We start from the raw sequence: 114,437 nt of genomic DNA on the forward strand, positions 1-114,437 counted from the left end.
TACCACCATTTCGCCGATCGCCGTGAGCTCATGACCGAGGTGGCGAAGGAGCTGATGACCGAGGCCACGGTGCCCGAGTATTCACCGGGTACGGACTGGGTGGAATGGTTCGTCGAACTAAGTCTCAATTACCGCGACGCGATTCTTCGCCACCCCGACGCGGCCATCGTACTGGTGCAGTTTCTTCCGCGGGACGTCCTGACAAGAACGTACGAAATGTGTGCGCGAATCCTCGAGGACGGAGGGGTTCCGGCACGTCTGCACATCGTGATTCTGGACGGACTGGAGAAACTGGCACTCGCGACCACGCTGAGCGAACTCACACGCGAACCGGTCGGAAGCACAGAAGTTTTCCCGAACGTCGACGAGCGTAGACACCCGACGCTCGCCCGCGCGCTCGAAGCCAACCGATGGTCGTCGCGTGAGCTGTTCGTGGTCACCATCCGCGGATTCCTTGCCGGAGTGCTGGATTCGGCCCGCACGTCGGTCAGTGACGACAGCCTGCTCGGATCGTGATCGCCGAGTCGTTGCGTCCGACTTTTTCCCGGTACTCGAACGATTCGAAGCACCGGCAGATCCACCAACTCGATGATACGGAGAGAGAGCCCTCGTGACCCTGGACTTGTATGTGGACGGCAGGTGGACTGCGTCCGCGAGCACCGAGCGTATCGACGTCGTCGACCCGACTTCCGAGGAGTGCATCGGGAGCGTCCCCGCCGGAGCCGCCGATGATGTCGATACGGCCGTGGCTGCTGCCCGGCGGGCCTTCGGGCAGTGGTCGCAGACCGCGCCGAGCACACGGGCCGAGTTCGTGTCGCGGCTGGCCGACGAACTGGAGCGGCGACAGGATGAGATCACCGACATCGTCGTCGCGGAGGTCGGCACTCCGCGCAGGGTCGCTCGCTGGGCTCAGGTCGGACTGGGCATCGTCGATCTGCGGGAGGCAGTGGCCGCGGCGAAGGACTTCCCGTGGGAGGAACCGCTCCGCAATTCTCTGATCGTGCGGGAGCCGGTCGGTGTGATCGGGTGTATCACACCCTGGAACTACCCGTTGCACCAGATCACCGCCAAGATCGGCGCTGCGCTCGTGACCGGCTGCACGGTGGTCGTCAAGGCCAGCGAGGTTGCCCCGTTCACCGCCCGCGCTCTGGCAGAAGCGGTCGACGCGGTCGGAATCCCCGCCGGCGTATTCAACCTGGTGCACGGGTACGGCCAGATAGTCGGCGAGGCCGTCGCCGTTCATCCGGACATCGACATGGTCAGCTTCACGGGCTCGAACTCGGTCGGTAAGCGAGTGCTCGAACTGGCCGCCGGGACCGTGAAGCGGGTGTCGGTCGAATTGGGCGGAAAGAGCGCTGCTGTGCTGCTCGACGACCTCAGCGACGAGGAGTTCGCGAAGGCCGTGCCGCACACCGTGCGCGCCTGCTACATGAACGGCGGACAGTCCTGCAATGCGCAGACTCGTCTGATCGTACCGCGCTCCCGCTTGGCCGAGGCGGAGGAGCTTGCCGCGAAGGCGGTCGTGGCATACGCGCCCGGCGATCCCACCGACGGCGACACGAAGCTCGGACCCATGGTGAACGCAGCCCAGCGTGAGCGGGTCCTCGACTACATCCGTGCCGGCGTCGAGGAGGGCGCGAAGCTCGTCGCCGGCTCGGTCGACGCACCGGCCCGTACCGGATTCTTCGTCGAACCGACCGTGTTCTCGGAGGTCGACCCGGACAGCACGATCGCACAGGAGGAGATCTTCGGCCCGGTGCTGTCGATCATCGCGTACGACACGCCCGAGCAGGCGGTCGAGATCGCGAACGGCACGATCTTCGGTATCGCCGGCGCTGTGTGGTCCGGCGACGCCGAGCGCGCGAAGTCGGTTGCGCGCAGACTGCGTGCCACGCAGATCGAGGTCAACGGCGGAAAGTTCAACGGCGCAGCACCCTTCGGCGGATTCAAGCAATCCGGCCATGGACGTGAAGGCGGGGCATTCGGTCTCGAGGAATTCGTCGAAATCAAGAGCTTGCAGCTTTAGCGACGTCTTACCGGGGCCCCTGTGGTCCCGCAAAGGAGTGAGCACGATGGTCTACACCGATCTGCCGTACGACGAGGCGACGAAGGCGGGCTTTGCCCGTGCGATGTTCGAGCACCTCGACAACGGCACCACCGATATGGCGCCCGAAATCCTCGAGGTCGACCCGCGCGTCTACACCGACCCGGAACTCGCGGCCCGCGAGCGCAGAGAACTGTTCGGACATGTGCCGATCATCGCCGCGCACAGCACCGAATTGCCCGGCAACCACGACTTTGCGACCGTCCAACTGCCAAACAACGAGATTGTTCTCGTTCGGCAGGCAGATGGTGGGGTTCGCGGTTTCGTGAATACCTGCCGGCATCGAGGCGCCCGGCTCGTTCCCGAGGAGAAGGGCTCGAAGCGCTTCTTCTCGTGCCGCTACCACGGGTGGGCGTACGGCAACGACGGCAGCCTGCGGTCCGTCGCGGACGAGCCGACGTTCGGGAGCGTCGATCGTCGCTGCATGAGCTTGCTGGAGGTTCCGGTCGAGGAGCGGCACGGCTTCGTCTGGGTCGTCGACTCCGCCGCAGGGGATCGCACGATCGACATCGCGGAGTGGCTCGGCCGCGAGTTCGACGAGTCCCTCGCCGCCATGGAGATGGACAAGTACCACTGCCATATCGCCCGGAACTTCGATGTGGACATCAACTGGAAGGTGTTGATGGACGCCTTCCTCGACGGCTACCACATCACCTCGACCCACGCCGGGACCGTGGCGCCGTACTTCTACAACAATGCACAGGCATGGGAGCCGATGGGCAGGCACGGACGAATGGTCACCGCCCGCAAGAGCATCGACACGGTACGCGCTGTGGCGCCCGAGGACGCCCCGATCGATCGGCATATCACCGTGGCACATTTTCTGATGCCCAACATGTCGGTTCTGCGACAACCGGACCATCTGGAAGTGCTCAACTTCGTTCCTGCTCCGGGCACGCCCGTCGGGACTCGGATGCAGATGCGTCTTCTCACCCGGCAGCCCGCCGTGACCGACGAGCAGAAGGCGCGGTGGGACAAGAACTGGAACATTCTGATGGCCGTGCTTCGCGACGAGGACCTCGTCGTCAACGCGGGTCTGCAGAAGGCCGTCACGAACACGGACATCGGACCGCTCCATTTCGGGCGAAACGAGATTGCCAACCAGCACTTTCACCAGTGGATGGCGCGTGCGTTCGAGGATCCGAGGAAGTGGGGCTGAGTCTCGAATTGCCCGCTCCGGACTTGTCGCCATTATCGACAAGGATTAGATTAATGCCCGTGTGATGTACGACGTACCGCGGTGGCATGGGGTATCCCGCAACCCGGCCCCTCGACAGTCGCGACGAGGGTGCAATCGAACGATTCTGTCCGGTGTCGACGCACGTCGACAACCATCACCCGCGCGTTCACCGGCATCGAACCCAGTCCTCCCACAATCCGAAGGAACCAACATGTCCCAGATCTCCCGTCCCGGGAAGGAGAGGACCGTTTCGGGCGCCCGATCCGTGGTCCTCACCTGCTTGGCCATTACCATCCTCGACGGTGTCGACCTCATCATGTTCGGCGCGGTGCTTCCGACGTTGCTGGAAATCGAGCAGTGGGGGATCACCACCGCCTCGGCAGGGTTGATCGGCAGTTTGTCGCTGTTCGGCATGATGGCCGGCGCAATGCTGGCCGGCTACCTCACGGATCTCGTCGGCCGACGACCGATCGTGCTCGCCTGCATTGTGAGCTTCAGCTTGTTCACGGGGTTGTGTGCCGTAGCGCCGACTCTGGAGATCTTCGGCCTCTTCAGGCTGCTTGCCGGCCTCGGCTTCGGCGGAGCCCTCCCCACCCTGATTGCGCTCACCCAGGAATACGTGAAGGTAGAGCGTCGGCAGTTCTACAACGGTGTCATCCAAACCGGCTTTCCTATCGGTGGGTGCGTGGTTGCCGTGGCCGCCATTTTCATGGTTCCGGCCTTCGGCTGGGAATCGATGTTCGCAGTGGGCGGTCTGCTCGGAGTCGTGTTGTTTGTCATCGCCTACCGAAGCCTGCCCGAATCGATCGCCTTCCTCGTGAGCAAGGGCCGGCACGACGAGGCCCGGGCGTTGACGCAGCGGTACTCGGTCGACGACAGTGCCGAATCCGGCCTGGCCTTGGAGGAGCCGACGACCGCGAATGCCGGTTCCGAATCGGGACTGAAGCTTCTGTTCGCACCTGGCTACAGAATCGCGACGATCATGTTCCCGCTCATCACATTCTTCGGCCTTCTCGTCTCGTACGGCATGAACACCTGGATTCCTCAGATGCTGAGGGCTTCCGGCTATGATCTCGGGTCTGCGTTGTCGTTCCTGCTCGCCTTCAACATCGGTAGCGGGTTCGGCATGGTGGTCATCACCGGTCTCGCGGATCGGTTGGGATCGCGTCCGGTGATTTCCCTGAGCTTCATCGGTGGAGCCCTCGCAGTGTCCGCCCTCACCCTGCAGCCTGCACAGGCCCTCGTGTTCGGGTTGGTTCTGCTGATCGGCTTCTGTGCGTCCTCCACGACGGGAGTCTACGGATTTGTCGGGATCTTCTACCCGCCCGCCGCGCGTGGCACAGCGCTCGGCCTGGCGGTGGGGCTGGGCCGGTTGGGCGGTGTCTGCGGACCGATTCTCACCGGCATTGTCATGAGCTCGTCACTCGGAGCGGACTGGGCCTACTACGCCTTCGCGTTCGCCGGCGTGGCTGCCGCAGTGCTGGTGTCGCTGGTTCCCCGACGAACCGAGGCAGTGCACCGGACGGATGCGTCTGTCGAGAAGACCGCGGAGCCTGCCTGAGCAACTCCCGATATACGAGGGGGCCGAGAGCCGGTCGCGCAGTACATCCGGAAACCGCGGCTGCGCGGCGACCGTCATTGCCGGAGCCCTGACGAGACGGACGACGAGGACGCGAGCATTCGGTCCGGATCGGCACTGTCGACAGCGGACGGCCGGTACCAGGGCTCCGGCGGCTTGCGTAACCTATGTACGTTAGATATCGTGCTGTGACGTCGACCACACCAGACCCGGCGCGCCCCCGGCCTCTCGGTCGCCGAGGGCGGACATCGATGTCACCGATCGCGCGGATGGCGCAGAAGGGCCGACCCCTATGAGAGCGAAGACGAGATTGACCTGCCCGTGCGGGACGGTGGTCACGGGTGCGGACGAGGACGACCTGGTTGTGAAGGCCCGGTCGCACCTCGGCGAATCGCATCCCGGAATGGAGTACTCGCGCGACGAGATTCTCTTCATCGCGTACTAGGAGTCGCCTACCGGCGGTGTCGCCTACCGGCAGTGTCGCCTACCGGCAGTGTCGCGTGCTGACGGTCCGTCGCGAATCGTCGAGTGAGTGCTCGTCGGCGACATCGCGGCGGTGAGGTGCCGGTTCCCGCACACGGGTCCTGTCGACACCTCGATCCGGCTCGGTCATTTAACAAAATACGATTGACGTATCACTTCTCATGACTGTAAGCTGAATCACACGGAGACGCGGCCCTCTCGGAAAGTCGCCTTCCTCCAACATCTGCCATCCCTCTGTCACATGTTCGAACTGAGGAGCTTTGATGAAACTCGAAGGTAAGGTCGCGCTGATCACCGGTGCCGGGTCCGGGTTGGGGCGTGAGGCGTCGCAGTTGTTCGCGTCGGAGGGCGCAAAGATCGCGGTGGTCGATATCGATCCGGAGCGTGCGAAGGGCACGGTCGAGTTGGTCGAGCAGCAGGGTGGTTCGGCCATCGCTGTCACCGCGGATGTGCGGGTCGAGCAGCAGGTGGTCGATGCGGTGGCGGCGACGGTGGCGGCGTTCGGCAAGCTCGACATCGCGTGGGCCAATGCCGGGATCGTCTCGCGTGGTGGTGTGCCGTCCGTTGCGGGTGGTGAGCAGGTCGAATTCCAGGATCTGACGGACGCGGACTGGCAGGACGTCATCGGGGTGAACCTGTCGGGTGTGTTCTACACGGCGAAGGCGGCGGTGCCGGCGTTGCGGGCCAATGGCGGCGGTGTCATCCTGGCGACCTCGTCGGCGGCGTCGTTCGTGGCGTACCACAGCATCGCAGCGTATTCGGCGACGAAGGCCGGCGTGAACGGGATGGTTCGCGGTCTGAGCCTGGATCTGGGCAAGTACGGGATCCGCGTGAATGCGATCGCCCCGACGCACGGAATGTCGCCGAACTTTCTGGCGCCGGCCGGTGCTCCGGTGGTGGGGCAGTCGTACGAGGAGGTCGCCGGCCCGTGGGATCCGAGCGTCTCGCCGATCCCGCTGAAGCTCGATCGTCCGCCGTCACTGACGGACAATGCGCGGGCCGCGTTGTTCCTGGTGTCGGACGAGTCGGCGTACATCTCCGGCGTCACCCTGCCGACGACCGACGGCGGCACCCTGTCTCGTGTGGCGATGATGTTCCCGGAGGACGGGAACAACCCTCCGCCGATGGTCACCGGTGAAGAGTAACGATCATGGCTGCCCACGACACGGGAACCAAGCACGGTACGCGCCGCCTCGTCGTGGATCGGTCGGTGTGTGCGGGACACGGTCTGTGCTACGGCCGTTCTCCCGAGGTCGTCGACTGTGACGATTCCGGTTATCCGGTGATCCTCCAGGACGCACTCGAACTCGCCGAGCACGTCGCGGCGGCCGAGGAGGCCGTCGCGATGTGTCCCGAGCGAGCATTGACTCTCGAAATTTCCGAATCCTCTCGGAACCCATCTGCTTGACGAGGCGGACAGCATGACTGTTACCGACGACCGGTCGACACCTGTGGTCGACTTCGACATCTACGATCCGACACTTGCCTACCCGGTGGACACCGTTCAGGAGAAGGTCGCCGAACTGGCGGCCTGCGGTCCTGTCGTCTATTCGACCGCGCACGGCGGTCACTGGATCGTCACCCGCTACAAGGAAGTCCACGAGGTGCTCCGTAACCCGGAGACCTTCTCGAGCTATCCGAACAATCTCGTCAATGCGGGCGACGGCAAGTTCCTGCCGCTCGAACTCGATCCGCCGGAGCACACCGCCTACCGAGTGGCCTTGCAACCGCTGTTCTCGCCCAATCGGATGAAGGCGCTCACCGGGCAGATCCGCGCAGTGGTCAACGAGCTCATCGACGACTTCGCAGGTGACGGTGAGGCGGAATTCATTTCGGCATTCGCGCACGAGCTGCCCACGCGCGTGTTCCTGGCCCTGATGGACTGGCCGCTCGAGGACGCGCCCATGTTCACCGAGGCCACCGACATCGCACTGATGGGTAAGCCCGGTGCGAGTGAGGAAGAGTCCGCGCAGGCACGCGCCGAAGCCGCGCAACAGATGTTCGGGTACTTCCAGAAGATTGTCGACGAACGCCGCGCCGATCCGGGCGACGACGTCACGTCGACTCTCATCCACACCGAGATCGAACTCGCCGACGGCAAGCGTCTGCTCACGGACGAAGAACTCACCCGCATGTTCTTCCTCCTGCTCATCGCGGGATTGCACACCGTGCAGGGATCGTTGGCGTGGGCGATCATCCATCTGGTCAACCGCCCCGACCAGCGCGCGGCGCTGATCGCCGACGACGGGCTGATTCCCACTGCGGTGGAGGAGATCCTGCGGATCGAAGCCGCGGTCGTCATGGGTCGGCGCGCGACACGCGACGTCGAACTCGGGGGAGCTCGGATCAAGGAGGGCGACCAGCTCATCGTCATGCTGTGTTCGGCCAACCGCGACGCCGACGAGTTCGACGATCCGGACACGCTGGATCTCGAGCGGACCCCCAATCGTCACCTGTCGTTCGGTGCGGGGCCGCACCGATGCCTGGGCTCGCACCTTGCGCGCCTCGAGCTGTCGATTGCTCTCGAAGAACTGCACCGGCGAATCCCCGACTACGAACTGGTCGAATCCGATCCGCCGGTCCTGCACGCCACCCAGGTGCGCGGGTGCCTGCGGCTCCCGATCAAGTTCACTCCGACGTCCTGATCCGCCGAGATCACCGTCCCTTCCGAACGGCGCGTCGATCGCTCACGACCACGTGGATGATCTACGCGCCGTTCGGCTTTCGAAGGGTGTTCAACTTTGACTACTCGTGAAATCGCAGCCGATCTGATGGTGGACTTCGACGTCTACGACCCCACTCTTGCCGCCCCGGTCGACGTCTTCCAAGAAAAGGTCGCCGAACTCCGTGCCCGCGGACCGATCGTCTACTCCCCGCACTACGGAGGGCACTGGATAGTCACACGCTACGCGGACATCTTCCGCATCCTGCGCGATGCCGAGACGTTCTCCAGCTATCCGAACAACCTGGTCGATGCCGGCCAGGGCAAGTTCATCCCGGTCGAGATCGACCCGCCCGAGCACACGCAGTATCGTCAGGCGCTCCAGCCCCTGTTCGGTCCGGCGCGGATGACAGAGCTCGAGCCGAGGATCCGCCAGATCGTCAACCAACTGATCGACGGGTTCGCGGCCTCCGGCCGGTGCGAATTCGTTGCCGAGTTCGCCCACGCGCTGCCGACTCGCGTCTTCCTCAGTCTCATGGGGTGGCCTCTCGACGATGCCGAACAGTTCACGGAGTGGACGGATATCGCCCTCCAGGGGATACCGGGAGCCGGTGAGGAGGAGTCCGCCCGTGCCCGGGCAGAAGCGGCAACGAACGTGTTCGAGTACTTCGGTGCCTTCGTGGATCGGGTGCGTTCCGGGCACGAAGATGCGGAGAGCGTCACCGCGCAGATCATCGATACGCCGATCCGGATGGAGGGAGTCGAGCGGCATCTCACCGACGAGGAACTGCGCCGCATGTTCTTCCTGCTGCTCATCGCAGGACTGCACACGGTACAGGGTTCACTCGCGTGGGCAATGGTGCACCTTGCGAACAACCCGGTGCAACGGCAGGCGCTCATCGACGACAGCAGCCTGGTGCCGGACGCAGTGGAGGAGATCCTCCGCATCGAAGCGGCAGTCAGCATGGGCCGACGGGCCACCCGTGATGTCGAGATCGCCGGCGTCGACATCGAGGCCGGCGATCAACTGTTGCTCCTGCTGTGCTCGGCCAATCGCGACGATGCCGAGTTCGACGATCCGGAGGCGTTCGTGATCGATCGTGGCCCGAACCGGCATCTGTCGTTCGGCGCAGGGCCGCATCGGTGCCTCGGGTCTCATCTTGCCCGTCTCGAGCTCACCGTGGCGATGGAGGAGATACATCGGCGAATCCCCGACTACGCGCTGGTCGACAGTGATCCGCCGCTGATGCACGGCACGTCGGTGCGTGGTTGCGTGCGGCTACCGCTCACGTTCACACCGGAATCGCGAAGCTGAGACGAGGAAGGGGACCCGATTCGATCGGGTCCCCTTCCTCGTGTGCCGGGACTCAGGCCTTCATCAGATCACGATGGATGATCTCCTTCATGATCTCGTTGGTCCCGCCGTAGATCCGCTGGATCCGGGCGTCGATGAACGCCTTCGCAACCGGGTACTCCATCATGTAGCCGTAGCCGCCGTGGAACTGGAGGCCGGCATCGATCACCCGGCCCTGCAACTCGGTGGCCCACAGCTTCGCCTTGGACGCGTCGACCGCGGAGAGCGTGCCCTTGTTGTACTCGCGGACACAGCGGTCGATGTACGCGCGCGAGACCTCGACGGCCGTCTGCAGTTCGGCGAGCGTGAAACCCATACCCTGGAACTCGCCGATGCGCTTGCCGAACGCGGTGCGTTCCTTGACGTAGTCGAGTGTCCAGCTCATGACAGCCTCGGCGGACACCTGCGCGGCGATGCCGATACCGAGCCGCTCGAGTGGAAGGCTCTGCATGAGGTAGCCGAAGCCCTGCCCCAGCTCGCCGAGGATGTTCTCGGCGGGGACGCGGACATCCTCGAAGAACAATTCGGCCGTGTCCTGGGCGTGCAGACCGACCTTGTCGAGCTTGCGGCCGCGAGAGAACCCGGGCGTTCCGTCTTCGACGACGAAGAGGCTGAACCCGCGCGAACCGGCTGCAGGATCGGTCTTGGCGAAGACGATGACGAGGTCGGCCAGGATGCCGCTCGTGATGAACGTCTTGGACCCGTTGAGGACCCAATGGTCGCCTTCGCGCACCGCGGTAGTCGTGATGCCGCGCAGGTCGCTGCCGGCGGCCGGTTCGCTCATCGCGATCGCGCCGATCGTCTCGCCCGTGACGAATCCGGGCAGCCACCGCTGCTTCTGCTCGTCGGTGGCATGGCGGAGCAGGTAGTTGAGGACGATGTCGTCGTTGGTCGAGAAGCCGGACTGCAGCGCAGACGCGCCCACCCGTGCGATCTCGGACTGGATCACGACGCGGAAGCGGTAATCGAGCTCGCCGGGTCCGCCGTACTGCTCAGGGACGCTCAGGCCCAGCAGCCCTTGCCTACCCGCAGCGAGCCAGGTTTCCCGGTCGATGAGCCGATCAGCGTCCCACTTCTCGAGGTTCGGGACGACGTGTTTGTCGACGAAGCTCCGCACGGAGTCGCGAAACAGTTCGTGGTCGTGTTCGAAGAGATCGCTCTCCATGTAATCCTCCTGGTGCGGGGTGCCTGCAGGCGCCCGCTGTGGTGTTCGGTGTCAGTTCTCGCCGACGAGCTTCTGGATCTCGCGGCGGAAGACCTGGTTGGCAACCTCGTTGCGGCCCAGGAGCATGTTGCCGGCGTTCGCGCTGTCCATGGCGACCTGCGAACCACGCAGGATCGGGAAGTCCTCGTTGTGGAGAACCGCGATCAGGATCTCGACGTTCTTGTCCCAGATCCGGTTCCAGCGCTCCTCCGTCATGCCGCTGTCTTCGAGCTTCGGGGCGATGAGACGGATCTCCATGTGGCAGCGCTGCGGATCACTCCGGTGCGGGCGGAAGGTGAGCAGCTGGAAATGGTCGGGTTGCTTGAGCAGGGTGCTGTTGGGACCCACCAGATGGCTCTCCGTCACATGTTCGGCGAGGCTGCGATCGCCGGGATCCTCTTCGATCCACCGGTCGATGGTCTTGCGGAGATTGAGGAACCGGCAGTGATGTCCGAAGTCCTCGAAGGCCATGACGTTGGTATGGATGTGCTTGGCGGCCGTGTTCGGGTGAGCGTACTGGATGTGGTAGCCGTCGAGGAACGCGTCTTGCATCAGCTTCCAGTTGACGGGCTCGTCGAAGCGTTGAACTCTGGTGGTCACCATCTTGTCCATGCCGTACGACCCCATGATCGAGTCCATCTCGGGGCCGAGCCAGTCCGCGACATCGATGGTGGCGTCGGCGTCGTCGACAACCCAGACGAATCCGTGACGTTCCTCGGTCGGGAGTTGCACGAGGTTCCGTTCGGAACGGTCGGCGTCACCGAACGTGTTGTCGCGGGTGATGGTGCGCAGCGCGCCGTCGGTGTCGTAGGACCAGCGATGGTACGGACAGGAGAACAGGCGGCAACGGCCCTTCTCCTCCTTCTCGACCATCGCGCCGCGGTGACGACATTGGTTCACCAGGGTCTTGACGCTCCCGTCGCGCTGACGGACGACGATGACATTGTTCCGCGGCAACTGGAGCGTGACGAAATCGCCCGCGCGGGGGATCTCGGAGCCGTGGACGATGATCGACGGAACCCGGCCGAAAACACGCTCGCGTTCGAGCTTGGCGATCTCCGGGTCGGTGAACTCGACGGGCTCGAACCACGTGACGTGCTCGAATTCGTCGGTGGTGTCGTTGCGCAGATGGTCGAGTGCGCGGCGAATGCGTTCCTCGCGGGGAATTCCGACCTCTGTCATGGCTGCCCTCCAGGCGGTGGTTCGGATCGATGACGCTAAATCTAACTAAAGTAGGTTTAAGTGTAAACCCCGGAGCGGTTGCGGGTGGCGCTTCGGCCGTTGCGGCCCTATACCGACTGGCATTAGATTTATGGAGACCGGCCCGCAGATGAGGAGCGAACAGGATGATCTCGTACCAGTGGTGTTCGGAACTGGATTCCAGCGATCGGGACGAGGTGTCGGCTCTTGTCGCGGCGGCCGCCGAGTACGACGAGGACGCCGGGTTCTCGCGGATCCCCCCCGGTGATGTGACCTCGACGAGTCGCGATGGTATCCGTGTCTTCCACCTGCCGATCAAGGCGCGCAAGGATCTGAGCGCGCGCGACGACGCGCCGCTTGTGATTGTGGCGTACCTGCACTTGCAGGTGGACGGCGAAGGGCTGGGCACCGTGCAATTCGTCGTCCATCCGGACTATCGGTCACGCGGGGTGGCCACGATGCTGGTCGAGGAGATCGGCCTCGGCACGACAGCGGACGGCGGCTGGGAGCGCACCGGTGCGGTGGCGCTGCGCTGCTGGGCATACAGCACGCACCCCGCGTCCGAACGTCTCGCACGACGGTTCGGCATCCGGGCGGTCAGCAGGCTGTGGACGTTGTTCCGCCATCTGTCCGGCCCGTTCGCGATCCCTCTCGACCCCGTCGCGGCGCCCGAGGGCATCACGGTGGGCGACGCGCGTCCGCTCGATGATCCGGCGGTGTCGCGGGCGATCGACGAGGTGCTGGACGCGGCGGCGCTCGTACCGGCGCAACGCGAGCGCCTCACCGACGAGATCCGCCGGGGTTCCGGCAGTGTGCTGTTCGCAACCGAGTCCCGGGGGGCGAAGGTAGGGTTCGTGTGGTTCGATCCGGCGCTGTCCGCCCACCTCGAGTTGGATGCGGCGACGGTCCGGGCGCTCGTGCTCACGAAGACCGCCCGCGGGGTGGGCCTCGGGACAGCACTGCTCACGGCGGCACTCGGGGCGCTGCGCGATGCGGGGGCGCAGATCGCCCTGATTCGTATCGACCCGGACGACGCGGGGGCGGTGCGCATGTGCCGGTTGGCGGCATTCGAGCAGGAGGACGAACATTCCTGCTATCAGGTCGGCGAGTGGGCCGAGGCGCCCAGCTTCTGAGTCCCCCAGGGTGAGACGAGTGACGAATCTTGTCCGACGTTGACCTAAAGGGTTTAGGCAACTACCGTCTGTGGTGCGCCTCACATTCAGGTAGAGGTCCCAACTTCACTACGTTCCCACGCACGGGCGCTTGCCCGCCCGTAGTCGGGGCGTGCAATCCGAGGAGAACACTCATGGGTCGACTCGAAGGCAAGGTCGCTTTCATCACCGGTGCGGCGCGAGGCCAGGGACGCTCGCACGCCGTCCGGCTCGCCGAAGAGGGGGCCTCCGTCGTCGCGATGGACATCTGCGGGCAGATCCCCACGGTCTTCTATCCGATGGCGACCAGCGACGACCTCGCCGAGACCGAGCGGCAGGTCAAGGAGGCCGGAGGCTCGATCGTCACGTCGATCGGCGACGTCCGCAACATCGAGGATGTCCAGCGGGCCTACGATGCGGGCATCGCACAGTTCGGGAAGGTCGACATCGTGCTGCCGAACGCCGGCATCATGCCGGTGATCGGCCCCGGGGAACAGCGCCGAGCATGGCACGACGCGATCGACACCATGCTCACCGGTGTATGGCACGTGCTCGAGGTGACGGTGCCGCACCTCGTCGAACGGGGGGAGGGCGGGTCGATCATCATCACAAGTTCTGCGGCCGGCCTGACGAGTATCGGGCTGAACACCTTCCCCGGTCAGGTCGGGTACAGCGCCGCGAAGCACGGTGTCGTCGGTCTCATGCGGATCTACGCGAAACAGCTCGCCCCGCACAGCATTCGGGTGAACACGGTGCATCCGACCGGCGTGAACACGCCGATGGTGGCGAACGCGGAGTACGGCGAGTTCGTCAACTCCCATCCCGAGGTTGCCGCCGACGAGTCGTACAAGAACCCGATGCCGGTCGAACTGATCGAGGCCGTCGACATCAGCAACGCGATCGTCTACCTCGCCTCCGACGAGGCTCGTTACGTCACCGGTGTCACGTTCCCGGTCGACGCCGGCTACAACATCCGCTGAAGCGAAGGAGCTTGCACATATGACCACCACCGAAGCCTCGACGGGTACCGCCCCGTCGATTGCCGACCGCGAACAGGTTTTCATCGGCGGCCGCTGGGTCGATTCGACCGGCGGCGAATGGGTCGACGTCGTCGACTCGTTCACCGAGGAGAAGGTCGCGCGGGTGCGCACTGCCACGGCCGAGGACGTCGCCAAAGCGGTTGCTGCAGCGCGTGAATCGTTCGACAAGGGTGAGTGGGCGTCGCGCACCATGGCAGAGCGCGCCGATGTCGTCGACGCCATCGCCGACCGCCTCGAACGGCGGGTGAACGAGCTCACCCCGATCGGGGTCGTCGAGGTCGGCGTGCCTGTGAGTGTCAGCCGGCCGACCCAGGAGATGGTCGGCGGGTTGTTCCGTGCGGTCGCCGCGGTGGCCCGCACGTTCGAGACCACCGAGGAGCGCCCGCGCGCAGCGGGCGGTATCTCGCGCATCGTGAAGGAACCGACGGGCGTCGTTGCCGCGATCATCCCCTGGAACGGCCCGGTCGGCACGATCGCGTTCAAGCTCGCCCCGGCGCTGGCCGCGGGTTGCTCGGTCGTGCTCAAGACCGCGCCGGAGGCACCGCTCTCGCCGTCGGTGTTCGCGGACATCATCGCCGAGTTGGTCGCGGAGGGCCGCATTCCCGAGGGCGTGGTCAGCGTGCTGTGCGCCGACCGCGAGGTGTCGGAGACGCTCGTGACCAACCCCGACGTCGACCACATCACCTTCACCGGCAGCACCGCGGCGGGCCGGCGCATCATGTCGCTGGCCGGCGAGCGCATCGCGCGTGTCTCGCTCGAACTCGGCGGCAAGTCCGCGGCGATCATCCTCGACGACGCCGACATCGACCACGTGGTGCAGACGCTCCCCATGGGGGGCTGCATGCAATCCGGTCAGGCGTGCATCGCCCTCTCGCGCGTGCTCGTCTCCCGCCAGCGTCACGACGAGGTGCTCGAGGCCCTGAAGGCCGCGTACGGCGCGCTGCCGATCGGCAACCCGTGGGAGCCGACCAATTTCCTCGGCCCGCTCGCGTCGAAGCGTCAACAGGACCGCGTCCTGGGCTACATCGACATCGCGAAGGAGGACGGCGCGAAGGTCGTGCTCGGCGGTGGTCGCCCGGAAGGATTCGACAGCGGCTTCTTCGTCGCCCCGACACTGCTCGACAACGTCGACCCCGACTCCCGGATCGCCCAGGAAGAGGTTTTCGGACCGGTCATCTCGGTGATCACCTACGAAGACGAAGAGGACGCCATCGCGATCGCCAACAATTCGATGTACGGGCTGTCGGGGGCGGTGTACACCGAGGACATCGACCACGGCTTCGAGGTTGCGCGGCGCATCCGTACCGGAACCATCAGCGTGAATACCGCGACGATGGACTTCACCCTGCCGTTCGGCGGCTACAAGCAGTCCGGCATGGGTCGTGAAGGCGGCATCGAAGGCCTCGAGGAGTTCTTCGAGATCAAGACCGTCCACTTGCCTGCTCCGGCACAGTAGGAGCAAGGACGACGGTGCCCCGCGGATTCGATCCGCGGGGCGCCGTCGTCGTGGGTGGTCGTGCGACCGCCGTGCAGGGTCAGTGCGCCGACACGCTCAGTTCGCTCTTGTCTGCGACCTCTACCTCGGCGTTACGCACCACGCCGTGGAGGAAGCTGCGGATCATCTCCTCGAACAACTGCCGGGAGGTCATCCGGTTCTCGGCGAGAGCCCGCGCCAGTAGCGGCTGCGAATGAGGGTCGACGTTCGGGAAGATGGTGTTCTTCGTGCTCGGCTTGCGCATCGCCTCGGTGAGCACTGCGCCCAGGGTCAAACGCTCCATACCGTCGAGAATCTGGACGTGCAGGCGGGCCGGCACGCCGGACTCCTCCAGGAATCGGGCAGTGTCCTCGTAGGTGCCGATCAGCAGGTCTCGCGGAAGGTACTGGAGCAGGATCGGCGCGGCATTGCGGTGCTTGAGGATGGACTGACGGAGATTCATGCTCAGCGTCACGAAGTACTCGGGCCAGTCCGGGCCGGGCTTGCGGCGTGGCAGGGTACCCGCGCCGGCGATCTGCCGCGCGACAGCTTGAAGGATCTCCGTCTTGTCGGCGAAGTGGTAGTACAGGGAGGGCGCCCGCACCCCGAGGTGCTTCGCCAGCCGCGGCAGGCTGAAGGCATCGAGACCCTCGGAGTCGATGATCTCGATGGAGGCCGCCACCGCGGCCGCGCGACTGATGAGAGGCTTCGACGGTCGGGCCATCATCTACTTTCGGTTTCGTGCGGTCCACCGGGCGGTTTACCCGGCGGGTGACGTATCGATGCTATCTGTTCCGGTTTCACCCATGGTTACGCAGAGAGGACGGACTCGTCGAGGAATTCGACCAGGCCGCGGCTCAACACGTCGTTGTCGTCGCCGCTCACCATGTGTCCGGCACCACCCACGTCGATGTGCCGTGCCCCGGGAATCAGGTCCAGGAGTTCGCGGGCACCGTCGATGCTGACGACGTCGGACTGGGCACCACGAATCAGCAGGGTCGGAACCCCGACGGCGCGTGCTGCGGCCCGGGCACGCTCCTCGCGTTCTGCGGCAGCATCCGGAAGGTTCGTCCGGTGCGACAGCATCCGCGGGTCCCAATGCCAATACCAGCGGCCGTCTCGTTCGCGCATGTTCTTGCGCAATCCTTCCACCCGTGGCGCGCGGCTCCGGTGCGGGTTGTACGCGATCACGGCGTCGAGCGCGTCGTGCAGACTGTCGAAGCCGGCGAGCCCCGCGCGCATGAATCCGGTGATCTTGGCCAATCCCTCGGGCTCGGCCTTCGGGGTGATATCGACCAGCACCAGCGCCCGGGAGAGCCCCGGATTGTCGCCTTCGGCGACGAGTGAGGCCATACCCCCCATCGACGCTCCCACGAGCACCGGAGGCTCACCGAGGTCGGCGACGATCGCGCAGATGTCACGCGCGTGTGCGTCGGAGCTGTAGTCGCCGTCGTCGGCCCAGTCGCTGTGGCCGTGCCCGCGCGCGTCGATCGCGTAGGAGCGCCACCCGTGTTCCGAGAGGCGGATTCCGGTGCGTTGCCACGAGTGCCTCGTCTGCCCGCCGCCGTGCAACAGCAGGACGGTGCCTTTCCGTTCGGATGTGGGCTCCCAGACATCGGCGACTAGGGAGACGCCGTCGCCGCGAAGTGTGGTCACCTTGCTCGAGATCGTCATCGTGTCGTCCTCTGCCGTCGGATTCAGTGGCCGGAAGTCCCACCGTCGACGGCGAGCGTCGAACCGGTGATGTAGCCGGATGCAGCGCTGGCGAGGAACACGACCGCGCCGTCGATCTCGCGCTGCGTGGCGGTGCGACCGAGCGAGCAGCCGCGCAGGAACTCCTCGAGCGTATCTGCCGACATCTCGGAGATCAGGTCGGTCTCGACGAAGCCGGGCGCGACGGCGTTCACGCGGATTCCTTTTCGGCGCGACCACTGATGGGACAGATCGCGGGTGAGGCCGACGAGACCGGCCTTGCTTGCGGCGTAGGCGGCTTGGGGGAGAACCGACTTGACCAGCCCGAGCATGCTCGCGATGTTGACGATGCTCGATCCGGGCTTCATCACGCGTCCGCATGCCTGCGCCGTCCAGTACGCCCCGAGCAGATTGACGTCCAGTACGGAACGAAAATCCTCGGGTCGCTCACGCGTGGCGGGTGCGGAATGGGTGACGCCGGCATTGTTGATCAGGATGTCGAGCCGACCGAACTCGGCGATGGTGGCCCGGGCGAGGGCGTCGCACTGTTCGGGGTCGGTGACATCGGTGGGGACGATGAGGCAACGGCGGCCGGCGGCCTCGATCGTGGGGGCGACGGCTTCCAGTCTCTCGCGACGGCGCGCGGCGATCACCACGTCCGCGCCGGCCTCGGCAAGGGCGCGCGCGAACCCTGCTCCGAGGCCGCTGCCGGCACCCGTGACGACGGCGACCGACCCGTCGAGCCGGAAGAGGTCGAGGATCGAGCCGGTGGCATGTGCGGTGTCTGTCGAGGTCATGTGGCTGCTCCCGGTGCTGCGTGTCATGAGGCCGTCTGTGGGCCTTGCGTCCCTTAAATCTAATTACTTAAGATTAGAGCGTAGGTGATGTCCAGGGGAACGGAAACGCTGATGGCCGCAAGCACCGAGGTGGAGCACAGCAAGATGCGGGTGATCGGCAAGGACGCACTTGCAGACGGCGTCGTGGCAGTGCGGTTCGCCGATCCCGACGGGGGGACCGTCCCGGCGTGGGAACCCGGATCGCACATCGACATCGTCATCGACGAGTCGACGGTCCGGCAGTACTCGCTGTGCGGGGATCCGGCTGACGGAACCTGCCTGACCGTCGCGGTCCTCCGTGAGGAGGACGGACGTGGAGGCTCGCGGTGGGTCCACGACTCGCTACAGGTCGGTGACCTCGTCAGCATCGCCGGCCCGCGCAACAACTTCAGCCTCGAGCCCGCGCAGTCGTATCTGTTCGTCGCGGGAGGCATCGGCATCACGCCGCTACTTCCGATGGTGCGGGCAGCCGACGCAGCAGGCGCCGACTGGAAGCTCCTGTACGGCGGACGTACCAGCGCGAGCATGGCTTTCGCGGACGAACTCGCTGCCCGGTATCCCGGCCGGGTCGAGCTACGCCCCCAGGACGAATGCGGGCTGCTCGACTTGGCGGCAGCGCTCGACTCTCTCGAGGACGGCACCGGCGTCTACTGCTGTGGACCGGAACCCCTGCTCCGAGCCATCGAGACCGCGTGCCGCAACCGCCCCGACGTCACCTTGCATGTCGAACGGTTCGCCGCGAAGGAACGGCCGTCCGACGCCGTCGACGAGGCCTTCGAGGTGGAGCTCCGGAAATCGGGCACGACGATCACTGTCGCCGCGGGCGACACAGTGCTCGACGCGGTGCTCCGCTCGGGAGTCGATGCGCCGTTCTCGTGCCGCGAGGGAACGTGCGGTACATGTGAAGCCGCTGTCCTGGAGGGTGTTCCGGATCATCGCGACTCGGTCCTCACCGAGGACGAGCAGGCGGCGAACGACTGCATGATGATCTGCGTGTCCCGCAGCTGTACCCCCAAGCTCGCCCTGGATCTGTAGGTCCCGTCTGTGGTGACCCTACGTCTGTCCCCAGCGCGAAAACATGGGCGCACCACCGCCGTCCCGCCTGGGGTGCTCATTCCGGCGCTCTGCTTCGTCGTGATGATCACCGCGGTCATGCAGACCGCCGTCGTGCCGCTGATGCCCGACATCGCGACGCAGCTCGGCGTGAGTCCGAATGCGGTGGGATGGATCGTCACCGCGAATCTCCTGACCGCGACGGTCTGTACGCCGCTGCTGGGCAGGCTCGCCGACCGCCGCGGGCCCCGAAGAGTGCTGCTCTGCATCCTGGGCGTGGTGCTTGTCGGTTCGTTGCTGTGTGTCGCGTGGGACTCGCTTCCGGTGCTCATCGCCGGGCGAGCACTGCAGGGGACGTCGTTCGCGCTGTTCCCGATCGGCGTCGCTGTGCTGCGCAGTGCTCTCGGGCCGTATCGGCTCACGGCGGCGCTCGGCATCATGTCGGGAACCATGAGCGTCGGTGGGGGCGCGGGGATGATCGCCGCCGGCCTGCTGTATCGCGACGGCGACGACTATCGTCGCGTGTTCTGGCTGCTGGTTGTGCTCGCGGTGATCGCCACTGCACTTGCGTGGTTCGTCGTTCCCGATTCACCCGGTTCCGGAACCGGCTCCGGAGCCGATTTCTGGGGTGTGGTCGGGCTTGCGGTCGGCCTGTCCGCGTTGCTGCTGGCCCTCGCGCAGGGCGGGACGTGGGGCTGGGTGTCCGCGCCGACGATCGGGTGTGTCGTCGCTGGTGCGCTCGTGCTGGCCGTCTGGTATCGGCACGAGCGGCGGTTCGATGCGCCGATGGTGACCCCAGCCCTCTTGACCGCACGTGCGGTGGCGCCGGCGCACCTCGCCGCGTTCCTCGTGGGAATCGCGATGTTCGTACAGTTTCTGGCCATAGCAATGTTCGTGCAGGTTGCTCCCGAGCAAGCGGGGTACGGGTTCGGTGCGTCGGTGCTCGAGACGAGCCTGCTGTACCTGTTACCAGGGCAGGTCGTCGGCATCATCGCAGCCGGCGTGAGCGGGCTCCTGGTGCGGAAGTTCAGCGCCGACCGGGTGCTGATGGCGGCGTGCGCTGTCGGCGTGTGTGGATTCGCGTTCGTCGGGTTCGCCCACGACCACCCGTGGCAGGTGATCCTTGCGGTGGCGGTCCTCAACATTTTCGTCAGCGTTGCCTACGGTGCCCTGCCGGCCATGCTCGTCGAGCATGTGGCTCCGCACGACACCGGTGTGGCCAACGGTATCAACGCAATTGCACGGACATTCGGCAGTTCACTGGCCAGCGCGCTGGTGGGGATGCTCCTCGCGACGATCACGATCGCGGGTACCGACCTTTCCTCCGAGCGCGCGTTCGTGGCCGCATTCGCGATCGGCGGGGTGACCGCGCTGATCGCCGGGTTCACCGCTGCGGCGAGCCGCGCTTAGCAGTTGACAGAATTTGTTTGACGTCTCATCGATGAGGCTATAGCCTGAGTCGTACGCGATATGAGGACCCGCGCTCCTCTCGCGCCGAAAATTCTTGCGGAAACGGATTCGCATTCTCTCGGTCAAGGAAGGCAAGGGACACATGGCTGCCACCGTCGGCTCGGCCCTGTATTGGTGGGCGAAGACCAAGGGGGAACAGAACGCGATCATCGTCGCCGGTGAGGCTCTGACCTACCGTGAACTCCAGGACTGGTCCGGCCGCGTCGCTCGTGCGCTCGTCGGCCGGGGCATCAAGCCGGGCGAGCGCGTCGGAGTGCTCGGCCCGAATTCGTTGATGTGGCCTGTCGTGGCACTCGGCGTGCTCAAGGCCGGTGCGGTGCTCGTCCCCTTGAACCCCCGGTTCAAGCCCGCGGAACTCCGCAAGGTCGTCGATGACGCCGATGCCGTCCTGGTCCTCGCGCCGGAGCAGTTCACCGCGACGGTCGCCGAGGCGCGGGACCTCGGGGATTCCTTCGACACGATCGCATTCACCGACCTCGCGGCGCTGCGCGAAGGGGAGCACGACGACTTCCGTGTCGACGTCGCGCCCGACGAGCCCACGGCACTTCTGTTCACCAGTGGATCCACGGGGCTGTCGAAGGGCGTCATCTGCACCAACCGGACCCTGCTCAACATCGTGTTCGAGGCCTCCCTCACCGAGGAAGGCTTCCGCCCGGGTTCCACGTCGCTGCTGGTGTTGCCGCTCGTGTTCACCCCCGGCCTCGTGTGGGGACTGATCATGTCCACGGTGCTCGGTGGCACCCTCGTCATCGAGAAGGAACTCGATCCCGGTCGTGCCGCGGCACTGCTCGGCGAGCACAAGGTGCAGGCATTGTTCGGGGTTCCGCTGATCTTCGAGGCGATCTCGCGGTCGCCCGAATTCGAGAAGGTCGACCTGTCGTCGCTGCGCACCGCCATCGTCGGCGGCGCGGCCGTTGCGCCGGCCCTGTTGAAGAGGTGGGCCGACAAGGGCGTTGCGCTGCGTCAGATCTACGGCATGACCGAGGCGGGCGGTGTGGCAACGGCAACACTGGTCTCCGAGGCCTTCGACCACCCCGACACCTGCGGTTCGGGATCGATCTTCACCGAGCTGAAGGTGGTGCGCGAGGACGGCACCGATGCCGCTCCCGGCGAAGAGGGGGAGATCCTGCTGAGGGGGCCCGGCGTGTCCCCGGGCTACTGGAACGATCCTGAGTCCACGGCGTCCGCCCTGCGCGACGGCTGGCTGCACAGCGGGGATCTGGGCACCCTCGACATCGACGGACGCGTCAAGTTCGTCGATCGTCTGAAGGATCTCATCATCACCGGCGGCATCAACGTCTCGCCTGTCGAGATCGAGCGGGTCATCAGCGAGATCCCGGGTGTCGAGGAGGTTGCCGTCATCGCCGCGTCCGACGAGCGTTTCGGCGAGACGCCCGCGGCGATCGTCACTGTGAAGGACGGCGTGGACGAGGCGAGCATCGTCGAGCACTGCGACCGTCTCATGGCCGACTACAAAGTGCCCCGTTATGTCGTGATCCGCGACGAGCCGCTCCCTCGACTTCCCAGTGGCAAGCTGTCGAAGACGGCGATCCGGTCCGAGTACCGCGACGTCTCCGAACGATTCGACAAGGTGCGCTGACACACCCGTCGCGCAGAGAGGAGCCCCCGTGGCTCGGACCGGAACCGATGACTCGATAGTCCTCGAGCGGCACGGAGAAATCGCCGTCGTACGCTTGAACCGTCCCGATCGGCTCAACGCGTTCACCGACGCGATGTGCTACCGGCTCATCGAGATCTTCGACGAGACCGACGCCGACGACGAGGTGCGCGCGGTCGTGCTCACCGGAACCGGCCGGGCGTTCTGCGCGGGGGCTGATCTCGCCGCAGGCGGCGACACGTTCGTACTCGGCGAGGACCCGGCGACCGGCGGAGCCCCCGCCGACACGGGGGGACAGGTAACGCTGCGGATCTACCGTTCCCTGAAGCCGGTGATCGCAGCAATCAACGGCCCCGCAGCAGGCGTCGGTGTCACGATGACACTTCCGGCCGATATCCGCATCGCCTCGGACACGGCCAAGTTCGGATTCGTGTTCACTCGCCGCGGCTTGGTGCCGGAGGCATGCTCGACGTGGTTCCTCCCGCGGGCGGTCGGAATCTCCACCGCCGTCGAATGGGCGGTCGGGGGAAAGATGGTGCCGGCCAAAGAAGCTCTCGAACGCGGATTGGTACGTGAACTCGTGCCGGCCGATCAGGTGTCGGCTCGGGCCATCGAGATTGCTCGGGAACTCGTATCCGGCACGGCCCCTGTCTCCGCAGCACTGACACGGCAGCTGATGTGGCAGATGCTCGGAGCCTCCAGCCCCGAAGTCGCGCACCGCGCCGAGTCCGCCGGCATCTACGTGCGGGGCGTCTCCGATGACGTGCGCGAAGGGGTCGCTGCCTTCCTCGAAAAACGTGCACCGGAGTTTTCGGATCGCGTGTCGGACGGGCTGCCGAACCTGTTCGAGTAACCCGGAAGTCGTGGTCGATCGTCCTTGCCGTCCTGACGGGTCGAGTATTTGACAAAGGTCAGCACTTGTATCATTGCCCGTACGGATACGGCGAGGGCGACTTCAGGAGTGACGAATGGCGCGACGGCGGGTGAATGTCCTCAGCGACGACGCCGAGGTGGCGCGCGGCCAGATCTTGAAGGCTGCCGAATCGATGTTCCAGCGGTACGGGCTGACGAAGACGACGATGGACGACATCGCCAAAGAGGCCGGTGTTTCGCGGCCGACGGTGTACCGCTACTTCGGGGACCGTGACACCCTGATCACGGCGCTGATCGAAGTGCGGTCACGCCGACTGTTCGACAAAGCCCGAGACTTCCTGCGTGAGCGGGAGACTTTTGCGGAGCAGATCGTCGACGGCTTGATCTTCCTCGTCGATCGTGGTCGCCACGATCCGATCATCCGGCTGATCGTCAGTCCCGAGCACATGGACCTGGCGACAGCGCTGGTCGGAAGCAGCGGCCTGGCGGCCAGGCTCACACAGGAAATGTGGGCTCCATTGCTCGAAGAGGCCCGCGAACGGGGTGAAATCCGCAACGGCCTCACCGACGAGGAGATCTGCCAGTGGATCGCACTGGTGCAGCTCATCCTCGTGGGGCGGATGGACTTCAGCTCCGAAGGCGACCCGGAGAACCGGCGGATGCTCACCAATTTCCTGCTGCCGGGGATTGTGACGGAGAAGTCCGCCAGGAAGCCGCGGTCCCGTGCGAAGACTGCCGCTCCGGCCCCCTAGATTCGCGGGTGCCGACGCCGGGATCGTCTCGGGTGAGCTCGGTGTGTCGGCGGAGGTCGGATCGACCGCTGTCGGAACCGTCCCGGACTGCGTGCTTGCGGCGTTCTGCTTCGGAGGTCCCGCCCCAGATCCCATGTCCTTCATCGGTGTCGAGTGCGAAATTCAGGCATGGGATCCGGACGGGGCAGGTTGTGCAGATCTGTCTTGCAATCCGTTCGCGCCGCAGCCGAACCCCGCGTGTTTCGTGATCGGGCGGATAGAAGACGGACGGGTCGACGAGACGGCAATCGGCGCGTGACTGCCACTCCCATCGGGTTGCACCCGACCGAGTCGGAGAAATGGACGTGAAGTGAAAAGGTGCGTTCATGGCTCTTCGTCGCTCGGGTGACAAGGAGGCGGGGTATCGGAGTGCAGTGCCCCGCTGCGAGTGGCCTGGCGTGATCAGTGCATGTGGCTGCCGCCGTTGATGTCGACGGTGGTGCCGGTCAGGTAGGCGGCGTCCTCGGAGGAGAGGAACGTGATGACCGAGGCCACCTCGCGGGTGGTGGCGGTGCGCCCGAGCGGGATGTCGCGGCAGATGGCGGCTTCCTGTTCGGGGGTGCTGCCGACGCGGATTCCGGTGTCGACTGCTCCGGGGGTGACGGCATTGACGGTCACCCCGGTGTCACCGAGCTCGCGGGCGAGGGACTTGGTGAAGCCGAGGACGGCCGCCTTGGCAGAGGAGTAGGGGACCTTGCCGAAGACACCGCCGCCGCGCTGCGCGGAAACGGAGGACATGTTCACGATCCGGCCCCAGCCGTTGTCGATCATCGCCGGGAGGAAGGCGCGGGTGACCAGGTAGGTGCCGGTGGCATTGACGGCCATGACCTTGTTCCACAGTTCGAGGGTGGTGTCGAGGAACGGCACCGGCGAGGTGATTCCGGCGATGTTGGCCAGGGCCCCGACGGGCGGGAGGGTGCCGGCGGCCACTTCGGCGGCGACGGCGTCGTGCGCGCGCCGGACGGACGATTCGTCTGCGACGTCGATCTCGTGGCCGAACGCCGGAACGGAGTATTCGCTGCCGATCTCCGCTGCGACCTTGGCGGACTTCTCGCCGTTCAGATCGAGGACGACGACGGCCCAGCCGTCCTCGGCGTAGCGGCGGGCGGTGGCGAGGCCGATACCGCGCTCGGAGGTGGCGCCGGTGACGACGGCGGTGCGCTGGGTGGAAGACATGGTTCTCCTTCGATGGCTGGGTCAGGGGATGAGCGGGGAAATGAAGCGGGCGGCCCGGGCGGTGCTGTCCGGGCGTCGATCGTGGGTGACGTCGCGGGTTTCGAGTTCGAGGCTGAAGTGGCCGGCGTAGCCGAAGTCGGCAAGGGCCTCGATGCCGGCGGCGAAGTCGGCGGCACCGTTTCCGAGGCTGAGATTGATGTTCCCGGGGACGGCATCGCGCAGATGTACGTGGGAGATGCGCCGGCCGAACAGGTGGACGAAGTCGACCGGGTCGCCGCCGGAGGCGACGATGTGACTGAAATCCATCACGATCCCGATCTCGGGCGAGAGTCTGGCGGTCAGCTGCGTGGCACGGGCGATGTCGCAGCACAGGCGGTGCACGTGCAACGACTCCGTCCACAGGGCCACCCCGAAGACCCGGGCGGTCTCGGCTGCCCACTCCAGTTGGGCGGCAACGACATCGAGATCCTCGTCGAGTGATCGGACCGGGGTGTGGTCGAGGGCTCCGCACGGCAGGACCAGCGCCCGCGCCTCGACGCCGGCAGCGAGGGCGAGCAACTGATCGAGATGGCGTTTCCGCTCGTCGCGCTGGGCGGGAGTCGGTGGCAGGTTGAGGTCGCCGATGTCGCCGTTGACGCTGCGCACGCGCAGTCCGGATGCGGCCACTTCCTCGATCACCTGCTCGACGCCGGGGGCGTCGAGGCCGAAGGGAACGTGGTCGCACACTCCGGGTAGGGCGCCGAGATCGATCTCGGCGAACCCGAGGCCGGAAATGGTCGAGAGGGCCTCGCTCAGGGCGAGGTGGCGAAAGCTGATCGATGAACAGCCGAGCCGGTCGTGGACCACGAGGACTCCTTCGAAGGAACGAGGTGATGCAGACCACGGTAGAACGATTGACTGTCAACAGTCAACGGTCGAACATTGACGGTTGACAGGGGCTGGTGGTGGGGGTCACACTCGGTGCACACTGTTGACAGTCGACATCCACGTTCCCGATCCCCCTACCGGTCCTCCCGGTTCGAAGAGGAGATGTTCATGAGCACCGATGCTCTCCGGATGCGCGGTCCCGTCCACGGCACGAAAGACGCCAAACGCGTCGCGATCGGCTCCTCGGTAGGGGCGGTCATCGAGACCTACGACTTCATCGGCTTCGGCACCGCCGCAGCCCTGTACTTCGGTACCGCCTTCTTTCCCAGCGGCGATCCGGTCATCGGTACCCTCGCCGCCTTCGCCACCCTCGGTGTCGGATTCGCGGCCAGGCCCCTCGGCGGCATCCTCGGCGGGCACCTCGGCGACAAGATCGGCCGCAAACCCGTCCTGGTCGCCTCCCTCATCGTCATGGGCCTGGCCACCTTCGCGATCGGGCTGCTGCCGACCTACACCCAGGTCGGACTCGTCGCGCCGGCCCTGCTGGTGACCGTGCGGATCGTCCAGGGTCTGGCCTTCGGCGCCGAGTGGGGCGGGGCGATCCTGATGAGCTACGAACACGCCCCCTGGAAGGCGAAGGGCCGCTATACCGGCATCGTCCAGGCCGGTTTCCCGGTCGGGCTGTTGCTGGCGAATCTCGTCTTCCTCTTCAGCGTGCACCTGGGTGGTGACTGGGCGTGGCGCGTGCCGTTCCTCGCCAGCATCGTCCTGGTTGCCGTCGGCCTGATCATCCGGTCCAAGGTGCCCGAGTCCCCGGTCTTCGAAGACGTCAAGGACAGCGGTGAGATCGCAGCCTCCCCGGTACTCGAGTCGATCAAGAAGGATTGGCGCGACATCCTGCGCGGCATCGGACTGCGAGTCGCCGAAACCGCCGGATACGCGGTCTCGATCACCTACATGATCTCGTATCTGCACACCAACGACCTGGCCGGAAAATCCGAAACACTGCTGGCGCTGTGCATCGCCTCCGCGATCGGCATCGTTGCCACCTTCGCCTGGGCCGCCCTGACGGACCGCATCGGGCGCCGCCCGGTGTACCTGGGCGTGTGCGCCTTCGCCGCCTTGTTCGGCGTGCCGATGTTCCTGTTGGTCAACACCGGCCTGTTCATCCTGATCGTCGCGACGATCGTCGTCGCCTACGCGGTGTGCCAGAACGCTCTCGCCGGCGCGCAGGGTGCCTGGTTCCCCGAACTGTTCCAGGCGGCGCGGCGCGCCTCGGGCGCTTCCCTGGCCTACCAGATCTCGGCCATGGTCTCCGGCTTCACCCCGTTCGTCACCACTCTGCTCTACGTCTCCCTCGGCTGGGTCGGCCCGGCCCTGTTGTTCAGTGCCTTCGGACTGATCGGCTTGATCACAGCCTGGTTCACCCGGGAGACGTGGGGCGCTACCGAGCGCCGGCTCGCCGACGAGGCCACGCGCTCAGAAGAACACGCCTCCGGCCACGGCGACGCAACGCCGCACCGCCACGCCGGAACGGCCTCGAACACCAAGGAAAAGGAACTGTTGTGACCACCACTGCGCACGTCGGCGCCCTCCCTCGCGACCGTCGCCTCGCCGCCGTCGACGAGTTCGCCTACCGCCTCAGGCACAACGTGCTCGACATGGGCCAGGAACAGGGTCAGGGCTATGTCGGACAGGCTCTCGGCGCGGCCGACATCCTGGCCACCGTCTACGCCGCACACCTGCGGTTTCGGGCCGACGACCCCGACTGGGTCGGCCGCGACCGGTTCCTGCTCTCGACCGGCCACTACGCCATCGGGCTCTACGCAGCGCTCGCCGAGGCCGGAACCATCCCGCGTGAGGAACTGCTGACGTACGGCTCGGACGATTCCCGCCTCCCGATGTCGGGGATGTCCTCCTATACCCCGGGCATGGAGATCTCCGGGGGTTCGCTCGGGCACGGTCTCCCCGTCGCCGTGGGAATGGCCCTGGGTCTGCGCCACCAGGACTCGCAGGCGCGGGTGTTCAACTTCCTGTCCGACGGGGAACTCGACGAAGGCTCGACGTGGGAAGCGGCGATGAGCGCGCACCACCACCAGCTCGGCAACCTGATCGCGATGGTCGACATCAACGCTCTGCAGGCCGACGGCGCGACCGCCGGGGTGCTCGGCACCGAACCCGTGCACGACAAGTGGACCGCCTGCGGTTGGCGCACCTACCGCGTCGACGGCAACGACACCGACGCCCTGCTCGGTGCCTTCGACGATGCCGTGGACGGTGCCGCCGCACACGGCGCGCCGGCGGTCGTCCTGTGCGACACGCGTGTCGGCAAGGGGGTGCCGTTGCTGGAAACCAGGGAGAAGGCGCACTTCATGCGGATCGACGAGCACGAATGGCAGATCTGCCGCGACCAGTTGACCGCCGGATACGACCTCGAGGATGCTCGATGACCACCACCGCTCCCAAACTCAAGACCTCGGCGATGATCGCCTCCTTCGTCGATCCCGGCCAGAAGACGACCGCCGCACCCTTCGGCCACGCACTGGTCGCGGCGGCGCAGTCGAACGACAAGATCGTCGGGCTGTCCGCGGATCTGGCCAAGTACACCGACATGCACATCTTCGCCGAGGCCTTCCCCGACCGCTTCTTCCAGATGGGCATGGCCGAACAACTGCTGTTCGGTGCCGCCGCCGGCATGGCGGAAACGGGACTGGTGCCGTTCGCTTCGACCTACTCGGTGTTCGCTGCCCGTCGCGCCTACGACTTCCTGTGCCTGGACATCGCCGAACCGAATCTGAACGTCAACATCGTCGGCGGTCTGCCGGGCCTGACCACCGGCTACGGCCCCAGCCACCAGGCCACCGAGGACATCGCCATCTTCCGCGGCATGCCGAACCTGACGATCGTCGACCCGTGCGATTCGGTAGACATCGAGCAAGCGGTCCCGCAGCTGGCCGCCTGCCCGGGACCGACCTATCTGCGCTTGCTCCGCGGCAAGGTCGCCACCGTCCTCGACGAGTACGGCTACAGCTTCGAACTGGGGAAGGCCAAGGTACTGCGCGACGGCAACGACGTCGTCTTCGTCACCAGCGGCCTGATGACGATGCGGGCCCTGCAGGCCGCCCAGGAGCTGTCCCGGCACAACGTCGACGTCGCCGTGGTCCACACCCCGACGATCAAGCCGTTCGACGCCGCCACCGTGCTCGCCGAGATCGACACGGACCGCCTCGCTGTCACTCTCGAGAACCACACCGTCGTCGGGGGGCTGTTCGAGACGGTGGCTGCCGCCGCCGTGGGTGCGGGCCTCGGGCGGAAGATCACACCGATCGCGCTGCCCGACCGCTTCCTCGACGCCGGCGCTCTGCCGACGCTGCACGATCGTTACGGTCTGAGCACCGACCGGATCGTCGCCCGCGTCCTGGCCGAGCTGGGCTGAGTCGGCGCTCCGAGTGATCGGGCCCGCACCGTCGTCGGTGCGGGCCCGTATCATTGTCGACAGACTGTTGTCGACAGTTGCCCGCTGACACCGCCTGGAGGCATCAATGGCCGCACAACCCGCCGCGCTGCTCGGACTGGAGAAGACCAGTCTGCGCCAGCAGGCCGTCGCGGCCCTGCGCAGCGCCATCACCAGCGGCGCCCTCGCCCCGAGCAGTCCGCTCGTCGAAACCGAGCTGTCCGAGATGCTCCAGATCAGTCGCGGCACCCTGCGTGAGGCCATGCGCCAGCTTCAGCAGGAAGGGTTGATCTCCGCTGGTGCGCGGGGCCGGCTCTACGTCCGCCATCTCGACGCCAAGGAGATCCGCGACATCTTCGCCGTCCGCGCGGCCCTCGAGGCCCTCGCGGTCCGGGAGCTCGCGGAGCTACCCGACCGCTCGACCGTGGTCCCGGCCCTGCGTGAGGCGCTCGACGTGATGGCGCGTGCCGAGCACGATCTCGAGGCCCGCATCGAGGCAGATCTGAACTTCCACCGCATCCTCTGCCGGCTGACCGGCAACGAAACGCTGATGCACTCGTGGCAGTCCCTCGAAGGGTCGATCCGCATGTCCATCATGTTCGCCGGGCTGGAAAAGGCTGTCGGCAACATGGACGTCGGACGGCACAGCGCCATCGTCGACGCCATCGAAACTGGCGACTCCGACGAAGCAGCCGCCACCGTGCGCTCCCACATGAAATGGGCTGCAGCCAATCTCGTTTCCTGAGGCACCTCGGAAGCGTTCGGGCGGAGGCGATCGTGTCGCCTCCGCCCGAACGGTCTTCGAAGGATCCTCGAGGTGTGAGTCCTACGCCTTGGGGACGCGGACGATGAGGGCGTCGCCCTGCCCGCCGCCGCCGCACAGGGCCGCGGCCCCGACCCCGCCGCCGCGGCGGGCCAGCTCGAGGGCCAGGTGCAGCACGATCCGCGCCCCGGACATCCCCAGCGGGTGCCCCAGCGCGATCGCCCCGCCGTTGACGTTGACCCGCTCCGGGTCCAGGCCCAGCTCGCGGGTCGAGGCGATCCCCACCGCGGCGAACGCCTCGTTGATCTCCACCAGGTCCAGATCCTTCGGGTCGATGCCCTCCCGCGCGCAGGCCTTCGCGATCGCCCGCGCCGGCTGGGACTGCAGCGTCGAATCGGGACCGGCGACCACCCCGTGCCGGCCGATCTCGGCGATCCAGCTCAGCCCGAGTTCCTCGGCCTTGGTCTTGGACATCACCACCACCGCCGCCGCGCCGTCGGAGATCTGCGAGGCCGACCCGGCGGTGACGGTGCCGTCCGGGGCGAACGCCGGGCGCAGCTTCGCCAGGGACTCGGCGGTGGTGTCCGGGCGGATGCCCTCGTCGGCGGCGACGACGAGCGGGTCGCCCTTGCGCTGCGGGATCGACACCGGCACCACCTCGGCGTCGAACAGCCCGTCCTTGTGCGCGCGGGCCGCCCGCTGGTGGCTGGCGGCGGCGAAGGCGTCCTGCTCGGCGCGCGAGACCGCCGCCGCGCTGGTGTTGGCGGACTCGGTCAGGGCGCCCATGGCCTGGTCGGTGAAGATGTCGTGCAGCCCGTCGAAGGCCAGGTGGTCGCGCAGGGTGACATCGCCGTACTTGAAGCCCGCGCGGGACTTTTCGAGCAGGTGCGGGGCCTGGCTCATCGATTCCTGGCCGCCGGCGACGACGACGTCGAACTCGCCCGCGCGGATGAGCTGGTCGGCCATCGCGATCGCGTCGATGCCCGACAGGCACACCTTGTTGATCGTCAGGGCGGGGACGTCCATCGGGATGCCGGCGGCGACGGCGGCCTGCCGGGCCGGGATCTGCCCGGCGCCGGCGGTGAGCACCTGCCCCATGATCACGTACTCGACCTGCTCGGGGGCGACCCCGGCCTTGGCCAGGGCCCCGGCGATGGCGACCCCGCCGAGGTCCGAGCCGGAGAAGTCCTTCAAGGCGCCCTGCAGACGCCCCATCGGGGTCCGGGCTCCGGCAACGATGACAGAACTGGTCACAATGGCTTCTCCGATCCTGTTGGCGAGCAGTGGTATTCGATTACGTTCGTCTCAGACGAGCTCGTCGATGCGGACCTCGAGCGGCGCCGCGGTGGCCGCGAGGACCTCGTCGACGGTGACGCCGGGTGCGAGTTCACGCAGCGCGAGGGTCCCGTCACCCACGACGTCGATCACCGCGAGATCGGTGATGATCCGGTCTACGACACCCTGGCCGGTCAGGGGCAGCGAGCAGGTGTCGACGATCTTCGAATTGCCCTCGCGGTCGGTGTGTTCCATGACCACGATGACCCGGCTGGCGCCGTGCACCAGGTCCATGGCGCCGCCCATGCCCTTGACCATCTTGCCGGGGACCATCCAGTTGGCCAGGTCGCCCGTGCGGGAGACCTGCATGCCGCCGAGCACGGCGGTGTCGATGTGCCCGCCGCGGATCATCCCGAAAGACAGTGCCGAATCGAAGAAGGCCGCACCGGGATTGACGGTCACCGTCTCCTTGCCCGCGTTGATCAGGTCCGGGTCGACGTTCTCCTCGGTGGGGTAGGGGCCGGTGCCGAGGATGCCGTTCTCCGAGTGCAACGTCACGTGCACGTCCGGCGGGAGATGGCCGGGGATGAGCGTCGGCAGTCCGATACCGAGATTGACGTACTCGCCGTCGATCATCTCCTCGGCCGCGCGGGCCGCCATCTGATCTCGGGTCCATCCCTTGGTGCCGGTCATCGTGCCGCCCCTTCCGTTGCCTGAACTGTCCGCTTCTCGATCCGCTTGTCCTGCGGACCGGTTTCGACGATGCGCTGCACGAAGATTCCCGGCAGGTGCACCTGGGCGGGATCGAGCTCGCCGGGCTCGACGAGTTCCTCGACCTGCGCGATGGTGACCTTGCCGGCCATCGCGGCCAGCGGATTGAAGTTCATCGCCGTCTTGTCGAAGATCAGGTTGCCCGCGGTGTCGCCCTTGACCGCGTGCACCAGCGCGAAGTCGGCGGTGATGCCCTGCTCCATCACGTACCGCTTGTCGCCGAAGGCCCGGGTCTCCTTCGGCGGGGACGCCACGGCCACCGAGCCGTCGACGTTGTACCGCCACGGCAGTCCGCCGTCGGCGACGGGGGTGCCGACGCCCGCGGGGGTGAAGAAGGCGGGGATGCCGGCGCCGCCGGCCCGCAGCCGCTCGGCGAGGGTGCCCTGCGGGGTGAGCTCGACCTCGAGCTCACCGGCGAGGTACTGACGGGCGAACTCCTTGTTCTCGCCGACGTAGGAGGCGGTCACCCGGCGGATCTGCCGTCCGTTGAGCAGCAGGCCGAGGCCGTGGTCGTCGACACCGCAGTTGTTGGAGAAGACCTCCAGGTCGCCGACGCCGGACTCGACGAGCGCGCGGATCAGGGCGTCGGGGATGCCGCACAACCCGAACCCGCCGACGGCGATCGTCGCGCCGTCGGACACGTCCGCGACGGCCGCCGCGGGCGTACCGAACACTTTCGTTCCCATCAAGACCCCTCTCGAGAATTCGGTCCGTGCGGACCCGGTGCAGGATGTGTTCACTCAATGGACGATCGCACATCGTTCGCTTACCACTACAAACGCCAGGTCCTTCGATTTCAAGACCTTGTCAGAGGCCTTTTCGAGATTGCTCGCCCATCGGAACGTCGTTGCGGCCGACGTTCACTGAGTGGACGTATTCTGGGGGCATGACGGACGAGCAGAGACCTCAGGTGATCGGGCGGGTCGGAGCCCTCCTGCGGGCGATCGCCGGGCACGAACCGGTCGGATCGTCGACGTCCGACCTCGCGCGGGCGACGAGCCTCGCACGGCCGACCGTGCACCGCCTGCTGACCTCGCTCGCCGACGAGGGGCTCGTCGACCGTGACCCGAAGACCGGACGATGGTCGCTGGGACCCGAGCTCTACCTCCTGGGCTCGCTCGCGGCCGGCCGGTACGACATCACCGACCTCGCCCGGGACGTGCTGCGCGATCTCGCGCGGGAGACCGGGGAGAGCGCGTTCCTGTCCGCCCGGCGCGGCGACGAGACCGTGTGCCTCGCCAGTGAGGAGGGCAGCTTCCCCCTGCGCTCCCACGTCCTGCACGTCGGCATCCGGCTGCCGCTCGGGGTCGCGTCCGCGGGACTGGTCATCCTGTCCCATCTCTCGGACCGCGACATCGACGAGTACCTGTCCCGCACCGACCTGACCGCGGAGTGGGGACCGGACCACACCCGGCAGGCGGTCGAGGAGCGGATCGTCGCGACGCGCCTGGCCGGCTACTCCACCAATCCCGCTCTGCTCGTGGAAGGGAGCTGGGGGATGGGGGCCGCCGTCTTCGACCACCGCGACGCACCGGTCTGGGCGCTGAGCATCACCGGGGTCGAGAGCCGCTTCCGCGAGGATCGTCGCCCCGAACTCGGGGAACTGCTGCTCCGGCAGGCCCACCGGCTCACCCAGTTGCTGCGCCAGCGCCCCCGGCGCTCCGGGTGAGGGCCCCGAGGTGATCCGCGAGGGGCTGCGGCACCGGCTCGCCGTCCCGGCGTCCAGGCGGCCCGCATTGTCGTCGCGTCAGCCCGGCCCCCGTCCCGTGAGCACCTCGCGGGCCATCTCGGCCAGTTGCGCCGGCCGCCGGGCGAGGGCGTCGACGTCGACGTCCTGGCCGCCCATCGTCCCGGCGCGGAACCTCGCCGCCACACCCTCCGCAATGGCGGCGAGCTTCCACAGCGCGAAGGCCTGGTGGTAGCGCAGGTCGTCGAGATCGCGTCCGGTCGTGTCGGCATACCGGGTGGCGATCGTGTCGACGTCGAGGAAACCGTCGGCGGGATCGGGTGCCCAGCCGATCACGTCGGCCGACGCCCAGGTGGCGGTGAGCCACCCGAGGTCGGCCAGGACGTCGCCGACGGTCCACAGTTCCCAGTCGAGCACCGCCCGGACCTCACCGTCGGGCCCGATCAGCAGGTTGCCCGGCCGGAAGTCGCCGTGCACCAACCCGGTCCACCGTTCGGCGGGCAGATGCCGGGTCAGGAGGTCGTAGACGTCCCACAGGGGACCGGGACCGACACCGCCGTCGGCGAGCTGACGGCTCCAGCGGCGCAACTGGCGCTCGAGGTAGCTGCCGGGTCTGCGCATCTGCGCCAGCGGTCCGGTCGTGGTGTCCACCGCGTGGATCTTCGCGAGGGTGTCCACGATGCTGTGGGAGGCGGCCCGCCGGTGGCGCCGGGGGAGCGCGGCGACCGTCTCGGCATCGTCGAGGACGATGCCGTCGACGTGCGTCATGACGTAGAAGTCCGCCCCCGTCACCGCGTGGTCGGTGCAGTAGCCCAGTACCGGCGGTACCGGCACCGGGCCGCCGGCGAGCAGGTCGAGGATGCGCCACTCCCGCACGACGTCGTGGGCGGAGGAGAGCAGCGTCCCGGTCGGCGGCCGGCGCAGGACCCACCGCGTCCCTGCGTCGTCACGGACCCGGTAGGTCAGATTGGACCGGCCTCCGGTGATCAGTTCGAAGCGCAGCGGCGGTGCGACCGCCGGAAGGTTCTCGACGAACCACGCGGTGACGCGCGCGGCGTCGATTCCGATCGGCTCGCTCGCGGCATTCGACTGGGCCATCGCGCCCCTGCTCTCGGTGGGAAGGCGTGTGTGCGGATCCTTCATGCCTACCTGCCCCGCGCACCGATCGGTGCGTGCCGTGCCGGGCCGACCGAAAGTTCCGGAACACCGTCCACAGGGATGGGATCTCTGCGACCGTGCGAGTATGAGGCCCGTGAATGTCCTCACCAGAAACCACGTACGCGTCACCGGCCGGGCCGGCGCGCCCGTCGTGGTGCTGGCACACGGGTTCGGTTGCGACCAGAACCTGTGGCGGCTGGTGGTGCCGGACTTGGAACGCGACTTCACCGTGGTGCGGTTCGACCACGTGGGGGCGGGCCGATCGGATCTGTCTGCGTGGAGCGCGGAGCGGTACTCGGATCTCGACGGCTACGCCGACGACGTGCTGGCGGTGTGCCGGACGCTGGATCTCGGACCGGTCGTCTTCGTCGGGCATTCGGTGAGCGCGATGATGGGGGTGCTCGCCGCCGCACGCGACCCCGGCGCGTTCGCCGGGCTGGTGCTGCTGGCCCCGTCGCCGTGCTTCGTCGACGATCCCGCCGCCGGGTACCGGGGCGGGTTCAGCGTCGCCGACATCGAGGAGCTGCTGGAGTCGCTGGAGGCGAACTACCTGGGCTGGTCGGGTGCGATGGCGCCCGTCATCATGGGCAATCCGGAACGTCCCGAACTCGGCGAGGAACTGACCGCCGCCTTCTGCCGCACCGATCCGGCGATCGCCCGGGTCTTCGCCCGCGTGACCTTCCTCTCCGACAACCGGGCGGACCTGGCGAACGTGAGTGTTCCGACCGTGGTGGCCCAGTGCTCACGCGACGCGATCGCCCCACCGGAGGTGGGTGCGTTCGTCCATGCGCAGATTCCGAAAAGCCGATTGGTGACGCTGGACGCCACGGGGCACTGCCCGCAGCTCAGTGCTCCGGACGAGACCGTGGCCACGATCGCCGCCTTCGCCGGTTCGGTGGGGTGATGATCCCGACCCGGGAGACGGACGACGGCCGGAACCCGGGCGCCGGGGCGCCGGGGGGCGAGGATCGGGAGATTCGCGCCGCGCTGGCCGAGGACAGCGCCGAGAGCCTGTACGAGAACGCGCCCTGCGGCTACCTGTCCACCCTGCCGGACGGACGCATCGCGAAGATCAACGCGACTCTGCTGCAGTGGCTGGGACTCCGGCGCGACGAGGTGGTTGGCCGGCGGTACTTCTCCGACCTGCTCACGGTCGGCGGCCGCCTCTACCACGAGACCCACTTCGCCCCGCTGCTTCGCATGCAGGGTGAGATCAGCGGCATCGCACTGGAATTGAAGACGGCCGACGGTGCCCGCCTGCCCGTCCTGGTCACTTCGGTGGTCCGGTCCGACGACCACGGGCAGCCGCTGCTGATCCGCACCACCGTCTTCGACGCCCGGGAGCGCCGGGCCTACGAGATCGAGCTGCTGCGCGCCCGCCGGGAAGCCGAGGACGAACGTCGACGACTGCAGCGGCTGACCCGCACCCTCCAGGCGACGTTGCTGCCGCCCGACCTGCCACACGTGCCCGGTCTCGAGGTCGCCGCGCACTACCACATCGCGTCCCCGGACGAGGTCGGCGGCGACTTCTACGATCTGTTCCCGCTCGCTGCCGGCACCTGGGGCCTGTTCCTCGGCGACGTGTGCGGCAAGGGGGCGGCCGCGGCCGTGATGACCTCCGTCGCGCGCTACACCGTGCGTGCCGCGGCCGTCTACGCTTCCGGTCCGGCGGCGGTACTGGCCGACCTGAACACCGTCCTCGTCGAGCGGTACCGCATGCACGATCCGCGGTTCTGCACCGTCGTGTTCGGGACGCTCACCCCCGACGCGTCGCCGGGCAGCTTCCGCGTCACCCTGGCGTCGGGTGGGCACCCGCCGGCTCTGTTGCTGCGCGCCGACGGCAGCGCCGACTACGTACCCATTCCGGGTGGTCAGCTCATCGGGTTGCTACCGCGGGCCCACATCGCCAGCGCGGTCGTCCGGCTGGATCCCGGCGACACCCTGGTGCTCTACACCGACGGTCTCACCGAGGCCCGCAGCGCTCCGGGCGCCGACGAGCGCTACGGCGAGCAGGCTCTGCTCGACTTCGCCCGGAGGCTGGGTCCGGTCACCGCCGGGGAGGCCGTCACCGCCGTCCGCGAGCTCCTCGACACCCTGGGCACCGGGGTGGAGGACGACACGGCCGTCCTCGCCGTCCACGCGCCGCGCCGCAGCGTCGGGTCCTGACCCCGGTTCCCGGTCACACGGGGCTGCCGGGAGCGATTGACATCACACCGTCCCCGGCGCACACTATGCAAGCGCTCAGCAACTTGAATCTGACGTCAAGTTATGTGACTCCCTGCTGTGAAGGAGCACCGGATGACCGACGCACCCGCCGCGACGACCCGCGGCGTGGCCACCACCGACGACCTGGTCCTCGCCGAGCGGCGCGGACCGGTCGTCCTGCTCACCCTCAACCGGCCGGCCAAGCTCAACGCCTGGAGCAACGCCCTCGAGGACCGCTACTTCGACCTGCTCGCGCAGGCCGACGACGACCCGCAGGTACGGGCCGTCGTCGTCACCGGCGCCGGCCGCGGATTCTGTTCCGGTGCCGACCTGGACGACCTGCGCCACGTCGCCGACGCCACGGACGACGACCTGGTGCGCCCGCGCCCGCGCGACTTCCCGCTGCACGTCCGCAAGCCGATCGTCGCCGCGATCCGCGGTCCCGTCGCTGGGCTCGGTCTGGTCGAGGCCCTCTATTGTGACGTCCGATTCGGCGACGCGACCGCCCGCTTCACAACAGCGTTCGCGCGCCGCGGACTCATCGCCGAGTACGGCGTCACCTGGCTGCTGCCCCGCGTCGTCGGCCACAGCCGCGCTACGGACCTGCTGCTGTCGAGTCGCATGATCGACGCCGACGAGGCCCACCGGATCGGTCTGCTCGACCACCTGGTCACCACGGGCAGCGTGGTCGACGCGGCCGTCGCCTACGCGACCGACCTCGCTGTCCACTGCTCACCGCGGTCGATGGCGACGATCAAGACGCAGCTGCGCGACGACGCAGACCGGTCCTACCCGGACGCCGTGGTCGCCGCGGACCGCCTGATGGTCGAGGCCTTCCGCGGCCCCGACGTCGCCGAGGGCGTCGCCAGCCACCTCGAGCGGCGCGCTCCCGAGTTCGCCGCCCTGCCCGGGAGTGCCCATGCCACTGCGTGAAACCGTCGGCATCGACCCGGACGCGATCCTGCGCTGGCTGGGCGATCTCGGCATCGAGCACACCGCACCGCTGACCTTCGACCGCATCGGTCTCGGGCAGTCGAACCTGACCTACCTCGTGCAGGACGGCGACGGGCGCCGGTGGGTGCTGCGGCGACCACCGCTCGGACATCTGCTGGCGTCCGCACACGACGTCGCGCGCGAGGCCCGCATCCTCTCGGCGCTCGAGTCCACCGACGTGCCGACACCGACAGTGTTCGGACTCACCGACGATCCGGCGATCAGCGACGTGCCGATGGTGCTCATGGAGTACGTCGACGGACAGGTGGTGGACCGGATGTCCGTCGCGGAGTCCCTGACGCCGGAGCGCCGCCGCCGGATCGGGCTGTCGCTCGCGCGGACGCTCGGCCGCATCCATGCCGTGGACCTCGACAGCACGGGCCTCGCCGCCCTGGCCCGCCCCAAGCCGTATGCCGAGCGGCAGCTGCACCGCTGGGCCGGCCAGTGGGAGAAGTCGAAGACCCGCGAGCTGCCCGAACTCGACGACCTGACCCGCCGGCTCCTGGCCGCGGTGCCTCCGCAGCACGAAACCACCCTGGTGCACGGCGATTTCCATTTGCGCAACGTCATCACCTCGTACGACAGCGGTGACGTCGTCGCGGCGCTGGACTGGGAGCTGTCCACCGTCGGCGACCCGCTCGCCGACGTCGGGTCGCTGTTCGCCTACTGGCCCGAGCCCGGGGAGGACACCGGCGGCGACTTTCCCGCCTCCACCCTCGAGGGTTTCCCCAGCCGCGCCGAACTCGCCGCCGTCTACCTGGACGAGACGGGCCGCGACCCGGCGGCACTGCAGTTCTGGCACGCGCTCGGATTGTGGAAGGTGGCGGTGATCGCGGAAGGCGTGATGCGCCGCGCGCTCGACGAACCGCAGAACAAGGCCGCGGCCGGCACTCCCACGATCGAACGCATCGACGCCCTGGTTCACAAGGCCCGCGAGATCGCCGACGACGCCGGCATCTGACGCCCCGACCCCTCGACACGCAGGAGACGACGATGTCCCCCGACGAGCAGACGACCGCACGCGACCTCTCCGCGCGTGTGAAGACGCTTCTGTCCGAACATGATCCGAGCACAACCCGGCCCGAGGACTTCCTCGGCGCACGATTCGACGCCGGCCTCGCCTGGGTGCACTTCCCGCCGGGCCACGGCGGGCTCGGCCTGCCGCAGAGCCACCAGGCGCAGGTCGAGGCCGAACTGGCCGCCGCCGGCGCGCCCCGGCCTGCCGCCGGCCGCAACGGCATCGGCCTGGGCATGGCCGCCCCCACCATCGCCGCCTTCGGCACCGAGGAGCAGAAGAGCCGGTTCCTGCGCCCGATCTACACCGGACAGCACATCTACTGCCAGTTGTTCAGCGAGCCCGGCGCCGGCTCCGACCTGGCCGCCGTCGCGACCCGCGCCGTCCGCGACGGTGACGACTGGATCGTCGACGGCCAGAAGGTGTGGACCTCCGGCGCACAGAACGCGCAGATGGCGATCCTGGTGGCCCGCACCGATCCGTCCGTGCCCAAACACGCAGGGCTGACGTACTTCCTGCTCGACATGAGCGATCCCGGCGTCGACGTGCGGCCGCTGCGGCAGATCACCGGTGAGGCCGAGTTCAACGAGGTGTTCCTCACCGGAGTGCGGGTACCCGACGCCGATCGGCTCGGTGACGAAGGGCAAGGCTGGCGCGTCGCCACCACCACCCTCAACAACGAACGCGTCGCGATCGGCTCCGGTGCGCCCCGCGAGGGCGGCATGATCGGCAAGGTCACCGAGGCCTGGCGCGAGCGCCCCGAGGTGCGCGACCCGGCGCGGCACGACGAGCTGATGCGGCTGTGGGTCGAGGCCGAGGTGATCCGGCTGACCGGCGAACGCCTGCGCCAGCAGCTCGCCGCGGGTCAGCCCGGCCCGGAAGGCTCCGGTATGAAACTCGCATTCGCCCGCCTCGCCCAGACGATCTCGGGCTTCGAGGTGGAACTGCACGGCGAGCAGGGCCTGCGCTACGACGACTGGACCCTGCGCCGGCCTGAATCGGTGGACTTCACCGGCCGCGAACCCGGATACCGGTACCTGCGCGCCAAAGGCAACTCGATCGAGGGCGGCACGTCGGAGATCCTGCGCAACGTCGTCGCCGAGCGGGTGCTCGGACTACCGCCGGAACACCGTGTGGACAAGGACATTCCGTGGAAGGACCTGGCGCGATGACCGACCTGCTGTACTCCGACACCGAGGACGCCCTGCGCGACAGCGTCCGTCGCATGCTCACCGAACGCTGCCCTGCGTCCGTCGTGACGACCGCGTACGACGCCGCGCCCGCTGACTTCTCGGGCGTGTGGAAGACCGTGGCCGTCGAACTCGGACTGGCCGGACTGCTGGTCCCCGAATCTCTCGGCGGCGGCGGCGCGAGCACCCGCGAGGCCGCGGTCGTCATGGAGGAGATCGGCCGGGCCGCCGCCCCGGTGCCGTACCTGTCGAGCGCGGTGCTCGCCACCGTCGCGCTGCTGCGTGCCGGCGACACCGGGACTGTGCCGGACCTGGCGACCGGTGCCGTCACCGGCGCCCTCGCGGTCCCGCTGTCGACGGGGCCGGACGCCGCGATCACCGGGGTGCGTCGCACCGGCGACGGCCTGACCGGCCGGGTCACCAGCGTTGCCGGAGCACACGAGGCCGACGTGCTCGTCGTCCCCGTCGCGGGCGCTGACGGCCTCGAACTGCACACCGTCCGGTCGGACGCCGCCGGCGTCACCGTGACCCCCGTGCTGTCACTGGACATGACCCGGCCGATCGCCGACATCGAGTTCACCGGGGCAGCCTCCACCCGCGTCGACGACGGCGACGCGGCAGCGGCGGTGGCCGAGGCGCTCCGGTGCGGGGCGGTGCTGCTCGCCTCCGAGCAACTCGGGGTGGCCCAGTGGTGCCTCGAGACGACCGTCGCCTACGTCAAGGAGCGCCGCCAGTTCGGTCGCGCCGTCGGCTCGTACCAGGCGATCAAGCACCGGCTCGCCGACCTGTGGCTCGAGGTGGGCGCCGCGCAGTCGGCCGCCCGGTACGCGGCCGACGCGTACGCGCGCGGCGACGACGACACCGCGATCGCGACCGCCGTCGCCCAGTCGTACTGCAGCGACGTCGCGGTGCACGCCGCCGAGGAGTGCATCCAGTTGCACGGCGGCATCGGAATGACCTGGGAGTACCCGGCGCACCTCTACCTCAAGCGGGCCAAGGCCGATCAGCTCGCGCTCGGCGTCCCGTCCCGGCACCGCGCCCGCCTGGCCGAGCTCGTCGACCTGCCGGTCGCATGAACTCGACTGCGCTGCAACCACACACGAGAGGACAGGTGTCGCGACGATGAGCTGGTACGACGACAGGCCCTGGATGGCGCAGTACGATCCCCGCGTAGCCGAGGCCGGGCCCGTCCCGCGGCGGACCACCCTCGAGGTGTTCGCGGACGCCGTCGCCACGGCGCCGGACGGGCCGGCGATCACGTATCTCGGTGCGGCGCTGACGTATCGGGAGGTCGACGAGCTCAGCGACGGGGTGGCGGCGTACCTGCTCGCGCAGGGATTCCGCAAGGGTGACCGGCTCGCCGTGTACCTGCAGAACGTGCCACAGTTCGTCCTCGCGCTGTTCGGTGCGTGGAAGGCCGGCGGCGCGGTGGTGCCGCTGAACCCGATGTACAAGGACGAGCTCGACCACATCCTCACCGACGCAGGCGTCGTCGCCGTCGTGTGCGGTGAACAGGCGTGGGCGGACCGGGTGGCGGAGCGGTCCGCCGGGGCGGGCGTGACGATCGCGTTGACGGCGAGCGAGCTGGACCTGCAGACCTCGAACGACGAGCGGCTCTTCGCCGGTGTCGAGCGCCGCCGGACCCCGGGTGTCCCCGATCTGCTCGAGGTCGCCCGCGAGTGGGCCGGCCGCCCCGTCCCCGACCCTGGCCTGGTCCCCGACGACATCGCGCTCGTCTCCTACACGTCCGGGACGAGCGGACTGCCCAAGGGTGCCACCAACACCCACGCGAACCTCACCGTCAACTGCGTACTGCTGCGCCTGTACGACGAAATCCCGGCGGGTTCGCCGATCTTCGCGCTCGCGCCGCTGTTCCACATCACCGGGATGGTCGTGCAGCTGCTCACGGCGGTGGATCTGGCCGGTCCGCTGGTCCTGGCCTACCGCTTCGACGCCGGGGTGGTGCTCGACGTCCTGAAGCGGGAGCGGCCCGCGTTCATGGTCGGCCCGTCGACCGCGTTCATGGCGCTGCTGGCACATCCGTCGTTCTCGTCGGACGCGTTCGAGTCGCTGCTGACTCTCAATTCCGGTGGCGCGCCGCTGCCGCCGGCCATCGTCGAACGCTTCCGCGAGCGGACCGGCCTCTACATCCGCAACGGGTACGGCCTGACGGAGACCAGTGCGCCCTGCGTCGTCGTGCCTTCCGGTCGTGAGGCGCCGGTGGATCCGGACTCGGGCACACTGTCCATCGGTCTGCCGCTGCCCACCGCGACGGTGCGCATCGTCGACGAGGACGGCAAGGACCTCGGACCGGGCGAGGTCGGGGAGATCGCCGTCGAGGGGCCGATGGTCGTCCCCGCCTACTGGAATCTGCCCGAGGCCACTGCCCAGTCCATTCCGGGCGGACGGTTGCTGACCGGTGACGTCGGCTTCATGGACGCACAGGGCTGGGTGTACGTCGTCGACCGCAAGAAGGACATGATCAACGCCTCCGGGTTCAAGGTCTGGCCCCGCGAGGTCGAGGACGTGCTCTACCGGCATCCGGCGGTCCGGGAGGCCGCGGTCGTCGGCGTGCCCGACTCCTACCGCGGCGAGTCGGTCGCCGCGTTCGTGAGCCTGCGCCCGGACCAGCAGGTCGACCCGGACGAACTGGTGACCTGGTGCCGCGAGCGGCTGGCCGCCTACAAGGCACCCCGGTCGGTCGAGATCCTCGACGAGCTGCCCAAGACCACCAGCGGGAAGATCCTGCGCCGCGAGATGCGCAGGGTCGCATCGTCCTGACCCGAGGAGGAGACACGTGCCGAGCATCGACGAGATCCTGCGCCTGCGCGAGATCGCCCCGGCGACGTTCCGCGCCGCCCCGGTGCCGACCGAGATGGAGCGCACCTTCGGCGGTCAGGTCGCGGGGCAGGCGCTCGCCGCGGCGGCACGGACCGTGCCGCAGGAGTTCGGCGTGCACTCGGTGCACGGCCACTTCCTGCGCCCTGGCCGGCCGCTCGAGCCCGCCGACTATCACGTGGACGCCGTGCGGGACGGCGGCAGCTTCCGCACCCGCTACGTCACCGCGGTCCAGGACGGCGAGACCGTGTTCACCCTGACCGCCTCGTTCCACCGCGGTGACGACGGGCACGCCCACCAGACGGCCATGCCGCCCACGACCGGACCGGAGGAGGTCACGGAGAACGGGCGCCCGTGGGCCGCGTGGTACGACTTCCCGGAGTGGGACGACTGGGAACGGCGCTGGCTCCCGGCGGACGAGGCCACACCCGACGCGCCGGCGCGCCGGCGGCTGTGGATCCGGCACCGCACCCCGCTGCCCGACGACCCGGTCCTGCACGCCTGTGCCCTGACCTACTGCAGCGACATGGCGCTGCTCGACATCGCCGTCCTGCCGCATCCCGAAAGGCCGATCCAGGGGGCGTCGCTCGACCACGCGGTGTGGTTCCTGCGGCCGTTCCGGGTGGACGAATGGCTGCTGTTCGATCAGGTGTCGCCGTCGTCCGATTCGGGACGCGCCCTGATCCAGGGACAGATCTTCGACACGACCGGACGACTGGTCGCCGCCGTCGCGCAGGAAGGCATGGTGCGGTTCCACACCGAGCGCGCCGCGGCCGTCGGTGCCGGACGCTCCGAAGGGCGGGATCGATGAACCGCGCCGCGCCCGAGCGCTCGGCCGTCCTCGTCGACTTCGGTGGCGTGCTCACCACGAGCGTGTTCGCCGCGTTCGAGCAGTTCGGCGCGGCACTCGGCGATCCGGGACTGCCGCTGCGGCTGCTCGGCGGCGACCCGGACTCGCGACGGCTGCTCGCCGACCACGAGTCGGGGCGCATCGACGCGGAGGAGTTCGAGCAGGGCTTCGCCGGACGGCTCCGCGCCCACGGAGCTGCCGTGACCGCGGAAGGACTCGCCGCCCGGATGCAGGCCGGGCTGCGGCGCGACGACCGGACGGTGGCCCTCCTCGACGATCTGCGGGCCGCCGGCGTGCCGGTGGCGCTGGTGTCCAACGCCTTCGGACGGGACTGCTACGCGGGCTTCGAGCTGACCGCACTCGCGGACGAGGTGGTGATCTCCGCCGAGGTCGGCATCCGTAAGCCGTCACGCCGGATCTACGCCCTCGCGTGCGAGCGCCTGGGGGTCGCCCCCGAACAGGCCGTCATGATCGACGACCTGCAGCAGAACCTCGACGGAGCGGCGCGGATCGGCATCGCCGGTGTGCTGCACACCGACGCCGACCGCACCCGCTCCGAGCTCGCCGAGCGATTCGGCTTCGTGACGGGGCAGGTGCCCGGCCAGGTGTGAGCCCCGGGCGCGCGGGTACCCGCCACCCATGACCAACGCACATCCTCACGGTCTCGATGCCGCGCCGTCCGGCGCTGCGGGCTCGTCGGACGAGTCGGTCAAGGAGAGGCAGCTGCTGCAGGTGCTGACAAAGGCGGTGAACACCCTCGGTGAGGCCGGGGTGCGGTTCGCCGTCGGCGGCGGCTGCGCGGTGTACGCCCGTGGTGGCCCGGCGTCCGACCACGACGTGGACCTGTTCGTCCGCCCGCACGATGTGGACGCCGCGCGGGAGGCGCTCGTCGCCGCCGGCATGCGTCCCGTCGACCCGCCCGAGAACTGGCTGAGCAAGGTCTACGAGGGTGATCACCTCGTGGACCTGATCTTCCGGCCCAACGACCGGGACGTCGACGATTCGATGCTCGCCCGCGCACAGTGGATGCGCATCGGTCCGACCGCGGCGCCGGTGATCAGCGGCACCGACCTGATGAGCGACAAGCTCAACGTGCTCGACGCCCACCGCTGCGACTTCGCGCCGTTGCTGCGTATCGCCCGCGCCCTGCGCGAGCAGGTGGACTGGGGGCAGGTGGCCACCGCGACGGCCGCGTCGCCGTACGCCCGCGCCTTCCTCGGCCTGCTCGCCGATCTGGGCATCATCGAACCCGACCCGGAGGCCCGACGATGAGTCACGAACACCCGGAGCACCCGCAGTACGTGGTGGCGCACCTGCACCGCGCCCTGGCCGAGGACCCCCGCACCGCCGAACAGGGCGTGCGTGTCACGATCCGCGGCACCGACGTCTACCTGACCGGCGAGGTCGCCAGCGCCGCGCGTCGTGACGCGCTGACCGTGGTGGTGCAGGAACAGTTGCCGGGCGTCACCGTCCACAACGACGTGCACGTGGTCGACTCGCGCGACCCCGGAACTTCGGTGGAGGAACTGCGATGAGGATTGCTGCCGTCGGAGACGTACACCTGGCCGAGGACGCCCGCGGGCATCTGCGGCCCGCTCTCGAACACCTGCACGAGCACGCCGATGTGCTGCTGCTCGCCGGCGACCTCACTCGGCACGGCACCGTCGACGAGGCGCGCGTCGTCGCCGACGAGTTCGGCGATCTTGCGGTGCCCGTCGTCGGTGTGCTCGGCAACCACGACTACCACAGCGACGCCGAGGACGAGATCACCGAGCTGCTCCGCGACCGGGGCATCGTCGTGCTCGAGGGGGAGTCGGTCGTCCTCGACGTCGACGGGGCCCGGCTCGGCGTGGCGGGAACCAAGGGGTTCGGCGGGGGTTTCGCGGGCAAGTGCGCGAGCGCGTTCGGTGAGCCGGAGATGAAGCAGTTCGCCGGGCACACCGTGGAACTGGCCGACAGGTTCCGTGGCGCCGTCGCCGAGCTCGACGGTGCCGACGTCCGCGTGGCGCTGCTGCACTATTCGCCGATCAGCGACACCCTGCGCGGCGAGCCCGCCGAGATCTATCCGTTCCTCGGGTCGTATCTGCTGGGCGAGCCGATCGACGAGTTCCACCTCGATCTCGCGGTGCACGGGCACGCACACGCGGGGTGCGAGCGCGGCACGACCCCGGGCGGTGTGCGGGTCCGCAACGTCGCACAGCCGGTCATCCGCACCGCGTACGCGGTGTATCGGTTCGAGAACTGATCGCGCCCGGCCGCGCCGCGGGGCGACCCGGCCGGGCGCGGGGTTCTCAGGAGTCGGCCGTGGTCTTCAGGACGAGTTTGCCGGTGTTGGCACCGTCGAACAGCATGTTGAGTGTGCGTCCGAATGCCTCGACGCCGCCGGTCTCGACCTGTTCACGGGTCACCAGTTCGCCGCGGCGGATCCATTCCGACACGGCAGCCATGCCCTCGGGGAAGCGGTCGAGGTAGTCGAAGACGATGAACCCGGTCATGGATGCCCGGTTCACGAGCAGGGACAGGTAGCGGGACGGGCCCGGCTGCGGGTCGGTCGCGTTGTAGCCGGAGATGGCCCCGCACAACACGACTCGCGCGTGCTTGCGCAGCACGGCCAGCGCCGAGTCGAGCGTCTCCCCGCCGACGTTGTCGAAGTAGATGTCGATCCCGTCCGGTGCGGCGGCGTGCAGCGCCCGGCCCACGGATCCGGCCTTGTAGTCGATGGCGGCGTCGAATCCCAGCTCGTCGGTGAGCCACGCGCACTTCTCGGGTCCGCCGGCGATGCCGATGACGCGGCATCCGCTCAGTTTCGCGATCTGCCCGGCGATGCTGCCGACGGCCCCGGCGGCGCCCGACACGAGCACGGTGTCGCCGGGCTTCATCCGCCCCACGTCGACGAGCCCGAAATATGCCGTCATGCCGGGGAATCCGAGTGCACCCAGCCACACCGGCGGCGGCGCGAGGGACTCGTCGACCGCGACGACGCCGCTGCCGTCGGAGACGGCGTAGTCGCACACGCCGAAGTGCCCGGAGACGAGCTGTCCTTCCTTGTAGCCGTCGTGGCGGGATTCGTGTACCCGCCCGACGGCGTGGGCGCGCATGACCTCACCGATCCCGACCGGCGGGACGTACGACCGGACGTCGTTCAGCCATCCGCGCATGGCGGGGTCGAGGGAGACGTACTCGACGCGGACGGTGAACTCGCCGTCGGCCGGCTGCGGGACCGGGGCGCTGGTGACCTCCCATGTGGAGTCGTCGGGGCGGCCGACCGGTCGTCGTGCCAGTCGGACCTGCCTGTTCACGGACGCCATACGTCTTCCTTTCGATTGCAGAAAAGCCCTGCTGCGGTGCGGTGATTCGGATGTGCGGCGGTCGTCCCGGTCAGTTGAATTCGACGCCGGATTCAACTATACACGGTGGGTGACCGGGATCACCCCGTCGCCGCCGGATGCCCCGAGAACGGAAGGTCGACTTAACGCCTCTCCTTCCTGAAGGCAGGAGATTCCCGGCTCAGACCGCAACCGCACCACCACCCGGAGGGAGGTGATCCGCTTGACTCACGTCGTCGACACCGGTGTGGCCACGCTCCGCCACAGCCAGAATCACTCTGGCAGCGTTCCGGTCCCGGCACGCGGTATGCCCGCACGCCCAGCACCGGAAGATACGTTCCTCGAGTCCGAGGCGTTGCTTGGCTCTCGCGAAACACCTCGAACACGTCATGGTCGTGTACGCGGGCCGCACCGACACCACCTTCCGGCCGGCCCGCCTGCCCTGCTCGAGCAACTCCCGTTTCACCGTCGCGATCGCGGCATCGGCGGCCGTGCGCGCCATCGTCGACCTCGACAGGAACCGGGGTCGGAAATCCTCCACCGCGACCAGATGATGCGCCTCGACCACGGCCCTGGCCCAGATCCGGCCGTCGTGCCGGTTCTGTCGGGCCGCCTTCTTCTGCACCTTCGCGGCCCGGGTACGGGCCCGGCGATAGCCCCTCGAGGGTGGGTGTCCCGTGCCTCGGCGGCGCCGGGCCATCGTCCGCTGCGCTCTCGCCACCTCCGCCGCACACCGTTTCCGGTGCCCGTGCTGCGGCAGATCGAACCGCTCCTCGGTGGCCGTCGCGGTGCGGGCCACGCCCCAGTCGATCCCGACCGCGCTGCCCGGGTCGGCGGCCGGGATCGGCTCGGCCTCGCGGGTCACCACGAACGAGGCATACCAGTGCCCCAGGCAATCGCGGGTGATGCGCACACTCGACGGCTCCGACGGCAACGCCCGCGACCACCACCGGGATACTCACACCTTTGGGCAGCACCAACCGGCCGTCGCGGAGCCGGAACCCGCGGCGGGTGTACTCGAGCGACGGCAGGGTCTTCCTCCGCGCCTTGAACCGCGGCCGGCCCCGGCCCTCGGCCGTGAACGACGCGTCGAGCGCCTGCGCGTAGGTGCGCAGCATCTGCTGCTGGGCGACCTGGGAGCCGTCCCGCAACCACGACGAGCGGGCCCGCGCCTCGGTCAACTGCTTGGCCAGCTTCCCGAACGTCGGCCGGCGACCGGCCTTGTGTTGGTGCACCGCCTCGTTCCACAGGAACCGGCAGCGATGCCACTCCTGCATCAGTGCATGTTCGGCGGTGGTGCCCGGCCGCAACCGGTAGTTGTAGCGCACCACCTCGATCCCCATGCCCGGCACGCTAACCGACCCCACCGACAGGTGTGCCCGACCCCACCACTCCCCCCGAAAGGAGGACGGCGCTTCCTCTCCCTCGTGAACGAGGCAGTATCCGCGCCGCACATCAGATGACACGCGAGTTCGACACGGTCCCCACCGACTCCGACGCCCTCGAGGCCGCGCTCACCGGGATCCGGCGGGTGCAGGAAGCGCACTGGCCGCCGGAGGTGCCGCAGACGGTGGAGTACCCGATCGACGAGCGCGCGCTCGTGGACTACCTGCGGCACTGGGCGCACGTGCGCCCGCATGCCCCCGCGATCGAGTTCTACGGTCGCACGGTCGGTTACGCCGAGTACGACGACCTCTCCGACCGGTTCGCCGGCTGGCTGCTCGCCCGAGGCGCCCGGGCCGGCGACCGGGTCGGTGTCCACCTCGGCAACTGTCCGCAGTTCCACGTCGCGATGCTCGGCATCCTCAAGATCGGCGCCGTCCACGTACCCGTGAACCCGATGCTGCGCGAACACGAACTCGCCCACGAGCTCGCCGACGCCGGCGTCACGATCCTGCTCACGCAGCCCGAACTGCTCCCGCTGGTGGAGGTGGTCCGACCGCGCACGCCGGTGCGCCACGTCGCCGTCACTGCCCTCGGCGACATGCTCACCGGTACGAGGCCGGGGGAGGTGCCGCCACCCTTCCCGGTCACCGATCCCGCCGCCGGCGACTGGGCGAGCATCCTCGACAGTCCCCGCGCACCCGCCGTCGCGACGGACCCGGACGCGCTCGCCGCGCTGAACTACACCGGCGGCACCACCGGCATGCCGAAGGGCTGCGAGCACACCCAGTGGCACATGGTCTACACCGCGGCTGCGGCCACCGTCGGCGGCGGCCGGCGGGTGGGGGAGACCACCGTGGTGCTCAACTACCTGCCCATGTTCTGGATCGCCGGTGAGGTCTTCGGCATCCTCAACCCTCTCGTCAACGGCGGCTCCGTGGTGCTGATGACCCGATGGGACGCGGACGCCGCGCTGGCTCTCGTCGAGCGGCACGGCGTCACCAGCACGGTCGGCACCGTCGACAACTATGTCGAACTCATGGACGCGCCCGGCTTCGACGGGAACCGCGCCGCCACGCTCGACAACGCCATGGCGGTGTCGTTCGTGCTGAAGCTCGACCCGGCGATTCGCCGGCGGTGGCGCGACGCGACCGGCCACACCCTGCGGGAGGCGAGCTACGGCATGACCGAGACGAACACCGCCGACACCTTCACTCTCGGTTTCCAGGACGGCGACTTCGACCTCGCGAGCGAGCCGGTGTTCTGTGGCCTGCCCGTGCCGGGCACCGACATCCTGATCGTCGACGAGGCGGGTGCCCCGGTGCCGCTCGGTGAGACCGGGCAGATCGTCGTGCGCAGCCCCTCGGTGACCACCGGGTACTACCGCAACGCCGAGGCCACCGCGGACGCGTTCCAGGGCGACTGGCTGCGCACCGGCGACGTCGGCCGGTTCGACGAGCGCGGTGCGCTGCACTATCTCGCCCGCAACAAGGAGATGATCAAGACCAACGGGATGAGCGTCTTCCCTGCCGAGGTCGAGGCGCTGCTGCGCATGCACCCGGGGGTCGCGACGGTCGCGGTGGTCCCCAGGTCCGATCCGGACAGAGGGCAGGTCGCGTTCGCGTTCGTCCAGCCGGTCCCCGGCGCGACCGTCACGGCCGGCGAACTCACGGCGTGGGCGCGCGAGAACATGGCGGGTTACAAGGTGCCGATCGTCGAACTCGTCGAGGCGATGCCCATGACGGCCACCGGCAAGATCCGCAAAGGCGATCTGTTTGCGCGGGCGGAGGGGAGTCACTAGGGAGCGGGGTTCCGGGCCGGCGGGTGACGCACCCCAACCGGCTGCAATGATTGGTAGGCTAACCAAACCAAGGGTAGCCTGAGCTATCTTCTTGTGTGATCGATCCATCCGCGGCTGCGGCCCCCGAGCACGGAAGAGCGACCATGACCGACCGCTCCTGCAACGACAGCGGTGACTCGCCGTCGCCGGACGGCGAACCACCGGAACTCCTCGACCTCGTCGGGATCGGATTCGGACCCGCCAATCTCGCATTGGCGATCGCCGTCGAAGAGCACAATGCCGAAGCCCCGCACGACCCCGTGCGGGCCCGGTTCTTCGACCGGCAGCCCGCGTTCTCCTGGCATCCCGGAATGCTCCTCGAGGGCTCGACCATGCAGATCGCCTTCCCGAAGGACCTGGTCACCTTCCGCAACCCGACGAGCCCCTACACCTTCTTCGCCTACCTGCACGACCGGGGCCGGCTCGTCGACTTCGTCAACCACCAGACGTTCTTCCCCACCCGGCACGAGTTCCAGGACTACCTGCAGTGGGCGGCCGCCCGCGTCGACGCCGACGTGCGGTACGGCACCGAGGTCGTCGCCGTCGAGGCCGTACGCGACCCGGCGGGCATCGCCGACCGCCTCGCCGTCCACGCCGCCGACGGCACCGTCGTACACGCCCGCAACATCGTCGTCGGGGTGGGGTTGCGGCCCCGCATCCCCCCGTGGGCCACCGAGAGCGTGCGGTGCTTCCACAACCACCGGTTCCTGTTCCATCTGGCTGAGATGCCCGCGCCCGTGCACCAGCGGTTCGTCGTCGTCGGTGCCGGCCAGAGCGCTGCCGAGGTGGTGCAGTACCTGCACGACCACTATCCGCAGGCCGAGGTGCACAACGTGTTCGCCCGCTTCGGCTACAGCCCCGCCGACGACAGCCCGTTCGCCAACCGCATCTTCGATCCGGCCACGGTCGACGAACTGCACGCCGCACCCGAGGCGGAGCGGGAGCGACTGCTGGCCCTGCACCGCAGCACCAACTACTCCGTCGTCGACCCCGACCTCATCGCGGCGCTGTACGCGGCCGAGTACCGCGAGCGCGTCGGCGGCCGGCCTCGGCTGTTCATGCGGCGCGCGTCCGAGGTCGGCGCCGTCACCGAGACGGCCACCGGAATCGAGGTGGACGTGCGCAGCACACTCGACGGGCTCACCGACACCCTGACGTGCGACGCCGTGGTCCTCGCCACCGGATTCGACGCCGCCCCGCTGCCACCGCTGCTCGGCGCTCTCGCTCCCGAGTCGTCGCCGCTGCGCACGGTCGACCGGGACTACCGCCTGCCCACCGCGGGCGACGTCCGGGCGGGGATCTATCTCCAGGGCGGCACCGAGAAGACCCACGGGCTGACGGCCTCGCTGCTGTCGAACGTGGCGATCCGGTCCGGGGAGATCCTCGGATCCGTCCTCGAGCAGCGCGACGGAAAACTACCAGCGGGTCATGACCGGGCCCCGGACCTTGCTAGGGTACGGGAGCAGCACACCTATGCGACAAGTGAGGCGAGATGAGCACGAATCCTTTTGACGACGAAGACGGCCGCTTCTACGTCCTCATGAACGACGAGGAGCAGTACTCGCTGTGGCCGACTTTCTCCGAGGTGCCGCAGGGGTGGCGCGTGGTGTTCGGGGAGGAGTCGCGTGCAGCGTGCGTCGAGTACGTGGAGAAGAACTGGACCGACATGCGGCCGAAGAGCCTGCGTGACGCCATGGAAGCCGACGAGAAGGCGCGCAACGCCGGCGCCTGACCGTCCGAGGTAACGCGTGGACGAGAGTCACGCCGCGGGTGCGCCACCCGCGGGGTGACTCTCGTGGCGTTTCGACGCCCGGTACGGACGGACCAGCCGGACGCGCCGCAACTGCGGCCGGCGCAGCGATCCCGCCCGCAGCACGCTGCGCGGATGCCGGACCGTGCGGGCCAGCCATTCGCCGAGCGTCACCCCCGCCGCCAGCGCACACCCGATGCCGAACGCCGAGAACAGCGCGGTCAGTCCGAGCAGCAGTTCGCTGCCGATCACCGCATACAGGCCCCGGTACAGCGACAGGCCCGGCAGCAGCGGGGTGATACCGGCGACCGCCACCACCAACGGTGGGGTCAGCGCCCGTCGCGCCATCAGGCCACCGGCGAAACCGACCACCGTCGCGGCCGTCGCCGACGAGATGATCGGGCCCACCGCGAACTCCATCGACATCAGGAACACGAGGCTGCCTGCCGCACCGCCGAGCGCGGCAGCCGTCAGCGCCCGCCGCTCGGCGTAGCACGCCAGCGCATAGAACAGCGCCGACGCCGCACCGGCGAGAACCTTCACCGGCAGAGCGGTCGCCGTGGGCAGCGCATCGTTGCTGATCACCGGTAACTCCGCGCCCAGCGCCTCCATCACCTTCAGCGCCGTCGCCACGCCGGCGATGATCCCGCCCGTCATCATCACCAGTTCGAAGAACCGCGCCGACGCGGTGATCGGCGCTCCGGTGATCGCGTCCTGCACCGAACCGACCAGCGACAAGCCCGACAGCAGCACCGTCACGCCGGCCGCGATGATCAGGCCCGGCGGCACGTCGACACCCAACGGTTCGCGCAGGTTGAACAACAGGATCGCGGGCGTCGCGGCGATGATGCCGCCCACGACGTGCTGGAAGAAGAACGGCAGGCCCATGCCGTTGAGCACACGGTTCGTCCGGTCGATGACCGCTGTCGATGCGAACGCCATCGCCGCCACGAGCACGCCACCACCGAGCAGCACCGAGATCGACGCGGCCATCGCCGCCCACGCGAATGTCGCCATCCAGCGGTGATACGGGTGCGGCGCCGTCGTGATCGCCAGCAGATCCTCGCGGGCCTGCGCCGGCGAGATCGCCTCCCGCCGGATGCGCCGGGTCAACCGGTCCACCGCGGCCAGCCGCGTGAAGTCCATCGACCGGTACTGCACGACGCGCATCGTGCTCGCCGGCGGCATCGTCGGCCCCCGGTACGCCGAGAGGACGATCGAGTTGTAGGTCACGTCGACGTCGCACTGGGCCAGGCCGTACGTCGCGGCGACGAAACGCACCTGCTCGGAGGTGTCGATCGCACCGGTGCCCGCGGCCAGCATCACCTCGCCGACGCGGACGGCGACGTCGAGCGCCTCGGCGACCGTCGCGTCGTCGGTCAGGTCGATCGGCTGCAGCGGCGCCGGCGCCTCGGTGATGGTGTCCAGAGTCGCCCGGCGGTCGAGGACAAGCTTTCCGAAGGCGGTTGCCATCGTTCCCACCGCTGTGCGCTCCCAACTCTGTCGTCGTCGATGTCGGCCGTCCCGGCCACCAATCCACCGTAACGAACCGGGGGGTGGCATGCCCGGCCCGGTGTCTCGGTATGATTGGCGCGCTCGACTGCCTCCTTAGCTCAGTGGTAGAGCACTCGCCTTGTAAGCGAGCGGTCGTCAGTTCAATCCTGACAGGGGGCTCCACCAGCGGCGCCGGGGCATCCGCGCCGTTCCCGGTCGGACGCGACAGCAATCGCATCCGCATCCGACTGCGGGGCGCGCGGATCCGCTCAGGTCTCGCTGTCCGGGTGGATCGGTGAGGCGCGCAACCCGGTCTCGTCGCTCTCGTCCGCGGCGACCTCGAACACCTGCAACGGCGTGTTCGGGGGAGGGGCGTCCTCGGTTCGATCGGGCACCGCTGTCGCAGGGACGGCGGGCGACGACTCGATCCGGCGGCGGATCTCCGCGAGCAGGGCGTCGGTCGGCACCCGGGTCAGATCGGGTCCGGCACCGGATTCCGGCATCTCCGTCACGGTGATCACCCCCGGAGCTCGTGACGACGTGTCGACCGATTCTCTCAGAGCGCCCGACGGTGGATCACCGGTTTGCGGAGGCGTTGCGCATCGCGCGCCGGGCCTGCTCCTCGGTGAAGTTCGGCGTCACGCGCAGTTCCTCGAGGGGGACCTCGCGTTCGGAGCTGCGGACCTCGACGCGCACGGGATCGCCGGTCGTGTCGTCGGTGAGGCCGAGAGGAGCGCCGCGCTCGCCCTGGAGGTACTTGTCACCCCACTGCTTCAGTGCGAGAACCACGGGGAGCAGGTCGCGGCCCTTCTCGGTGAGGACGTACTCGTACCGCGTCCGCTGCCCGGGTTCCTTGTAAGGCCGACGCTCGAACAGGCCCTCGGCGGTCAGTTCGCGCAGCCGGGCTGCCGCGACAGCCTCGGTGATCCCGACGCGGCGGGTGAAGTCGTCGAACCGCCTGGTGCCGTAGTAGGCCTCGCGCAGGATCAGCATCGCCGAGCGGGTTCCCACCATGTCCATCGCCTTGGCGATCGAGCACTGGGTGGTCTGCCAGGCATCGCGATCGGCGAGAAAACCGTCCAACCGGGCCGCATCCATACGACCATCCTAAGTGACTTGCCCGCGGCATAGTCAGGCCCGGCGGCCTGTCGTCGGCACTGAGGCCGTCGGCTACCTGCGCGACGGACGTCAGTGAGGCACCTCACAGGGTGCAACCGTGGAACTGTGGGTAACACCTACCATGTACCGCTCGATGATCTTGGTGACGCCCTCGTCGTGCACCCTGCGGCACTGGGCGTCGTTCGTCTCCGTCCCCCGCGGAGACGAAGGATCGTCACACGACACATTGGAGGTAGGAATGGTTCTCGGTTCCCTCGCTGCAACGCTGTTCACTCTGCTCGCCGGTCTCGGCATTCTGCTCTGATCCATCACGCCTCGGGCGCTCCCACCTCGGGGTGGGAGCGCCCGAGGCGTTCCTGGGGTCCGAAGTCGAAGACAGGTGATGCGGCACCGACCGGTATTCCGGCTCGCCCCTCACCTACCGTTGTTGCCGTTGCCGTTGCCGTTGCCGTTGCCGTTGCCGCCACCGCCGTTGCCGTTGTTGCGACCCGGGTTGCCGTTGCTGTTACCTGGATCCTCGTTGCTGCTCCCGCTGCCGGACTTCGGCGCGACCGACGGCACGAGCGGAGCCGGCGCGGGGACGGTGGTGAAGGCGGGGGCCGGGTTCGCATCGGTGGTGACAGGTGAACTGGGGTCGCCGACCGGCATCGGGGAGGTGACGGGAACGCTGCTCGTCCCCGGCGTGGCGATCGACGGTGTATCACTGCCCCGGCCCCAGGCCAGCAGGAGCAGAGCGGCGACAGCGACGGCCACGACACCGAGAGTGAGCAGGATCCGGCGGCGACCGGAGTCGGGAGTGGGGACCGTGTCGAGCATCGCACGAGTCGTGACAGGCGAGGGCGGACCGGCAACGGGGAAAGCCGAGGTCGGCGCGTGGATCACCTCGGTCACCGGATCGCCGGGACGGCGGTCGAGCAGTGCGGCGAGCATGTCCCGGGCACTGGTGAAGCGTTGTCCGGGATCGCGTGCCATCGCCCGCTCGATCACGGCCACGAGTCCGGGGTCGGCATCCGGTCGCACCGCGGCCAGCGGGGGCGGCGGCCCTTGGGTGATCGCGCGCGCCAGCGCCAGCAGGTTGTCGTAGTCGTAGGGCTTGCGCCCAGTCAGCGCCTCGTACCCCACGGCCCCGACGGCATACAGATCGTCGTGCGGGCTCGCCGGTGCGCCGGCGAGCCGATCGGGACTCAGGTAGGCGACGGTTCCGACGAGTTCGCCGGTGCGGGTGTAGTCCTCGCCGGCGCTCTTGGCGATGCCGAAATCGGTCACCTTCACCGCTCCGGCCTCGGTGAAGAGGATATTGGCCGGCTTGATGTCACGGTGGAGGATCCCGGCCTCGTGCGCTGCGGCGACGGCGGCTGCCACGTCGCTCAGGATGGTCCGCACTCGGTCCTGTGGCATCGGGCCGAGAGCGATCTCGTCGGCGAGGGTGTTGCCCGGCAAGCGTTCCATCACGATGTAGGGCACGCCGGCGTCCTCACCGCTGTCGTGTACCGCGACGATGCGCGGATCGGTGAGCGTTGCCGCCGCCCGTGCCTCGGCCTCGAAGCGTCGGCGCACGTCGGGCCGGCCGAACTCGCTGCGCAGCACCTTCACCGCGACGGGTCGCCGAAGCCGGGTGTCCCATCCGTCTCTGATCTCGCCCATCCCGCCGCAGCCCAGGATGCCGCGCAACTCGTAGCGGCCGGCGAGCAGTTCGGGGACGGTCATGCCTCCGACGTTAGTGCGGTGCCGGCGGTGCTACCGGGTGAGCGACAGCCGTCCGGGCCGCGTGACGTCGCGGGCGCCCGCAACCGATCAGCTGGCGGCGGCACACCCAGCCGCTGCCGCGTCCCGCAACTCGTCGACGGATACGCCCGCAACCGCCGCCGCGGCGGCCGTCCCACCGAACAGGGTGCCGACCAGCCCGTGCGACGGCCGAACACCCGCACCGGCGTGGAACAAGCCCTCGACCGGCCCCGTCGCGCCGAGCCGGGTGAACGTCTGGGTCGGGGTGAACGCCGGGCCGTACGACACGCCGCCGGTGCAGTGCATGAAGCGTTCGGCGGTGACGGGTGTCCCCGTCTCCTCGTGGACTATGGAATCGGCCAGGCCGGGGACCGTGCGCTCGGCAGAGTGCACCAGCCGGTCGCGAAGCTGACGTCGTCTCGCGTCGTAGCGCGGGGTCGAACCGCTTCCCGGCGCGATACCCCACCAGGAGTGCTGTGCGGGTGCCGGGCCGATCAGCTGGACATTGGTCTGTCCGGGTGCGCACAGCCGGGGGTTGTCCGGATCGGCGAGGCTCGCGATCCACAGCCCGGAGGACGTGGCCGGGGGAAGCTCGCCCGCCCGGAGCGCGGCGTACTCGGCATCGAAGTCGTCCGTGTCGGTGACGAGACGGGTCGCGTTCGGATAGCCCTCGGCGGCGAGGTCCCGGTCCAGGATCAGGTAGACGACGGCGAGCGGCAGGGCCAGCTCGTAGCTCCGCACCCGCCGGAGGAGCCGAGGTGGCACACGATCAGGCGGCAGCAGCGACAGGTAGGTCTGCTGGATGTCCACCGCCGACACGACTGCGGGAGCGAGTATCTCGCGTCCGGGCCCCGGTACGGTGTCGAGCGAGGCGTCCTGTACACGTACGCCACGAACCTTGTTGCCGCCGAGAAGGATACGGCTCACCTCCGTGCCGAGCAGCACGTCGCCACCGTGGCGGCGCACCACCTCTGCGAGACCCTCCGAGACGACCCGCGATCCGCCTTGCGGGTACGACAGGCCCTCGAGGTAGGAGTGGATCATCCGGGCTGCCACCGGCAGCGACAGCCGCGACGGCGCCACGGCCAGACTGCCGATCGTCCAACCGAGCAGTGCGGTGGTGAGTTGCGGAGAGGCGTGCAGATGACGCAGGTAGCCGCCGGCGGTCGTGCGGCCGTGACGGAGCAGACCGCGCAGCCGCCACGGCAGCTGCGGCAGCTCCCGCAGGTGCGGCCGCTCCGCGATCCGTTCCAGCTCCTCGGTGAGCAGCCCGACGGTGGTGAGGAATTCGTCGATCGTTCGTCGCTCGGCCGGAAATGCTTCGTACAGAGTGTTTTGGAAGGCCTCCATACCCTTCGGGACCGCCAGTTCGCGATCCCCGTTCAGCAGCCGGAACATTCCCGCGGGATCGAACTCCCGGAAGCTCACGTCCACACCCAGCGGTCCCAGTGCATGCCGCACCGGCGCCTCGGAGGTGTAGTGCAGTCCGATGTCGAATTCGTAGCCGCCGTGGGTGAAGGCGGACATGTGACCGCCCGGCTGCGTGCGGGCATCGGCCACCAGCACCCGGCGTCCCGTCGCCGCCAGATACGCTGCAGTCGTGAGCCCGCCGGGGCCGGCCCCGACGACGACCACGTCGTAGTCGTTGCGTTCTTCCATGCTGACCTCCGATTTGCGGACATCGCCGGCTCGGGGTGTTGTTCAGTGAGACCGGATCTCCCGGGTGGACGGGTGACCCACCCGGACGAAGGTGACGAACGCGGCGACGATCCCGATGACGCTGCCCACGATTCCCAGCCCCAGGACGATGCGCGTCACGAGCGGCCAGTCGAACGAGGCCTCGCCGAAGTCGAACGGGAACACCTGCCAGATCTTCAGCAGCGCCAGCAGGGCGACCGTCGTGGTGACCGCATCTCCCAGCGCCTTGAACCACACGGGATCCCACATCAGGTACAGGAGATTGGCGACCAGGCTGACCAGGATCGAGGCGTTGACCAAGCCGATGACGGAGCGGGTGTCCTCGGTGAGGAACGGCACGGCCTCCCAGCCCGGCCACACGTTCGCGGCATACAGCACCACCGCGTTGAGGAGCACCGCGACGAGATACCCGAATCGCCGGGCGGCGACCGGGGAGCGCGGGTGGACCGGTGTCATGGCGACCTCCCCTCGGTCGGAACCGTCTTCCACGCTAACCCCGCGTCGGGGTCCGCATCAGGGGAGAAAGTCACCGTTCGGCCGATGAGTTTGCCGCCGCTCGGTGGTCGGAACAGGTACGGCATCGTTCGCAGTGAGGAGTCAGCACCATGTTGGACCGTTCCTTTTCCAGTTTCGCCGTCGACGACGTGGCGGCGGCCGCGAAGTTCTACGGCGACGTACTCGGCATCTCCGTGTCGGAGGAGCACGGGATGCTGCACCTGCACCTCGACGGCGGACGCGACACGTTGATCTATCCGAAGGAGGACCACACTCCGGCCACCTACACGATCCTCGACTTTCCCGTTCGCGACCTCGAGAAGGTGGTGGACGAACTCGCCGCTCGCGGTGTCCGGTTCGAGCGCTACGAGGGGGTCGACGACAGGGGCATCTTCCGTCGGGTCGGCCCGCCGATCGCGTGGTTCCGGGACCCGGCGGGCAACATCCTCGCCGTCCTCGAGACGGACGAGTCTCCGGACGAGGAACGGGTTCGTGCGCTGATCGAGGAGCACACCGCGGCTCGTAACGCCAAGGACGTCGATCGGCTCGCCGCGTGCTACGTCCCCGGTGCGACGGTGTTCGACCTGGCACCGCCGCTGCGCAAGACCGCTCCCGCTCCGCAGGTCTGGGCATCGTGGTTCGCGGGGTTCGACGGCCCTCTCGACTGTGAGGTGAAGGACCTGCACGTCGAGACGGCCGGCGACGTCGCGTTCTGTCACGCACTGTCGCGGCTGGGAGCGACCCAGCACGGAGGGCCGCGCTTCGATCTGTGGTTCCGCGTCACGTTCGGTCTACGCCGCGTCGAGGGGTCGTGGCGGATCGCCCACGAGCACGAGTCCACTCCGTTCCATATGGACGGCACGTTCCGGGCCGTCACGGATCTGCAGGAGTGAGGGGATCAGTCCGGCGCGCGCAGTTCGTGCCTGCCGCTGTTGGCCGAGCCACCCGAGCCGCTGCGCAGCCACCGGCCGGGCAGCTTGCCCGCGAGATCGCCCAGCGGGCCCACCGCCTCGCGGAGGAGTTCGGCGGTCTCCTGCAGCACGTCGATGCTGGTGCTCATCCGATGGATCGTGGGGGTCAGTTGCACCAGCGTCTCGGACAGCGACACGATCTGATCGAGCGGACCGCCCTTGGCGAGCAGGCGTTCGAGGGCGCCCTGTTCGGCGAGGAGGGTGTCGAGCACCCCGCCCTGCTCGAGGGCCCGCTCGACCAGACCACCGGGCTGGAGGGCGACGTCGACGATCCCTCCGGGAGCCGTGAGCCGTTCGACGGGTCCGCTCTCGGCGAGCAGACGCTCGAGTGGGCCGCTGGGGGCGGTGAGCCGATCGAGGAGGCCGCCGCTCGACAGCAGGCGGTCCAGGGCTCCGTCCTCGGCGAGGACCTTCTCGAGCGGACCACCGGGCGCGGTCACCCGGTCGAGGGCACCGCCGGGTTCGAGGAGCCGGTCGAGGGGGCCGCCGGGGGCGGTGAGCCGGTCTACCGGTCCGCCGGGAGCGAGGAGGCGGTCCAGCGGTCCGCCGGGACGCAGCGCCTGGCCGAGCGGACGGTCGTCGGCGGCCAGCACGGAGACCTGTTGCAGCAGGCCGAGCGGTCCCCGTGGGCTCGCGACGCCGACCGCGTTCAGCCCCGCGTACGTCTGGGGGGAGACCGCCAGCCGGACGGTCCCGATGACGCCTTCGGCGACGCCGAGGGCCGAGTCCGCCGCAGCGAAGCCGAGACGGACGGGGAACGCGAGCGCGGACGCCAGACTCATGCCTGTCACTGTAACCGGCGCAACAGTGCGGCTCGGCGGGACGAGCCGCCGCGGGTCCTCAGGAAACGCGGCGCGCGCCCACCCGGGCGTACACCTCGGTGCAGTCGCAGCGCTGAGCGAGTTCGGAGCAGTCGATCACCAGCACGTGCCGCACCCGGGAGGTGTCGAAGCAGTCGGGATCGGTGCAGTCCACGGTAGTCGTCGCGTGCACGACGAGGGTGCCGTGACAGTGGTCGAGATCGGATCGGCACGCCCGGCACGTCATGGGCGGGACCTCCTTCGCGATGGCTGTCTTCGTCCCGTCATAGCATCACGCGCCGACAACATGGTGGACGTGCGGGGCGTGTCCGGCCGGATCAGCGCCTCCGACGGCGGGCGAGGACGGCGACGGCCAGCACCCCGGCGACCACTCCGACCCCGGCCGCGATCCACCAGCCGCGTGCGTTCCCGGACCCGGGCACCGTCACCGCGACGGGTTCGGAGGTCGCGCCCGCCGCGCCGGGCGCGCCGGAGTAGACCGCGGTGATCGTGTGGCTTCCGGCGCCGGAGAGGCGATGCTCGACGGTGGCGCGGCCGTCGACGACCGCCACCGGCGGACCCAGGTCGGTGCCGCCGTCCCGGAACAGCACCGTGCCGCCCTCGACGTCCGGCGTCACCGTCGCCGTGAGGGTGACGACCGTGCCGTCGTCGACCACCTCCGGGGCATCGACGGTGACCGTCGCGGGTACCTCGGCGACGTCGGAGATCGTGATGACCGCGAGCGGACCGGCGCCGGCGTTGAGGGGCCCGGTCATCGTGTCCCGCGGCGAGCAGCGTGTCGGTCCCCACTGGGTGGAGCCGAGGAACGTGGCCTGGGTGAGCGAGGTGTTGTAGTTGGCGTCGTCGTCGACCAGGCCCGCGGCGCCTGCGGTGCGGAGCATCGGCGTGATCACGCCCGCGTCGCCCGCGATCATGGTCACCTCCACCGCGGGGAGCCGGAACCAGCTGTCGCCGACGGGGCTGGGGGTGCCGTCGAGCTGCAATTGCGTCTTGGGCGCCCGGATCCCGGCCTCGCCCTCGGTGCCGGATGTGGGGCTGTTGCCGATGACCTCGTTGTTCCCGGACAGGCGCAGGATCGTGCCCGCAGGGTCGGGGACGCCGTCCTCGTTCACCCGCAGCACGCCGGGCGGCACGTTGTCCAGGTTGAAGGCGGTTCCGGGCACGACCGCCGCGTCGACGAACGTCGCGTTGGCGGGGATCGCGAAGTCGTTCTTCAGTCGGGAGACGCTGCGGGTGGTGGCGCCGCGGCTCGAGTCCGGATACGCGACGGGGGCCGTCTGGATGCGGTAGCTGAACCGCTCACCCGGACGGACCCGGGCGGGCGCGTCCACCGTCGCGGACGATCCGAGCAGCTCGTCGACGTCGATCACCGACCGCACCCGGCACGCGATCCCGAACGAGACCTCGACCTCCTCCGCGGCCGCGGGCGGGCAGGCCACGGCCAGGGACACGGCGACGGCGGCGGCCGACGCCGCCCCGCGGTGCACCCACCTCGGCGACACGGACGGCTCCTCACGATGCGGACACGTCCATGATCCCCGATCGCCGCACCCCGACGGTCCGGATTCGGCAGGGCCGGCCGTACAGGAAGTTCCCAGGTTTCTCGCAGCGGCATGCCAGGGGTCTCCGGGAGAATCGGCGCCGTGACCGACAAGACCCCCGAGGCCCGGATCCTGATCGTCGACGACGAGCCGAACATCGTCGAACTGCTCGCGGTGAGCCTGAAATTCCAGGGTTTCGAGGTCGAGACGGCGAGCAACGGCGCCGAGGGGCTCGACCGGGCCCGGGCGTTCCGGCCGGACGCGGTGATCCTGGACGTCATGATGCCCGGGATGGACGGGTTCGGGATGCTGCGCCGGCTCCGGGCCGACGGTTCGGCCGCGCCGGTGTTGTTCCTGACGGCGAAGACCGCCGTGGAGGACAAGGTGTCCGGCCTGACCCTGGGCGCGGACGACTACGTCACCAAGCCGTTCAGCCTCGAGGAAGTCATCGCCCGGCTCCGGGTGATCCTCCGACGGGCCGGAAAGGTCTCCGCGGACGAACGCTCGGCCCGCATCACCTTCGCCGACATCGAACTCGACGACGACACCCACGAGGTGTGGAAGGCCGGCCGGCCGGTGTCGCTCTCACCCACCGAGTTCACCCTGCTGCGGTATTTCATGGTCAATGCGGGCACGGTTCTCAGCAAGCCGCGGATCCTCGACCACGTGTGGAGCTACGACTTCGGCGGGGAGGTCGGCGTCGTGGAGTCGTACGTCTCCTATCTGCGGCGCAAGGTCGACACCGGCGACACCCCGTTGATCCACACCCTGCGCGGGGTCGGATACGTCATGCGGGAACACCGGGAGTGAGCCGCATACGGCCGCTGCCGCTGCGGCTGACGCTGGTCGCGGCGCTGGTGGCGTTGTCGGGGCTGGGACTGCTGGCGTCCGGGGTGGCGGTGACGTCCGCCTTGCAGAGTTCGCTGCTCGCCCGGACCGATCAGGACCTGCACACCGCGGCTCGGACGTGGGCCAAGCCGCCCGGCGCCGGCCGCGACCTACCGCCGCCGGATGCCCCGAGTTCGAACCGGCCGCCGAGCCCGTTCTATGTGCGGGTCGTCGGCCCCGACGGGTCGGAGCGGTTCGTCGTCAACGACGAGTCCACGTCGCCGGCGCTGCCCGGTGAGCCGGTGTGGGAGCCGCAGACCGTGGGTTCCGCCGACGGGTCCGACGTGCGCTGGCGGGTGGTGTCGACCCAGAGCGCCGGGGGCATCGTGACCACCGTCGGTGTCACCCTGGTCTCGATCGAGGACACCGTCGATCGGCTCGTCGTGCTGCAGATCGGTATCGGCGCCGCTGTGCTGTTCGTGCTCGGGGTGGCCGGGTACTTCGTGGTGCGGCGCAGTCTGCGTCCGCTGAAGGAGGTCGAACACACCGCGGCGGCGATCGCGGGCGGGGATCTGCACCGGCGGGTTCCCGAGCGGGACCCGCGCACCGAGGTCGGGCGGCTGTCGGTGGCGCTGAACGGCATGCTCGGCCAGATCCAGGAAGCCTTCGCGGCGACGGCGGCGTCGGAGGAATCCGCCCGCAGATCCGAGGAGAAGATGCGCCGGTTCGTCGCCGACGCCGGCCACGAGTTGCGCACCCCGCTCACCACGATCCGCGGGTTCGCCGAGCTCTACCGTCAGGGCGCGAGCAGTGACACCGCAATGCTGATGGGCCGCATCGAGAGCGAGTCCCGGCGGATGGGCCTGCTGGTGGAGGATCTGCTCGTGCTGGCCCGCCTCGACGCCCAGCGGCCGCTCGAGCAGAACCCGGTCGACCTGCTCGCGCTGGCCGCCGATGCTGTGCACGATGCGCGGGCCGTCGCGCCGGAGCGGACTGTGGAGCTCGAGGTGTTCGACGGTCCCGGAACCCCGGAGGTGCTCGGCGACGACGCGCGGCTGCGGCAGGTGCTGGGGAATCTCGTCACCAATGCCCTCACCCACACCCCGGCCGGCGCGCACGTCACCGTCCGGGTCGGCACCGCCGGACCCGACGCGGTGCTCGAGGTCGTCGACACCGGCCCCGGCCTGAACGAGGCGGACCGCGCCCGGGTCTTCGAGCGCTTCTACCGCGCCGACGCGTCGCGTGCCCGTTCGTCGGGCGGCAGCGGTCTCGGGTTGTCGATCGTCGCGGCGCTGGTGACGGCCCACGGCGGCCGGGTGGAGGTGGATTCCGCGCCGGGCGCCGGGTCGACGTTCCGGGTGCTGATCCCGCGGATCCCGGTGGAGTGACGGTCCGTCCCTGAGCTACGGTGACGTAACTGACTTTCGAGTAAGGAGACGTCGTGGGACTGTCGGGGACGGCGCAGCGCGCCTTGCGCAACGCCTGGGCGCTGTTCGTCGGCGACGGAATCGAACCGCGGCACGCCACCGCGTCCGTCGTCGTCGCCGACGGACCGCACCGTACCCTGCGCCGCTACGGTGAGTCCGACGCGGGTGCCCCCGTCCTGCTCGTGCCGCCGCTCGCCGCGCCCGCGCGCTGCTACGACCTGCGGCCCGGGCAGAGTCTCGTGCAGCATCTCGTCGAGGCCGGCCGCAACGTCCACGTCCTCGACTTCGGCACCATGGACCGCTCCGACCGGCATCTCGGTTTCGAACACTGGGTCGACGACATCGTGCCCGAGGCGATCGAGCGGGTCGCCGAACTGTGCGGCGGTCGCGACGTCGACCTGGCCGCCTGGAGCCTCGGCGGAACCCTGTGCCTGCTCACCGCGGCCGCCCATCCCGGGCTGCCGATTCGCTCGATCACCGCGTTCGGCACGCCGATCGACTACGAGCGCATCCCCTTCCTCGGGCCGGCCCGGCACCTCGGCCGCATAGTGGGCGAGCCCGCCCTCACGGCCGTGACCCACCTGCTCGGGGGCGTGCCCGCCCCGCTGGTGCAGCTCGGTTACCGGGCCACCGCCCTCGAACGCGAACTGACCCGGCCGTGGTTCGTCGCCCGCAACCTCGCCGACGCCGGCACCCTCGCCCGGATGGAGGCGATCGACCGGTTCCAGGCCGACATGCCCGGCTACCCGGGCCGGCTGTTCCATCAGATGGCGATGCGCCTCACGGTCGCGAACGAACTCGCGACGGGCCGGGTCCGGTTCGAGGACCGGACGATCGACCTCGCCGACGTCACCGTGCCCGTGCTCGCACTCGCCGGCAGCGACGACGTGCTCGCACCCGTCCCGGCCGTCGAGGCGATCGGCCGGGTGCTGCCCGGATCGCCCCACGTGCGGTTCGAGGTCGTGCCCGGCAGCCACCTCGGACTGCTCGCCGGCCTTGCCGCCCGCGGCACGTCGTGGGCGCATTTCACCGAGTTCCTCGACGACCCGGCGGCACCGGTGCCACCGGGGACCGGAGGGTCAGGCGGGGACGTGGTCCGCGTGCCCGAGTTCCCGTAGCGCGGCCTTCAGCTTCGCCTGGGCCTCGTCGAGCGACTCCGGCGACGGGTCCTTCTCGGCCTTGCTGATGTCGAAGTCACCGAGGTCGTACGCGGGGAAGACGTGCAGGTGCAGGTGCGGCACCTCGAGGCCGGCGACGAGCAGTCCCGCGCGCGGCGCGCCGAACGCCGAGCACACCGCCCGGCCCATGATGCGGGCGACGTTGTGGACCTTGTCCCACAGCTCGTCGTCGACGTTCTGCCAGTGATCCACCTCCTGCCGCGGCACCACGAGCACGTGGCCCTGGTTCACGGGGTTGATGGTCAGGAAGACGACGACGTCGTCGTCCTGCCACACGAACCGGCCCGGCAGGTCGCCGGCGATGATCATGCTGAACACGGAAGCCATACCGGGGAGGATAGGCGGACCGCCGCAGCCGGCGCCTCTCGTATCCTCGTCGCATGCCGTCGCCGCCGCCGTCCCGGACGGGACCGCTGCGCGCGCTCGTCACCGACCTGATCGACCGCCACCTGGGCACCGTCGCGGCGGGAGAGCGCCGCGTGGTCGGGCTCTGCGGCCCACCCGGCGCCGGCAAGAGCACCGCCGCCGACCTGCTCGTCGACCTCCTGCGCGACGCCGGCATCGCCGCCGCGGCCGCTCCGATGGACGGCTTCCACCTGTCCGGCCACCGGCTCGACGCCCACGGCACCCGATCCCGCAAGGGCGCGCCCGAGACGTTCGACGTCGCCGGATTCGCGGCCCTGCTGCGCCGGATCCGCGACGACCGCACGGAGACCGTTCACGCACCCGAGTACTCGCGCCGCCTCCACGAACCGATCGCCGCGTTCCACGAGATCACCCCCGAGACCCGCGTCGTCGTCACCGAGGGCAACTACCTGCTCCTCGCGGACGGCGGATGGGAGCGCATTCGCCCGCTGCTCGACCTCGTCGTCTACCTCGACGCACCCGACGACGAGCTCGAGTCCCGCCTCGCCCGGCGCCACCGGGCCACCGGATCGACCGCCGCCGAGGCCACCGAGTGGGTACGCACGGTCGACCTGCCCAACGCGCGCACCGTCGCGCGGACCCGTGATCGCGCCGACCTGGTGTGGTGCCCGGTCGAGGGAACGGGACGGGACGCGGGAGCAGCCCGGTAGCACCGGGCGGTCCCGTCGTCCGTCCCGGCCGTGGGGCGCCGATGCGTCGGTCCGTGGCCCCGGACCGGTCCCGTAACCTGTCCTGCGTGCGCGTACTCGTTATCGGCTCCGGTGCCCGTGAACATGCCCTCGTCCTGGCCCTGACCCGCGATCCCGGCGTGACGGCCGTGCTGGCAGCGCCCGGCAATGCCGGCATCGGCCGGATCGCCGAACAGCTTCCGGTCGACGCCGCGTCCGCCGAGGACGTCGTCGCGCTCGCGAAGGCACAGGACGTCGACCTCGTGGTGATCGGCCCGGAGGTGCCGCTGGTCCTCGGTGTCGCCGACGCCGTGCGCGCCGCGGGCATCGCCTGCTTCGGTCCGTCCGCGGCGGCCGCCCGCATCGAGGGCTCGAAGGCGTTCGCCAAGGACGTCATGAAGACCGCCGGGGTCCGCACCGCGCACAGCGAGGTCGTCGACAATCCCGCCGATCTCGACGAGAAGCTCGACCGCTTCGGCCCCACCTGGGTGGTCAAGGACGACGGGCTCGCCGCCGGCAAGGGCGTCGTCGTCACCACCGACCGGGCCGCCGCCCGCGACCACGCCGCGGAGATCCTCGAGAACGGGCACCCCGTGCTGCTCGAATCGTTCCTCGACGGCCCGGAGGTCTCGCTGTTCTGTCTCGTCGACGGCGAGACCGTCGTGCCGCTGCTGCCCGCACAGGATCACAAGCGCGTCGGCGACGGCGACACCGGCCCCAACACCGGCGGCATGGGCGCCTACACGCCGCTGCCGTGGCTGCCGCAGGGCATGGTCGACACGATCGTCGCGGACGTCGTGGAGCCCGTCGCTGCCGAGATGGTCCGCCGGGGATGCGGTTTCACGGGTTTGCTGTACGCCGGTCTGGCCATCGGCAAGGACGGCCCGGCCGTCGTCGAATTCAACTGCCGCTTCGGTGATCCCGAGACCCAGGCCGTGCTCGCCCTGCTCGAGTCGCCGCTCGGGGAGGTGCTGAACGCGGTCGCGACCGGCACCCTGGCCGAGCTGCCCCCGCTGCGCTGGCGCGACGGCGCCGCCGTCACCGTGGTGCTGGCGGCCGAGTACTACCCGGCCAGCCCCCGCACCGGCGACGTGGTCACCGGCGCCGACGCGCAGGGAGTGCTGCACGCCGGCACCAGGATCGCCGACGGTGCGGTCGTCTCGGCCGGCGGGCGTGTCCTCAGCGTCGTCGGCACGGGCGCCGACCTTTCCGCCGCCCGCGACGAGGCGTATGCCACGCTCGCCGGCATCAAGCTGCCGGGTGGGCACTTCCGCAAGGACATCGGTCTCGCCGCCGTCGAGGGACGCATCGCGATCCCGTCCTAGGGACGCATCCGCGCGGTGCCCGGACACGGGCGCGCTCTGTTCGGCGCGCGGGTGTCCGGCGAACGAGCCGACGTCGCGACGGTGGGTCGGTGCACGCCCACCGGCGGACATCCGGCGAGCGCGAGCGGCTAACGTCTGAGGTCGTGCGCTTCGAATCCCGACGATCCCGGATCCAGACCTTCCACGTCATGGACGTGTGGAAGGCGGCCACCGAGCGGCAGCGCAGCCACGGCGACGTGCTGAGCCTGGCGGCAGGTCAGCCGTCCACGCCGGCACCCGCCCCGGTGCTGCGCGCCACCCATCGTGCCCTCGACGACGAGCTGCTCGGCTACACCGAGACGTTCGGGATCCTGCCGCTGCGCGAGGCGATCGCCGGCTACCACCGCGACCGCTACAGCGTCGACGTCGGCGCCGACGACGTGGTCGTCACGACCGGATCCTCCGGGGCGTTCACCCTGCTGTTCCTGGCTGCCTTCGACGTCGGCGACACGGTCGTCGTCGCCCGGCCCGGCTACCCCGCCTACCGCAACACCCTCGCCGCCCTCGGTTGCCGGGTGGTCGAGCTGGACTGCGGGCCGCACACCCGTTACCAGCCGACCGTCGAGATGCTCGAGGCCCTCGACGGTCCGATCGCCGGACTCGTCGTCGCCAGCCCCGCCAACCCCACCGGCACCATGATCGAGCCGGCCGAGCTGGCCGCGCTCGCCCGCTGGTGCGACGACCACGACGCGCTGCTCATCTCCGACGAGATCTACCACGGCATCGAGTTCGGAACGCACGGTGCACCCGCCACGAGCTGCGCGTGGGAGACCTCCCGCGCCGCCGTGGTGATCGGCTCCGTGTCGAAGTACTTCTCGATGACCGGGTGGCGGCTCGGCTGGATGCTCGTACCGGAGGGACTGCGCCCGCCGTTGCAGCGCCTGGCCTCCAACATGACGGTGTGCCCGCCGGCGATCTCCCAGTACGCGGCCGTCGATGCGTTCGGCGCGGAGGCCCGGGCCGAGCTCGACGGACACGTCACGCGGTACGCGGCCAACCGCGAGCTGCTGCTCCGGGGCCTGCCGGAGCTGGGTGTCACCGAGCTCGCCCCCGCCGACGGTGCCTTCTACGTCTACGCCGACATCGACCACCTGCTCCCGGACGGCGAGAACTCCACCCGCTGGTGTGCTCGGCTGCTGCAGGAGACCGGGGTGGCGCTCGCGCCGGGCGTCGACTTCGACACCGCGCACGGCGATCGGACCGTCCGGCTGTCCTTCGCCGGGGCCACCGCGGACGTGCAGGAGGCGCTGGAACGGCTGCGCACCTGGCTACCCGGATCGTGACGAAACCCGACAGATTGGTCCTACCTGCGAGTATTCGGGCCGTTTCCCTCAGGCGTGACCACGGGGACTGGCACCATGACAAGGGTGTCGATCGCAGCCACCCCCAAGGGCGAACGGCGCCGCCAGGCGCTCGTCGCGGCGGCGGCCGACCTGATCCTCGAGGGCGGGATCGATGCCGTCCGGCACCGCGCCGTCGCGCACCGGGCCGGACTTCCGCTCGCCTCCACCACGTACTACTTCCATTCCCTCGACGACCTCGTCGCGAGCGCGGTACAGCACAACGGCCGGCGTGAACTCGACGTCATGCGCTCGCGCGTGCAGTGCGTCCCCCCGAGCGACCGCGGACCCGAGTCCACCGCGGACCTGATCGTCGACCTGCTCGTCGGGCCCGGCGGGGTGGGCGAGATCGAACGCGAGCGTCTCATCGCCCGCTACGAGCGGTGCGTCGCCACCGCCCGCCACCCCGAGCTGCGCGACGTCCAGCAGGAGCTGCGCGCGCAGATCGAGCAGCTGCTCACAGACCTGCTGCAACGGTGCGGACGGTCGGTGCACGAGCCACAGCTGCGGCGGCTCGTCGCGGTCGTCGACGGTGCCGTGCTCGGCGCGCTCAGCGATCTCGACCCCGATCCGCGGGCCCTCGCGCGGTGCATCCTGCCCGGCGTCCTGGAGGGGGTGGCACCGCCTGCCGAACAGGAGGCGTGACGGGGCGCCGTAAACTGACGTCCTGTGAGTCGCATCCCGAACGTCCTTGCCACCCGTTACGCCAGCCCGGACCTGACAGCGCTGTGGTCGCCGGAGCACAAGATCGTGCTCGAGCGCCAGCTGTGGCTGGCGGTCCTGCGGGCGCAGGCGGAGCTCGGTATCGACGTTCCGCAGGAGGCGCTCGCCGACTACGAGCGCGTGCTCGAGCAGGTCGACCTCGAGTCCATCGCGGCGCGTGAGCGCGTCACCCGCCACGACGTGAAGGCACGCATCGAGGAGTTCAACGCCCTCGCCGGCCACGAACACGTGCACAAGGGCATGACCAGCCGCGACCTCACCGAGAACGTCGAGCAGCTGCAGATCCTGCGCTCGCTCGAGCACGTGCACGCCCACGGTGTCGCGATCGCCGCGCGGCTGGCCGAACGCGCCGCCGAGTACTCGCCGCTGGTGATGGCGGGCCGGTCGCACAACGTCGCGGCGCAGGCCACCACGCTCGGCAAGCGGTTCGCGTCCGCCGCCGACGAGCTGCTCATCGCGCTCACCCGGTTGCGCGAGCTGATCGCCCGGTATCCGCTGCGCGGCATCAAGGGCCCCATGGGCACCGCGCAGGACATGCTCGACCTGCTCGGCGGGGACGCCGACAAGCTCGCGCGGCTCGAGACGAAGGTCGCCGAGCACCTCGGCTTCGCGAACGTGCTCACCAGCGTCGGCCAGGTCTATCCGCGTTCACTGGACCACGACGTGCTCTCCGCGCTCGTGCAGGTCGCGGCCGGGCCGTCGTCGTTCGCCCACACCATCCGCCTGATGGCCGGGCACGAACTCGTCACCGAAGGCTTCCAGCCGGGCCAGGTCGGCTCGTCCGCGATGCCGCACAAGATGAACACCCGTTCCTGCGAGCGGGTCAACGGCCTGCAGGTGGTGCTGCGCGGGTACGCGTCGATGGCCGCCGAGCTCGCCGGCGCGCAGTGGAACGAGGGCGACGTGTTCTGCTCGGTCGTGCGGCGCGTCGCACTGCCCGACGCATTCTTCGCCCTCGACGGCCTGATGGAGACGTTCCTGACCGTCCTCGCCGAGTTCGGTGCCTACCCGGCGGTGATCGAGAAGGAACTCAACCGCTACCTGCCGTTCCTGGCGACCACGAAGGTGCTGATGGCGTCGGTGCGCGCGGGCGTGGGCCGCGAGACGGCGCACGAGGTCATCAAGGAGCATGCGGTCGCCGTGGCACTGGCGATGCGCGAGCAGGGCCGCGAGCCGGACCTGCTGGACCGGCTGGCCGCCGACGAGCGGCTGCCACTGGATCGAGCGGCTCTCGACGCCGCGCTGGCCGACCGGTCGGCGTTCGTCGGTGCCGCACAGGCGCAGGTCGCCACCGTCGTTGCGGCGGTGCAGGACCTCGTCGAGCAGTACCCGGACGCCGCGAAGTACGCGCCGGCGCCGATCCTGTAGGGATCGTCCGGGAAAGGGCTGCCGGGGGATTTGTCAGATGGGGGTAGCCGAAATGCAGGGGAGAAGATGTTGGCCGGGAAGCCGGGTAATGCCGTACGGATCCGAGATGCGGTGCGGACGCGAGCCGCGCTGCTCGACGCCGCGACGGAGGTGTTCCTCCGCGACGGGTACGCCGCGGCGGCGACCGAGGAGATCGTCGCCGTCGCGGGCGTGACCCGCGGGGCGCTCTACCATCACTTCGCGAACAAGCGGGATCTGTTCCGCGGTGTCGTGGAGCGGATGCAGGTGGAGACCGAGGAGACGCTCGCGGCGATCGAGGGCAGCGATCCGTGGGAATCGTTCACCGCCGCGGTGCTGGCCTCGCTCGACGTCGTCTACGACCCGGCGATCCGGCGACTGCTGCTCATCGAGGCTCCCGCAGTGCTGGGCTGGGCGGAGGTCCGGGAGGGGCACCGCAAGAACACCATCATGATCACCGAGCGCGCGCTGCGGGCCATCGCTCGGCGCAGCGGCGAGCCGGCCCCGCAGTCGTCGGCGCTGGCGCACATGATCGTCGCGGCCGTCGAGGAGGCCATGCTCTACCTCGCCCACAGCGACGACCCGGTCCGGGAACGACCGGAGGTGCAGGCGCAGTTGTTGCAGCTCCTCGAAGGCGTCCGGCGGCCGGCGCCCGTTCAGGAGAGTGCGTGAGCGACTGCGTGTTCTGCGCGATCGTCGCCGGCGCCGCGCCGGCGAGCATCGTGCTGGACGAGCCGGATGTGCTGGCGTTCATGGATATTCGTCCGTTCACGCCGGGGCACCTGCTGGTGATCCCCAAGCGCCACGCATCCGGCCTCGCGCACCTCGCTCCGCAGGACGGCGCGCAGGTGTTCGACGCGGGCCGGCGCATCGCGACCGCGCTGCGGGCGAGTTCGCTTCCCGTCGACGGGGTCAACCTCTTCCTGGCCGACGGCGTCGCCGCCGGCCAGGAAGTGTTCCACGTGCACCTGCACGTCGTTCCGCGTCGTCGCGGCGACGGCTTCGGTCTGCGGGCCGTGCCACGCACCCCGAACCGCACCGTGCTCGACGGCACCGCCGAGACCGTGCGGGCAGCGCTGGCCGAGGCCGGGGGCAGCGCCGGCTGAGACCGGATCCTCCGGACTCACCCGGCCAGATCGTCCGGGCCCACTTCGTCGCCACGCCATGCCGATGCGCTGATCCCCTGGCTCGACCGCAGCCACAGGATGCCGACGGCGAGGGCCAGGACGAGCGAGCCGACGAGGACGAGCGCGCGGGCGGACGAACGCCCGCGCGCGCCGAGCAGGGTCTCCGGAGAAGGGGAGGAATCGGTCACCGCACCATCCTGCCTCATCCCTGATGCGGCGGACATGTGCGCGACGGGCGCCCCGGCACGCAACTGCATTGCCCTCGTCCCCCGGGCGCGGGAGACTGTCCGGGGACGGTGACCCGGGGAGTCGCTCGTCGGCCTGCCGCACACGATCGGCTACGCGCGCGGTCCGGTGCCGCACCGCCGGTAACCAGCCGCACCACCCGAGAGGAGACGACCGTGTCCGCTCGAATGTCCCTGCACCCGGGGATTCACGGATACGCGCGCGGCGACTTCACGGCCGTGCGGCAGGCGTTCGCCGAGAACTTCTCCCGCCGTAGGGAGTTGGGTGCCGCCTGCTGCGTCTACTACCGCGGCGAGAAGGTGGTCGATCTGTGGGGCGGAGTACGGGACAAGGCGACCCGCGCACCGTGGGAGCGGGACACCATGGCACTGGTCTTCTCCGCCACGAAGGGGATGGCCGCCGTGACCGTCGCGCTGGCCCATTCCCGCGGCTGGCTCGATTTCGACGAGCGCGTCTGCACCTACTGGCCCGAGTTCGCGCAGAACGGCAAGGAACGGATCACCGTCCGCCAACTGCTGGCCCACCAGGCCGGGCTGTTCGGCTTCGACGAACCGGTGGATGCCGGGGTCATCGCCGATCCGGACCGGCTGGCCGCGATCATGGCCCGCCAGAGACCGGAGTGGGCGCCGGGGGAGCGGCAGGCCTACCACGCGATCAGCCTCGGCTTCTATCAGGGGGAACTCGTTCGCCGGGTCGACCCGCAGCATCGCACGCTGGGGCAGGTCTTCCAGGACGAGATCGCGACGCCGCTGGGTCTGGAGTTCTACATCCGCCTCCCGGCCTCCGTTCCCGACACCCGGCTTGCCCCGCTCGTGATGCGGAATCCCTTCCTGAACATCGCCGAGCTGTCGCCGCGACTGTTTCCGGCGTTCCTGAACAAGCGGTCGGTGTTCTACCGCTCGCTGGTCGCCAATCCGGGAACGCTCGTGGCACTGGACCCGGAGACGATCTACGCGCGCGATCTGGAGGCGCCGTCCGGCGGAGGCGTGGGCACGGCACGCGCCCTGGCGCACACCTACGGTGTCCTGGCCACCGGCGGTGCCGAACTCGGGATGCGCCCGGACACGCTGCACGAACTGACGGCCCCGCCGGTGCCGCCCCGACACGGATTCCACGACGCGTGCGTGCTCGGGGACATCCGGTTCTCCCTCGGTTTCATGCGCCCGAGTCCGGACTGGTCTTTCGGTGGGCCCCGGTCGTTCGGCGCGCCCGGTGCCGGCGGCTCCTTCGGCTACGCCGATCCGGACGCCGGGATCGGCTACGGGTACGTCTGCAACCGTATGGGCAAGTCCCGAAACGATCCGCGCGACGTCGCCTTACGTGCCGCGATGACCAGCGCCGTCGGGTCGACCTGATCCGGACGGTTGCGTACCGGGCGCCTCGGTCGAAAGAGCCTTCCGGAAAGGGGTTTCGGAGTCAGGCCTTCGCCATCGCGGTGGGATGCGGTTCGGTGTCGACGCCGGGTATCCCGCGCCCGCGCAGGGACGCGCCGGCCGTCTCGGCCACGAAGTACAACGCGACGAGACCGACGACGCACGCGCCCATCATGTAGAAGGCGGGGACGAGGTCGTTCCCGGTCCGCTCCACCAGCCACTCGTTGACCGCCGGGGCGGTCCCGCCGAACAGCGACGTCGAGACGTTGTAGGCGATCGCGAAGCCGGCGAAGCGCACGTGGGTCGGGAACATGGCCGGGAAGGTCGCCGAGATGGTCGACAGCTGCAGCACGTACAGCAGGCCGAGGACCGTGAAGGCGACGATCGCCCAGGCGAAGCTCACGGCCATGAGCATGTACATCGGGATCGCGAGCAACAGCAGCCCGCCCATCGAGATCAGCCACATCGGCTTGCGGCCGATCCGGTCGGACAGCGAGCCCGCGAACGGGATGACCGCCATCATGGCAAGCTGCCCGATGACGACGAGGGACAGCGAGGCGGTGCTCGACAGACCGATGCGGTTCTCGAGGTAGGTCGGCATGTAGCTCAGCAGGGTGTAGTTGCAGACGTTGAGCGCGACGACCAGACCCATGAGCGTCACGATCGGCTTCCAGTACTGCGAGAGCAGGCTCCTGAACTGCGTGCCGGTGTCCTGCTCGACCTCCCCCTCGGCCTCGAGTTCGCGGAACACCGGGGTGTCCTCGAGCTTCGACCGCAGGTACAGCCCGATGAGGGCGAGGGGTCCGGCGACGAAGAACGGCAGGCGCCAGCCCCATGTGCTCATGAACGCGTCGGTGGAGACCAGGTCGATGGACAGCACGATGAGCGCGCCGAACGAGAAGCCGGCGAGGGTGCCGAACTCGAGGAAGCTGCCGAAGAACCCGCGCTTACGGTCGGGAGAGTACTCGGCCATGAAGGTCGCCGCGCCGCCGTACTCGCCGCCGGTGGAGAAGCCCTGGATCATGCGGAGCAGCACCAGCAGCAGCGGTGCCCAGAAGCCGATGGAGGCGTACGAGGGAATGGCGCCGAGCAGGACGGTCGCGGTGCCCATCAGGATGATCGTCAGCGCGAGCACCTGGCGGCGTCCGAGTCGGTCGCCGAGGGGACCCCACACCAGCCCGCCGAGCGGACGTACGAGGAAGGACACGGCGAAGACACCCAGGGTGAGCAGCGTGGCCGATTCCAGGTCGCCGGGGAAGAACGAGTCGGCGATGTAGGTGGCGGTGTAGGCGTAGACGCCGTAGTCGAACCACTCGGTGAAGTTGCCCATGGCCGAGGCGCTGATCGCGCGCCGCAGATGACCGGGTCGGACCTCGGAGTGCACGTCGGTATCGCCGGTGGGTCTCAAGACACATCCCTTCGTTCGGACAACCGTTCCGGCGTACCCAATGGGCGGCCGTCCGATTCGTTCGATGTGCACCGAGAGGTAGTTCGTTACCCTTCCGTAATTTTTCTCCTGCGGGTTCCCGCATGGTGGGAGCGTGGATCCGTCGATCGGCGCCCGGGGCTCGCGTGCCTAGTGTTGATCGAGGGCGCCGGCGCGCAGCGCGGCGGCATTGATGCGGGTCAGCACGTCGTGCAGTTCCTCGAGCTCGGCGAGGCTCACCCCGAGCCGGCGCACCACCGTTTCGGGCACCGCTTCCGCCCGATTCCGCAGTGCACGTCCCGCGTCGGTGAGGTCGACGACCAGTTGACGCTCGTCCTGGGGGCTTCGGGTGCGGGTGATCAGACCGAGCGACTCGAGCCGCTTGAGAAGCGGGGACAGGGTGGGCGAGTCCAGTTGGAGGGCCCGGCCGATCTCCTTCACCGACATCGGCGCGTCCCCCCACAGTGCCAGCATCACCAGGTACTGCGGGTGGGTCAGGCCGAGCGGCTCGAGCACCGGCCGGTACACCGAGAGCACCGCGCGGTTGGTGACGGACAGGGCGAAGCAGACCTGACGGTCGAGGGCGAGGGGGTCGGCCGTCGCCCTCGACGACCCGGCTTCGGCCCCGGCCGAGTGGGGGCGGGCCTCCGTGCTCATGGCCTCGATGCTACCCAACCGGGCACCTGCCGACGACGGTCGCCGGGCGGGCCGGAAAGCGCCGCCGCACCGTGTCGTATGCCGCTGCCCGCTCCCGGGCCGGGATGGAGTCCCCGCGAGGTGGCATCGACCCATGGGTGATGCCTCCGAAACGACTGTCGGGCAGTCGATTACCGGACGAACGGGTATCGGTTTCCTCGGTGTGTGAATCGGAATGCATCACAATGTAATTCGACCTCTGCGGAGGCGTGCCGTGGGGGGCGTCCGGGCCGACGGGCACCGCTTCGGCGGATACGCGGCGCAGAAGGCGCACCGTCGCTCATCCGGCTCGGTTCGCCTTCCATGTCCGGTAGCGATCCGGCAGGCACACCGCGCACGGGCGGTAGCCGGCTGCGACGGCGTCGCATTCGCCGGCGAAGAAGACCCGGTCCTGGACGTAGCCGCCGCGCGCGATTGCCCGCCGTGCCGCGCGGCAGTCGAGTCGTCCGTAGATCCGGCCGCGGCGGTGTCCGCCCAGGGTGCCGGGGGCTGCGCTGAGGTAGGGATGTCCGTCGCTCCCGACGAGCGTGTAGTAGGTCACCGTGCGTCGTGCAGGACGAGGCCGAGGGTGTGACGGACGCCGGCGCGCACGGTGCTGACCCCGTGCCGGACGGGGGAGCGGGTCCAGCCGCGCGTGGATCGGGTGGGCCGGTCGCGGGTGGTGAAGATCAAGGCGTGACCCTGCTGCAGCACCGTGACCGTGCCCCGGGACTGGGCCCGGGCGCGTTGTTCGACGAGCAGGAACTCGCCGCCGAGGTGGTCGTGGCCGGGTCGGTCGAGGCCGATCACCACCTGCAGCGGGAACACCAGGTCGCCGTAGAGATCGCGGTGCAGGGCGTTCCAGTCGCCGGCGGTGTAGCGGAGCAGGATCGGCGTCGGCCGGGTCTGGCCCGCGGCGTGGCAGGCGTCGAGCCAGTCGCCGAACTCGTCGGGCCACGGCGCCGGATCGCCGAGCCGCTGCGCCCAGTCCCGTGCGACGGGCAGCAGCCGGTGGTAGAACGCCGCGCGCAGCCGGGTGATGCCCTCGGGTACGGGATCGCCGAAGTAGCGGTAGGTGCCCTTACCGAAGCGGTGCCGCTCCATGTCGATCGTGCTGCGGAAGCGGCGTTCGTCGTCCCACATCGCGGCGATACGTCCGCACTCGTCCGCGGTGAGCAGCAGCCCGGTCTGCGCGCACCCCGTCGCGTCGAGCTCGGCGACGAGCGCCGGCCAGTCCTGAGCCTCGACCCGCGCGGTGAGCGAGTCGGTCCGAGCGGTCATGATTTCTCCTCCCGCGGGGCAGTCCTATTTCGTAGACGCCTGCCGGGCGGAGAACGTGAGATCCGAGCGGGGGGTTCTCGCGGCGAACGGGAGGATGTCGGCGACGCCACTCGCGCGATGCCGCAACAAGCTCCCGCTCGTCGCGGCAGTCACCCGTCGGCGAGCTTCCTGAGCAGGCGGGCGAGTTCGGTGCGTTCGGGGCCGTCGAGGTGGGCGAAGAACTCAGTGGCCTCGGCGTCGCGCGCGGCATCGAGTTCGGCGGTAATGCGGCGGCCCTCGTCGGTGAGGTGGACGCATACGGCGCGACGGTCGGCGGGGTCGGCTACGCGGCGGGTCAAGCCGCGGGTCTCGAGCCGGTCGATCACCTCGGTCGCCGAGCGCGGCGCGATGCGCAGGGACTTGGCGACGTCGCCGAGGCGCAGCGGCTCGGGAGAATGTCCGACGACGTGCAGCGCGCGGTGCTCGTGCGGGGACAGGTCCCACGGACCCAGGGTGGCGTGCCAGCGGCGGCGCAGCGTGCGGGTGGCGGTCATCAGCAGGTCGCGCAGCGCCGGGTCGGTGGGGACGTCGGACATGATGCGGATCATACCTCACTTGACGGTTGCCTCTTAGTGAGGCAACCTCAACAAGTACGTTTCCTGCCTCACGAAGGAGGTGATGGGCATGATGCAGCCTCCGCCGGGCGGCGGGCCGGGGCCGATGCGCCCCGCCAAGCCCGACCCCCGCGACCGCGCCCAGCTCGAGGAGTCGCCCGTGAGCGTGCGCCGCATCGGCGCGCTCTTCGCGCCCTACCGCTGGCAGGTCGCGCTCGTCGTCGCGCTCATCGTGGTGTCGTCGGTGATCACGCTCGCCAACCCGTTCCTCGTCCGCACCCTCATCGATCAGGCGATCCCCGACCAGGACGTGCCGCTGCTGTTCGGTGCGGTCGGCGCGATGCTCGCCGTCACCGTCGTCGCCTCGATCCTCGGCGTGGTGCAGACATGGATCTCCACCACGGTGGGCCAGCACGTCATGCACGACCTGCGAACCCGCGTGTTCGACCATCTGCAGCGGCAGTCCCTCGGCTTCTTCACCCGTACTCGCGGCGGGGAGATCCAGTCCCGGCTGACCAACGACATCGGCGGTATGCAGAACGTCGTCACCTCCACGGCGACCTCGATCGCCTCCAATGTCACCACCGTCGTCGGCACGGCCGTTGCGATGGCGGTGCTCAGCTGGCGGCTGTCGCTGCTGTCCCTGCTGGTGCTGCCGCCGGCGATCTGGCTCACCCGCAAGGTCGCCCTGATGCGCCGCGAGATCACCACCGTGCGCCAGCGCCGGCTCGCCGACATGCAGACCCAGATCGAGGAGAGCCTCTCGCTCAGCGGCGTCCTGCTCGGCAAGACCCTCGGCACCGGGCCGGCCATGTCGGAGCGCTTCGCCCGCACCTCCACCGAACTAGCCGACCTCGAGGTGCGCTCCCAGTTATCCGGGCGCTGGCGCATGGCCACGATGAACATCGTCTTCGCCGCCATCCCCGCCCTGCTCTACCTCGTCGCGGGCCTGCCCGCGACGTCGGGCGGGATGACCATCGGCACCCTCGTCGCGTTCACCGGTCTGCAGGCCACCCTGTTCCGGCCGCTGATGAGCCTGCTCGACGTGGGTGTCTCCGTCACCGGGTCGCTGGCGCTGTTCAGCCGAATCTTCGAGTACCTCGACCTCTCCGTCGAGATCGGCGAACCCACGAAACCGGTGGACCTGGACCTCGAACGCGTCGCCGGTGCCGTGCGGTTCGACGACGTCCGCTTCCGCTACGACGGCGCCGACCGGGACGCGCTCGCCGGCATCACCCTCGATGTGCCCGCGGGTTCACACGTCGCGCTCGTCGGCGAGACCGGTTCGGGGAAGACAACTCTCGGGTCGCTCGTCGCACGACTGTACGACCCCACGTCGGGGCGGGTGACGATCGACGGTGTCGACGTACGCGACCTGCCGCTCGCCGACATCGCGAGCCTGGTCGGTGTCGTCTCCCAGGAGACGTACCTGCTGCACGCCACGGTCCGGGAGAACCTGCGGCATGCCAAGCCCGACGCGACCGACGCCGAGATCGAGCAGGCCGCGCGCGCCGCGCACATCCACGACCTGCTGTGCTCGCTGCCGGACGGCTACGACACCGTCGTCGGGGCGCGCGGGCACCGCTTCTCCGGCGGCGAGAAGCAGCGCCTCGCCATCGCCCGCACCCTGCTGCGCGACCCGCGCATCCTGGTGCTGGACGAGGCGACCAGCGCCCTCGACAACGAGACCGAACGCGCGGTGCAGGCCGCCCTGGACGCGGCCCGCCGCGATCGCACGACCCTCACCGTCGCACACCGCCTCTCGACCGTCCGCGACGCCGACACCATCGTCGTCCTCGACCACGGACGCATCGTGGAACAAGGCAGCCACGACGAACTGCTCGCCCGCGACGGCAGATACGCCGCGCTCGCGGCCCGCATCCGACCGCTGGAAGTCGGCGTGTGACCGCCGCTCACCCGGACACGGAGAGGGCGCCGGTCCGCAGGCGCCGCACCGCATCCGCCGTCGGCACCACAGCAGCGCATCGCGCCGCAAGGTACTGCAGCGCCTCGGTGTGCTCACGCCGGGAGAAGTCCGCGACCCCGTCCGCGACGACGAATACCTGCACGTCCTGCATGAAGCCGTCCAGCGCGGTGCTCAGGCACCCGATGTGGGCGTAGACGCCGGTCACGACGAGCTGGTCCCGGCCCCACACGCGCATCCGCTCCCGCAGGTCGGTGCGGATGAACGCGCTGTAGCGCCACTTGGTGAGCTGCACGTCGTCCTCGCGCGGCGCCAGTTCGGCGACGACGGACGTCAGAGCCGGGTCGTCGGCCAGGCCGGGGCCCCAGAAGTCGGTGAGCAGTGCGCGCTCGGCCGGATCCTGATCGCCCGGCTGGGCGGTGTAGACGACGGGAATGCCCGCCTCGTACGCCGACCGCCGGATCGCATCGATGTTCGGCACCACCGTTGCCAGCGGATCCGCCGTGCGGTCGAACGCGCGGACGAAGTACTCCTGCATGTCGTGCACGAGCAGCACCGCCCGCCGCGGGTCGATCGTCCAGTCGACGGTGTTCTCCGGCAGGTCCGTGGGCAGCGGATAGGAGACGGACTTCGGCAGGGCCATCACAGGATTCGCTTTCTGTCGTCGGGGGCATCAGTGCTGCAGGGTCGCGGCGAGCGCGCGGCGCAGCTCGGCGCGGCTGGTCTTGCCCACCCCGGTGACGGGGAAGGCGTCGACGAGGACCACCTTGTCGGGGATCTTGTACGCGGCCAGTCCCCGTTCCCGCAGGAACGCCTTCAGCGCCAGGGCTTTCGGTGCTGTCCCGTCGGCGACGACGAACACGCACGTGCGCTCCCCGAGGTAGGCGTCGGGCACGGCCACCACCGCGGCGTCCAGGACGCCCGGGTGGGCGAGCAGGTGGTTCTCCACCTCTTCGGCTGCGATCTTCTCGCCACCCCGGTTGATCTGGTCCTTCGCGCGGCCCTCGACGACGACGTAGCCGTCCTCGGTCAGGCGCACGAGGTCGCCGGTGCGGTAGAACCCGTCGGGGGTGAACGCCGTCGCATTGTGCTCGGGTGCGGCGTAGTAGCCGCGGATCGTGTACGGGCCGCGAGTGAGCAGATGGCCCGTCGCGCCGGGGGCGACGGGCCGATCCTCGTCGTCGACGATCCGGATCTCGTCGTGCGGGCTGATGGGACGGCCCTGCGTGCCGACGACGGTGGCGTCGGGGTCGTCGAGCCGGGTGTAGTTGACCAGGCCCTCCGCCATCCCGAACACCTGCTGCAGGGTACAGCCGAGTTCGGGCCGCACCCGCGCGGCCGCTTCGGCGCCGAACTTCGCGCCGCCGACCTGCAGGACCTGCAGCGACGACAGGTCCCGCCCGGTGCGGGCCCGCGCCGACAGCCACGCCAGTGCGAGCGGGGGCACGAGCGCCGCCATGGTGATCCGCTCCTGCTCGATCAGCTCGAAGGCGGTGTCGGGGCTCGGGTCCGGCGCCAGCACGATCGTGCCGCCGGCGTGCAGGGCCCCGAGGATCCCGGGTGAGCTCATCGGAAAGTTGTGTGCCGCCGGCAGAACCACGAGCATCCGGGTGCCGGCGTCGACGCCGCAGATGCGGGCCGACTCGCGCACGGAGTACAGATAGTCGGTGTGGGTGCGCGGGATCAGCTTCGGGGTGCCGGTCGTCCCACCCGAGAGCTGCAGGAACGCGACGGATTCCGGGTCGACGTCGGCGCGCGCGTCCGGCTCGTGCTCGCGCAGCGCATCGAGCGGAGTGAACTCCTGCGCGTCGCCGGCGACGACCACGGCGGGTGGCCGGTCGAGATCCGCGCACACCTGCCGGGCAAGGTCCCGGTAGTCGAATCCGCCGTGCTCGCCGGCGATCACGTATGCAGCGGCATCGGTGAACCGGCAGAAGTACCCGATCTCGGCGCTGCGGTGCGCGGGCAATGCGAACACCGGCAGCGCACCGAGACGGAACACCGCGAAGACCACCTCGGTGTACTCGACGATGTTGGGCAGCTGCACCAGGACCCGGTCGCCGCGCTGCACCCCGGTCGCCGCGAGGCCCGCGGCGATCCGGTCCGCCGTATCGGACAACTCGCGGTAGGTGATCCGTCGTTCGGAGCCGTGGGTGTCGCGGCCGACGATCGCGACGCGCTCGCCGTGGCGGTCGGCCCGTGCGGACAGGAACCGGACGAACGTCTCGTCCGTCCAGTAGCCTGCGGCGCGATAGAGTTCCGCGAACTCCTGCGGATAACCGGCGGTGGCGGCCAGGGGAGTCCGGGGGACGGCGATCGTCACGGGGGTCCTTTCGGGTCAGGCGCGCAGCGTGGCGCCGCCGTCGACGTACAGGGTCTGCATGGTGATGTGGCGGGCGCGGTCGGAGAGCAGGAACTCGACGGCGTCGGCGATGTCGGCGGGCTCGGCGATGCGGCCCAGGGGAATACCCACCTTGAACGAGGCGGCGTCCCCGTCGATCGCGGTGCGGGCACCCGCGTCGTCGGCCGGATCCGGCCACAGGGACCGCTGCATCGCAGTGTCCGTGGAACCGGGCGCGACGACGTTGGCGCGCACCCCGAACCGGGCCAGCTCGAGACCGAGCACCCGGACGATCATGTGGGCGGCGGACTTCGACGCCCCGTAGGCGCCCATCCCGAGGCGGGGCACGCCCGCCGAGTTGGAGCCGACCGTGACGATCGCGCCGTGCCGGCGTTCGCGCATCCCGCGTCCGACGACGCGCAGCACGTTGACCAGGCCGGTGACGTTGACGTCGAACATCTTCCGCCATTCGGCGGGTTCGCAGTCGAGCACCGATCCGGTCGTGAACACACCCGCGACGTGGGCCAGCGCGTCGACCGGTCCGTGCTCGGCTTCGATGTGCGCGACCGTCTCGGCGACGGCGGCCGCATCGCACACGTCGAGACCGTGCACGGGGGCGGGCACGTCGAGCAGCGCGGCGGTCTCGGCCAGGCCGTCGAGATCCCGGTCGGCGAGGACGACGCGGTGCCCGGCCTTCGCGAGGGTGCGGGCGGTGGCGCGGCCGATGCCGTGGGCGGCGCCGACGACGAGGGTGACGGACCGGCTCATCGCCGTACCCCGAGCGCGTCGAGCACCGTGCCGAACTTCGTTGTGGTCTCGGTGAGTTCATCTGCCGGATCCGACCCGGCGACGATGCCGCCGCCGGCATGGGTGGTGAGCGTGGTGCCGTCGGCGTCGAGGACGGCGCAGCGGATCGTCACCATCCATTCGCCGTCACCGTCCCGGTCGGCCCAGCCCACGGCACCGGCGTAGAAGCCGCGGTCGCCCTCCAGCTCGCGGATCAGTGCCCGGGCCGCAGCGGTCGGCGTGCCGCAGATCGCGGGGGTCGGATGCACGGCCAGAGCCAGGTCGAGCGCGGTGACCGACCGATCCCGCAACCGGCCCGAGATCGGGGTGCCCAGGTGCCAGAGCTGCCGGGTGCTCGTCAGCGTCGGCGTACGGGGGATGTCGAGGTCGCTGCACAGCGGGTCGAGACTCGCGCGCAGAGCCTCGACGACATGGGCGTGCTCGGCGAGGTTCTTCTCCGATGCGGCGAGACGCTGCGCGGTGCGCCCGTCCACCTCGGGGTCCGGATGCCGGGGCGCGGACCCGGCCAGCGGATGACAGGTGACGAGATCGCCGCGGCGGCGGACGAGTACCTCGGGACTGGCACCGACGAGATGCCGGCCGGTCCATGCCCCGCCGGCGGCGGTGAGGTCGACGGCGAAACCGTTGCCGGCGGGATCGTTTCCGGCCAGCCGGGCGAGCAGCGACATCGGTGCCACGGGTGCGTCCGCCCGCAGGAGCAGTGCCCGGGCCAGCACCACCTTCGCCAGGTCGTCGGCCGGATCGCGCAGCTGCCGCAACGCCGTCGCCACCCGGTCGAGGTGTTCGTCCTCGGCGGGCATCGTCGCGGTGATCCGCACCGGCGCGAGCGGGACGGCGCCGTCCCCGAGGGGGTCGGGCTCGTGCCGCAGCGTGACGGGTGCCGTGAGCGCGGCGCGGTGATCGGGGGCGAACGGCAGGGCGCCCACGACGGCCGCCACCGAGCCGGCGCGCAGCGCGGCTGCGGCCTCGTCGGCCGAGTCGAACCGGACGTCGACGCCGTCCGCTACGACGGTGCCGTGCGGACGCGACAGCACGAACGGGGCGGCGGCCGTGACCTGCCGCGAGGCGGCGGTATCGACCTGCCGCGAGGCGGCGGTGCCGCGGGCGGCGACCGGTGCTTGCATGTGCACAGACCTCTCGTAGCGGTGACAGGGACGGTCGTGGTGGCGCGCACCCGACCCAGCAGAACATATACGGTTAGCCTAACCTTTGGTATCGTCACGTTTCGCGCCGGACCGACCTCACGGCTCGTGATGCGATACGGCACAGTCGAATTCGACCGTAGAAAGGGGATCGATCGTGCCCACGTCCGGCCTGTCGACCTCGGAGTTTCCGCTGACGCGGGCCCAGTCCGGCGTGTGGTTCGCCCAGCAGCTCGACCCCGCGAACCCCGTCTTCAACACCGCGGAATGCGTCGAACTCCGCGGCGAGGTCGACGTGGCTGCCGTGACGCGCGCGGTCCGGGAGACCGTCGCCGAGGCCGAGGTGCTGACCGCGGCCTTCGTCGCGCAGGCCGACGGGTCGGTCGTCATCCGTCCCGGCGCGCACGAGCCGCCGGACCCCGCCGTGGTCGATCTGCGCGGCGAACCCGACCCGGAAGCGGCCGCGCGGCGCTGGATGCGCGAGGACCACACGCGCGTACTCGACCCCGCGCGGGAACTCTGCCTGCGGGCCGCCGTGCTCCGGCTCGACGACCGGCACGCGATTCTCTACCTGTGCATCCACCACCTGGTGATCGATGCCTACGGCTTCGGACTGCTCACCCGGCGCATCGCCGAGCGCTACACCGCCGACGTGCTCGGACGCCCGGTGCCGCCGGCGAGGTTCGCCCCGCTCGCCCCCGTCGTCGCCGAGGAGGCCGCCTACCGCGCGTCCGCGGACTTCGCCGCCGACCGGGACTTCTGGGCCGGGTACCTCGACGGCGCCGAGGACGCCGTGGCCCTCGCCGACGGTCCCGGCGGGATCGCCGTCCGCTGCCGGGGTCTGCGTCTGACCCTGACCGCCGAACAGCAGCAGGGACTCTCGCGGCTCGGCAAGGCCATCGGGGCGAGCTGGGGCGACGTCGTCACCGCCGCTGTCGCCGCGTACCTGCGGGCCGCGACCGGACGCGGCGACGTGATCGTGGGATTTCCGGTGATGAACCGGCTGGGCAGCGCCGCGGCGACCGTACCGATGTCCGCAGTCAACGTCGTACCGCTGCGCCTGCGTCCCGACCCCGCCCGCACCCTCGCCGACCTCGTCGGCGATGTGCGCACCGCGGTGGCGGACTGCCGCCCGCACCACCGCTACCGCGGGGAGGACATCCAGAACGACCTCCGGCTGCCCGCCGGCTCCCGGGGCGTCGTCGGGCCCTCCGTCAACGTCAAACCGTTCGGCGACAGGTTGCGTTTCGCGGACCTGCACGCCGCGGTGCACTCCGTGGCCCGGGGTCCGCTGCAGGACTTCATGGTCACCGTGCGGCCGCTCGACCACACCGGTGGCCTCGAGATCTGGGTCGACGCGGACGCCGACGCCTACACCGCCGACGACCTCGAGCGGCACGCCCGCCGGCTCGAACTGCTCCTCACGCAGGTCGCCGCGCTCACCGACCCGCACCGGCCGCTGGCGCGGCTGCAGATCCTCGACCCCGGCGAGCGCCGCCGCCTCCTCGTCGAGCGCAGTGGCGACGACCTGCCGGTGCCTGCGGGCCTCACGCTGCCGGACCTGCTGGCCGCCCAGGTGGCCCGCGACCCGGCCGCACCCGCGGTGCGCGATGCGGCCACCGCCCTGACCTTCGGTGAACTGGCTGCGCGCTCGCGCCGCCTCGCCCGTCATCTCCTGAGCCTCGGGCTCGGCCCGCAGCGGCGCGTCGCCGTCGCACTGCCGCGCCGCGCCGACACGCTGGTTGCGCTGTTCGCCGTCCTCGAGGCCGGTGCGACGGGTGTCCCGCTCGACCCCGACCATCCCGCCGAGCGGCTCGCCCACGTGCTCGCCGAGACCGCGCCCGGTGTCGTGCTCACCGGCGGCGACGGCGCCGCACGTATCGCCGAGATCTCCGGCACCGCGGGCCTGCCCGATCCGGTGAACCTCGACGGACTGGACCTGTCCGGCTACGACGCCGAGCCGCTGACCCACGCCGACCGCGGCCGCCCGCTGCACGAGCTCGACGTCGCCTACATCATCCACACCTCCGGTTCGACCGGGCGGCCCAAGGGCGTGGAGGTCCCGCACCGCGGCGCCGTCAACCTGTTCCACAGCCACCGCGAGCGCGTCTTCTCCCGGGCCCGCGCCGAGGCCGGCCGCGACCGCCTGCGGGTCGGGCACGCCTGGTCGTTCGCGTTCGACGCCTCGTGGGGCCCGCACCTGTGGCTGCTCGACGGGCACGAGCTGAGCATCGTCGATGAGGTCACCCAGCGTGACCCGCACCGGCTCGCCGAACTCGCCCGCAACGAGGGGTGGCACTTCGTCGAACTGTCGCCCGCGCAACTCGAGCAGATCGTCGAGGCCGACCTGCTGCCCGACGTGCCGACCCTCGGGTTCGGCGGCGACGCCGTCACCGACACCCTGTGGCGACGCCTGCGCGACCGTGCCGCGTTCAACTTCTACGGCCCCACGGAGGGCACCGTCGACGTCCTCGTCGCCGAGGTGGGGGACGCGGCGGAACCCGTGATCGGCCGGCCGGTGGCGAACCTGCGCGCCTACGTGCTCGACGCCGCGCTGAACCCGGTGCCGGAGGGCGTGGACGGCGAACTGTACGTCGCGGGCCCCGGCGTGGTGCGCGGCTACCTCGGCGCGCCCGGCGCGACCGCGGCGCGGTTCGTGGCGAACCCGTTCGGCGACAACGAAAGCCGCATGTACCGCACCGGCGACGTGGTGCGGTGGACCGCGGACGGCCACCTCGTCTACCGCGGCCGCCGGGACGACCAGGTCAAGATCCGCGGCTTCCGCGTCGAACTCGGCGAGGTCGAGGCGGCTCTGCAGGAGCTGCCCGGCGTCGCGCGGGCCGTCGCCGTGGCGCGTCCCGACCCCACCGGCACCGCGCGGCTCGTCGCCTACCTGGTGGGCGGTGACGGTGACGCGGCGGCGGCCCGCGAGCGCGTGGCGCGGCGGCTGCCGGCGCACATGGTGCCGTCGGCGTTCGTGTTCCTCGACGCGCTGCCGCTCACCTCCAACGGGAAGGTGGACCGCACGTCGTTGCCGGAACCGGACTTCGGGGCCCTCGTCGGCGGCCGCGCGGCCGCCACCGAACGCGAACGCGTGCTGTGCGCCGTGTTCGCGGACGTCCTGGGCCTCGAGACCGTCGGCGTCGACGACGACTTCTTCCTCCTCGGCGGTCACTCCCTCACGGCGGCCAAGCTGATCGCGAAGGTCCGCGACGCGCTCGGCGTGGAACTGCCGATCCGCACCGTCTTCGACCACGCGACCGTCGAGGCCCTCGCCGCTCAGTGCCCGGACGGTGCTGCGGCCCTGCGGATCCCGCTGCGACCGGCCGAACGCGGCGACCACGCGCCGCTGTCGGCGGGGCAACAGCGGCTGTGGTTCCAGTTCCGGCTCGAGGGTCCGAGCCCGACCTACAACGTGCCGCTGACGCTGCGCCTGCGCGGTGTCCCCGATCCGGTGGCGCTGCGCGACGCGGTGCGCGCGGTACTCGACCGGCACGAGGTCCTGCGCACCGTGCTCGAGGACCGCGACGGCGTCGGCCGGCAGCGCGTGCTCGCCGCACCCGGCGTGCCGTTCACCGCCCGCACCGTCGCGGCGGCCGACCTGGACGCGGCGGTGGCGGCCGAGGCGCGGCACGCGTTCGATCTCGAACGCGAGATCCCGATCAGAGTGGCGCTTTTCGACGGCGGATCCGCGGGGGCTGTGCTGCTGGTGCTCGTGCACCACGTCGCCGCCGACGAACTGTCCGCCCCGATCCTGCTGCGCGAACTCGGCGCCGCCTACGCCGCCGGAAGCGCCTGGGCGCCGTCGCCGCTGCCGGTGCAGTACGCCGACTTCGCGGTGTGGCATCGCGAGATCCTCGGCGGCGTAGGCGGACTCGCGGCCCGGCAGCTGGACTACTGGCGCGCCCGGCTGGACGGGATGCCCGAGGAACTCGCCCTGCCCACCGACCGGCCGCGCGGCGCGACGGCCACGTTCGCGGGCGGCACGGTCGAACGGACGGTCCCGCCGCACGTCGCCGATGCGCTGCGGGCCGTCGCGCGCGGTGCGGGCGCCACGATGTTCATGCTCGTGCACACCGCGGTCGCTGTCGCCCTCGCGCGCAGCGGCGCGGGGGAGGACCTCCCGATCGGCTCGCCCACCGCGGGCCGCCCCGCCGCCGAACTGGACGGCCTCGTCGGGTTCTTCGTCAACATGGTGGTGCTGCGGACGGACCTCTCCGGCGATCCCACACTCGCCGAACTGCTCGCCCGGGTCCGCAGCACCGACCTCGACGCCTACGCCAATCAGGACCTGCCGTTCGACCGGCTCGTCGAGGCCCTGAACCCGTCCCGCAGCGCCGGCCGGCACCCGCTGTTCCAGGTGCTCGTGCAGCACCGCACCCCGCCGGTCGTCGACGCCTTCGCCGGCCTGGAACCGCGGGTGTCCACCGTCGACACCGGCGCCGCCCTGTTCGACCTGACCTTCGACGTGATCGAGGACGGGAACGGTGGCCTGCGGGTGCGGGTGGAGTACGCGCGGGACCTGTTCGACGCGGCCACCGCCGACGCGCTCGCGGGGCGCGTGGTGCGTGCCTTCGAGGCGCTCGCGACGGATCCGCGGACCCGGCTGTCCGCGCTCGACCTGCTCGCCGACGACGAACGCGACCGTCTTCGCTCCGGCAGCCCGTACGTATGTATGGACGAGATCGAAGACGTCGGCGCGGACACCCTGGGTGAGCTGTTCACCCGCCAGGCGCGGCGCACCCCGACCGCGACCGCGCTGGTCACCGCCACCGGGACGCTCACCTTCGGGGAACTGCACGCCCGTACCAGTCGGCTCGCGCGGCATCTGATCCGCCGCGGTGTGGGACCCGAGACGGTGGTCGGGCTGATGCTGCCGCGCGGCACCGACGCGATAGTTGCGGCCCTCGCGGTGTGGCAGGCCGGCGGCGCCTACGTGCCGGTCGATCCCGGGTACCCGGCCGAACGCATCGAGCACATGCTCGCCGACTCCCGGCCCGTCCTCGTCCTCGACGAGGCCGCGCTCGCCGCGGTGGACCCGACGCTCCCGGACACCCCGCTCGAGCCGGGCGAGCGTCCCGGCGCCGTCTCCGGCGACGGAGCCGCCTACGTCGTCTACACCTCCGGTTCGACCGGCCTCCCCAAGGGCGTCGTGGTGCCGCACCGCGGCGTCGTGAACCTGGTCGCGACCCAGCGGCGCCGGACCGTCGGCCGTGCGGAGGACCGGCCGCTGCGGGTGCTGCTGACCTACGCGCTGTCGTTCGACTCCTCGATCGATCCGTTGCTGTCCATGCTGGCCGGGCACGCGCTGTACCTGCCGGACGCCGACCTGCTCGCCGACGCCGCCGCCACCGTGGACTACGTGCGAGCCCACCGCATCGACGCCGTCGACTGCGTACCGCTGCTCATGACCGAACTGCTCGCCGCCGGCCTGTGCGATCCCGCGGCACCGCACCGGCCGGGCCTGCTCGCCGTCGGCGGGGAGGCCGTGTCCGCGGACCTGTGGTCGACGCTCGGGTCGATCGACGGGGTGCGGGCGCTGAACATGTACGGCCCCACCGAATGCACGGTCGACGCCACCGTCGCCGAGATCGGCGGAGCGCGCCCGCACCTCGGGGCGCCGATCGACGGCGCCCGGGTGTACGTGCTCGACGAGCGCCTGCGTCTCGTGCCGACGGGTGTGGCCGGGGAGTTGTACGTCGGCGGGCCCGGTGTGACCCGCGGCTACCTGAACCGCCCCGGGCCGAGTGCGGCCCGCTACGTGGCCGATCCGTTCGGTGCCTCCGGAATCCGCCTCTACCGCACCGGCGATCGGGTGCGGTGGCTCGACGTCGGTGGCGACCGCCCGGTCCTCGAATACCTCGGCCGCAGCGACGATCAGGTCAAGATCCGCGGGTTCCGCATCGAACTCGGCGAGATCGAGACCGTGCTGTCGACGCACCCGTCGGTCGCGGGCTGCGTGGTCGTGGCCCGGGAGGACGAGCCGGGTCGACGCCGGCTCGTCGGCTATGTCGTCGGCGCGGCACCCGACCCGGAGGCGTTGCGGCAGCACGTGTCCCGCCGCCTGCCCGAGCACATGGTGCCGGCCGCGATCGTGGTGCTCGACGCGTTCCCGATCACCCCGAACGGCAAGGTCGATCGGCGGGCGCTGCCCGCTCCGGTCTTCGCACCCGCCGGTGCGTCCCGCGCCCCGGCGAACGACCTCGAGCGGCGCCTGTGCGCGGTGGTGGCCGAGGTGCTGCACCTGCACGCCGTCGGTCCGGACGACGACTTCTTCTCCCTCGGTGGCGATTCGATCGTCTCGATCCAGCTCGTGTCGCGTGCTCGCGCGGCGGGACTGCGGTTCGCCGCGCGCGACGTGTTCGAACACCGCACCCCGGCGGGCCTGGCCCGGATCGTGCAGGTCGACCCGGTGGCGGAGGCGACGGATCGGACCGCGGCCCTGGGTCTCGTGCCCGCGACCCCGATCGTGCACGACCTCCTCGACCGCGGCGGTCCCTACCGGAGCTTCGCCCAGTCCCGGCTGCTGATCGCACCCGCCGGGCTCGACCTCGCCACCCTGGTGGGCGCGGTGGGCCGAGTGCTCGCGGCACACGACGCCCTGCGCGCCGTGTTCGATCCGGCCGCACGAACCTTCGACATCCCTCCGGTGGAGGCGGTCGTTCCCGCCACGCTCGTCACCCGGGTGGACATCGCCGGACTCGACGAGCGGGCGCGCTCGTCGGTGCTGTCCGAGGAGACCGACGTCGCATGCGCCGCTCTCGATCCCGAGACCGGCGCGATGCTGCGGGTGGTCTTCTTCGACGCCGGGCCGGACCGTCCGGGCCGGATCCTGGTGGTGATACACCACCTGGTGGTCGACGGGGTCTCGTGGCGGATCCTGGTCCCGGACCTGGCCGCCGCGTGCGAGGGCACCGAACCGGCCGGCGGGGGAACGCCTCTGCGTACGTGGGCGCGGGGACTGCTGGAGCAGGTTCCGGCGCGGCGCGGCGAACTGGCATTGTGGCGCCGCGCCCTCGAACCGGCCGGATGCGTGCGAATCGCCGGGCGGGGTGTGGATCCGGCGCGTGACACGCTGGCGACGGTCTCGCGGGTGCAGGTGCAGGTTCCGGCGTCGGTGACCGAGGCGCTGCTGACGACGGTGCCGGAGCGTTTCCGCGCCGGGGTCGACGACGTGCTGCTCACCGCCCTGGCGCTGACGGTGGGCCGGGCGTGCGGCGGTGGGGCGGTCCCGGTGGACCGGGAGGGGCACGGACGCGAGGAGCAGGTGGTGCCCGGCGCCGACCTGTCCCGCACCGTCGGCTGGTTCACCACCCTGTATCCGGTCCGTCTCGACGTGTCGGGGGTGGACCTCGCCGAGGCCTTCGCCGGTGGGGACGCCGCCGGCGCGGCGCTCAAACTGGTCAAGGAGCAACTGCGGGAGATCCCGGACAGCGGAATCGGATTCGGCATGCTCCGGCACCTCGATCCCGAGTCCCGGACCGAACTCGGGGCCGCGCCGGCAGCGGAGATCGGGTTCAACTATCTCGGCCGGCTGACCCTCGGTGAGGGGACCGGCGCGCCGTGGACGGCCGCTCCGGAGGCCGACGTGCTCGGTGGCGCCACCGACGACGCGATGCCGGTGAGCCACGCGATCGAGGTCGGTGCCGTCACCGAGGAGACGCCGGCCGGACCGGTGCTCCGCGCGACGTGGGGCTACGCCACCGGCGTCGTGCCGGCGTCCGTCGTCGCCGAGTTGGCGCACGGCTGGGTCGCGGCACTGTGTGCGCTCGCCGACCACGCCGCGCGCGACGACGCGGGCGGCTTCACGCCCTCCGATCTGACGCTGAGCGACCTCGACCAGTCCGAGATCGACGAGTTCGCACTGGAGTTCGGATGAGTTTCACCGCCCTGGGCAATGAAGCACGCGGCATCACTGATTCGGGCCGTCCACCGCCGGGTGACGACGTGCTCTTCGATCGCCCGCCGGTGGACAGCAGATGCGCTGGAGCGCGAGTTCTGTATCCGAGTCCCGACTCGGCAGCGTGGCCGGTCTCTCGGCGTCGAATCCTGCCCGCGGATCGGTCCACGCCACGGCCGAGATGTGGAACGCACGACGGGAACCCCCCGGCGGAGTGCCGCTGCGCGGCCGGATCGGCGGTGCTGGGGCGGCGGGGCAAGGGAACGACTCGCATCTTGCCGCCCCAGCACAGGCGCCACTCGAAGGGTCTATGCAAGGAACCCGCTCATGGGGCAGTGATCATCTCGCCGTGGGCTGGGCTTCGTAGGTGACCCAGTTCGTTCGTGTGGCGAGGGTGTTGTAGAGCGCCTGGGCTCGGTGGTTGTCCTCGGCGGTCACCCACTGCACCACGGCGCGGCCCTCGGCTGCGGCCATCTCGGTGAGACACTCGATCAGTGCACGTCCGACACCCCGGCCCCGGGCCGCGGGGTCGGTGAACAGGTCGTCGAGGAAGAGACCGGTGGTGCCGGTGTAGGGCGAGGAGAAACGACGGTGGTGTGCGAACCCGAGGATCTCGCCGTGCGCCTCCGCGACGAGCGCCTTGCATTCGTGTCGGGGATCCATGAACCATCCCCATGCGCGGGAGACGACGTCCTCTGACTCGGGCAGCTTGTAGAACGTGCGGTATTCACGGAAGAGGACGCGCCAGCGAGTCTCGTCGGCGGGGGCGAGCGGTCGGACCGTCGTAGGGGTGGTCGTTGCCAATTCGGTTGCTCCTGTATGTGTTCGAAGATCTCGGGTCGAGCGGTACCAGTGCGTAGTGTCCGCGGGCCCTGCGCCTGCGAAGTTCGATGCGGGATGCGCTGCGCCCAGCGAGCGGCAGCGTTCGAGCAGTGCTGCGCGGAAATACGAGCGGTGGTGGCCCGTCACCGGCAGGCGGCGATGAGCTCCTCGAGTCGGGTGGTTTCGGGTTCATCGAGGGGAAGCAGGGGCCGGCGCGGCGTTCCCGCCTCGACGCCGACGCTGCGCAGGCCCGCCTTGATCGTGGCCGGAAGCCCGCGGCTGACGATCATGTCGAGGAGCGGACGGAGCCTGTCGAAGAGTTCGGCCGCCTCGTCCTCCCGGCCCGTGGTGATCGCGCGGTGGAACTCGACGATCCGGTGCGGGATCAGGCACGGTGCCGCCGTGCACCAGCCTGCGGCCCCCGCCTGAAAGGCCCTCTGCGCCAGCGGGTTGCTGCCGTTGAAGAACGCAAGTGTGTTGCCGCTGAGTTCGTTCAGGCGGTGCATGCGCGCAATGTCGCCGGTGGACTCCTTGACCATCGTGATGTTCTCGACGGTGGTGACGAGGTCGAACAGGAACTCGGCGGTCATGTCGATGCCGGTGGTAGCTGGGTTGTTGTAGACCATCACCGGGATTCCGATCGATTCGGCGAGGGTGGTGAAGTGCAGCCGGACCTCTTCCTCGGTGAGGCGCCAGTACGAGGTGGGCAGCGCCATCACGGCCGTGGCGCCGAGGCGTTCGGCGATCTGCGCGCGACGGATCGTGCCGGCAGTGGTCAGGTCCGAGACTCCGACGACCGTCGGCACCCGGCCGTCGGTGTGCTGGATGGTTTCGGTTGCGACGGTGATCCACTCGTTGTGGTCGAGGTAGGCGCTCTCTCCGGTGCTCCCGAGAGGCGCGATCGCGTCGACGCCTGCATCGATCATGCGGTCCAGCAGCAGGTGCAGGATGTCCACGTTGATCGTGTCGGGGTCTCGGTTGTCGAACGGTGTGACGGGGTATGCAACGATTCCGCTGATTGTGGTCAAGGTGCACTCCAAGAGGGATTCGGATGGTGGGTGGCCGGGGTCAGTGACAGTCGATCGCGTCCGGGTGGGAGCGCAGGGCCTTGCGTGCGTAGTAGCCGAAGTTGGCGTCGCTGCGGCGTGGGGTGAGGGTCCAGTCGTGGGCCTCTCGCGCCAGCCGTGGGGGAAGGGGCTTGATCTCGCCGGCCGCCATCGCGAGCAGTTGCAGGCGGGCCGCTCGTTCGATCAGGTGCGCCAGCGAGCACGCCTCTTCGATGGTTGATCCGACGACGAGTTGGCCGTGGTGGGCGAGCAGGATCGCGCGCTTGTCCCCGAGCGCGGCAGAGATGATTTCGCCCTCCTCGTTGCCGACGGGAACTCCCGGCCAGTCCGGCAGGAACGCACAGTCGTCGTAGAGCGGGGCGACGTCCATCTGCGAGACCTGCAGGGGGATCTCGAGCATGGACAATGCCGCCGCGTGCAGCGGATGCGTGTGGACGATGCAGTTCACATCCGGCCGTGCCCGGTAGATCCAGCTGTGGAACCGGTTGGCCGGGTTCGCCATGCCGCTGCCTTCGAGAACCTGGAGGTCCTCGTCGACGAGGAGCAGGTTGCTTTCGGTGATCTCGTCGAAGCCGAGACCGAGCCGCTGTGTGAGGAAGGTCCCCGGTGCCTCGCCGCGCGCGGAGATCTGGCCCGCCAGACCGGAGTCGTGTCCGGCATCGAACAGAGCCCGGCAGGTCAGGGCGATCTTCTGTCGGTCCGTCCACTCAGCTGCCGTGACCTCGGTGCGCATGGTCTTCTTGGCGGTCTCCATCAACTCGGCTTTGCCGAGATTCATCGTTGTCGCCATCCTCGGGGCTCCTTTCAACAGGGACAAGTAGATGACACATACAGCACTATAGGACACAAGGTGTCATATAGTGCAACCTGGTGATGTGGTCGGTAGGGTGGGCGTGTGCGGGGACGCCTGTCTTCGCGGGCGCAACCGAGAGGGAGGTGTGGACACGATGGCGGCGCTACTGCGGTCGCATCGACGCCGGGCGGGGTTGACCTTGGAGGCCCTCGCCGAGGGCACCGGGCTGACCAAGAGCTACCTGTCGAAGGTCGAGCGAGGGATCAGTACACCGTCGATCGCGGTGGCGCTGAAGATCGCGCGGGCCCTGAACGCCGATGTCAGTCAGCTGTTCTCCGACAGCCCCGACAACAGCATGATGACGGTCGAACGGCGAGGTGAGCGCGCGCAGGTCGACGAGCGCGACGGGAGTGCGGTCTACGACGCCGTCGCCACCCGCATGATCGGTAAATCTATGCAGCCGTTTATTGTTCACCCGACGACGCAACTCGGATCCGACTACATGGAGCACCCGGGTGAAGAGTTCATCTTCGTCAAAGAGGGGGCTGTCGAGGTGAGCATCCCCGATCAGGTGATCACCCTGGACGAGGGGGACAGCCTCTACTTCGACGCGAATACCCCCCATCGCGTCCGATCGGTGTCGCCGTCACGCGCCGTGCTGATTGTGGTCGTCCACGACCGGGACGGCGAAAGTGCCGACGCCGCGCCGGCGTCGAAGTCCGCGCAGCGTTGCGCGCCCACAACGTCGACGTCCGGCAACTGAACGCCGCCTCTCCCGACGGTGTCCCGGGTCGAACGGCCGGCACGCCGGCCCTGAGCTGCTCGACGACCTCGACGGCACAGCCCACGACGTGCACGACTGTTGCCGTCGGGAAATGCGTCACCGGCGCTCTCGTCGGAGTGTGTCGGGTCGATCTCGGACAGTTGCCGAAGTGGCACCGGCATGACTGTGGACAACGCGATTTCCGGGCGAGGATCGCTCTCCTGTTGCGGCACTTCATCATTCGCCTACCTGCTCGGCGGATTCCGCCGATGTCCCCCGTTCGGGGCGGTGAGCCCGTCCAGCAGGCCGGAGAACCCGCACGCAGCAGGATCGTTCAGGTGGTCGAGGGGTGACGTGATCCTCTCGGCCTCGTCGAAATGAGGGGTCTCGGGAATCTGGGGATACGAGCCCTTCGGTGAGCCCGTCGCGCAGATGTAGTCCGGAGGGAGGCGACCCGGCCGGTCAGGCGCCCATCAGGGCCAGACAGCTACCGATGCTCATCGCGCCGTCGTGCCAGGATCGGGCGGTGCCGCCCTGCCGTCGGGTGCCGCACGGCGTTCACCTCCGACCGCGCCCCATGAATGCTTCCGGGAACCTCACCCGGCCAGCCCGGGATCGGCAGAACGACTCCGTGATCTGTTCTCGGGCCGGACTCGCAGCATCAGTTGATCGTGAGGTTTCTCGAAGTACGGAAGTGCCCGGCAGCCCGCACGGTCATGATCAGTCCTATCAGGGCCAGTCCTGCTGCTCGACTACCGCGATCGTGGAGCCTGTTCGAACACACCCGCTCGAGCTCACTCTGCGGAATCGGACGAGACTGCCCTGCGAGCTCGTCCGATCCGGCAATCGTGACTCTCAGTTCGTCGGCGGGCACCGGATTGATGACGGATCCGCAGACAACCCTTCGCGGCCCGACGCTGTCGACCGGGACCGAGAAGGTCGCAAGCAGCGCCCATCCGATCATGGCTAGCGCCATGACGACCAGCACTGCGCAGCTCGAGCCGAACAAGATCGCGTATCGACCGCGTCGACGCCGCTTCCACCAGAGATAGGAAACCGCCGATCCTGCGCCGAGATACATCAGCCATGCCCACCAGCCGAAGAGGACGAGCAATGCGTATGCGAACAAGAGCGTGATGATCCAGAAGGCCGCAGTCAGCCACTTGGTACGCGATCTCGCGCGTTGCCGGTTCCTGAGCGCCACCGAATCATTCTCCCGGGCGTGTGCTGATAACCAGCGGAGATTCGGTACCCGGCGAGTCTGTACCCCGGGGACGCCCCTCGGAGATCGCGTCATCGAACCTTGGCACCTGACTCCCGGTTCGTAACGCAGCAGTTCGGAAACCGAAAAGACAGACTGAGCCCACAGACTGAGCCCTGGGAACGTGTGAGTCAGGGAACAGGGAGTCACGCCTGCCGGCCTGGGGGCGCGCCGATGCTGTGCCGGCCGGAGCGGTGGTATGAGGCGGGGCGCCGTCGCGGAGGGGCGGTGCGTGTGCGGCTGAGGTGGTGGCGACGCGGTGGGCGGGGGAGCCGGCGGCTCGGACCGACGCGATGTGTGTAGAGGGGCGCCGTGGTCCGGGGACGTAGCGCTTGGCGCGCAGAGTAGGTTCGGTTAGCCTAACCAACTGAGCTCGGGCGGATGCCCGGCGAACAGACATGTGGGAGTGAGCGATGCGGGTTGAGGGACTGGGCCGGGTGCGCCGCGCCGCGGCGATCGGCGCGGCGGCGATGCTGGCGATCGGCCTCGCGGGATGCGGCAGCGACAGCGACGCCGGTGAGGAACCGAGCGCCACGCGCACGTTCGAGGCGCAGAACGGGTCGCTCGAGATCCCGGCCGATCCGCAGCGCATCGTCGCCTGCGGGTACGCGGTCCTGCCGCTGCTCCAGGCCGAGGCGAACCTGGCTGCGGCCTGCGAATGGACCCGCGAGCTCGACAACATGGACGCCGAGACCGCGGCCGCGTACGAGGCCCTGCCCAAGGTGGCGCCGGACGGCGCCGTGAGCGAACTCGACTACGAGGCCGTGGCCGCCGCCGCGCCCGACCTGATCATCATGGGCGTGCCCGCGCGGGTGCAGTCGCAGCTCGACACGGCCAAACTCGAGGCCCTCGCTCCGGTGGTCTTCCTCGGCCTGACCGATCCCGGTGACTGGCGCGTGCTCGGCGAGCAGTACGCCGACGCCGCCGGCGTCTCCGAGGAGTACGGCGAGTACAAGGAGCAGTACGAGGCGCGTGCCGCCGAGATCGCCGGCAAGTACCGCGGCACCCTCGGGAACCTGACCTTCGCCGGGGTCTGCAACGTGTGCGGTACCGAGCCGGGTGAGTTCTACCGCGAGTACGCCTCCTCGTACACCACCAACCTCTTCCAGGACCTCGACCTGCAGTTCCCCGGTCAGCCCGCCGACCCCGAGGCCGTGCACGGCGAGTACCTCTCCGTCGAGGAGATCGGCCGGAACCTCGGGGACGTCGACGTCATCGTCTACGGCGTCGAGGCCGACGGTTCCGTCTCGCCCGAATTGCAGGAGCTGATGGCCTCCCCGCTGTGGCAGGCCCTGCCCGCCGTGCAGGCCGGTAACCTGGTCCCGGTCCGGCACTCCCACGCCGCGACCTACGAGACCGCGCTGCTCGCACTCGATTCCATCGATCAGGCACTCGCCGCGTTGCCCGCGAACCAGCAGCAGTAGCCCTCCCGGCACCCACGGCCCCCGCGTCCGGCGACCCGGGGGCCGTGCTCGTCGCACACCCGCTCCGTTAGGCAGACATGACCCGCACCTCCGCGCTCGAAGACATCGTTCCCCTCTCGCCGCTGCAGCAGGGCCTGCTCTACCTCAGCACCGTCGCCGCGCCCGACGACGCCGCCCTTGCCGCCGGAGCCGTCGAACCGGACGCCTACACCGTGCAGTCCGTGCTGCACCTGACCGGACGGGTGGACGAGGACGGACTGCGTGCCTCCGCGCAGGCGCTGCTGGAACGGCATCCCGCGCTGCGCACGTGTTTCCGTCCCCGCAAGGACGGCCGCACCGCCGGATTCGTCGTACGTGGCATCGAAGCCCCCTGGCGCAGCGTCGATCTCACCGGACTTCCGGTCGACGAGTCCGAGCGGCGTCTCGCGGCTCTGCTCACCGAGGACTTGCGGGACTGGTTCGACCTCACCCGGCCGCCGCTGATCCGCTGGCTGTTCGTGCGGTTCGGGTCCGATGACGTGCGGCTGGTGCTCACCGCCCACCACATCGTCGTCGACGGCTGGTCCACCCCGATCCTGGTGCGCGAACTCCTCGAGATCTACGCCGCCGGCGGCACCGCCGCCGGGCTGGCCCCGGTACGGCCCTACCGCGACTACCTCGCCTGGCTCGACCGGCAGGACCACGACGCCGCCCGCGCGCTGTGGCGCGAATCCCTCGACGGGCTCACCGAACCGAGCCTCGTCGCCCCACCCGGCGCCACCCGCGCCACCACACCCTCCGCCGCGCTCGCCGTCGACGTGCCGGCCGGGCTGCACGACCGGCTCACCGGCCTCGCCCGCGACGCCGGGGTGACCCTCAACACCGTCCTGCAGACCGGCTGGGCGCTGCTCCTGTCCGGACTTCTCGGCCGCGACGACATCGTCTTCGGCGCCACCGTCTCCGGACGACCGCCGGAACTGACCGGCGTCGAATCCATGGTCGGCCTGTTCATCAACACCGTGCCCGTGCGGGTACGGCTCGATCCCCGCGCCACCGTCACCGAGCTGCTGCGACAGGTGCAGCTCGCACAGTCCCGCACCGTCGACCACCAGTACCTCGGCCTCGCCGAGGTCCAGCGCGAGACCGGCCTCGGGGAGTTGTTCGACACCCTCATCGTCTTCGAGAGCTACCCCGTCGACCGGGACGCACTCGACCGGGCCCAGCGCGCGGGCGGGGTCACGATCGCCGCCGTCGAGGGCCGCGACGCCACCAACTATCCGCTCGTGCTCACCGCGGGCGTCGCCGAGACCCTCGTCATGACCCTCGACTATCGGCCCGGTGTGTTCACCGCGGACGACGCCGCCGCCCTCGCCGGCCGTCTCGTCCACATCCTCGGCGCCCTCGCTGCTGGACCGGACCGCCCGGCCGCCGGGCTGGACGTGCTCACCGGCGCCGAGCGCGGCCGCGTCCTCGGGACGTGGTCCGTCGCACCGGCCGCGCCCTCGGACGGCACCGTCGCGGGACTGCCCGACTCCGCGGAGCCCGACACCCCCGCGGTGGTGTGCGGTGCCGACCGGCGCACCTTCGCGGAACTCGAAGCGAACTCGGCGCGGCTCGCGCGGCTGCTGATCGAGCTCGGTGTCGGACCCGATGTGCTCGTGGGCCTCGCGCTGCCGCGCTCTGCCGTGACCGTCGAGGCCCTCCTCGCGGTGCTCGCCGCAGGCGGTGCGTATCTGCCGCTCGACCCGTCGTACCCTGCGGAGCGGCTCGCCCACATGGTCGTCGACGCCCGTCCGAGCGTCGTGCTCACCACCGGCGCCGTCGCCGCAGAGCTCGGAGCGTGCCTCACCGGTGCGCACGTCGTCGTGCTGGATGATCCGGACGTGCAGGCCCGGCTCGCCGCGCTGCCCGCCGCCGCGGTCACCGACGCCGACCGTCGCCGGCCGATCCGCCCCGGTCACACCGCGTACGTCGTCTACACCTCCGGCTCCACCGGCCTCCCCAAGGGTGTCGCCGTCACCCACGCCAATCTCGCCGATCTCGTTGCCGCGCAGCGGGAGACGATCATGCGGTCGGCGTCCGGCACATGGCGGGTGCTGCTCACCTACCCGTTCGCGTTCGACTCGGCCGTCGCCGCCCTGACCTGGCTGCTGTCCGGGCACACCCTGCACGTGCTGCCCGACGAGCACCGCACCGACACCGCATTCGTCGTCGACTACGTGCGCACCCACCGCATCGACCACGTCGACTGCGTGCCCGTGCTGATGAGCGGACTGCTCGATGCCGGACTGCTCGACGGCGACGACCACCGGCCCGCCAAGGTGACCGTCGGCGGCGAGGCCGTCGGGTCGGCGCTGTGGCAGCGGCTCGGTGCCGCGGACGGCGTCGAGGCCTACAACTGCTACGGCCCCACCGAATGCACCGTCGACGCCGCATACACCCGCATCGGCGGCGACACCGTCACCATCGGCGGCCCGACCCCCGGCACCCGGCTGTACGTGCTGGACCGGTGGCTGCGACCGGCACCGCCCGGTGTGGCCGGGGAACTGTACGTCGCCGGCGGCGGTCTCGCCCGCGGCTACCTGGGACAGCCCGGCCGGACGGGGGAGCGGTTCGTCGCCGATCCGTTCACCGGGGAGCGGATGTACCGCACCGGTGACATCGTTCGGTGGCTACCGGACCCGGTCGACGCTGAGCGCGGCGCCCTCGAATACGTGGGCCGCGCCGACGACCAGGTCAAGATCCGCGGTTTCCGGGTCGAACTCGGCGAGGTCGAGGCCGCGCTGGGTGCCGTGCCGGGGGTGCATGCTGCCGTCGTCGTCGCCCATACCGACGCTCGCGACGTGCGCCGCCTGGTCGGCTACGTCACCGGCACGGCGGACCCCGGGGCCGTGCGCGCTGCCGTCGCCGCCAGGCTGCCCGACTACCTGGTGCCCGCCGCGATTCTGCCGCTGCCGGTACTGCCGACCACCGCAAACGGAAAGGTCGATCGAAAGGCCCTGCCGGAGCCGGACTTCGGCGCCCTCGCCGGATCCGGTGCGCCCCGCACCGACACGGAGGCGACGCTGTGCTCCGCGTTCGCGGAGGTCCTCGGCCTCGACCGCGTCGGCATCGACGACGACTTCTTCACCCTCGGCGGAGATTCCATCGTCTCGATCCAGCTGGTGTCCCGCGCACGTGCCGCCGACGTGCGGATCACCGCCCGTCAGGTGTTCGAACTGCGCACCGTCGCCGCGCTCGCCGCCGCCTGCGAGTCCGACACGGTCACCGCACAGCCGTCGCGGCCCGTCGTCGCAGCCACCGGCCCGGTCCCGCTCACCCCGATCGTGCGCGAAACTCTCGACCACGGAGGGGATCTGCGGCGCCTCGCGCAATCCCGCCTGCTCGTCGCTCCGGTCGGACTCACCGAAGCGCACCTCGTTGCCGCCGTCGGCGCGCTGCTGCACACCCACCCCATACTGCGCTCCCGTCTCACCACTGCCGGGGAGGATGCGGAATGGGTTGTCCCCGAGCATGTTCCGGGTCCCGAGACCGCGGTGCGCCGCATCGACGCGACAGGCCTCGGCGGCCCACGGTGGCATGCGCTGTTCGAGGCGGAGCGTGACCGCGCCCTGGCGGAACTCGACCCCGCGGACGGACGGATGATCCGGGTGCTGTTCCTCGACGCCGGCCCCGGCGCCGCGGGACGGGTGTTCGTCGTCGTGCACCACCTCGTCGTCGACGGCGTGTCGTGGCGGATCCTCGTCCCCGACCTCGCGGCCGCCGTCGATCAGACGCGGCGCGGCATCGCACCGGAACTCGATGCGGCCGGCACCTCCTTCCGGGACTGGGCGCTCGGGCTCACGGCGGCCGCCACGTCCGACGGTGTCGCACGGTCCCTGCCGCGCTGGCAGCAGATCGCCGGCAGCGCCGAGCCGCGACTCGGTGCCCGCCCGCTGGATCCGGCACGCGACACCGTCGCCACCGCCCGGTCGCGTGAGGTGCGGGTCCCCGCGGCGGTCACCGAGAAGGTGCTCACCACCGTGCCTGCCGCGTACCGGGCGGGCGTCGCGGATGTGCTGCTCACCGCCCTCGCGCTGGCCGTGACGTCGGTGCGCGGCGGCGACCGGCTGCGCGTGCACCTCGAAGGTCACGGCCGCGCCGAACACGTCGTGCCGGGCGCCGACCTGTCCCGCACCGTCGGCTGGTTCACCACCCTGTACCCCGCCGTGCTCGACGTCTCCGGCATCGACCCGCACGAGGCCCTCGCCGGAACTGCCGCAACCGGGACCGCGCTCGCGCAGGTCAAGGAGTCGCTGCGTGCCTTGCCCGACGACGGCATCGGATTCGGGCTGCTGCGCCGGCTCGCTCCCGAGGGAACGCGGAACTTCCCCGGATACCGTTCTCCCGATGTGATGTTCAACTACCTCGGCCGGATGACGCTGGGGGAGAACATCGGTCAGGCGTGGTCCACCGCGCCGGAGACAGGCGCGCTCGGCGGGGCCGTCGATCCCGGCACCCCGCTCGACCACGTCCTCGACGTCAACGCCGTCACCGAGGACGGCCCGGCCGGACCCGAGCTCGTCTGTGAATTCACGGCGGCGGAGGTCCTCGACGAGGAAACCCTCACCCTTGTCGCCCGTCGCTGGGTGGCGGCCCTCGCCGCGCTGGCCCGGCACGCCGACGACCCCGGTGCCGGCGGTCCCACCCCGTCGGATCTGACCTATAGTGGACTGACCGTTCCCGAACTGGGATCGCTCACCACCGAACTCGGCCCGATCGACGACGTCGTGCCGCTGACGCCGTTGCAGCGCGGCATGTTCTTCCTCGCCGGTCTCGACGGCGGCGCCGGAACGGACGTGTACTCGATGCAGACCGTCCTCGATCTGCACGGTGATCTCGACCGGGACACTTTGCGCCGCAGCGCCGCCGCGCTGCTGGACCGGCACGCGATTCTGCGGACCGGGTTCCGGACCACCGCGGCGGGCGACCCGATCGGAGTCGTCCTCCGGGATCCGGGCCTGCAGTGGACGCACATCGACCTCACACCCGCCTCCGGCCCCACCCCCGACCCCGTGGCCGTGGCCGTGGCCGAATGTCACATCGCGTCGGTTGGATCGACCCGATGTGACATTCGGTCGGTGGAGGAGCGCAGCGACGAGCTCGTCGCCGCGGACCGCGCCACCCGGTTCGACGTCGCGGCCGCGCCGCTGGTGCGGTTCACGCTCGTGCGTCTCGCGCCGGACCTGCACCGGTTGATCTTCGCCGCGCACCACCTGCTGCTCGACGGGTGGTCGTCGCCGCTGCTCGTGCAGGAACTGTTCACCCTGTACGGGGCGGGGGCCGATCCGGCGGCGCTGCCCACGGTCCGGCCGTTCACCGACTATCTCGCCTGGCTGGGCGACCGCGACACCGACGATGGACTGCGGCGCTGGACCGAGGCACTCGCCGGGGTCGAGGAACCCACGCTGCTCACCCCCGCCGGCTCGTCGCTCGACGCCACGCTGCCCGTCGAACTCCCCGTGCCGGTACCGGCCGGACTGGCTGCGGGACTGCAGCGCCGCTGCCGCGAGCTCGGCGTCACCGTGAACACCGCGGTGCAGACCGCGTGGGCGGTCCTTCTCGGCGCCCGGCTCGACCGCACGGACGTGACCTTCGGTGCCGTCGTCTCCGGCCGCGTCCCGGACCTGCCCGGCATCGAGACGATGATCGGTCTGTTCATCAACACCGTGCCCGTACGCGTCGCGCTGCGCCCCGGCGAGCCCACCGACGATCTGCTCCGCCGCGTCCAGGACGAGCAGAACCGGCTCCTCGATCACCAGTACGTCGGACTCGCCGACATCCAGCGCGCCGTCGGCGTCGGAGAACTGTTCGACACCCTCGTCGTGTTCGAGAGCTACCCGATCGACACCGACGCCCTCGCCCGGGCGCAGCGTTCCGGCGGCCTCGACGTCACCGACGTCCGCGGCCACGACGCCACCAACTTCCCGCTTGTGCTCGTCGCCGGACTCGACGACGAGCTCGCCCTCACCCTCGAATACCAGCGGGCGCTGTTCACCGCCGACGACGCCGAGGGGATCGGCCGCCGGCTCGTGCACCTCCTCGAACAGTTCGCCGGCGACCGCCCGCGGCGCGTCGCACAGCTCGACATCCTCGGTCCGCCCGAACGGGAACGGTGGCACGAGCTCTCGTCGACCGCTCCGGCACCGTCGAGCGGGCACGCCACCGTGCCCGACCTGCTCGCGGCGCAGATCGCCCGCACCCCGGACGCGATGGCCGTGGTGTGCGGGAACGAGCGCCTGACCTTCGCCGAGCTCGGCGCCGCCGCGGGGCGGCTGGCACGGCGGCTGATCGACGCAGGCGTCGGACCCGAGACACTGGTGGGTCTGGCCCTGCCCCGCTCGGCCGAGACGATGGTCGCGATCTGTGCCGTGCACGCCGCCGGCGGCGCCTACGTGCCGATGGACCCGTCGTATCCGGCCGAGCGCCTCGCCCACATGGTCGGCGACTCCCGGCCGCGGGTCGTGGTCACCGGCGGAGCCGTCGCGCACACGCTGCGACCGGTGCTCGGTGCAGTGCCGGTGCTCGATCTCGACGACGAGGCGGTCCGTGCCGACCTCGCGGTCCGTCCGGCCGCCCCCGTCACCGATCGCGAGCGAATCGCACCGCTGCGGCCCGAGCATCCGGTGTACGTCATCTACACCTCCGGCTCCACCGGACTTCCGAAGGGTGTGGCGGTCACGCACGCGAACCTGCTCGGCCTGTTCGACAGCCACCGCGCCGACCTGTACGTACCCACCGTGGCGGCGGCGGGCCGGCCGAGCGTGGGGGTCGGGCACGCGTGGTCGTTCGGGTTCGACGCCTCCTGGCAGCCGATGCTGTGGTTGCTCGACGGGCACGCCGTGCACGTGTTCGACGAGGACACCGTGCGTGACCCCGAGGCGATGGCCGGATACGTCGCCGAACACGCCCTCGACTTCCTCGAGGTCACCCCGTCGTTCCTCGACCGGATGGTCGCTGCCGGGCTGTTCGACGGCGAGCACCGCCCCGCCACGGTCGGATTCGGCGGTGAGGCCGTCAACCCGGCGCTGTGGCGGCGGCTGCGGGAACTGACCGACGGACGTGCGTTCAACCTCTACGGGCCCACCGAGTGCACCGTCGATTCGCTCGTCGGGCAGGTCACCGACGCCGAGACCCCGTGCCTGGGCCGGGCCGTACACGGCGCCGCCGCCTACGTTCTCGACCGGATGCTGCGCCCCGTGCCGGTCGGCGCCGCGGGTGAGCTGTACGTCGCCGGATCCGGCGTCGCCCGGGGGTACCTCGGCCGTCCCGACCTGACCGGCACCCGCTTCCTGCCCGACCCGTTCGGTCTGCCCGGCACCCGCATGTACCGCACCGGCGACGTCGTGCGCCGGGTCCCGGCCGGCGACGGCCGGGTCACCCTCGAGTTCCTCGGCCGTGGCGACGACCAGGTCAAGATCCGCGGTTTCCGGGTCGAGCTCGGCGAGGTCGAGGCGGCGCTGACCGCGGTGCGCGGGGTGCGCGACGCCGTCGCCGTCGCCCACACCGACGACCGCGGCGTGCGCCGGCTCGTCGGCTACGTCGTACCCGACGGCGACGTCGACCCCACCGTCGTGCGGGCCGTCCTCGCCGAGCGGGTCCCGGACTACCTGGTGCCGGCCGCGGTGCTCGTGCTGGCCGCGTTCCCCGTCACCGCCAACGGCAAGGTGGACCGGAAAGCGCTGCCGGAGCCGGACTTCGGTGCACTGGCCGGCTCGGGTGAGCCGCGCACCGAGCGGGAGGCCGCGCTGGCGGACGTCGCCGCCGAGGTGCTCGGCGTGGACCGGGTCGGCATCGACGACGACTTCTTCGCCCTGGGCGGCGACTCGATCGTCGCCATCCAGCTGGTCTCCCGCGCCCGGGCTGCCGAGATCCGGCTGACGGCCCGTCAGGTGTTCGAGCTGCGCACCGTCGCGGCCCTGGCCGGGGTCGACGAACCGGACGTCCCGGCGCCGGCGATGGCCGCGACGGGTGACGTGCCGATCACCCCGATCGTGTGGGAGGCCCTCGCCCAGGGTGGCGACCTCGCGCGGTTCTCGCAGGCCCGGCTGCTCGTCGCACCCGTCGGTCTCACCGCCGACGTGCTCGGAACGGCCGTCGCGGCGCTGCTCGGCACTCATCCGATGCTGCGGTCCCGGTTCGTCGTCGCCGACGGCGTGCCACGCTGGACCGTTTCCGAGGACGCACCCGGCATCGAGACACTGGTGCGACGGGTCGACGTCACCGGCCTCGAGGACGAACGGTGGTCGGACCGTTTCGCCACCGAGCGCGAAACAGCGTACGGGGCACTCGATCCGGAAGCCGGCGTGATGATGCAGGTGATCTGGTTCGACTTCGGGCCGGACCGCCCCGGCCGCGTGTTCGTCGCCGTGCACCATCTGGTGATCGACGGCGTGTCGTGGCGCATCCTCGTCCCGGATCTGGCAGACGCCGTCGAACAGGCCGCACGCGGCGAGACCGTCGCGCTGACGCCGCCCGGCACGTCGTTCCGGGCGTGGGCGACCGGACTCGCCGAGGCCGCGCGTTCCGAGCGGGTCAGGACCTCGCTGCCCGCATGGCAACCCGCGGTCGATGCGGTCGAACCACCGCTCGGCGCTCGGCCGCTCGACCCGGTCCGCGACACGGTCGCGGCGCTGCGCTCGACGCACGTGCGGGTCCCCGTGCCCGTCACCGAGGACGTCCTCGCCTCCGGGGCGGTGAACGAGGCCCTGCTCGCGGCGCTTGCCGTGGCGGTGGCCTCGGTCCGTGGCGGCGACGTCGTGCGCGTCGAACTCGAAGGCCACGGACGCGAGGAGCAGATCGTGCCCGGGTCCGACGTCGCGCGCACCGTCGGATGGTTCACCTCGATGTTCCCGGTGGCGTTGAGTCTGACCGGCGTCGACCCCGAGGACGCCCTGGCCGGAGCGGCTGCCGCGCATGCGGTCCGCACACGCGTCGCGGAAGCGCTGAAAGCGCTGCCCGACAACGGGATCGGATTCGGTCTGCTGCACCGTCTCGCCCCGGACCCTGCCTTCGACGACTATCGACGACCGCAGGTGGTGTTCAACTACCTCGGCCGGATGACGCTGGGGGAGGACACCGGCGCCCCGTGGTCCGGCGCGCCCGAGGCCGTCGCGCTCGGCGGTTCCGTCGACCCGGCCACCCCGCTCGACCACGTCCTGCATGTCGACGCCGTCGTCGAGGACACCGCGGAAGGCCCCGTGCTCGACTGCGAATTCGCCGCGCCCGCCGAGGTGCTCGACGAGCACACCGTCGACCTCGTGGCCCGGCGCTGGGTCCAGGCCCTGACCGCCGCCGCCCGCATCCCCGAACCCGTTGCCACCGAAAAGGAGTGACCTCATGTCAGCACAGTCCGGCATCCTGGACCGCGAGACGATCCGCATCGATATCGCGCGGCTTCTCGAGATCGAGGCAGACGAACTGGATCCCGCAGTCAGCCTCGTCGATCAGGGCCTCGACTCGGTGCGCCTGATGGCGCTCGTGGAGCAGTGGCGCGGCGCCGGCGCGGACGTCGACTTCGTCTCCCTGGCCACCGAACCGCAGCTCGAGGCGTGGTACGACCTGCTCACCTCGCGGTGACCCGGCCGTGGCCCTGATCGACAAGCTGGTCCTCGACCTCGACCCGCTGCGCACCAGCCGCGAATTCCGCTACATCTTCACTGCCCGGGTCGTGTCGCTGTTCGGACTCGGCTTCCTCGTCGTCGCCGTGCCCCTGCAGGTGTATCGGCTCACCGGATCCACCGCGCAGGTCGCCGCGGTCTCGGCGGTGCTCGGCGTGACCACGTTCGCCGCCACCTTCGCCGGCGGGGTACTCGCCGATCGCTACGACCGGCGGCGGGTCATCGCGCTCGCGCGCGGCACGGCGGGAGTGGCGTTCGCGGTGCTCGCGGTCAACGCGTTCCTGCCCGATCCGAAGATGTGGGTCGTCTACGTGGCGGCGGTGATCGACGGGGTGTGCGGGGGCATCTCCGCGACGGCGCTCATGGCCGTCACACCCAGCCTGCTGCCCCGGGAGAAGATGGCCGCCGCCGGTGCCCTCATGGCGCTGACCGGCGACCTGGGCGCGATGATCGGGCCGGCGCTCGGCGGCGTCGTCATCGCTACCGGGGGAGTCGGGGTGGCCTACGCGCTGGCCGCGTTCACCACCGCGATCACGACCTTCTGCATCACCCGGCTGCCGGTGCTGCCGCCGACCCACGTCGCCGACGAGTCGCCACTGCGTTCGGTGGTGAGCGGCTTCCGCTACGCGGCGTCGAACCGCGTCCTCGGCGGCGTGCTCGTCTGCGGGTTCGTGACGATGATGCTCGCCGGCTGGTCGGTGCTCGTCCCCGAGTACGCGACCGAGGTGCTCGGCGCGGGACCGTCGGTGGTGGGACTGCTCTACACCGCCCCGGCAGTCGGCGCGGTGATCGGCTCCCTCACCAGCGGCTGGACCGGCCGTCTCCGCCGGTCCGGACAGGCGGTCTTCGTGCTCATGGCCGTCTCCGCCGCGGGACTCGCCGGGGCGGGCCTCACCGCGACCGTCGCGGTGGCGCTGATCGGTCTGGCCGCGCACGGCTTCGGCGATGCGCTCACCGACATCGTCCGGTACGCGACGGTCCAGAAGCACACCTCCGACGAGTACAGGGGCCGCATCGCGGCAGTGTGGGCGGCGCAGGTCACCGCCGGCGCCTCCGTCGGCGCGGTGGTCGCCGGTGCGGTGGCGACGTCGGTGCCGATCTCTGCGGCGCTGCCTGCGTACGGCGCCGTCGGGCTGGTGGTCACCGCGCTGCTGTGGACCACACTGCGGACGCTGCGCCGGCTCGACGAGGGCAGTAGCCTCGAGCGGGTCGTCTGAGTCCGTCCGGTCCGTGCCGCGATGAGTTCGGCGGAGCCGGCCGGTCTGTATCCGGGACAGCACACCCGTCCGCGCGGACGGGGAGGCCGAAGAGGAGTGGATGTCATGGGCAAGGTCACCGTCACCGAGTTCGTCTCTGCGGACGGCATCATGGAGAACCCCGCGTGGACGTTCCCGTACTGGAACGACACGATCGCCGCGTTCAAGGACGCCGAACTGAACGAGGCGGACGCGTTGCTCCTCGGCCGCACCACCTACCAGGAGTTCGCCGCGGTCTGGCCCGACCACCCCGGGGAGGACGATGCTTCCAAGGCCCAGATGAACGACATTCCCAAACACGTCGCCACGACCACGCTCACCGAACTGGAGTGGAACGCGAGCCGCATCGAGGGCGACGTCGCGCAGGGGATCCGCGCACTCAAGGCCGAGAAGAACCTGCTGGTCATGGGGAGCGGCAGCCTCGTCGAGTTCCTGCGCGGTCAGGGACTCGTCGACGAGTACCGGCTCGCCGTCTACCCCGTGCTGGTCGGCTCGGGCCGGCGCCTGTTCGACCCCGTCGAGGCGCAGGCGACCCTCGAGCTCCGCGACTGCAAGGTCCTCGACAACGGCGTCCTGCTGCTCGTCTACGACGTTGTGTCCGACACCGTTGCCGTTCCGGATTTCGACTGACGGCGTACCCGCAGCCGAGGCCCGGCTCGAGCCGTTGTTTCGAGGCTCGGAGGCGGGGAACCCGACAGCATGTCCGTCAACGAGCCGTTCATGCCGTTCAAGAGCGCATCCGGGGAAGAGATCGACGCTGCGGATCCGGGGCAGGGCGCCCCGGGAACCGACTCCGCGCCGCCCACCACTGCCGAGGACGCCCGGGCCGTGGATTCCGAACGCGGCGAACAGAATGATCGGCACTCCGAGTCCCCGTTCCGCACTCCCACGCCCCCGCGCGACGGATGACGACCGACGCTGCGCGGGCGCGGGACTACGACACCTGGTTCGACACCCCGTGGGGCGCCCACGCCTGGGCCGTGGAGCGCGCCGCGGTCGACGAGATCCTCCCCGAGGTGGCCGGCCGTAGCGTGATCGAAGTCGGCTGCGGGACCGGGCGGCTCGTGAGTCATCTCGCCCACCGTGGTGCCCGCGTGCTCGGTGTGGACCTCTCGGCGGGCATGCTGTCCGTCGCGGCCGGCCGGGCACCCGTCCGGCTCGTGCGCGCCGATGCCACTCGCCTGCCCGTGCCGGATGCCGTTGCCGACGCCGCCGTGACGATCGCGGCCCTCGAATTCACCGACGCCGCGGCGGTGCTCGCCGAGATGGCTCGCATCACTCGCCCGGGCGGGCGCATCGTCGCGCTCGCCCTCAATCCGACCAGTCCGTGGGGGTGGATCGATCGGCCCACCCGCCGAGCGCCGTACTCGGCCGCGCGCTTCGTCTCTCGGCGAGAGCTGCGCCGCCTGGGTGATCGACACGGCCGGGCCCGGGTGCGAGGCCGGTTGTTCACCGCAGCGCGGTTCGGGCATCGGCTCGAACCGGTTGCGGCCCTGGTGGGTCGGATCCTCCCCTGGTTCGGTGCCGTCCAGGTGCTGGTCGTCGACCGGGCGCACTGAGAGACGGTCGGGGTGGCGAAGGCCGGGATTTGTGCAACTCGGGGGTTGCAGCGTGGGGTGAAAGGTGCAACTCTGGAGTTGCACAAATCCTATCCCCGGACTGGAGGCGATCATGGCCCCGCTCGACATCACCCGCACCATCGACATCGCGGCCCCGGCCACCAAGGTGTGGGCCGCACTGACCGAACCCGAGCTCATCGCGCAATGGTTCGGCGACAGAATCGAATTCGACGCAACACCCGGCGGCACGGGCGCGTTCGGCTGGACGGGGCATGACCACGGTCCCTTCCGAGTACTGATCGAGCACGTGGACGAGCCGAAGACGCTCGTCTACCGCTGGGCGCGCGACGCGAACGTGGACCCGGTGCCGGGCAACTCCACGGTGGTGCGGTTCGACCTCGCGGAGATCGAGGGCGGCACCCGGCTGACCCTGGTGGAGACCGGCTTCGAGGAACTCGTCGATCCGCAGTCGGCCCACGACGGCAACGTCGACGGCTGGCGCGCCGAACTCGGCGACTTGGTGGAGTTCCTGGAATCCCGGTGAACGACGTGGCGAAGGGAGTTCCGGCGGTGCTCGCGGTACTGGCCGACGAAACCCGCTGGAACATCCTCACCGCGATCGGCGCCGAGGACCTGTCCGCGAGTGCGCTCGCGGAGCGGCTGCCGGTCAGCCGTCAGGCGATCGCGAAGCACCTGACCGTGCTGGCCGATGCCGGGCTTGTGGAGTCGTTCCGGATCGGGCGGGAGATCCGCTACCGGGCGGTCGGAGCCCGGCTCGGCGAACTGGCCGGCGAACTGGACTCGATCGGACGGCAGTGGGACCGTCGCCTCGAGGCGATCAAGCGCATCGCCGAGCGGCCCGACTGACCGCACGAGTGGGCCGCGCGGTGCCGTCGAGGGGGTGCCCATCGGCACCCTCGGGGTGGTGGTACCGATCGCCGCCGACGCCGACCCTGTAGTGGTCCGCGGAGGAATCTGCTTCCTCCGGTCGAGTACCACTGGAGGGCAGGTCGATTCATGGCGTCGAACGGTGAACGCGGGATCCGGCGACGAGTCCTGCAGTGGGTGACCGCAACGGGAGCGGCGACGGCCCTGACGGTGGGCGGGTTCTCGTCTCCGGTCGTCGCGACCGGCTTCGCTTCGACGACCGGTGAGATCCCGCCCGGCCTCGAACCGTTCTACACCCAGCAGGTCCGGTGGGAATCGTGCGACGGATACAGCACCGACGGATCGGACCTGGTCGGAGCCGGGCTCGAGTGCGCGCGGGTCACCGTGCCCATCGACTACGACAACCCCGAGGGCGACACGGCGCAGATCGCCCTGTCCCGCTCACGGGCGACGGGGGAGAAGATCGGATCGCTGCTCGTCAACCCGGGTGGGCCGGGGGCCTCCGGGCTCGGGACGGCCGTCGTCGCCGACGGCACCGAACTCGCCGAGCGGTTCGACGTCGTCGGATTCGATCCGCGCGGAATCGGGGCGTCGACACCGCAGATCGACTGCCTGACACCCGGGGAGACCGACGCGTGGCGGCAGGATCCCGTGGTGGACATGACCGCCGAGGGCATTGCCCGGGCCGAACAGAAGAGCCGGGAGTACGCGGCACGTTGCGCCGAACGCACCGGCGCCGACGTGCTGGCACACGTGGGCACCCGCGACGTGGTGCGGGACATGGACGTCATCCGGGCCGCGCTCGGCGACGCCGGTTTGAACTACCTCGGGTACTCGTACGGGACCCGGCTCGGCTCGGCCTATGCGGAGGCGTTCCCCGGTAACGTGCGCGCGATGGTGCTCGACGGGGCGCTCGATCCACAGCAGGACCCCGTCGAGGAGGCGGTGCGGCAGGCCGCCGGCTTCCAGCAGGCATTCGACGCGTTCGCCGAGAACTGCGCGACCGGCGAGGACTGCCCCCTCGGTGCCGATCCCGCGGCCGCGGTCGAGCGGTTCCGCTCGCTGGTCGATCCCCTGATCGACCGTCCCGCGGCCACGGACGATCCGCGGGGACTGAGCTATCCGAACGCGATCACCGGTGTCATCGCCACCCTGTACTCGCCGCAGGGCTGGGAGTACCTGCGGACCGGACTCACCGAACTGGAGCAGGGCCGGGGCGACACGCTGCTGCTGCTGGCCGACATGTACGAGGGCCGGTTCGCCGACGGTTCGTACTCGAACTCCAGCGAGGCGATGGCAGCGGTGCGGTGCGTCGACGACGCCGCCGTGACCGACCCGGCGGTCGCCGGCGAACTCGACACCCGGTCCCGCGAAGCGGCACCGTTCCTCGACGACGGCCGCGGCACCGGCAACGCGCCGCTCGGTGCGTGCGCCTTCTGGCCCGTGCCGCCGTCGGGGGATCGGCACGCCGTGGACGCCGACGGCCTGCCCCCGATCGTCGTCGTCTCCACCACCGAGGATCCGGCCACGCCGTACCAGGCGGGTGTGGACCTGGCGAAGCAACTGGATGCGGTGCTCGTCACGTACCGCGGGACCCAGCACGGGGTGGTGCTGAGCGGCCAGTGGTGCATCGACCTTCCCGTCGCGCGCTACCTCATCGATCTTGCTGTGCCGGAGGGAGATACGACGTGTTGAGTGGGGCCGGATCCGATCCCTCGGGACGGACGGTCAGGGGGTGCGCCGGGGCAGCGACCATGCCGCTCCGGCGCGGTCGCTGCGCCCCGTACCCACGCTCGTCGTCGTGGCTGCGAGTCGTCGCCGGGCCGCGTCCCCGGCCGACCTGGCAGACTCGATCGGGAAGGCGACGAGGAGACAGACGGTGACGGAAACGGTGGACGGTGCTCACGACGTGCAGCTGAGGCAACCAGGACTCGAGTCGGCGCAGCTCCAGTTGGACCCACCGCAGATCGCGCTCCAACGGGAGTTCCGCCGTGTCCTGATGGTCTACAAGTTCGGGATCGACGAGATGATGACCAAGATCAACATCCTGCGGGAGGAGTTCGGCTTCACCCACGACCACAACCCGATCGAGCACGTCAAGTCGCGGCTGAAGACTCCCGAATCGGTCGTCGAGAAGGCCGTCCGCAAGAACCTGCCGCTCACCCTCGACGCGATCCGCGAAAACATCTACGACATCGCCGGCATCCGCATCACCTGCAGCTTCGTCTCCGACGTCTACCGGATCTTCGACCTGATCACCGGGCAGCATGATATCCGGGTCGTCCAGGTCAAGGACTACATCGCGCGCCCGAAGCCCAACGGATACCGGAGCCTGCACGCGATCGTCGAGGTCCCCGTCTTCATGTCCGACCGCGTGCAGCCGGTGTTCGTCGAACTGCAGATCCGCACCGTCGCGATGGACTTCTGGGCCAGCCTCGAACACAAGATCTTCTACAAGTACGACAAGGCGGTGCCCGCCGGACTGCTCGACGAGCTGCGGGCGGCGGCCGCGACCGCCCGCGACCTCGACGTCCGGATGGAGGCCCTGCACGACCAGGTGCACGGGCCCGACGCGTCGCCCTGACCGCCCGCCTCAGACGTCGTGCTCGGTGAAGTCCCGGT

At 69.8% G+C, this 114,437-nt stretch carries 102 protein-coding genes, 1 tRNA gene and 1 pseudogene (2 of these 104 running past the window's edge); 65 read left to right on the forward strand and 39 right to left on the reverse strand.

The features are described from left to right. The 9 genes from ACM26Y_RS04005 to ACM26Y_RS04045 all read left to right on the forward strand — a co-directional run. On the forward strand, positions 1–516 hold the 3' portion of the coding sequence (locus ACM26Y_RS04005) for a TetR/AcrR family transcriptional regulator (protein ID WP_371384387.1). It extends 138 nt beyond the left edge of the window; only the last 516 of its 654 coding nucleotides appear in the window; the start codon falls outside the window, past its left edge; the stop codon is at positions 514–516. 94 nt (positions 517–610) lie between these two features. Further along, positions 611–2,026 (forward strand): aldehyde dehydrogenase family protein, encoded by a 1,416-nt coding sequence (locus tag ACM26Y_RS04010; RefSeq protein WP_416062710.1) that lies wholly within the window; start codon positions 611–613, stop codon positions 2,024–2,026. Further along, on the forward strand, positions 1,962–3,263 hold the full coding sequence (locus ACM26Y_RS04015) for an aromatic ring-hydroxylating oxygenase subunit alpha (protein WP_416062711.1): 1,302 nt from the start codon (positions 1,962–1,964) through the stop codon (positions 3,261–3,263). Before ACM26Y_RS04010 ends, ACM26Y_RS04015 begins: the two co-directional genes overlap by 65 nt. Before the next feature lie 232 nt (positions 3,264–3,495). Beyond that, complete coding sequence (locus ACM26Y_RS04020) at positions 3,496–4,845, forward strand: MFS transporter (RefSeq protein WP_416062712.1); 1,350 nt, start codon at positions 3,496–3,498, stop codon at positions 4,843–4,845. A gap of 310 nt (positions 4,846–5,155) precedes the next feature. Beyond that, a complete protein-coding gene (locus tag ACM26Y_RS04025) occupies positions 5,156–5,308 on the forward strand; it encodes a DUF1059 domain-containing protein (protein ID WP_416062713.1) in 153 nt (50 codons plus the stop codon). Between the two features lie 301 nt (positions 5,309–5,609). Beyond that, positions 5,610–6,491 (forward strand): SDR family NAD(P)-dependent oxidoreductase, encoded by an 882-nt coding sequence (locus tag ACM26Y_RS04030; protein ID WP_003939645.1) that lies wholly within the window; start codon positions 5,610–5,612, stop codon positions 6,489–6,491. Positions 6,492–6,496: 5 nt separating this feature from the next. Further along, positions 6,497–6,754: a ferredoxin gene (locus ACM26Y_RS04035; protein WP_054373100.1), complete on the forward strand. Its 258-nt coding sequence runs from the start codon at positions 6,497–6,499 to the stop codon at positions 6,752–6,754. Between the two features lie 13 nt (positions 6,755–6,767). Then, complete coding sequence (locus ACM26Y_RS04040) at positions 6,768–7,991, forward strand: cytochrome P450 (protein WP_371384392.1); 1,224 nt, start codon at positions 6,768–6,770, stop codon at positions 7,989–7,991. A 126-nt stretch (positions 7,992–8,117) separates the two neighbouring features. Next, a complete protein-coding gene (locus tag ACM26Y_RS04045; protein ID WP_371384397.1) occupies positions 8,118–9,323 on the forward strand; it encodes a cytochrome P450 in 1,206 nt (401 codons plus the stop codon). 52 nt (positions 9,324–9,375) lie between these two features. Here ACM26Y_RS04045 and ACM26Y_RS04050 read toward each other — a convergent pair whose 3' ends face one another. Both ACM26Y_RS04050 and ACM26Y_RS04055 read right to left on the reverse strand, forming a co-directional pair. Continuing rightward, positions 9,376–10,527: an acyl-CoA dehydrogenase family protein gene (locus ACM26Y_RS04050; RefSeq protein ID WP_003939649.1), complete on the reverse strand. Its 1,152-nt coding sequence runs from the start codon at positions 10,525–10,527 to the stop codon at positions 9,376–9,378. 51 nt (positions 10,528–10,578) lie between these two features. Next, a complete protein-coding gene (locus ACM26Y_RS04055; protein WP_416062714.1) occupies positions 10,579–11,748 on the reverse strand; it encodes an aromatic ring-hydroxylating oxygenase subunit alpha in 1,170 nt (389 codons plus the stop codon). A 164-nt stretch (positions 11,749–11,912) separates the two neighbouring features. Here ACM26Y_RS04055 and ACM26Y_RS04060 point away from each other — a divergent pair, with 164 nt between their 5' ends. The 3 genes from ACM26Y_RS04060 (at position 11,913) to ACM26Y_RS04070 (ending at position 15,413) form a co-directional block, all read left to right on the forward strand. Then, positions 11,913–12,899 carry a GNAT family N-acetyltransferase gene (locus tag ACM26Y_RS04060; protein ID WP_416062715.1) on the forward strand — a complete coding sequence of 329 codons (987 nt, stop codon included), beginning with the start codon at positions 11,913–11,915 and terminating at the stop codon, positions 12,897–12,899. A 173-nt stretch (positions 12,900–13,072) separates the two neighbouring features. Beyond that, positions 13,073–13,897, forward strand: coding sequence for a mycofactocin-coupled SDR family oxidoreductase (locus ACM26Y_RS04065; RefSeq protein ID WP_416062716.1), 825 nt, complete (start codon positions 13,073–13,075; stop codon positions 13,895–13,897). A 19-nt stretch (positions 13,898–13,916) separates the two neighbouring features. After that, positions 13,917–15,413: an aldehyde dehydrogenase gene (locus tag ACM26Y_RS04070; RefSeq protein WP_416062717.1), complete on the forward strand. Its 1,497-nt coding sequence runs from the start codon at positions 13,917–13,919 to the stop codon at positions 15,411–15,413. A 79-nt stretch (positions 15,414–15,492) separates the two neighbouring features. Here the strand turns inward: ACM26Y_RS04070 and ACM26Y_RS04075 are convergent, their stop codons facing one another. The 3 genes from ACM26Y_RS04075 to ACM26Y_RS04085 all read right to left on the reverse strand — a co-directional run bounded on the left by ACM26Y_RS04075 (position 15,493) and on the right by ACM26Y_RS04085 (position 17,920). Next, complete coding sequence (locus ACM26Y_RS04075; RefSeq protein WP_054373124.1) at positions 15,493–16,155, reverse strand: TetR family transcriptional regulator; 663 nt, start codon at positions 16,153–16,155, stop codon at positions 15,493–15,495. Positions 16,156–16,241: 86 nt separating this feature from the next. After that, the gene (locus tag ACM26Y_RS04080) at positions 16,242–17,105 is read right to left on the reverse strand and encodes an alpha/beta fold hydrolase (RefSeq protein WP_416062718.1); all 864 of its coding nucleotides are present in this window, start codon (positions 17,103–17,105) and stop codon (positions 16,242–16,244) included. Positions 17,106–17,128: 23 nt separating this feature from the next. Next, positions 17,129–17,920, reverse strand: coding sequence for an SDR family NAD(P)-dependent oxidoreductase (locus ACM26Y_RS04085; RefSeq protein ID WP_416062719.1), 792 nt, complete (start codon positions 17,918–17,920; stop codon positions 17,129–17,131). Between the two features lie 111 nt (positions 17,921–18,031). Between ACM26Y_RS04085 and ACM26Y_RS04090 the strand changes: the two genes are divergently transcribed. From ACM26Y_RS04090 to ACM26Y_RS04110, 5 genes are all read left to right on the forward strand, one after another. Continuing rightward, entirely contained in the window at positions 18,032–18,994 is a 963-nt protein-coding gene (locus tag ACM26Y_RS04090) for a PDR/VanB family oxidoreductase (RefSeq protein WP_081005216.1), read from the forward strand. Positions 18,995–19,066: 72 nt separating this feature from the next. Further along, a complete protein-coding gene (locus ACM26Y_RS04095) occupies positions 19,067–20,422 on the forward strand; it encodes an MFS transporter (protein ID WP_416062720.1) in 1,356 nt (451 codons plus the stop codon). A 142-nt stretch (positions 20,423–20,564) separates the two neighbouring features. Further along, entirely contained in the window at positions 20,565–22,082 is a 1,518-nt protein-coding gene (locus ACM26Y_RS04100; protein ID WP_416062721.1) for a class I adenylate-forming enzyme family protein, read from the forward strand. 28 nt (positions 22,083–22,110) lie between these two features. Then, complete coding sequence (locus tag ACM26Y_RS04105) at positions 22,111–22,953, forward strand: enoyl-CoA hydratase-related protein (RefSeq protein WP_416062722.1); 843 nt, start codon at positions 22,111–22,113, stop codon at positions 22,951–22,953. A gap of 115 nt (positions 22,954–23,068) precedes the next feature. Continuing rightward, a complete protein-coding gene (locus ACM26Y_RS04110; RefSeq protein ID WP_371384402.1) occupies positions 23,069–23,725 on the forward strand; it encodes a TetR/AcrR family transcriptional regulator in 657 nt (218 codons plus the stop codon). Here ACM26Y_RS04110 and ACM26Y_RS04115 read toward each other — a convergent pair. From ACM26Y_RS04115 to ACM26Y_RS04125, 3 genes are all read right to left on the reverse strand, one after another. Further along, positions 23,637–24,092, reverse strand: a complete 456-nt coding sequence (locus ACM26Y_RS04115) for a WhiB family transcriptional regulator (RefSeq protein WP_416062723.1) — start codon at positions 24,090–24,092, stop codon at positions 23,637–23,639. The two genes, ACM26Y_RS04110 and ACM26Y_RS04115, sit on opposite strands and share 89 nt — an antisense overlap. 74 nt (positions 24,093–24,166) lie before the next feature. Further along, positions 24,167–24,940: an SDR family NAD(P)-dependent oxidoreductase gene (locus ACM26Y_RS04120; protein WP_371384404.1), complete on the reverse strand. Its 774-nt coding sequence runs from the start codon at positions 24,938–24,940 to the stop codon at positions 24,167–24,169. Positions 24,941–24,961: 21 nt separating this feature from the next. Beyond that, the gene (locus ACM26Y_RS04125) at positions 24,962–25,786 is read right to left on the reverse strand and encodes a sugar phosphate isomerase/epimerase family protein (RefSeq protein WP_371384405.1); all 825 of its coding nucleotides are present in this window, start codon (positions 25,784–25,786) and stop codon (positions 24,962–24,964) included. A gap of 189 nt (positions 25,787–25,975) precedes the next feature. On the opposite strand from ACM26Y_RS04125, the gene ACM26Y_RS04130 reads away from it, so the two are divergent. The 4 genes from ACM26Y_RS04130 to ACM26Y_RS04145 all read left to right on the forward strand — a co-directional run bounded on the left by ACM26Y_RS04130 (position 25,976) and on the right by ACM26Y_RS04145 (position 30,006). After that, a complete protein-coding gene (locus ACM26Y_RS04130; protein WP_040784665.1) occupies positions 25,976–27,376 on the forward strand; it encodes an MFS transporter in 1,401 nt (466 codons plus the stop codon). Then, positions 27,373–28,257 (forward strand): transketolase, encoded by an 885-nt coding sequence (locus tag ACM26Y_RS04135; protein ID WP_003939664.1) that lies wholly within the window; start codon positions 27,373–27,375, stop codon positions 28,255–28,257. The genes ACM26Y_RS04130 and ACM26Y_RS04135 overlap by 4 nt, the downstream gene beginning before the upstream one ends. Then, complete coding sequence (locus ACM26Y_RS04140) at positions 28,254–29,243, forward strand: transketolase family protein (RefSeq protein ID WP_003939665.1); 990 nt, start codon at positions 28,254–28,256, stop codon at positions 29,241–29,243. Before ACM26Y_RS04135 ends, ACM26Y_RS04140 begins: the two co-directional genes overlap by 4 nt. A gap of 106 nt (positions 29,244–29,349) precedes the next feature. After that, positions 29,350–30,006 (forward strand): GntR family transcriptional regulator, encoded by a 657-nt coding sequence (locus tag ACM26Y_RS04145; RefSeq protein ID WP_003939666.1) that lies wholly within the window; start codon positions 29,350–29,352, stop codon positions 30,004–30,006. An 81-nt stretch (positions 30,007–30,087) separates the two neighbouring features. Here the strand turns inward: ACM26Y_RS04145 and ACM26Y_RS04150 are convergent, their stop codons facing one another. Genes ACM26Y_RS04150 through ACM26Y_RS04160 form a run of 3 tightly spaced genes read right to left on the reverse strand, consistent with a single transcriptional unit; the run spans position 30,088 to position 32,756 of the window. After that, positions 30,088–31,278, reverse strand: a complete 1,191-nt coding sequence (locus ACM26Y_RS04150) for an acetyl-CoA C-acetyltransferase (RefSeq protein WP_416062724.1) — start codon at positions 31,276–31,278, stop codon at positions 30,088–30,090. A 51-nt stretch (positions 31,279–31,329) separates the two neighbouring features. Further along, the gene (locus ACM26Y_RS04155) at positions 31,330–31,992 is read right to left on the reverse strand and encodes a CoA transferase subunit B (RefSeq protein WP_003938908.1); all 663 of its coding nucleotides are present in this window, start codon (positions 31,990–31,992) and stop codon (positions 31,330–31,332) included. After that, entirely contained in the window at positions 31,989–32,756 is a 768-nt protein-coding gene (locus tag ACM26Y_RS04160; RefSeq protein WP_040784110.1) for a CoA transferase subunit A, read from the reverse strand. The genes ACM26Y_RS04155 and ACM26Y_RS04160 overlap by 4 nt, the downstream gene beginning before the upstream one ends. Positions 32,757–32,956: 200 nt before the next feature. Between ACM26Y_RS04160 and ACM26Y_RS04165 the strand changes: the two genes are divergently transcribed. Then, the gene (locus ACM26Y_RS04165; RefSeq protein ID WP_124258957.1) at positions 32,957–33,739 is read left to right on the forward strand and encodes an IclR family transcriptional regulator; all 783 of its coding nucleotides are present in this window, start codon (positions 32,957–32,959) and stop codon (positions 33,737–33,739) included. 78 nt (positions 33,740–33,817) lie between these two features. Here ACM26Y_RS04165 and ACM26Y_RS04170 read toward each other — a convergent pair whose 3' ends face one another. Next, on the reverse strand, positions 33,818–34,855 hold the full coding sequence (locus ACM26Y_RS04170) for a phosphotransferase family protein (protein ID WP_416062725.1): 1,038 nt from the start codon (positions 34,853–34,855) through the stop codon (positions 33,818–33,820). A 154-nt stretch (positions 34,856–35,009) separates the two neighbouring features. On the opposite strand from ACM26Y_RS04170, the gene ACM26Y_RS04175 reads away from it, so the two are divergent. The 12 genes from ACM26Y_RS04175 to ACM26Y_RS04230 all read left to right on the forward strand — a co-directional run bounded on the left by ACM26Y_RS04175 (position 35,010) and on the right by ACM26Y_RS04230 (position 46,251). After that, positions 35,010–35,819 carry an alpha/beta fold hydrolase gene (locus tag ACM26Y_RS04175; protein WP_124258960.1) on the forward strand — a complete coding sequence of 270 codons (810 nt, stop codon included), beginning with the start codon at positions 35,010–35,012 and terminating at the stop codon, positions 35,817–35,819. Continuing rightward, positions 35,819–37,081: a SpoIIE family protein phosphatase gene (locus tag ACM26Y_RS04180; protein ID WP_416062726.1), complete on the forward strand. Its 1,263-nt coding sequence runs from the start codon at positions 35,819–35,821 to the stop codon at positions 37,079–37,081. Before ACM26Y_RS04175 ends, ACM26Y_RS04180 begins: the two co-directional genes overlap by 1 nt. Positions 37,082–37,213: 132 nt before the next feature. After that, a complete protein-coding gene (locus ACM26Y_RS04185; protein WP_268966319.1) occupies positions 37,214–38,053 on the forward strand; it encodes an enoyl-CoA hydratase-related protein in 840 nt (279 codons plus the stop codon). Continuing rightward, positions 38,040–39,074 carry a phosphotransferase family protein gene (locus ACM26Y_RS04190; RefSeq protein WP_268966320.1) on the forward strand — a complete coding sequence of 345 codons (1,035 nt, stop codon included), beginning with the start codon at positions 38,040–38,042 and terminating at the stop codon, positions 39,072–39,074. Before ACM26Y_RS04185 ends, ACM26Y_RS04190 begins: the two co-directional genes overlap by 14 nt. Positions 39,075–39,106: 32 nt before the next feature. Then, positions 39,107–40,300: an acyl-CoA dehydrogenase family protein gene (locus ACM26Y_RS04195; protein WP_416062727.1), complete on the forward strand. Its 1,194-nt coding sequence runs from the start codon at positions 39,107–39,109 to the stop codon at positions 40,298–40,300. Next, positions 40,297–41,394: an acyl-CoA dehydrogenase family protein gene (locus tag ACM26Y_RS04200; protein WP_416062728.1), complete on the forward strand. Its 1,098-nt coding sequence runs from the start codon at positions 40,297–40,299 to the stop codon at positions 41,392–41,394. The genes ACM26Y_RS04195 and ACM26Y_RS04200 overlap by 4 nt, the downstream gene beginning before the upstream one ends. A gap of 46 nt (positions 41,395–41,440) precedes the next feature. Next, complete coding sequence (locus ACM26Y_RS04205; protein WP_416062729.1) at positions 41,441–43,099, forward strand: AMP-binding protein; 1,659 nt, start codon at positions 41,441–41,443, stop codon at positions 43,097–43,099. Between the two features lie 16 nt (positions 43,100–43,115). After that, positions 43,116–43,967 (forward strand): acyl-CoA thioesterase, encoded by an 852-nt coding sequence (locus tag ACM26Y_RS04210; RefSeq protein WP_017682262.1) that lies wholly within the window; start codon positions 43,116–43,118, stop codon positions 43,965–43,967. Next, complete coding sequence (locus ACM26Y_RS04215) at positions 43,964–44,617, forward strand: HAD family hydrolase (protein ID WP_048773323.1); 654 nt, start codon at positions 43,964–43,966, stop codon at positions 44,615–44,617. Before ACM26Y_RS04210 ends, ACM26Y_RS04215 begins: the two co-directional genes overlap by 4 nt. A 28-nt stretch (positions 44,618–44,645) precedes the next feature. Further along, positions 44,646–45,278 carry a nucleotidyltransferase gene (locus ACM26Y_RS04220; protein WP_029539981.1) on the forward strand — a complete coding sequence of 211 codons (633 nt, stop codon included), beginning with the start codon at positions 44,646–44,648 and terminating at the stop codon, positions 45,276–45,278. After that, positions 45,275–45,541 (forward strand): BON domain-containing protein, encoded by a 267-nt coding sequence (locus ACM26Y_RS04225; protein WP_029539982.1) that lies wholly within the window; start codon positions 45,275–45,277, stop codon positions 45,539–45,541. Before ACM26Y_RS04220 ends, ACM26Y_RS04225 begins: the two co-directional genes overlap by 4 nt. Beyond that, on the forward strand, positions 45,538–46,251 hold the full coding sequence (locus tag ACM26Y_RS04230; RefSeq protein ID WP_048773319.1) for a metallophosphoesterase family protein: 714 nt from the start codon (positions 45,538–45,540) through the stop codon (positions 46,249–46,251). Before ACM26Y_RS04225 ends, ACM26Y_RS04230 begins: the two co-directional genes overlap by 4 nt. 46 nt (positions 46,252–46,297) lie before the next feature. Here the strand turns inward: ACM26Y_RS04230 and ACM26Y_RS04235 are convergent, their stop codons facing one another. After that, a complete protein-coding gene (locus ACM26Y_RS04235) occupies positions 46,298–47,314 on the reverse strand; it encodes an NADP-dependent oxidoreductase (RefSeq protein WP_017682257.1) in 1,017 nt (338 codons plus the stop codon). 199 nt (positions 47,315–47,513) lie between these two features. Beyond that, positions 47,514–48,675 (reverse strand): annotated as a pseudogene (locus tag ACM26Y_RS04240) (RNA-guided endonuclease InsQ/TnpB family protein). A gap of 116 nt (positions 48,676–48,791) precedes the next feature. Between ACM26Y_RS04240 and ACM26Y_RS04245 the strand changes: the two are divergent. The 3 genes from ACM26Y_RS04245 (at position 48,792) to ACM26Y_RS04255 (ending at position 52,287) form a co-directional block, all read left to right on the forward strand. Next, positions 48,792–50,516 (forward strand): AMP-binding protein, encoded by a 1,725-nt coding sequence (locus ACM26Y_RS04245; RefSeq protein WP_416062730.1) that lies wholly within the window; start codon positions 48,792–48,794, stop codon positions 50,514–50,516. Positions 50,517–50,659: 143 nt separating this feature from the next. After that, positions 50,660–52,051, forward strand: a complete 1,392-nt coding sequence (locus tag ACM26Y_RS04250; protein ID WP_416062731.1) for a lysine N(6)-hydroxylase/L-ornithine N(5)-oxygenase family protein — start codon at positions 50,660–50,662, stop codon at positions 52,049–52,051. Then, a complete protein-coding gene (locus tag ACM26Y_RS04255) occupies positions 52,048–52,287 on the forward strand; it encodes an MbtH family protein (protein ID WP_003936798.1) in 240 nt (79 codons plus the stop codon). Before ACM26Y_RS04250 ends, ACM26Y_RS04255 begins: the two co-directional genes overlap by 4 nt. Positions 52,288–52,314: 27 nt before the next feature. Here ACM26Y_RS04255 and ACM26Y_RS04260 read toward each other — a convergent pair whose 3' ends face one another. Continuing rightward, entirely contained in the window at positions 52,315–53,787 is a 1,473-nt protein-coding gene (locus ACM26Y_RS04260) for a threonine/serine ThrE exporter family protein (protein WP_416062732.1), read from the reverse strand. A gap of 120 nt (positions 53,788–53,907) precedes the next feature. On the opposite strand from ACM26Y_RS04260, the gene ACM26Y_RS04265 reads away from it, so the two are divergent. Further along, positions 53,908–53,982 (forward strand) — tRNA-Thr (locus tag ACM26Y_RS04265). A gap of 86 nt (positions 53,983–54,068) precedes the next feature. Here ACM26Y_RS04265 and ACM26Y_RS04270 read toward each other — a convergent pair. Further along, positions 54,069–54,302 carry a hypothetical protein gene (locus tag ACM26Y_RS04270; protein ID WP_238586371.1) on the reverse strand — a complete coding sequence of 78 codons (234 nt, stop codon included), beginning with the start codon at positions 54,300–54,302 and terminating at the stop codon, positions 54,069–54,071. A 73-nt stretch (positions 54,303–54,375) separates the two neighbouring features. After that, positions 54,376–54,897 (reverse strand): winged helix-turn-helix transcriptional regulator, encoded by a 522-nt coding sequence (locus ACM26Y_RS04275; RefSeq protein WP_416062733.1) that lies wholly within the window; start codon positions 54,895–54,897, stop codon positions 54,376–54,378. 154 nt (positions 54,898–55,051) lie between these two features. On the opposite strand from ACM26Y_RS04275, the gene ACM26Y_RS04280 reads away from it, so the two are divergent. Beyond that, complete coding sequence (locus ACM26Y_RS04280; protein WP_416062734.1) at positions 55,052–55,222, forward strand: hypothetical protein; 171 nt, start codon at positions 55,052–55,054, stop codon at positions 55,220–55,222. Between the two features lie 110 nt (positions 55,223–55,332). Here ACM26Y_RS04280 and ACM26Y_RS04285 read toward each other — a convergent pair whose 3' ends face one another. The 3 genes from ACM26Y_RS04285 to ACM26Y_RS04295 all read right to left on the reverse strand — a co-directional run bounded on the left by ACM26Y_RS04285 (position 55,333) and on the right by ACM26Y_RS04295 (position 58,797). After that, the gene (locus ACM26Y_RS04285; RefSeq protein WP_416062735.1) at positions 55,333–56,625 is read right to left on the reverse strand and encodes a protein kinase domain-containing protein; all 1,293 of its coding nucleotides are present in this window, start codon (positions 56,623–56,625) and stop codon (positions 55,333–55,335) included. Between the two features lie 87 nt (positions 56,626–56,712). Beyond that, a complete protein-coding gene (locus ACM26Y_RS04290) occupies positions 56,713–58,302 on the reverse strand; it encodes a phytoene desaturase family protein (RefSeq protein ID WP_416062736.1) in 1,590 nt (529 codons plus the stop codon). Between the two features lie 42 nt (positions 58,303–58,344). Beyond that, entirely contained in the window at positions 58,345–58,797 is a 453-nt protein-coding gene (locus ACM26Y_RS04295; protein WP_416062737.1) for a hypothetical protein, read from the reverse strand. A 149-nt stretch (positions 58,798–58,946) separates the two neighbouring features. Here ACM26Y_RS04295 and ACM26Y_RS04300 point away from each other — a divergent pair, with 149 nt between their 5' ends. Then, entirely contained in the window at positions 58,947–59,729 is a 783-nt protein-coding gene (locus ACM26Y_RS04300; protein WP_416062738.1) for a nuclear transport factor 2 family protein, read from the forward strand. A 5-nt stretch (positions 59,730–59,734) separates the two neighbouring features. On the opposite strand, the gene ACM26Y_RS04305 is transcribed toward ACM26Y_RS04300, so the two are convergent. From ACM26Y_RS04305 to ACM26Y_RS04315, 3 genes are all read right to left on the reverse strand, one after another. Beyond that, on the reverse strand, positions 59,735–60,589 hold the full coding sequence (locus tag ACM26Y_RS04305) for a hypothetical protein (RefSeq protein WP_003936789.1): 855 nt from the start codon (positions 60,587–60,589) through the stop codon (positions 59,735–59,737). 58 nt (positions 60,590–60,647) lie between these two features. Continuing rightward, positions 60,648–60,854, reverse strand: coding sequence for a hypothetical protein (locus tag ACM26Y_RS04310; protein WP_054373845.1), 207 nt, complete (start codon positions 60,852–60,854; stop codon positions 60,648–60,650). Positions 60,855–60,945: 91 nt separating this feature from the next. Further along, positions 60,946–62,130, reverse strand: a complete 1,185-nt coding sequence (locus tag ACM26Y_RS04315) for an Ig-like domain-containing protein (RefSeq protein WP_416062739.1) — start codon at positions 62,128–62,130, stop codon at positions 60,946–60,948. 111 nt (positions 62,131–62,241) lie between these two features. Between ACM26Y_RS04315 and ACM26Y_RS04320 the strand changes: the two genes are divergently transcribed. Genes ACM26Y_RS04320 through ACM26Y_RS04330 form a run of 3 tightly spaced genes read left to right on the forward strand, consistent with a single transcriptional unit; the run spans position 62,242 to position 65,542 of the window. Beyond that, positions 62,242–62,979 (forward strand): response regulator transcription factor, encoded by a 738-nt coding sequence (locus tag ACM26Y_RS04320; protein ID WP_416062740.1) that lies wholly within the window; start codon positions 62,242–62,244, stop codon positions 62,977–62,979. Next, positions 62,976–64,385, forward strand: a complete 1,410-nt coding sequence (locus tag ACM26Y_RS04325; RefSeq protein ID WP_416062741.1) for a sensor histidine kinase — start codon at positions 62,976–62,978, stop codon at positions 64,383–64,385. The genes ACM26Y_RS04320 and ACM26Y_RS04325 overlap by 4 nt, the downstream gene beginning before the upstream one ends. A 53-nt stretch (positions 64,386–64,438) precedes the next feature. Continuing rightward, positions 64,439–65,542, forward strand: coding sequence for an alpha/beta fold hydrolase (locus ACM26Y_RS04330; RefSeq protein ID WP_416062742.1), 1,104 nt, complete (start codon positions 64,439–64,441; stop codon positions 65,540–65,542). On the opposite strand, the gene ACM26Y_RS04335 is transcribed toward ACM26Y_RS04330, so the two are convergent. Next, positions 65,504–65,929: an HIT family protein gene (locus tag ACM26Y_RS04335; protein WP_003936783.1), complete on the reverse strand. Its 426-nt coding sequence runs from the start codon at positions 65,927–65,929 to the stop codon at positions 65,504–65,506. The genes ACM26Y_RS04330 and ACM26Y_RS04335 overlap by 39 nt on opposite strands. A gap of 53 nt (positions 65,930–65,982) precedes the next feature. Here ACM26Y_RS04335 and ACM26Y_RS04340 point away from each other — a divergent pair, with 53 nt between their 5' ends. From ACM26Y_RS04340 to ACM26Y_RS04370, 7 genes are all read left to right on the forward strand, one after another. After that, the gene (locus ACM26Y_RS04340; RefSeq protein WP_416062743.1) at positions 65,983–66,678 is read left to right on the forward strand and encodes a nucleoside/nucleotide kinase family protein; all 696 of its coding nucleotides are present in this window, start codon (positions 65,983–65,985) and stop codon (positions 66,676–66,678) included. 86 nt (positions 66,679–66,764) lie between these two features. Continuing rightward, positions 66,765–68,021 (forward strand): phosphoribosylamine--glycine ligase, encoded by a 1,257-nt coding sequence (gene purD / locus ACM26Y_RS04345; RefSeq protein WP_003936781.1) that lies wholly within the window; start codon positions 66,765–66,767, stop codon positions 68,019–68,021. A 143-nt stretch (positions 68,022–68,164) separates the two neighbouring features. Continuing rightward, positions 68,165–69,343, forward strand: a complete 1,179-nt coding sequence (locus ACM26Y_RS04350; protein WP_416062744.1) for a pyridoxal phosphate-dependent aminotransferase — start codon at positions 68,165–68,167, stop codon at positions 69,341–69,343. A gap of 84 nt (positions 69,344–69,427) precedes the next feature. Then, positions 69,428–70,045 carry a TetR/AcrR family transcriptional regulator gene (locus ACM26Y_RS04355; RefSeq protein ID WP_003936779.1) on the forward strand — a complete coding sequence of 206 codons (618 nt, stop codon included), beginning with the start codon at positions 69,428–69,430 and terminating at the stop codon, positions 70,043–70,045. Between the two features lie 24 nt (positions 70,046–70,069). Then, positions 70,070–71,491 (forward strand): adenylosuccinate lyase, encoded by a 1,422-nt coding sequence (gene purB, locus ACM26Y_RS04360; RefSeq protein ID WP_003936778.1) that lies wholly within the window; start codon positions 70,070–70,072, stop codon positions 71,489–71,491. Positions 71,492–71,602: 111 nt separating this feature from the next. Continuing rightward, complete coding sequence (locus tag ACM26Y_RS04365; RefSeq protein ID WP_003936777.1) at positions 71,603–72,181, forward strand: TetR/AcrR family transcriptional regulator; 579 nt, start codon at positions 71,603–71,605, stop codon at positions 72,179–72,181. Further along, the gene (locus ACM26Y_RS04370) at positions 72,178–72,615 is read left to right on the forward strand and encodes an HIT family protein (RefSeq protein ID WP_003936776.1); all 438 of its coding nucleotides are present in this window, start codon (positions 72,178–72,180) and stop codon (positions 72,613–72,615) included. Before ACM26Y_RS04365 ends, ACM26Y_RS04370 begins: the two co-directional genes overlap by 4 nt. A 17-nt stretch (positions 72,616–72,632) precedes the next feature. Here the strand turns inward: ACM26Y_RS04370 and ACM26Y_RS04375 are convergent, their stop codons facing one another. Beyond that, positions 72,633–72,824 (reverse strand): hypothetical protein, encoded by a 192-nt coding sequence (locus tag ACM26Y_RS04375; RefSeq protein WP_407040625.1) that lies wholly within the window; start codon positions 72,822–72,824, stop codon positions 72,633–72,635. Between the two features lie 213 nt (positions 72,825–73,037). Here ACM26Y_RS04375 and ACM26Y_RS04380 point away from each other — a divergent pair, with 213 nt between their 5' ends. Beyond that, entirely contained in the window at positions 73,038–74,237 is a 1,200-nt protein-coding gene (locus tag ACM26Y_RS04380) for a serine hydrolase domain-containing protein (RefSeq protein WP_416062745.1), read from the forward strand. 61 nt (positions 74,238–74,298) lie between these two features. Here ACM26Y_RS04380 and ACM26Y_RS04385 read toward each other — a convergent pair whose 3' ends face one another. The 5 genes from ACM26Y_RS04385 to ACM26Y_RS04405 all read right to left on the reverse strand — a co-directional run bounded on the left by ACM26Y_RS04385 (position 74,299) and on the right by ACM26Y_RS04405 (position 78,224). Further along, positions 74,299–75,585, reverse strand: coding sequence for an MFS transporter (locus tag ACM26Y_RS04385; protein ID WP_416063611.1), 1,287 nt, complete (start codon positions 75,583–75,585; stop codon positions 74,299–74,301). A gap of 246 nt (positions 75,586–75,831) precedes the next feature. Next, a complete protein-coding gene (locus ACM26Y_RS04390; protein ID WP_054375319.1) occupies positions 75,832–76,338 on the reverse strand; it encodes a MarR family winged helix-turn-helix transcriptional regulator in 507 nt (168 codons plus the stop codon). 319 nt (positions 76,339–76,657) lie between these two features. After that, positions 76,658–76,918: an Ada metal-binding domain-containing protein gene (locus ACM26Y_RS04395; protein WP_102031090.1), complete on the reverse strand. Its 261-nt coding sequence runs from the start codon at positions 76,916–76,918 to the stop codon at positions 76,658–76,660. Beyond that, positions 76,915–77,637, reverse strand: a complete 723-nt coding sequence (locus ACM26Y_RS04400; protein ID WP_102031089.1) for a 2OG-Fe(II) oxygenase — start codon at positions 77,635–77,637, stop codon at positions 76,915–76,917. Before ACM26Y_RS04400 ends, ACM26Y_RS04395 begins: the two co-directional genes overlap by 4 nt. A gap of 149 nt (positions 77,638–77,786) precedes the next feature. Further along, positions 77,787–78,224 (reverse strand): MarR family winged helix-turn-helix transcriptional regulator, encoded by a 438-nt coding sequence (locus tag ACM26Y_RS04405; RefSeq protein ID WP_102031088.1) that lies wholly within the window; start codon positions 78,222–78,224, stop codon positions 77,787–77,789. 76 nt (positions 78,225–78,300) lie between these two features. Here ACM26Y_RS04405 and ACM26Y_RS04410 point away from each other — a divergent pair, with 76 nt between their 5' ends. Further along, on the forward strand, positions 78,301–80,136 hold the full coding sequence (locus ACM26Y_RS04410; RefSeq protein ID WP_416062746.1) for an ABC transporter ATP-binding protein: 1,836 nt from the start codon (positions 78,301–78,303) through the stop codon (positions 80,134–80,136). A gap of 7 nt (positions 80,137–80,143) precedes the next feature. On the opposite strand, the gene ACM26Y_RS04415 is transcribed toward ACM26Y_RS04410, so the two are convergent. From ACM26Y_RS04415 to ACM26Y_RS04430, 4 genes are read right to left on the reverse strand one after another with little or no spacing between them, the layout of a single operon-like run. Beyond that, on the reverse strand, positions 80,144–80,797 hold the full coding sequence (locus ACM26Y_RS04415) for an isochorismatase family protein (protein ID WP_289377523.1): 654 nt from the start codon (positions 80,795–80,797) through the stop codon (positions 80,144–80,146). 30 nt (positions 80,798–80,827) lie between these two features. Further along, on the reverse strand, positions 80,828–82,477 hold the full coding sequence (locus tag ACM26Y_RS04420; protein ID WP_416062747.1) for a (2,3-dihydroxybenzoyl)adenylate synthase: 1,650 nt from the start codon (positions 82,475–82,477) through the stop codon (positions 80,828–80,830). A 15-nt stretch (positions 82,478–82,492) separates the two neighbouring features. Next, on the reverse strand, positions 82,493–83,263 hold the full coding sequence (locus tag ACM26Y_RS04425) for a 2,3-dihydro-2,3-dihydroxybenzoate dehydrogenase (protein WP_416062748.1): 771 nt from the start codon (positions 83,261–83,263) through the stop codon (positions 82,493–82,495). Beyond that, entirely contained in the window at positions 83,260–84,426 is a 1,167-nt protein-coding gene (locus ACM26Y_RS04430) for an isochorismate synthase (RefSeq protein ID WP_416062749.1), read from the reverse strand. The genes ACM26Y_RS04425 and ACM26Y_RS04430 overlap by 4 nt, the downstream gene beginning before the upstream one ends. Positions 84,427–84,601: 175 nt before the next feature. Between ACM26Y_RS04430 and ACM26Y_RS04435 the strand changes: the two genes are divergently transcribed. Continuing rightward, the gene (locus ACM26Y_RS04435) at positions 84,602–92,323 is read left to right on the forward strand and encodes an amino acid adenylation domain-containing protein (protein WP_416062750.1); all 7,722 of its coding nucleotides are present in this window, start codon (positions 84,602–84,604) and stop codon (positions 92,321–92,323) included. Positions 92,324–92,683: 360 nt separating this feature from the next. On the opposite strand, the gene ACM26Y_RS04440 is transcribed toward ACM26Y_RS04435, so the two are convergent. From ACM26Y_RS04440 to ACM26Y_RS04450, 3 genes are all read right to left on the reverse strand, one after another. Beyond that, entirely contained in the window at positions 92,684–93,148 is a 465-nt protein-coding gene (locus ACM26Y_RS04440) for a GNAT family N-acetyltransferase (RefSeq protein WP_416062751.1), read from the reverse strand. A 161-nt stretch (positions 93,149–93,309) separates the two neighbouring features. Further along, a complete protein-coding gene (locus ACM26Y_RS04445; protein WP_371383425.1) occupies positions 93,310–94,194 on the reverse strand; it encodes a dihydrodipicolinate synthase family protein in 885 nt (294 codons plus the stop codon). A gap of 40 nt (positions 94,195–94,234) precedes the next feature. Further along, complete coding sequence (locus ACM26Y_RS04450; protein WP_416062752.1) at positions 94,235–95,023, reverse strand: aldolase; 789 nt, start codon at positions 95,021–95,023, stop codon at positions 94,235–94,237. Between the two features lie 157 nt (positions 95,024–95,180). On the opposite strand from ACM26Y_RS04450, the gene ACM26Y_RS04455 reads away from it, so the two are divergent. Next, positions 95,181–95,789, forward strand: a complete 609-nt coding sequence (locus tag ACM26Y_RS04455; protein ID WP_416063612.1) for a helix-turn-helix domain-containing protein — start codon at positions 95,181–95,183, stop codon at positions 95,787–95,789. Between the two features lie 661 nt (positions 95,790–96,450). On the opposite strand, the gene ACM26Y_RS04460 is transcribed toward ACM26Y_RS04455, so the two are convergent. Then, positions 96,451–96,993, reverse strand: a complete 543-nt coding sequence (locus tag ACM26Y_RS04460; RefSeq protein ID WP_416062753.1) for a hypothetical protein — start codon at positions 96,991–96,993, stop codon at positions 96,451–96,453. Positions 96,994–97,463: 470 nt separating this feature from the next. Between ACM26Y_RS04460 and ACM26Y_RS04465 the strand changes: the two genes are divergently transcribed. From ACM26Y_RS04465 to ACM26Y_RS04515, 11 genes are all read left to right on the forward strand, one after another. Next, complete coding sequence (locus ACM26Y_RS04465; protein WP_289377531.1) at positions 97,464–98,474, forward strand: ABC transporter substrate-binding protein; 1,011 nt, start codon at positions 97,464–97,466, stop codon at positions 98,472–98,474. Positions 98,475–98,551: 77 nt separating this feature from the next. Beyond that, positions 98,552–107,827 (forward strand): amino acid adenylation domain-containing protein, encoded by a 9,276-nt coding sequence (locus tag ACM26Y_RS04470; RefSeq protein ID WP_416062754.1) that lies wholly within the window; start codon positions 98,552–98,554, stop codon positions 107,825–107,827. 4 nt (positions 107,828–107,831) lie between these two features. Next, positions 107,832–108,071, forward strand: coding sequence for a phosphopantetheine-binding protein (locus ACM26Y_RS04475; RefSeq protein WP_003936748.1), 240 nt, complete (start codon positions 107,832–107,834; stop codon positions 108,069–108,071). Between the two features lie 7 nt (positions 108,072–108,078). Further along, the gene (gene entS / locus ACM26Y_RS04480; protein WP_416062755.1) at positions 108,079–109,329 is read left to right on the forward strand and encodes an enterobactin transporter EntS; all 1,251 of its coding nucleotides are present in this window, start codon (positions 108,079–108,081) and stop codon (positions 109,327–109,329) included. Between the two features lie 105 nt (positions 109,330–109,434). Further along, positions 109,435–109,998, forward strand: coding sequence for a dihydrofolate reductase family protein (locus ACM26Y_RS04485; RefSeq protein WP_003936746.1), 564 nt, complete (start codon positions 109,435–109,437; stop codon positions 109,996–109,998). A 69-nt stretch (positions 109,999–110,067) separates the two neighbouring features. After that, positions 110,068–110,277, forward strand: coding sequence for a hypothetical protein (locus ACM26Y_RS04490; RefSeq protein WP_003936745.1), 210 nt, complete (start codon positions 110,068–110,070; stop codon positions 110,275–110,277). Beyond that, positions 110,274–110,927, forward strand: coding sequence for a class I SAM-dependent methyltransferase (locus ACM26Y_RS04495; RefSeq protein WP_003936744.1), 654 nt, complete (start codon positions 110,274–110,276; stop codon positions 110,925–110,927). The genes ACM26Y_RS04490 and ACM26Y_RS04495 overlap by 4 nt, the downstream gene beginning before the upstream one ends. Before the next feature lie 112 nt (positions 110,928–111,039). Continuing rightward, positions 111,040–111,471 (forward strand): SRPBCC family protein, encoded by a 432-nt coding sequence (locus ACM26Y_RS04500; RefSeq protein ID WP_119699405.1) that lies wholly within the window; start codon positions 111,040–111,042, stop codon positions 111,469–111,471. Continuing rightward, positions 111,468–111,794: an ArsR/SmtB family transcription factor gene (locus ACM26Y_RS04505; RefSeq protein ID WP_003936742.1), complete on the forward strand. Its 327-nt coding sequence runs from the start codon at positions 111,468–111,470 to the stop codon at positions 111,792–111,794. The genes ACM26Y_RS04500 and ACM26Y_RS04505 overlap by 4 nt, the downstream gene beginning before the upstream one ends. Before the next feature lie 150 nt (positions 111,795–111,944). After that, on the forward strand, positions 111,945–113,510 hold the full coding sequence (locus ACM26Y_RS04510; RefSeq protein ID WP_416062756.1) for an alpha/beta hydrolase: 1,566 nt from the start codon (positions 111,945–111,947) through the stop codon (positions 113,508–113,510). A gap of 184 nt (positions 113,511–113,694) precedes the next feature. Beyond that, complete coding sequence (locus tag ACM26Y_RS04515) at positions 113,695–114,399, forward strand: GTP pyrophosphokinase family protein (RefSeq protein ID WP_003936740.1); 705 nt, start codon at positions 113,695–113,697, stop codon at positions 114,397–114,399. Between the two features lie 9 nt (positions 114,400–114,408). Here the strand turns inward: ACM26Y_RS04515 and ACM26Y_RS04520 are convergent, their stop codons facing one another. Beyond that, positions 114,409–114,437 carry the final stretch of a siderophore-interacting protein gene (locus ACM26Y_RS04520; protein WP_416062757.1) on the reverse strand. Its footprint extends 802 nt past the window's final position, so 29 of the gene's 831 nt are visible here — the last part of the coding sequence; the start codon falls outside the window, past its right edge; its stop codon occupies positions 114,409–114,411.

Origin of the sequence: Rhodococcus indonesiensis (genome assembly GCF_047782815.1) — a bacterium.
In the GTDB taxonomy this organism is placed as follows: Bacteria; Actinomycetota; Actinomycetes; order Mycobacteriales; family Mycobacteriaceae; genus Rhodococcus; species Rhodococcus indonesiensis.

Coding starts and splice junctions, on each gene's coding strand:
- ACM26Y_RS04015 (WP_416062711.1), top strand. CDS start 1,962: ATGGACGTGAAGGCGGGGCATTCGGTCTCGAGGAATTCGTCGAAATCA.
- ACM26Y_RS04020 (WP_416062712.1), top strand. CDS start 3,496: ATGTCCCAGATCTCCCGTCCCGGGAAGGAGAGGACCGTTTCGGGCGCC.
- ACM26Y_RS04025 (WP_416062713.1), top strand. CDS start 5,156: ATGAGAGCGAAGACGAGATTGACCTGCCCGTGCGGGACGGTGGTCACG.
- ACM26Y_RS04030 (WP_003939645.1), top strand. CDS start 5,610: ATGAAACTCGAAGGTAAGGTCGCGCTGATCACCGGTGCCGGGTCCGGG.
- ACM26Y_RS04035 (WP_054373100.1), top strand. CDS start 6,497: ATGGCTGCCCACGACACGGGAACCAAGCACGGTACGCGCCGCCTCGTC.
- ACM26Y_RS04040 (WP_371384392.1), top strand. CDS start 6,768: ATGACTGTTACCGACGACCGGTCGACACCTGTGGTCGACTTCGACATC.
- ACM26Y_RS04045 (WP_371384397.1), top strand. CDS start 8,118: ATGGTGGACTTCGACGTCTACGACCCCACTCTTGCCGCCCCGGTCGAC.
- ACM26Y_RS04050 (WP_003939649.1), bottom strand. CDS start 10,527: ATGGAGAGCGATCTCTTCGAACACGACCACGAACTGTTTCGCGACTCC.
- ACM26Y_RS04055 (WP_416062714.1), bottom strand. CDS start 11,748: ATGACAGAGGTCGGAATTCCCCGCGAGGAACGCATTCGCCGCGCACTC.
- ACM26Y_RS04060 (WP_416062715.1), top strand. CDS start 11,913: ATGATCTCGTACCAGTGGTGTTCGGAACTGGATTCCAGCGATCGGGAC.
- ACM26Y_RS04065 (WP_416062716.1), top strand. CDS start 13,073: ATGGGTCGACTCGAAGGCAAGGTCGCTTTCATCACCGGTGCGGCGCGA.
- ACM26Y_RS04070 (WP_416062717.1), top strand. CDS start 13,917: ATGACCACCACCGAAGCCTCGACGGGTACCGCCCCGTCGATTGCCGAC.
- ACM26Y_RS04075 (WP_054373124.1), bottom strand. CDS start 16,155: ATGGCCCGACCGTCGAAGCCTCTCATCAGTCGCGCGGCCGCGGTGGCG.
- ACM26Y_RS04080 (WP_416062718.1), bottom strand. CDS start 17,105: ATGACGATCTCGAGCAAGGTGACCACACTTCGCGGCGACGGCGTCTCC.
- ACM26Y_RS04085 (WP_416062719.1), bottom strand. CDS start 17,920: ATGACCTCGACAGACACCGCACATGCCACCGGCTCGATCCTCGACCTC.
- ACM26Y_RS04090 (WP_081005216.1), top strand. CDS start 18,032: ATGGCCGCAAGCACCGAGGTGGAGCACAGCAAGATGCGGGTGATCGGC.
- ACM26Y_RS04100 (WP_416062721.1), top strand. CDS start 20,565: ATGGCTGCCACCGTCGGCTCGGCCCTGTATTGGTGGGCGAAGACCAAG.
- ACM26Y_RS04110 (WP_371384402.1), top strand. CDS start 23,069: ATGGCGCGACGGCGGGTGAATGTCCTCAGCGACGACGCCGAGGTGGCG.
- ACM26Y_RS04115 (WP_416062723.1), bottom strand. CDS start 24,092: ATGAACGCACCTTTTCACTTCACGTCCATTTCTCCGACTCGGTCGGGT.
- ACM26Y_RS04120 (WP_371384404.1), bottom strand. CDS start 24,940: ATGTCTTCCACCCAGCGCACCGCCGTCGTCACCGGCGCCACCTCCGAG.
- ACM26Y_RS04130 (WP_040784665.1), top strand. CDS start 25,976: ATGAGCACCGATGCTCTCCGGATGCGCGGTCCCGTCCACGGCACGAAA.
- ACM26Y_RS04140 (WP_003939665.1), top strand. CDS start 28,254: ATGACCACCACCGCTCCCAAACTCAAGACCTCGGCGATGATCGCCTCC.
- ACM26Y_RS04145 (WP_003939666.1), top strand. CDS start 29,350: ATGGCCGCACAACCCGCCGCGCTGCTCGGACTGGAGAAGACCAGTCTG.
- ACM26Y_RS04155 (WP_003938908.1), bottom strand. CDS start 31,992: ATGACCGGCACCAAGGGATGGACCCGAGATCAGATGGCGGCCCGCGCG.
- ACM26Y_RS04160 (WP_040784110.1), bottom strand. CDS start 32,756: ATGGGAACGAAAGTGTTCGGTACGCCCGCGGCGGCCGTCGCGGACGTG.
- ACM26Y_RS04165 (WP_124258957.1), top strand. CDS start 32,957: ATGACGGACGAGCAGAGACCTCAGGTGATCGGGCGGGTCGGAGCCCTC.
- ACM26Y_RS04170 (WP_416062725.1), bottom strand. CDS start 34,855: ATGGCCCAGTCGAATGCCGCGAGCGAGCCGATCGGAATCGACGCCGCG.
- ACM26Y_RS04180 (WP_416062726.1), top strand. CDS start 35,819: ATGATCCCGACCCGGGAGACGGACGACGGCCGGAACCCGGGCGCCGGG.
- ACM26Y_RS04185 (WP_268966319.1), top strand. CDS start 37,214: ATGACCGACGCACCCGCCGCGACGACCCGCGGCGTGGCCACCACCGAC.
- ACM26Y_RS04190 (WP_268966320.1), top strand. CDS start 38,040: ATGCCACTGCGTGAAACCGTCGGCATCGACCCGGACGCGATCCTGCGC.
- ACM26Y_RS04195 (WP_416062727.1), top strand. CDS start 39,107: ATGTCCCCCGACGAGCAGACGACCGCACGCGACCTCTCCGCGCGTGTG.
- ACM26Y_RS04200 (WP_416062728.1), top strand. CDS start 40,297: ATGACCGACCTGCTGTACTCCGACACCGAGGACGCCCTGCGCGACAGC.
- ACM26Y_RS04205 (WP_416062729.1), top strand. CDS start 41,441: ATGAGCTGGTACGACGACAGGCCCTGGATGGCGCAGTACGATCCCCGC.
- ACM26Y_RS04215 (WP_048773323.1), top strand. CDS start 43,964: ATGAACCGCGCCGCGCCCGAGCGCTCGGCCGTCCTCGTCGACTTCGGT.
- ACM26Y_RS04220 (WP_029539981.1), top strand. CDS start 44,646: ATGACCAACGCACATCCTCACGGTCTCGATGCCGCGCCGTCCGGCGCT.
- ACM26Y_RS04225 (WP_029539982.1), top strand. CDS start 45,275: ATGAGTCACGAACACCCGGAGCACCCGCAGTACGTGGTGGCGCACCTG.
- ACM26Y_RS04230 (WP_048773319.1), top strand. CDS start 45,538: ATGAGGATTGCTGCCGTCGGAGACGTACACCTGGCCGAGGACGCCCGC.
- ACM26Y_RS04235 (WP_017682257.1), bottom strand. CDS start 47,314: ATGGCGTCCGTGAACAGGCAGGTCCGACTGGCACGACGACCGGTCGGC.
- ACM26Y_RS04245 (WP_416062730.1), top strand. CDS start 48,792: ATGACACGCGAGTTCGACACGGTCCCCACCGACTCCGACGCCCTCGAG.
- ACM26Y_RS04250 (WP_416062731.1), top strand. CDS start 50,660: ATGACCGACCGCTCCTGCAACGACAGCGGTGACTCGCCGTCGCCGGAC.
- ACM26Y_RS04255 (WP_003936798.1), top strand. CDS start 52,048: ATGAGCACGAATCCTTTTGACGACGAAGACGGCCGCTTCTACGTCCTC.
- ACM26Y_RS04270 (WP_238586371.1), bottom strand. CDS start 54,302: ATGCCGGAATCCGGTGCCGGACCCGATCTGACCCGGGTGCCGACCGAC.
- ACM26Y_RS04275 (WP_416062733.1), bottom strand. CDS start 54,897: ATGGATGCGGCCCGGTTGGACGGTTTTCTCGCCGATCGCGATGCCTGG.
- ACM26Y_RS04280 (WP_416062734.1), top strand. CDS start 55,052: ATGATCTTGGTGACGCCCTCGTCGTGCACCCTGCGGCACTGGGCGTCG.
- ACM26Y_RS04285 (WP_416062735.1), bottom strand. CDS start 56,625: ATGACCGTCCCCGAACTGCTCGCCGGCCGCTACGAGTTGCGCGGCATC.
- ACM26Y_RS04290 (WP_416062736.1), bottom strand. CDS start 58,302: ATGGAAGAACGCAACGACTACGACGTGGTCGTCGTCGGGGCCGGCCCC.
- ACM26Y_RS04295 (WP_416062737.1), bottom strand. CDS start 58,797: ATGACACCGGTCCACCCGCGCTCCCCGGTCGCCGCCCGGCGATTCGGG.
- ACM26Y_RS04300 (WP_416062738.1), top strand. CDS start 58,947: ATGTTGGACCGTTCCTTTTCCAGTTTCGCCGTCGACGACGTGGCGGCG.
- ACM26Y_RS04305 (WP_003936789.1), bottom strand. CDS start 60,589: ATGAGTCTGGCGTCCGCGCTCGCGTTCCCCGTCCGTCTCGGCTTCGCT.
- ACM26Y_RS04310 (WP_054373845.1), bottom strand. CDS start 60,854: ATGACGTGCCGGGCGTGCCGATCCGATCTCGACCACTGTCACGGCACC.
- ACM26Y_RS04320 (WP_416062740.1), top strand. CDS start 62,242: ATGCCAGGGGTCTCCGGGAGAATCGGCGCCGTGACCGACAAGACCCCC.
- ACM26Y_RS04335 (WP_003936783.1), bottom strand. CDS start 65,929: ATGGCTTCCGTGTTCAGCATGATCATCGCCGGCGACCTGCCGGGCCGG.
- ACM26Y_RS04340 (WP_416062743.1), top strand. CDS start 65,983: ATGCCGTCGCCGCCGCCGTCCCGGACGGGACCGCTGCGCGCGCTCGTC.
- ACM26Y_RS04385 (WP_416063611.1), bottom strand. CDS start 75,585: ATGGGCAACTTCACCGAGTGGTTCGACTACGGCGTCTACGCCTACACC.
- ACM26Y_RS04390 (WP_054375319.1), bottom strand. CDS start 76,338: ATGAGCACGGAGGCCCGCCCCCACTCGGCCGGGGCCGAAGCCGGGTCG.
- ACM26Y_RS04400 (WP_102031089.1), bottom strand. CDS start 77,637: ATGACCGCTCGGACCGACTCGCTCACCGCGCGGGTCGAGGCTCAGGAC.
- ACM26Y_RS04405 (WP_102031088.1), bottom strand. CDS start 78,224: ATGATCCGCATCATGTCCGACGTCCCCACCGACCCGGCGCTGCGCGAC.
- ACM26Y_RS04410 (WP_416062746.1), top strand. CDS start 78,301: ATGATGCAGCCTCCGCCGGGCGGCGGGCCGGGGCCGATGCGCCCCGCC.
- ACM26Y_RS04415 (WP_289377523.1), bottom strand. CDS start 80,797: ATGGCCCTGCCGAAGTCCGTCTCCTATCCGCTGCCCACGGACCTGCCG.
- ACM26Y_RS04425 (WP_416062748.1), bottom strand. CDS start 83,263: ATGAGCCGGTCCGTCACCCTCGTCGTCGGCGCCGCCCACGGCATCGGC.
- ACM26Y_RS04430 (WP_416062749.1), bottom strand. CDS start 84,426: ATGCAAGCACCGGTCGCCGCCCGCGGCACCGCCGCCTCGCGGCAGGTC.
- ACM26Y_RS04450 (WP_416062752.1), bottom strand. CDS start 95,023: ATGGCGACAACGATGAATCTCGGCAAAGCCGAGTTGATGGAGACCGCC.
- ACM26Y_RS04455 (WP_416063612.1), top strand. CDS start 95,181: ATGGCGGCGCTACTGCGGTCGCATCGACGCCGGGCGGGGTTGACCTTG.
- ACM26Y_RS04465 (WP_289377531.1), top strand. CDS start 97,464: ATGCGGGTTGAGGGACTGGGCCGGGTGCGCCGCGCCGCGGCGATCGGC.
- ACM26Y_RS04470 (WP_416062754.1), top strand. CDS start 98,552: ATGACCCGCACCTCCGCGCTCGAAGACATCGTTCCCCTCTCGCCGCTG.
- ACM26Y_RS04475 (WP_003936748.1), top strand. CDS start 107,832: ATGTCAGCACAGTCCGGCATCCTGGACCGCGAGACGATCCGCATCGAT.
- ACM26Y_RS04485 (WP_003936746.1), top strand. CDS start 109,435: ATGGGCAAGGTCACCGTCACCGAGTTCGTCTCTGCGGACGGCATCATG.
- ACM26Y_RS04490 (WP_003936745.1), top strand. CDS start 110,068: ATGTCCGTCAACGAGCCGTTCATGCCGTTCAAGAGCGCATCCGGGGAA.
- ACM26Y_RS04495 (WP_003936744.1), top strand. CDS start 110,274: ATGACGACCGACGCTGCGCGGGCGCGGGACTACGACACCTGGTTCGAC.
- ACM26Y_RS04500 (WP_119699405.1), top strand. CDS start 111,040: ATGGCCCCGCTCGACATCACCCGCACCATCGACATCGCGGCCCCGGCC.
- ACM26Y_RS04510 (WP_416062756.1), top strand. CDS start 111,945: ATGGCGTCGAACGGTGAACGCGGGATCCGGCGACGAGTCCTGCAGTGG.